Annotated in this window: 90 protein-coding genes, 3 tRNA genes, 1 pseudogene and 1 riboswitch (1 of these 95 cut by a window edge); of the genes and pseudogenes, 43 read left to right on the top strand and 51 right to left on the bottom strand. The window is 72.1% G+C overall.

Going from position 1 to position 98,730, the window contains the following annotated elements:
* Together FHY05_RS10550 and FHY05_RS10545 are read left to right on the top strand one after the other, a co-directional pair.
* A pseudogene (locus tag FHY05_RS10550) lies at window positions 1-444 on the top strand (alpha-glucuronidase); the annotation flags it as partial.
* Window positions 445-499: 55 nt separating this feature from the next.
* Window positions 500-1,594, top strand: a complete 1,095-nt coding sequence (locus FHY05_RS10545; protein ID WP_183944326.1) for a LacI family DNA-binding transcriptional regulator — start codon at window positions 500-502, stop codon at window positions 1,592-1,594.
* 330 nt (window positions 1,595-1,924) lie between these two features.
* On the opposite strand, the gene FHY05_RS10540 is transcribed toward FHY05_RS10545, so the two are convergent.
* From FHY05_RS10540 to FHY05_RS10520, 5 genes are all read right to left on the bottom strand, one after another.
* A complete protein-coding gene (locus tag FHY05_RS10540; RefSeq protein WP_183944325.1) occupies window positions 1,925-3,349 on the bottom strand; it encodes a sugar porter family MFS transporter in 1,425 nt (474 codons plus the stop codon).
* 30 nt (window positions 3,350-3,379) lie between these two features.
* Window positions 3,380-4,240 (bottom strand): SMP-30/gluconolactonase/LRE family protein, encoded by an 861-nt coding sequence (locus FHY05_RS10535; RefSeq protein WP_183944324.1) that lies wholly within the window; start codon window positions 4,238-4,240, stop codon window positions 3,380-3,382.
* A gap of 1 nt (window position 4,241) precedes the next feature.
* A complete protein-coding gene (locus tag FHY05_RS10530) occupies window positions 4,242-4,994 on the bottom strand; it encodes an SDR family NAD(P)-dependent oxidoreductase (protein WP_183944323.1) in 753 nt (250 codons plus the stop codon).
* Window positions 4,991-6,124, bottom strand: a complete 1,134-nt coding sequence (locus FHY05_RS10525) for a fumarylacetoacetate hydrolase family protein (RefSeq protein ID WP_183944322.1) — start codon at window positions 6,122-6,124, stop codon at window positions 4,991-4,993. Before FHY05_RS10525 ends, FHY05_RS10530 begins: the two co-directional genes overlap by 4 nt.
* A 113-nt stretch (window positions 6,125-6,237) precedes the next feature.
* Window positions 6,238-8,295, bottom strand: a complete 2,058-nt coding sequence (locus tag FHY05_RS10520; RefSeq protein WP_183944321.1) for an EAL domain-containing protein — start codon at window positions 8,293-8,295, stop codon at window positions 6,238-6,240.
* A gap of 119 nt (window positions 8,296-8,414) precedes the next feature.
* Here FHY05_RS10520 and FHY05_RS10515 point away from each other — a divergent pair, with 119 nt between their 5' ends.
* Window positions 8,415-10,214 carry a DUF885 family protein gene (locus FHY05_RS10515; RefSeq protein ID WP_183944320.1) on the top strand — a complete coding sequence of 600 codons (1,800 nt, stop codon included), beginning with the start codon at window positions 8,415-8,417 and terminating at the stop codon, window positions 10,212-10,214.
* 69 nt (window positions 10,215-10,283) lie between these two features.
* Here FHY05_RS10515 and FHY05_RS10510 read toward each other — a convergent pair whose 3' ends face one another.
* From FHY05_RS10510 to FHY05_RS10485, 6 genes are all read right to left on the bottom strand, one after another.
* Window positions 10,284-13,595: a glycosyltransferase gene (locus FHY05_RS10510; protein WP_183944319.1), complete on the bottom strand. Its 3,312-nt coding sequence runs from the start codon at window positions 13,593-13,595 to the stop codon at window positions 10,284-10,286.
* A 140-nt stretch (window positions 13,596-13,735) separates the two neighbouring features.
* Complete coding sequence (locus FHY05_RS10505) at window positions 13,736-13,966, bottom strand: hypothetical protein (protein WP_183944318.1); 231 nt, start codon at window positions 13,964-13,966, stop codon at window positions 13,736-13,738.
* Window positions 13,963-16,605 carry a bifunctional lysylphosphatidylglycerol flippase/synthetase MprF gene (mprF, locus tag FHY05_RS10500; protein WP_183944317.1) on the bottom strand — a complete coding sequence of 881 codons (2,643 nt, stop codon included), beginning with the start codon at window positions 16,603-16,605 and terminating at the stop codon, window positions 13,963-13,965. The genes FHY05_RS10505 and mprF overlap by 4 nt, the downstream gene beginning before the upstream one ends.
* Complete coding sequence (locus tag FHY05_RS10495; RefSeq protein ID WP_183944316.1) at window positions 16,598-17,023, bottom strand: DUF2147 domain-containing protein; 426 nt, start codon at window positions 17,021-17,023, stop codon at window positions 16,598-16,600. Before FHY05_RS10495 ends, mprF begins: the two co-directional genes overlap by 8 nt.
* A 101-nt stretch (window positions 17,024-17,124) precedes the next feature.
* On the bottom strand, window positions 17,125-17,868 hold the full coding sequence (locus FHY05_RS10490) for an AcvB/VirJ family lysyl-phosphatidylglycerol hydrolase (RefSeq protein ID WP_183944315.1): 744 nt from the start codon (window positions 17,866-17,868) through the stop codon (window positions 17,125-17,127).
* A gap of 3 nt (window positions 17,869-17,871) precedes the next feature.
* Entirely contained in the window at window positions 17,872-18,207 is a 336-nt protein-coding gene (locus tag FHY05_RS10485) for a hypothetical protein (protein ID WP_183944314.1), read from the bottom strand.
* A gap of 145 nt (window positions 18,208-18,352) precedes the next feature.
* On the opposite strand from FHY05_RS10485, the gene FHY05_RS10480 reads away from it, so the two are divergent.
* From FHY05_RS10480 to FHY05_RS10465, 4 genes are all read left to right on the top strand, one after another.
* A complete protein-coding gene (locus FHY05_RS10480) occupies window positions 18,353-18,874 on the top strand; it encodes a DUF1003 domain-containing protein (RefSeq protein ID WP_183944313.1) in 522 nt (173 codons plus the stop codon).
* Entirely contained in the window at window positions 18,871-19,230 is a 360-nt protein-coding gene (locus FHY05_RS10475; RefSeq protein ID WP_183944312.1) for a PDZ domain-containing protein, read from the top strand. The genes FHY05_RS10480 and FHY05_RS10475 overlap by 4 nt, the downstream gene beginning before the upstream one ends.
* Window positions 19,231-19,240: 10 nt before the next feature.
* Window positions 19,241-19,927 carry a response regulator transcription factor gene (locus FHY05_RS10470; RefSeq protein WP_183944311.1) on the top strand — a complete coding sequence of 229 codons (687 nt, stop codon included), beginning with the start codon at window positions 19,241-19,243 and terminating at the stop codon, window positions 19,925-19,927.
* Window positions 19,928-20,078: 151 nt separating this feature from the next.
* Window positions 20,079-21,428 (top strand): HAMP domain-containing sensor histidine kinase, encoded by a 1,350-nt coding sequence (locus FHY05_RS10465; protein WP_311732444.1) that lies wholly within the window; start codon window positions 20,079-20,081, stop codon window positions 21,426-21,428.
* 62 nt (window positions 21,429-21,490) lie between these two features.
* Here the strand turns inward: FHY05_RS10465 and FHY05_RS10460 are convergent, their stop codons facing one another.
* Genes FHY05_RS10460 through FHY05_RS10450 form a run of 3 tightly spaced genes read right to left on the bottom strand, consistent with a single transcriptional unit; the run spans window position 21,491 to window position 24,280 of the window.
* The gene (locus FHY05_RS10460; RefSeq protein ID WP_221191105.1) at window positions 21,491-22,045 is read right to left on the bottom strand and encodes a DUF2497 domain-containing protein; all 555 of its coding nucleotides are present in this window, start codon (window positions 22,043-22,045) and stop codon (window positions 21,491-21,493) included.
* A 35-nt stretch (window positions 22,046-22,080) separates the two neighbouring features.
* On the bottom strand, window positions 22,081-23,595 hold the full coding sequence (locus tag FHY05_RS10455) for a TolC family outer membrane protein (protein ID WP_260181457.1): 1,515 nt from the start codon (window positions 23,593-23,595) through the stop codon (window positions 22,081-22,083).
* A gap of 13 nt (window positions 23,596-23,608) precedes the next feature.
* A complete protein-coding gene (locus tag FHY05_RS10450) occupies window positions 23,609-24,280 on the bottom strand; it encodes a protein-L-isoaspartate O-methyltransferase (protein WP_183944309.1) in 672 nt (223 codons plus the stop codon).
* A gap of 156 nt (window positions 24,281-24,436) precedes the next feature.
* On the opposite strand from FHY05_RS10450, the gene FHY05_RS10445 reads away from it, so the two are divergent.
* Window positions 24,437-24,510: transfer RNA gene (locus FHY05_RS10445), tRNA-Cys, on the top strand.
* 11 nt (window positions 24,511-24,521) lie between these two features.
* Here the strand turns inward: FHY05_RS10445 and FHY05_RS10440 are convergent.
* The 5 genes from FHY05_RS10440 to FHY05_RS10420 form a co-directional block, all read right to left on the bottom strand.
* Complete coding sequence (locus FHY05_RS10440; protein ID WP_183944308.1) at window positions 24,522-25,295, bottom strand: ABC transporter ATP-binding protein; 774 nt, start codon at window positions 25,293-25,295, stop codon at window positions 24,522-24,524.
* Window positions 25,292-26,254: an iron ABC transporter permease gene (locus FHY05_RS10435; RefSeq protein ID WP_183944307.1), complete on the bottom strand. Its 963-nt coding sequence runs from the start codon at window positions 26,252-26,254 to the stop codon at window positions 25,292-25,294. Before FHY05_RS10435 ends, FHY05_RS10440 begins: the two co-directional genes overlap by 4 nt.
* Window positions 26,251-27,057 carry an ABC transporter substrate-binding protein gene (locus tag FHY05_RS10430; RefSeq protein WP_260181456.1) on the bottom strand — a complete coding sequence of 269 codons (807 nt, stop codon included), beginning with the start codon at window positions 27,055-27,057 and terminating at the stop codon, window positions 26,251-26,253. The genes FHY05_RS10435 and FHY05_RS10430 overlap by 4 nt, the downstream gene beginning before the upstream one ends.
* A gap of 25 nt (window positions 27,058-27,082) precedes the next feature.
* A complete protein-coding gene (locus FHY05_RS10425; protein WP_311732443.1) occupies window positions 27,083-29,014 on the bottom strand; it encodes a TonB-dependent receptor domain-containing protein in 1,932 nt (643 codons plus the stop codon).
* Window positions 29,015-29,125: 111 nt separating this feature from the next.
* Window positions 29,126-29,323: riboswitch (cobalamin riboswitch) on the bottom strand.
* Window positions 29,322-29,735, bottom strand: coding sequence for a (deoxy)nucleoside triphosphate pyrophosphohydrolase (locus tag FHY05_RS10420; RefSeq protein ID WP_183944361.1), 414 nt, complete (start codon window positions 29,733-29,735; stop codon window positions 29,322-29,324). It overlaps the preceding riboswitch by 2 nt.
* Before the next feature lie 45 nt (window positions 29,736-29,780).
* On the opposite strand from FHY05_RS10420, the gene FHY05_RS10415 reads away from it, so the two are divergent.
* Entirely contained in the window at window positions 29,781-29,972 is a 192-nt protein-coding gene (locus FHY05_RS10415; protein ID WP_183944305.1) for a Flp family type IVb pilin, read from the top strand.
* Window positions 29,973-30,122: 150 nt separating this feature from the next.
* A complete protein-coding gene (locus FHY05_RS10410) occupies window positions 30,123-30,296 on the top strand; it encodes a Flp family type IVb pilin (protein WP_183944304.1) in 174 nt (57 codons plus the stop codon).
* Window positions 30,297-30,519: 223 nt separating this feature from the next.
* Here FHY05_RS10410 and FHY05_RS10405 read toward each other — a convergent pair whose 3' ends face one another.
* From FHY05_RS10405 to FHY05_RS10390, 4 genes are read right to left on the bottom strand one after another with little or no spacing between them, the layout of a single operon-like run.
* A complete protein-coding gene (locus FHY05_RS10405) occupies window positions 30,520-31,470 on the bottom strand; it encodes an acetyl-CoA carboxylase carboxyltransferase subunit alpha (RefSeq protein ID WP_183944303.1) in 951 nt (316 codons plus the stop codon).
* 9 nt (window positions 31,471-31,479) lie between these two features.
* A complete protein-coding gene (locus tag FHY05_RS10400; protein WP_311732442.1) occupies window positions 31,480-32,418 on the bottom strand; it encodes a tyrosine recombinase in 939 nt (312 codons plus the stop codon).
* Window positions 32,415-34,196, bottom strand: coding sequence for a hypothetical protein (locus FHY05_RS22785; RefSeq protein WP_183944302.1), 1,782 nt, complete (start codon window positions 34,194-34,196; stop codon window positions 32,415-32,417). Before FHY05_RS22785 ends, FHY05_RS10400 begins: the two co-directional genes overlap by 4 nt.
* On the bottom strand, window positions 34,177-34,314 hold the full coding sequence (locus FHY05_RS10390) for a hypothetical protein (protein ID WP_165926994.1): 138 nt from the start codon (window positions 34,312-34,314) through the stop codon (window positions 34,177-34,179). The genes FHY05_RS22785 and FHY05_RS10390 overlap by 20 nt, the downstream gene beginning before the upstream one ends.
* 97 nt (window positions 34,315-34,411) lie before the next feature.
* On the opposite strand from FHY05_RS10390, the gene FHY05_RS10385 reads away from it, so the two are divergent.
* The 3 genes from FHY05_RS10385 to FHY05_RS10375 are packed head-to-tail and all read left to right on the top strand — an operon-like array spanning window position 34,412 to window position 37,000.
* Complete coding sequence (locus tag FHY05_RS10385) at window positions 34,412-34,963, top strand: shikimate kinase (RefSeq protein ID WP_183944301.1); 552 nt, start codon at window positions 34,412-34,414, stop codon at window positions 34,961-34,963.
* Complete coding sequence (aroB, locus tag FHY05_RS10380; RefSeq protein WP_183944300.1) at window positions 34,960-36,117, top strand: 3-dehydroquinate synthase; 1,158 nt, start codon at window positions 34,960-34,962, stop codon at window positions 36,115-36,117. Before FHY05_RS10385 ends, aroB begins: the two co-directional genes overlap by 4 nt.
* Window positions 36,118-36,175: 58 nt before the next feature.
* Window positions 36,176-37,000: an alpha/beta fold hydrolase gene (locus FHY05_RS10375; protein WP_183944299.1), complete on the top strand. Its 825-nt coding sequence runs from the start codon at window positions 36,176-36,178 to the stop codon at window positions 36,998-37,000.
* A 189-nt stretch (window positions 37,001-37,189) separates the two neighbouring features.
* On the opposite strand, the gene FHY05_RS10370 is transcribed toward FHY05_RS10375, so the two are convergent.
* Both FHY05_RS10370 and eno read right to left on the bottom strand, forming a co-directional pair.
* A complete protein-coding gene (locus FHY05_RS10370; protein ID WP_260181455.1) occupies window positions 37,190-37,507 on the bottom strand; it encodes a septum formation initiator family protein in 318 nt (105 codons plus the stop codon).
* A 44-nt stretch (window positions 37,508-37,551) separates the two neighbouring features.
* A complete protein-coding gene (gene eno / locus FHY05_RS10365) occupies window positions 37,552-38,832 on the bottom strand; it encodes a phosphopyruvate hydratase (protein WP_183944298.1) in 1,281 nt (426 codons plus the stop codon).
* 132 nt (window positions 38,833-38,964) lie between these two features.
* Between eno and FHY05_RS10360 the strand changes: the two genes are divergently transcribed.
* The 5 genes from FHY05_RS10360 (at window position 38,965) to FHY05_RS10340 (ending at window position 41,018) form a co-directional block, all read left to right on the top strand.
* Window positions 38,965-39,510 carry a hypothetical protein gene (locus FHY05_RS10360; RefSeq protein ID WP_260181454.1) on the top strand — a complete coding sequence of 182 codons (546 nt, stop codon included), beginning with the start codon at window positions 38,965-38,967 and terminating at the stop codon, window positions 39,508-39,510.
* A 4-nt stretch (window positions 39,511-39,514) separates the two neighbouring features.
* Window positions 39,515-39,856 carry a phage holin family protein gene (locus FHY05_RS10355; protein WP_183944297.1) on the top strand — a complete coding sequence of 114 codons (342 nt, stop codon included), beginning with the start codon at window positions 39,515-39,517 and terminating at the stop codon, window positions 39,854-39,856.
* Entirely contained in the window at window positions 39,853-40,128 is a 276-nt protein-coding gene (locus FHY05_RS10350; protein ID WP_183944296.1) for a DUF3618 domain-containing protein, read from the top strand. Before FHY05_RS10355 ends, FHY05_RS10350 begins: the two co-directional genes overlap by 4 nt.
* A gap of 37 nt (window positions 40,129-40,165) precedes the next feature.
* Window positions 40,166-40,621 carry a hypothetical protein gene (locus tag FHY05_RS10345; RefSeq protein ID WP_183944295.1) on the top strand — a complete coding sequence of 152 codons (456 nt, stop codon included), beginning with the start codon at window positions 40,166-40,168 and terminating at the stop codon, window positions 40,619-40,621.
* Window positions 40,622-40,799: 178 nt separating this feature from the next.
* Window positions 40,800-41,018, top strand: coding sequence for a DUF4170 domain-containing protein (locus FHY05_RS10340; RefSeq protein ID WP_183944294.1), 219 nt, complete (start codon window positions 40,800-40,802; stop codon window positions 41,016-41,018).
* Between the two features lie 460 nt (window positions 41,019-41,478).
* Here the strand turns inward: FHY05_RS10340 and FHY05_RS10335 are convergent.
* The 4 genes from FHY05_RS10335 to FHY05_RS10320 form a co-directional block, all read right to left on the bottom strand.
* Window positions 41,479-41,562, bottom strand: a tRNA-Leu gene (locus FHY05_RS10335).
* A gap of 186 nt (window positions 41,563-41,748) precedes the next feature.
* Window positions 41,749-42,069, bottom strand: coding sequence for a PilZ domain-containing protein (locus FHY05_RS10330; protein ID WP_183944293.1), 321 nt, complete (start codon window positions 42,067-42,069; stop codon window positions 41,749-41,751).
* A gap of 120 nt (window positions 42,070-42,189) precedes the next feature.
* Window positions 42,190-42,672, bottom strand: coding sequence for an RNA polymerase-binding protein DksA (dksA, locus tag FHY05_RS10325; RefSeq protein ID WP_183944292.1), 483 nt, complete (start codon window positions 42,670-42,672; stop codon window positions 42,190-42,192).
* Between the two features lie 191 nt (window positions 42,673-42,863).
* Entirely contained in the window at window positions 42,864-43,373 is a 510-nt protein-coding gene (locus FHY05_RS10320; RefSeq protein WP_183944291.1) for a host attachment family protein, read from the bottom strand.
* Window positions 43,374-43,468: 95 nt separating this feature from the next.
* On the opposite strand from FHY05_RS10320, the gene serS reads away from it, so the two are divergent.
* From serS to FHY05_RS10295, 5 genes are all read left to right on the top strand, one after another.
* Window positions 43,469-44,749, top strand: a complete 1,281-nt coding sequence (gene serS, locus FHY05_RS10315; RefSeq protein WP_183944290.1) for a serine--tRNA ligase — start codon at window positions 43,469-43,471, stop codon at window positions 44,747-44,749.
* 48 nt (window positions 44,750-44,797) lie between these two features.
* Complete coding sequence (surE, locus tag FHY05_RS10310; RefSeq protein ID WP_183944289.1) at window positions 44,798-45,562, top strand: 5'/3'-nucleotidase SurE; 765 nt, start codon at window positions 44,798-44,800, stop codon at window positions 45,560-45,562.
* A gap of 5 nt (window positions 45,563-45,567) precedes the next feature.
* Window positions 45,568-46,698, top strand: a complete 1,131-nt coding sequence (locus tag FHY05_RS10305) for a M23 family metallopeptidase (RefSeq protein WP_311732441.1) — start codon at window positions 45,568-45,570, stop codon at window positions 46,696-46,698.
* Between the two features lie 24 nt (window positions 46,699-46,722).
* Window positions 46,723-47,949: a tyrosine--tRNA ligase gene (gene tyrS / locus FHY05_RS10300; RefSeq protein ID WP_183944287.1), complete on the top strand. Its 1,227-nt coding sequence runs from the start codon at window positions 46,723-46,725 to the stop codon at window positions 47,947-47,949.
* Window positions 47,950-48,029: 80 nt separating this feature from the next.
* Window positions 48,030-48,341 carry a PilZ domain-containing protein gene (locus FHY05_RS10295; protein WP_183944286.1) on the top strand — a complete coding sequence of 104 codons (312 nt, stop codon included), beginning with the start codon at window positions 48,030-48,032 and terminating at the stop codon, window positions 48,339-48,341.
* 11 nt (window positions 48,342-48,352) lie between these two features.
* Here the strand turns inward: FHY05_RS10295 and FHY05_RS10290 are convergent, their stop codons facing one another.
* Window positions 48,353-48,793: a DMT family transporter gene (locus FHY05_RS10290; RefSeq protein WP_183944285.1), complete on the bottom strand. Its 441-nt coding sequence runs from the start codon at window positions 48,791-48,793 to the stop codon at window positions 48,353-48,355.
* Window positions 48,794-49,154: 361 nt separating this feature from the next.
* Here FHY05_RS10290 and FHY05_RS10285 point away from each other — a divergent pair, with 361 nt between their 5' ends.
* Complete coding sequence (locus FHY05_RS10285) at window positions 49,155-50,594, top strand: autotransporter outer membrane beta-barrel domain-containing protein (protein ID WP_183944284.1); 1,440 nt, start codon at window positions 49,155-49,157, stop codon at window positions 50,592-50,594.
* A 218-nt stretch (window positions 50,595-50,812) separates the two neighbouring features.
* On the opposite strand, the gene recG is transcribed toward FHY05_RS10285, so the two are convergent.
* The gene (recG, locus tag FHY05_RS10280; RefSeq protein WP_183944283.1) at window positions 50,813-52,867 is read right to left on the bottom strand and encodes an ATP-dependent DNA helicase RecG; all 2,055 of its coding nucleotides are present in this window, start codon (window positions 52,865-52,867) and stop codon (window positions 50,813-50,815) included.
* A gap of 120 nt (window positions 52,868-52,987) precedes the next feature.
* Here recG and FHY05_RS10275 point away from each other — a divergent pair, with 120 nt between their 5' ends.
* A complete protein-coding gene (locus FHY05_RS10275) occupies window positions 52,988-53,251 on the top strand; it encodes a succinate dehydrogenase assembly factor 2 (RefSeq protein ID WP_183944282.1) in 264 nt (87 codons plus the stop codon).
* A 126-nt stretch (window positions 53,252-53,377) separates the two neighbouring features.
* On the top strand, window positions 53,378-56,833 hold the full coding sequence (gene mfd, locus FHY05_RS10270; RefSeq protein ID WP_183944281.1) for a transcription-repair coupling factor: 3,456 nt from the start codon (window positions 53,378-53,380) through the stop codon (window positions 56,831-56,833).
* Window positions 56,834-57,178: 345 nt separating this feature from the next.
* Here mfd and FHY05_RS10265 read toward each other — a convergent pair whose 3' ends face one another.
* The 3 genes from FHY05_RS10265 to FHY05_RS10255 are packed head-to-tail and all read right to left on the bottom strand — an operon-like array spanning window position 57,179 to window position 59,237.
* Window positions 57,179-57,577 carry an SgcJ/EcaC family oxidoreductase gene (locus tag FHY05_RS10265; RefSeq protein WP_183944280.1) on the bottom strand — a complete coding sequence of 133 codons (399 nt, stop codon included), beginning with the start codon at window positions 57,575-57,577 and terminating at the stop codon, window positions 57,179-57,181.
* Between the two features lie 8 nt (window positions 57,578-57,585).
* Entirely contained in the window at window positions 57,586-57,978 is a 393-nt protein-coding gene (locus FHY05_RS10260; RefSeq protein WP_183944279.1) for a hypothetical protein, read from the bottom strand.
* Complete coding sequence (locus FHY05_RS10255) at window positions 57,975-59,237, bottom strand: GGDEF domain-containing phosphodiesterase (RefSeq protein ID WP_183944278.1); 1,263 nt, start codon at window positions 59,235-59,237, stop codon at window positions 57,975-57,977. Before FHY05_RS10255 ends, FHY05_RS10260 begins: the two co-directional genes overlap by 4 nt.
* Window positions 59,238-59,324: 87 nt before the next feature.
* Between FHY05_RS10255 and moaA the strand changes: the two genes are divergently transcribed.
* The 5 genes from moaA to FHY05_RS10230 all read left to right on the top strand — a co-directional run bounded on the left by moaA (window position 59,325) and on the right by FHY05_RS10230 (window position 66,496).
* Window positions 59,325-60,332: a GTP 3',8-cyclase MoaA gene (moaA, locus tag FHY05_RS10250; RefSeq protein WP_183944277.1), complete on the top strand. Its 1,008-nt coding sequence runs from the start codon at window positions 59,325-59,327 to the stop codon at window positions 60,330-60,332.
* Window positions 60,329-61,108: an NAD kinase gene (locus FHY05_RS10245; RefSeq protein WP_183944276.1), complete on the top strand. Its 780-nt coding sequence runs from the start codon at window positions 60,329-60,331 to the stop codon at window positions 61,106-61,108. The genes moaA and FHY05_RS10245 overlap by 4 nt, the downstream gene beginning before the upstream one ends.
* A 66-nt stretch (window positions 61,109-61,174) precedes the next feature.
* Window positions 61,175-61,249: transfer RNA gene (locus FHY05_RS10240), tRNA-Asn, on the top strand.
* A 558-nt stretch (window positions 61,250-61,807) separates the two neighbouring features.
* Window positions 61,808-64,900, top strand: coding sequence for a TonB-dependent receptor (locus tag FHY05_RS10235; protein ID WP_183944275.1), 3,093 nt, complete (start codon window positions 61,808-61,810; stop codon window positions 64,898-64,900).
* A gap of 48 nt (window positions 64,901-64,948) precedes the next feature.
* Window positions 64,949-66,496: a tryptophan halogenase family protein gene (locus FHY05_RS10230; RefSeq protein WP_183944274.1), complete on the top strand. Its 1,548-nt coding sequence runs from the start codon at window positions 64,949-64,951 to the stop codon at window positions 66,494-66,496.
* A gap of 7 nt (window positions 66,497-66,503) precedes the next feature.
* Here FHY05_RS10230 and FHY05_RS10225 read toward each other — a convergent pair whose 3' ends face one another.
* The gene (locus tag FHY05_RS10225; RefSeq protein ID WP_183944273.1) at window positions 66,504-67,139 is read right to left on the bottom strand and encodes a nicotinamidase; all 636 of its coding nucleotides are present in this window, start codon (window positions 67,137-67,139) and stop codon (window positions 66,504-66,506) included.
* Between the two features lie 345 nt (window positions 67,140-67,484).
* Here FHY05_RS10225 and FHY05_RS10220 point away from each other — a divergent pair, with 345 nt between their 5' ends.
* Window positions 67,485-68,090, top strand: coding sequence for a CC0125/CC1285 family lipoprotein (locus tag FHY05_RS10220; RefSeq protein ID WP_183944272.1), 606 nt, complete (start codon window positions 67,485-67,487; stop codon window positions 68,088-68,090).
* Between the two features lie 140 nt (window positions 68,091-68,230).
* On the opposite strand, the gene dapD is transcribed toward FHY05_RS10220, so the two are convergent.
* The 6 genes from dapD to FHY05_RS10190 form a co-directional block, all read right to left on the bottom strand.
* Entirely contained in the window at window positions 68,231-69,058 is an 828-nt protein-coding gene (gene dapD / locus FHY05_RS10215) for a 2,3,4,5-tetrahydropyridine-2,6-dicarboxylate N-succinyltransferase (protein WP_183944271.1), read from the bottom strand.
* The gene (locus FHY05_RS10210; protein WP_183944270.1) at window positions 69,055-69,720 is read right to left on the bottom strand and encodes a pyrimidine 5'-nucleotidase; all 666 of its coding nucleotides are present in this window, start codon (window positions 69,718-69,720) and stop codon (window positions 69,055-69,057) included. Before FHY05_RS10210 ends, dapD begins: the two co-directional genes overlap by 4 nt.
* A 755-nt stretch (window positions 69,721-70,475) precedes the next feature.
* Complete coding sequence (locus FHY05_RS10205; RefSeq protein ID WP_183944269.1) at window positions 70,476-71,165, bottom strand: TorF family putative porin; 690 nt, start codon at window positions 71,163-71,165, stop codon at window positions 70,476-70,478.
* 16 nt (window positions 71,166-71,181) lie between these two features.
* Complete coding sequence (locus FHY05_RS10200; protein WP_183944268.1) at window positions 71,182-72,375, bottom strand: S8 family serine peptidase; 1,194 nt, start codon at window positions 72,373-72,375, stop codon at window positions 71,182-71,184.
* Window positions 72,372-73,013, bottom strand: coding sequence for a zf-HC2 domain-containing protein (locus FHY05_RS10195; protein ID WP_183944267.1), 642 nt, complete (start codon window positions 73,011-73,013; stop codon window positions 72,372-72,374). Before FHY05_RS10195 ends, FHY05_RS10200 begins: the two co-directional genes overlap by 4 nt.
* A gap of 11 nt (window positions 73,014-73,024) precedes the next feature.
* Complete coding sequence (locus FHY05_RS10190; protein WP_311732440.1) at window positions 73,025-73,600, bottom strand: sigma-70 family RNA polymerase sigma factor; 576 nt, start codon at window positions 73,598-73,600, stop codon at window positions 73,025-73,027.
* 202 nt (window positions 73,601-73,802) lie between these two features.
* Between FHY05_RS10190 and FHY05_RS22480 the strand changes: the two genes are divergently transcribed.
* On the top strand, window positions 73,803-74,459 hold the full coding sequence (locus FHY05_RS22480) for a PEPxxWA-CTERM sorting domain-containing protein (protein ID WP_260181452.1): 657 nt from the start codon (window positions 73,803-73,805) through the stop codon (window positions 74,457-74,459).
* A 149-nt stretch (window positions 74,460-74,608) separates the two neighbouring features.
* On the opposite strand, the gene FHY05_RS10180 is transcribed toward FHY05_RS22480, so the two are convergent.
* Window positions 74,609-74,854 (bottom strand): hypothetical protein, encoded by a 246-nt coding sequence (locus FHY05_RS10180; RefSeq protein WP_183944266.1) that lies wholly within the window; start codon window positions 74,852-74,854, stop codon window positions 74,609-74,611.
* Window positions 74,855-75,016: 162 nt separating this feature from the next.
* On the opposite strand from FHY05_RS10180, the gene FHY05_RS10175 reads away from it, so the two are divergent.
* The 4 genes from FHY05_RS10175 to FHY05_RS10160 all read left to right on the top strand — a co-directional run bounded on the left by FHY05_RS10175 (window position 75,017) and on the right by FHY05_RS10160 (window position 82,186).
* Window positions 75,017-78,154: an autotransporter outer membrane beta-barrel domain-containing protein gene (locus tag FHY05_RS10175; protein WP_183944265.1), complete on the top strand. Its 3,138-nt coding sequence runs from the start codon at window positions 75,017-75,019 to the stop codon at window positions 78,152-78,154.
* A 137-nt stretch (window positions 78,155-78,291) separates the two neighbouring features.
* Window positions 78,292-78,780, top strand: coding sequence for an RNA polymerase sigma factor (locus FHY05_RS10170; protein ID WP_183944264.1), 489 nt, complete (start codon window positions 78,292-78,294; stop codon window positions 78,778-78,780).
* Entirely contained in the window at window positions 78,777-79,703 is a 927-nt protein-coding gene (locus FHY05_RS10165) for a FecR family protein (RefSeq protein WP_183944263.1), read from the top strand. The genes FHY05_RS10170 and FHY05_RS10165 overlap by 4 nt, the downstream gene beginning before the upstream one ends.
* Before the next feature lie 95 nt (window positions 79,704-79,798).
* Window positions 79,799-82,186, top strand: a complete 2,388-nt coding sequence (locus tag FHY05_RS10160; RefSeq protein ID WP_183944262.1) for a TonB-dependent receptor — start codon at window positions 79,799-79,801, stop codon at window positions 82,184-82,186.
* A 63-nt stretch (window positions 82,187-82,249) separates the two neighbouring features.
* On the opposite strand, the gene FHY05_RS10155 is transcribed toward FHY05_RS10160, so the two are convergent.
* The 7 genes from FHY05_RS10155 to FHY05_RS10130 form a co-directional block, all read right to left on the bottom strand.
* The gene (locus tag FHY05_RS10155) at window positions 82,250-84,250 is read right to left on the bottom strand and encodes an ATP-binding protein (protein ID WP_260181481.1); all 2,001 of its coding nucleotides are present in this window, start codon (window positions 84,248-84,250) and stop codon (window positions 82,250-82,252) included.
* Window positions 84,251-84,275: 25 nt separating this feature from the next.
* Window positions 84,276-84,704, bottom strand: a complete 429-nt coding sequence (locus FHY05_RS22475) for a PAS domain-containing protein (protein ID WP_311732439.1) — start codon at window positions 84,702-84,704, stop codon at window positions 84,276-84,278.
* A gap of 444 nt (window positions 84,705-85,148) precedes the next feature.
* Window positions 85,149-87,056, bottom strand: a complete 1,908-nt coding sequence (locus FHY05_RS10150; RefSeq protein WP_183944261.1) for a methyl-accepting chemotaxis protein — start codon at window positions 87,054-87,056, stop codon at window positions 85,149-85,151.
* A 55-nt stretch (window positions 87,057-87,111) separates the two neighbouring features.
* Window positions 87,112-87,516 (bottom strand): hypothetical protein, encoded by a 405-nt coding sequence (locus tag FHY05_RS10145; protein WP_183944260.1) that lies wholly within the window; start codon window positions 87,514-87,516, stop codon window positions 87,112-87,114.
* Window positions 87,517-87,840: 324 nt separating this feature from the next.
* A complete protein-coding gene (locus FHY05_RS10140; protein WP_183944259.1) occupies window positions 87,841-88,818 on the bottom strand; it encodes a diguanylate cyclase in 978 nt (325 codons plus the stop codon).
* Window positions 88,811-89,050, bottom strand: coding sequence for a hypothetical protein (locus FHY05_RS10135; RefSeq protein ID WP_183944258.1), 240 nt, complete (start codon window positions 89,048-89,050; stop codon window positions 88,811-88,813). The genes FHY05_RS10140 and FHY05_RS10135 overlap by 8 nt, the downstream gene beginning before the upstream one ends.
* A gap of 381 nt (window positions 89,051-89,431) precedes the next feature.
* Window positions 89,432-89,728: a putative quinol monooxygenase gene (locus FHY05_RS10130; RefSeq protein WP_183944257.1), complete on the bottom strand. Its 297-nt coding sequence runs from the start codon at window positions 89,726-89,728 to the stop codon at window positions 89,432-89,434.
* Between the two features lie 345 nt (window positions 89,729-90,073).
* Between FHY05_RS10130 and FHY05_RS10125 the strand changes: the two genes are divergently transcribed.
* From FHY05_RS10125 to FHY05_RS10110, 4 genes are all read left to right on the top strand, one after another.
* Entirely contained in the window at window positions 90,074-91,072 is a 999-nt protein-coding gene (locus FHY05_RS10125; protein WP_183944256.1) for an LLM class flavin-dependent oxidoreductase, read from the top strand.
* Window positions 91,073-91,135: 63 nt separating this feature from the next.
* Window positions 91,136-91,612, top strand: a complete 477-nt coding sequence (gene purE, locus FHY05_RS10120; RefSeq protein WP_260181451.1) for a 5-(carboxyamino)imidazole ribonucleotide mutase — start codon at window positions 91,136-91,138, stop codon at window positions 91,610-91,612.
* Window positions 91,609-92,682: a 5-(carboxyamino)imidazole ribonucleotide synthase gene (locus FHY05_RS10115; protein ID WP_183944255.1), complete on the top strand. Its 1,074-nt coding sequence runs from the start codon at window positions 91,609-91,611 to the stop codon at window positions 92,680-92,682. Before purE ends, FHY05_RS10115 begins: the two co-directional genes overlap by 4 nt.
* 64 nt (window positions 92,683-92,746) lie before the next feature.
* Window positions 92,747-93,883, top strand: a complete 1,137-nt coding sequence (locus tag FHY05_RS10110; RefSeq protein ID WP_183944254.1) for an AI-2E family transporter — start codon at window positions 92,747-92,749, stop codon at window positions 93,881-93,883.
* Window positions 93,884-93,931: 48 nt separating this feature from the next.
* Here the strand turns inward: FHY05_RS10110 and FHY05_RS10105 are convergent, their stop codons facing one another.
* Both FHY05_RS10105 and FHY05_RS10100 read right to left on the bottom strand, forming a co-directional pair.
* Entirely contained in the window at window positions 93,932-94,231 is a 300-nt protein-coding gene (locus tag FHY05_RS10105; protein ID WP_132910109.1) for a hypothetical protein, read from the bottom strand.
* A gap of 10 nt (window positions 94,232-94,241) precedes the next feature.
* Complete coding sequence (locus FHY05_RS10100; RefSeq protein ID WP_183944253.1) at window positions 94,242-97,100, bottom strand: pitrilysin family protein; 2,859 nt, start codon at window positions 97,098-97,100, stop codon at window positions 94,242-94,244.
* A gap of 130 nt (window positions 97,101-97,230) precedes the next feature.
* On the opposite strand from FHY05_RS10100, the gene FHY05_RS10095 reads away from it, so the two are divergent.
* Window positions 97,231-97,695: a MarR family winged helix-turn-helix transcriptional regulator gene (locus FHY05_RS10095; protein WP_183944252.1), complete on the top strand. Its 465-nt coding sequence runs from the start codon at window positions 97,231-97,233 to the stop codon at window positions 97,693-97,695.
* Window positions 97,683-98,730, top strand: partial view of an efflux transporter outer membrane subunit gene (locus tag FHY05_RS10090; RefSeq protein ID WP_183944251.1) — the 5' portion only. Its footprint extends 386 nt past the window's final position; only the first 1,048 of its 1,434 coding nucleotides appear in the window; it begins with the start codon at window positions 97,683-97,685; its stop codon lies off the right edge, out of view. Before FHY05_RS10095 ends, FHY05_RS10090 begins: the two co-directional genes overlap by 13 nt.

Below are 98,730 nucleotides of genomic sequence, written 5' to 3'. Positions count from 1 at the left end.
ATCGGCTTCGACCGCACGCGCTCGGGCAGCGACGCGGTGGCGCAATATGCCCCCGCGGTGGCGAAGCGGCTCGCCGACCCCGCCACCACGCCCGAGCGCGAGCTGCTGTGGTTCCACCACGTCGCGTGGGACCGCCGCATGGCCTCGGGCAAGACGCTGTGGGAGGAGCTGGTCGCGCACTACGACCGCGGCGTCGCGGCCGTCGGCACGATGCGCGCCACCTGGGCGCGGCTGCGCCCGCTGGTCGACGCCGAGCGCTGGGGCAAGACCGCGGCCTACCTCGCGGTGCAGGAGCGCGAGGCGCGCTGGTGGCGCGACGCGAGCCTGGCCTATTGGATGTCGGTCAACGGCCGTGCCCTGCCCGCCGGCGCCGCGCCCCCCGCGCACGACCTCGCCTGGTACAAGGCGCAGCGCTTCCCCTATGCACCAGGTCACCCGGAATGACGCCCCTTGCGGCCGTCGCGCTCACCGCCGTAACGTTGTCCGAGAAAGGATGTTCATGAAGGAAAGCCGCGGCTCGCGTCGTCAGCGCAACGCCCCCACGATCAGCGACGTCGCGCGTCACGCGGGCGTCTCGCCGATGACGGTGAGCCGGGTCATCAACGCCGAGAGCAACGTGCGCGCCGAGACGCGCCACCGCGTGCAGGAAGCGATCGCGACGCTCCATTATGCGCCCTCCGCCGCGGCGCGGACGCTCGCGGGCGGCGAGGAATTCCGCCTCGGTGTGCTGCACACCAACACCAGCCTGTTCTACTTCAGCGAGTTCCTCGTCGGCTGCCTCGACCAGGGCAGCCGCCAGAACTGCACCATCGTGATCGAGAAGTGCGAGGAAGGCACCGAGCTGGCGGCGATCGAGCACCTGCTGCGCGGGCGCGTCGACGGCGTACTGCTGCCGCCCCCGCTCGGCGACTCCGCGACCGCGCTGGAGGCGCTGCGCGCGCGCGACGTGCCGGTCGTGGCGGTCTCGACCGGGCGCGCGCCGGACTGGGCGCTGTCGGTGAGCATCGACGACCGCAAGGCGGCCTATGAGATGACGCGCCACCTCGGCGCGCTCGGCCATCGCCGCATCGGCTTCATCACCGGCGCGGCCAACCAGACCGCGAGCGCCGAGCGGCTCGCCGGCTATCGCGACGCGCTCGCCGATATGGCGCTGCCGTCCAACGAGGACTTGGTGGCAGAGGGCTGGTTCACCTATCGCTCGGGGCTCGACGCCGCCGAGCAGCTGCTCGAACTGGCCGAGGCACCCAGCGCGATCTTCGCCGCCAACGACGACATGGCCGCGGCGACGGTGGCGATCGCGCACCGCCGCGGGCTCGACGTGCCGGGCGATCTCACGGTGGTCGGGTTCGACGACTCCGCGCTGGCGACGACGATCTGGCCCGAGTTGACGACGATCCGCCAGCCGGTCAGCGCGATGGCGCGCACCGCGGTGGACCTGCTCGCGCGCGAGATCCGCGCGCGGAAGACCAGCGATGCCGGGCTCGACCACCCGCACCTGCTGGCGGACTATCAGCTGGTCCGCCGCCAGTCGGACGCCGCGCCGCGCCGCCGGCCGAACGCGGCGCCGCGGCGCGTGCAGGCGGGGGTGATCTAGGCCGCAGGAGCGCCCGCCCGCCGCACTGCGTCAGCTCCGCAGGTCGTCGATCGGCCTGCGCTCCCCTTCCCCCGTCAGCCCGGTCCCGTTCCGGGGTCGACGGTTCGGACCGTCACCGGTCGTTGTCATGATCCCGGCCCGAGCCGGGATCCGTGGCCGCGACGGTCGCCGGCGCTGCTCTCACGGGCGGACGGATCCCGGCTCAAGGCCGGCAAGACGGAGCACCTCGGGGCAACGTCATCCTACGAGAGCGGCCGGCCGCCCATCGGACGACCGGCCGCGCTCACCTCGCGACCCGGCCTCGCCCGTCAGCGGGCGACGCCGCGTCTCTCACCCCACCATGTCCTCGAGCTCGCGCCCGCGCGTCTCGTGCACCATCGCGCGCACGAAGAAGAACGAGATCGCCGCGAAGATGGCGTAGCCGGTATAGGTGACCGCCAGGCCGGGCGACACCGCGAGCGCCGGGAAGCTCACCGAGATCGCGGCGTTGGCGATCCACTGCGCGAAGCCCGACACCGCCAGGCCCGAGCCGCGGATCTGGTTGGGGAACATCTCGCCCAGCATCACCCACATCACCGGGCCCCAGCTGGCGTTGAAGAAGATCACGTAGAGGTTGGCCGCCACCAGCGCGATCACGCCGTTGTTGCCGGGCAGGCTCACCGCGCCCGCGGCGTCGGTCACCGCGGTGGAGAAGGCCCAGGCGACCACCGCGAGCGTCACCGCCATGCCGGCCGAGCCGACCAGCAGCAGCGGCTTGCGCCCGATCCTGTCGACGGTGAAGATCGTGAACAGGCACGCGCCGATCGACAGCACGCCCGACAGGATGTTGGTCTGCAGCGCGTAATCCTCGGAGAAGCCGACCGCCTCCCACAAGGTCGCGCCGTAGTAGAACACGACGTTGATGCCGACGAGCTGCTGGAACACCGCCAGCCCGATGCCCGCCCAGACGATCGGGCGGATCTTGCCCGAGCCGCGATCGATCAGGTCCGACAGCTTCGGGCGGTGATGGTCGCCCGCGAGGCTGGCGCGGATCTCGCCGACCTTACGGTCGGCCTCGGCGCGGCCGAACAGCCGGGTGAGCACCGCGTGCGCGCGATCCTCATGCCCCTTGGCGACGAGATAGCGCGGGCTCTCCGGGATGATGAGCAGCGCGAGCAGGTAGACCAGCGCCGGGATCGCCTGGAGCCAGAACATCCAGCGCCACGCCGCGAAGCCGAACCAGAAATCGGCGGTCGACCCGCCGGCATAGCGCGCCAGCGCGAAATTGGCGACGAACGCGCCGGTGAGGCCGGTGATGATCATCACCTGCTGCACGCTCGACAGCCGGCCGCGCACCGCGGCGGGGGTTACCTCGGAGATATAGACCGGCGAGATCACGCTCGCCGCGCCGACGCCCAGGCCACCGATGATGCGGGCGACAATGAAGATCGCCGAGCTCGAGGCCGCGCCCGCCAGCAGCGCGCTGAACAGGAACAGCGCCGCCGACAGCATCATCACGCTGCGCCGCCCGATCCGATCGGCCAGGCGCCCCGCGCTGAACGCGCCGATCGACGAGCCGATCAGGATCGCGCCGACGTTGACGCCGATCCCGAGCTTGCCGAGATCGAAGGCGGCCTCGAGCCCCTTCTGCGTGCCGTTGATCACGCCCGAGTCATAGCCGAACATGAAGCCGCCGATCGTCGCCACCGCGACGATGGCGGCGATGAAGCCCATGTTGACGCGGCCCGCGTCACCCTCACTGAAAGCCGTTGCCATCCTCACCCGCTCCCACTCGTGTCTTCTCGATTATGATGCCGCCTCGACCGTCGCGACGCCGGCGACCCCGGGCTCGAACGCGAACAGGTCGCCCGCGAGCGGCTGGTCGGCGAGCGCGGCCGCGTCGAGCCCCTTGCGCGCCGTCGTGGCGTAAGCGGTGCGCAGCCCCTCGCCGCCGAACGCGATCTTGGTCACGTTGGCGCAGGGGAAGCGCACCGTCGTCATCAGCTTGCCCGCCGGATCGTAGCGGCGCACGCCCCAGCCGGCGAACAGCCCGACCCACAGGCAGTCCTCGGCGTCGAGCGTCGACCCATCGGGATAGCCCGCGCCGTCCTCGATCGTGACATGGCGCTCGGGCGTGCCCAGCGTACCGTCGTCGCGCACCGGCACGCGCCAGATCGTCTTGCCGAGCGTGTCGGTGTGGTAGAGCGTCGCCGCGTCGGCGCTGATCGCCGGCCCGTTGGTGATGACCACGGGCGCGAGCCCGCTGTCGGCGCAGTCCTCGCCCGCGAGGCGGTAGAGCCGGCCGGTCGCGGCGCCCTCGTCGTCGTCCATCGATCCGAACCAGAGCCGGCCGCGCGAGTCGACCGCGGCATCGTTGAGCCGGTCGCCGGGAAGGTGCGGCTCGGGCGCATGTAGCGGCGTGAAGGTGCCGGTGGCGGGATCGAAGCGGTGCAGCCCGGTCTTCACGCCCGCGATCAGGTCGCCGCGCGCGCTCGGCAGCACCCAGCCGACCTGGTCGGGCGCGGTCCAGCGCTCGTGCGCGCCGGTGGCGGGATCGAAGCGGTGGACCTGGTGCTGCTTGATGTCGACGAACCACAGAGCGTCGCGCGCCCACACCGGCCCCTCGCCCAGCGTCGCCCCGACCCGCAGGACCGACCGCGGCACCATCTCAGCGCCAGCCCGCGTCGACGAAATAGTCGTGCCCGGTGCACATCCGCGCGTCGTCCGAGGCGAGGAACAGCGCCAGCGCGGCGACGTCGGCGGGTTGGATGCGCCCGTCGAGGCACTGCGCCGCGACGATCTCGGCCTCGCCCTCGGGCGTGTACCATTGCTCCTGCCGCGGCGTCTGGACATTGCCGGGCACGATCGTGGTCACGCGGATGTTGTCGCGGCCGAGGTCGCGCGCCATGCTCCGGGTCATCCCCTCGATCGCGGCCTTGGCGGTCTGGTAGAGCACCAGGTCGGGCAGCCCGAGGTGCCAGCTGATCGAGCCGAAATTGACGATCGCGCCCCCGCCCGCGCGCTTCATGTGCGGCACCGCGGCCTGCGCGACGAAGAAGAGGTGGCGCAAGTTCACCGCCATCCGCTCGTCCCAATAGGCCGGGGTCACTTCGGCGATGGTGTGGCGGTCATCGTTGGCGGCGTTGTTGATCAGTACGTCCAGCCCGCCCAGCGCCGCCGCGATCTCGTCGACCATCGCGGGCAAAGCGGCGACGTCGGTGAGGTCGCAGCCGCGGAACAGCGGTGCCCCCTCCAGCTTGGCGGCGAGCGCCTCGCCCGCGGCGGCGTTGACGTCGACGAACGCCACTTTGGCGCCCTGGCGCGCGAACGCCTCGACTAGCCCGGCGCCGATGCCGGTGGCGCCGCCGGTCACCAATATCTTCTTGCCGCGCAGCGACGGATAGACCGCGCGCTCGCTCACGCCGCCTGCCCCAGCAGCCCACGCGCGGCGAGGTTGCGGATCAGCCCGCCGATGCCGAGTTCCCACGGCGCGGCGTCCCTGGAGGTCACCACGCGGTTGGTCAGCCGGCCGAGCCGCTCGCTCTCGATCGTCACGCGGTCCCCCACCTTGTGGGTGAAGCCGCGGCCGGGCTCGTCGCGGTCCTGCACCGGCGCGAACAGCGTGCCGAGAAACAGCACGAAGCCGTCGGGATATTGATGCTCGGAGAGCGTCTGGCGCACCAGGTCGAGCGGGTCGCGGCTGATCTCGGCCATGTTGCTCTTGCCGTCGAGCACATAGCCATCCTCGCCCTCGATCCGCAGCCGCACCTCGGCGCCGCGCACGTCGTCGATCGTGAAGCCGTCGTCGAACAGCCGCACCAGCGGGCCGAGCGAGCAGGAGGCGTTATTGTCCTTGGCCTTGCCGAGCAGCAGCGCCGAGCGCCCCTCGAAGTCGCGCAGGTTGACGTCGTTGCCGAGCGTCGCACCGATGGCGGTGCCGCGGCTGTCGACCAGCAGCGCGACCTCGGGTTCGGGATTGTTCCAGCTCGAATCGGAGCGGATGCCGATCTCGGCGTCAGGGCCGACGGTGGCGAGCACCGGCGCCTTGGTGAACACCTCGGCGTCGGGACCGATCGCGACCTCGAGATATTGCGACCACAGCCCGTCCTCGATCAGCGCCGCCTTCAGCGCCGCCGCCTCCGGGGTGCCGGGCACGACCGAGCGGATCGAGCCGCCGACGCGCGACTCCAGCCGCCCGCGGATCTCTGCCGCGGCGGACCAGTCGCCGCGCGCGCGCTCCTCGATGACACGCTCGATCGCCGACACCGCGAAGGTGACCCCGCACGCCTTGACGCATTGCAGATCGACCGGGCTGAGCAGCTCGAGCCCGGCGGCGTCGAGCGTGCCGAGCGAGCGACCGCCCGCGCCGGAGAGGTCACCGGCCTCGACCAGCATCGCCACCGTGGGCGCCACCGCCGACATGTCGAACGCCTCGCCGCGGACGATGAGCACCGGGATCGGCCCTTCGGCGGTCGCCGCGCGGCCGATGAAGCGGCCTTCCTTCCAGTCGTGCGGCAGACCCGACGCGGTCGCGTCCTGTTCGAGCGCCATCACCCCTCCCCAACTCAGCGGCTATCTTGATAGCGCTACCAACACGGTTGCGAGGGAAGTGTCAAGACGGTGCCCACGCGCCCCGACGGGGCCCCGCGAAGCGGGCGTCGAGGCTAGCCGATCATTCCCGCATAAGCGGCAGAGCGCAAGACAGTTTCGAGCCGCTCGGGGCGGCCGAGCAGATAGCCCTGGACCTGCGGGAAGCCCCAGCGGCGTAGCAGCGCGAGCTGCTCCTCGGTCTCGACCCCCTCGGCCGCCACGGGCACGCCGAGGCTCTCGCCCAGCGCGGCGATGCTGCGCACGATCGAGGCCGACGGCGCGTGGTCGAGCATCGCCGAGACGAAGCTGCGATCGACCTTGAGCTTGTCGAAGCGGAAGTCGCGCAGGTTGCCGAGCGAGGAATAGCCCGTCCCGAAATCGTCCATCACGATCCGGGCGCCGCGGTCCTGCAGCGCGCGCAGGGCCCCGAGCACGGCGTCGCGGCGGTGGCCGAGCAGCGTCGCGCTCTCGGTCACCTCGAACTCGAGCCGCTCGGGCGCCAGTCCATGACGCTCCGCCAGCGCGAGCAGGTCGGCGGCGAGGTCGGCCTGGCGGAACTGCACCGGCGACAGGTTGAGCGCGACGATCGCGTGATCGGGCCAGCCGCGCGCCGCCGCCATCGCCTGGTCCGCGACCCAGAGGCCGAGCGAGTCGATCCGCCCGCTCGATTCGGCGAGCGGGATGAACTGGTCGGGACGGATGTCGCCCAGCTCGGGATGGCGCCAGCGCAGCAGCGCCTCATAGCCGATCACGCGGAGCGTGCGCGCGTCCGCCATCGGCTGGTACACCAGCGACATCTCGCCGCGCTCCACCGCGCCCTCAAGGTCGCGCGACAGCCGCCAGCGTAGTCGCGTCTCCTCCTTGAGCGCCTCGTCGAAGAAGCGCGCGGTGTGGCGCCCCTCCGACTTGGCGCGGTACATCGCCATGTCGGCGAGATTGTAGAGTTCCTCGCGCGCCTGCTCCGCGCCCGAGAGCGCCACGCCGACGCTCATCTGCACCGGCACCTCGTCACCCGCGGTGGCATCGCAGGCGCGGAAGATCCGCATCAGCAGCGCCTCGGCCGCGCGCGGCTGATCGGGCGCGACCTGGATGATCGCGAACTCGTCCCCCCCGAGGCGCGCCACCATGTCGTCGGCGCGGACGCAGCCGGTCAGCAGCTGCGCGGCGCGATTCAGCGCGCGATCGCCGCCGGCGTGCCCGAACCGGTCGTTGACCGACTTGAAGTCGTCGAGATCGATCGCGAACACCGCGACCCGCTGGCCGGTGCGCGTCGCGCGCGTGAGATCCTGCGCCAGCCGCTCCTCGAACAGCAGCCGGTTGGGCAAAGCGGTCAGCATGTCGTGGTGCGCGAGGAACTCGATCCTCTTCTCGGCGCGCCGGCGCTGCTCCACCGCGTCGCGATACTCCCCCAGCCCACGCGCGAGGTCGCCGATCTCGTCGGCGCGCTCGCGCCCCGCGACCTGCACCTCGCCGTCCGCGGTGCCGAACTGGCGCAGCTGGTCGGCGATGGCGACGATCGGGTGCAGCACCTGACGCCGCAGCCACAGGAAAGAGGCGAGCAGCAGCAGCAGCACGCCGAGCACGCCGAAGACGATGCGCGAGATGCTGGCGTAGAGCTCGCGCGAGCTGCGCGCGACCGCGGCGTCGATCCGATCGACCAGCCGGCGCCGCGCCTCGGCGCGCTCACGCTCCAGCACGCGCAGCGCGGCGAGGAACTGCGGCATGTCGCGCGCGATCCGGCGCGGCTCGGCGCGCGCGTCGGCGATCAGGTTCCCCGCGAGGCGCGCGAAGTCCGTCGCCGCCGCGTCGCGCGCCGAAGCCGCGCCGGCGGGCGCACGGTAGCTCGCGCGGAAGGCGGCGAGCGCCTGGTCCACCCGCACCCATTGCGCCGGGGTGACCTGGCGTGGCCGCTCGGCCGCCCGAGTCACCTCGCCGATCGCGAGCCGCAGCTGCTGCTGCGCGCGGTCCTGCGCGTCCTCGACTCGGAGCCGCTCGCTGAGCAGCCGCACCGACTGGTTGGCGTGGCGCACGTCGCCCGCCACCATCCAGCCGGCGGCGAGCAGCAGCAACACCACCGCCACGACGGTTCCGAACGCGGCAATCACACGGGTCGAGATCGAGGTCGGCAGCACAGCTCCTCCGAGGGACGAGCGTAATATACGGCAAGGCTTACTCAATGATGAGCGGCGCCGATCGCTTGCTTACCCCGTCTCGCCCCGTCAAACACGCGGGGCATAGGGAGAAGCTCTTGATGAACAGGCGTGATTTCATCGGTGGCGCGACCGCCGGCGCGGCCATCGCGGCGCTGCCAGCGGCCGCGGCGACTCGGGCCGGCGGCGACGCGGCGCTGCGCGCGACGCTCGATCGCTTCTTCTACGCGCGGCTCGACGAGAGCCCCGAGCAGGCGACCCGGCTCGGGCTCGACAGCGGCGCGCGCGCCGGGCTGAAGCGCCGGCTCGACGACGGCTCGACCGCGGGTCAGACCAGCGCCCTCGCGCGCGCTCGGCAAGAATTGGCCGAGCTCCGGCGCTTCGATCGCGCCGCGCTGTCCCCCGCGGCGCAGCTCGACCTCGACGTCGTCACCTATCAGCTCAGCCGCGCGATCGGCGGCAGCGAGCGCTTCCGCTACGGCGCGACGATGGGCCGGTTCGCGCCCTATATCCTGAGCCAGCTCACCGGCGCCTATCGCGACGTGCCCGACTTCCTCGAATCACAGCACCGCGTCCGCGACGCCGCCGAGGCGGACGCCTATCTCGCGCGCGTCGAGGCGCTCGCCGGCGCGATCGAGGACGACAGTGCGCGTCAGCGCGCCGACGCCGCGCGCGGCGTGTTCGCGCCCGACTATATCCTCGACACGACGCTCAAGCAGCTCGCCGCCTTCCGCGACCAGGCGCCCGAGCAGACCGTCGCGGTGGTCGCCTTCGCCGCCAAGCTCGCCGCCGCGGGCCTGCCGGCCGAGCGCGCCGCGCGGGCGCGCGCGCTGGTGGCGGAGAAGGTCTTCCCCGCGCTCGATCGACAGCGCGCGCTCGTCACCGAGCTGCGCGCGCGCGCCACGCACGACGCGGGCTGCTGGCGCCTGCCCGACGGCGACGCTTACTACGCCGCGGCCGCGGAGGCAGCGACCACGGTGCCGATGTCGGGCGACGAGATCCACCGCCTCGGCCTCGCGCAGGTGGCGGAGATATCGGGCCGCATCGACGCGATCCTCAAGGCACAGGGCATGGCGCAGGGTACCGTCGGCGAGCGGCTCGTCGCGCTCAACAAGCGCCCCGACCAGCTCTTCCCCAACACCGATCCCGGGCGCGAGGCGCTGCTGGCGCAGCTCACCCGCCAGATCGCGGCGATGCAGAAGCGGCTGCCCGAGGCGTTCGCCTCGCTGCCCAAGGCGCCGGTCGAGGTGCGGCGCGTGCCCGCCTCGATCCAGGCCGGCGCGCCGGGCGGCTATTACGAGAACGCCTCGCTCGACGGCTCGCGCCCCGCGATCTACTATATCAACCTGCGCGACACGTTCGACCGGCCCAAGTTCGGGCTCGCCACGCTGACGCATCACGAGGCGGTGCCGGGGCACCACCTCCAGGTGATGCTCGCGCTGGAGAGCGAGGATATCCCGCTGATCCGTCGCCGCGGCTTCTTCTCGGGCTATTCGGAGGGGTGGGCGCTCTACGCCGAGCAGCTCGCCGACGAGATGGGGATGTACGAGGGCGACCCGCTCGGCCAGGTCGGCTACCTCCAGTCGCTGCTGTTCCGCGCGACACGACTGGTGGTGGACAGCGGCATGCACGCCAAGCGCTGGAGCCGCGAGCAGGCGACCGACTATCTGATCGCCACCACCGGCATCGCGCGCGGGCGCAGCCAGGGCGAGATCGACCGCTACACCGTCTGGCCGGGCCAGGCGTGCAGCTACAAGATCGGCCACACCGTCTGGACTCGGCTGCGCGACGAGGCGAAGGCGAAGCCGGGATTCGCCCTCAAGCGCTTCCACGAGGTGCTGCGGCTCGGCGCCATGCCGCTGACGGTGCTCGAGCGCGTGGTGCGCGAACGCTCGGCGTGAGGCCCACTGCCGTCATCCTGGGACGAGCTCAGGATGACGGTGGGGAGAAGCGGATCGAGGCGCCAGCCCTCACGCCGCCCCAGCCGCCGTCACGCGGCCGCTCCGCTCGAGCTTGCCCCAGCCGACGAGCCAGCCGCCGATCGCCGCCGCGATCGCGCGCAGCACCACCCAATACATGATCTGGCGGTACACCAGCCGCTGCGCCACCAACAGGTGCGCGGGATAGCGCGCGCGATGGCCGTCGAGGCGATAGGCGATCCAGCCGCACAGCACGTCGATCGCGGTGAAGGCGACCCAGTAGACGCCCATCCGCGCGACGTCGCCGCTGGTCTGCGCCCAGCCGTGCTGCGCCACGCGCAGCGCGGTGCCACCGATCGAGACGAGCAGCGCCAGGTCGATCAGCGGCGAGATCGCGGCGAAGGCGATCTGGAACAGCCACGCCTGCGGCAGCCCCACCAGTGCCAGCCCCGAGGGCTTGCGCGTGCGCAGCACCGCGCGATGCTTCCACAGGCATTGCAGCGTGCCGAACGCCCAGCGGAAGCGCTGCTTGGCAAGCGCGCGGAAGCTCTCGGGCGCCTCGGTCCAGGCGATCGCGCTCGGATCATAGGTCACGCGCCAGCCGGCGCGCTGGATTGCGATGGTGAGGTCCTGGTCCTCCGCCAGCGTGTCCTCGGGATAGCCGCCGACCGCGTCGAGCGCGGCGCGGCGCCACGCGCCGACCGCGCCGGGCACCACCGTCATGGCGTCGAAGCCGGCGAGCGCGCGCCGCTCGAGGTTCTGCGCGGTGATATATTCCACCGCCTGCCAGCGCGTGACGAGGTTGACTCGGTTGCCGACGCGCGCGTCGCCCGCGACCGCCCCGATCCGCTCGTCGGCGAACCAGCGCGCGAGGCGGCGGATCGTCGCCGGCTCGAACTGCGTGTCGGCGTCGAGCGCGATCACCACCTCGCCGGTCGCCGACAGCAGTGCGCGGTTGAGCGCCGCCGCCTTGCCGCCGTTGACCAGGGTGAGCAGGCGCACGCGCGGGTCGCCCGCGAAGGCGGCCTGCACCACCGCGCTGGTGCGGTCCTTCGAGCCGTCGTCGGCGACGATCACCTCGAGCTGGGGATAGTCGCTCGCCAGCACGCGCTGGATCGACGAAACGATCACGCGCTCCTCGTTGTAGGCGGGGATCACCACCGAGACGCTGGGCGCGAACACCGGCGGCTCGGGTCGCTTGCGCCGCGCCTGCACCCACGCGAGTCCGGCCATCAGCACCGCGCGCGCGATGCCGAGCGAGATGGCGAGGTAGAACAGCCAGGCCAGCGCCCCCGCCAGCGCGGCGAGGACGACGAACACCGCCACGTCGGTCCGCACCGCCCAGAGATCGCCCTCCGCCACCGGCGGCATCGCCTGCGCCGCGCTGGCGCCGACCAGCTGCGACGCGGTGACGAACGTATAGCCCTCGCCGCGCAGCTGACGGATGATGCGCGGCAGCGCCGCCACGGTCTCGGACCGGTCACCGCCGCCGTCGTGGAGCAGGATGACGTTGCCCGACTTCTCGGGCGTGGCCGAGTGGACCTGATCGAGCACCTGCTGCACGATCGCGTCCTCGCCCGGCCGCTGCCAATCGTTCGGGTCGACGTGGAGGCCGACGACCGTGTAGCCCGCCTGCTGCGCCTGGAGCGCGGGCTCGAGCTCGTCGGTCGTGGTCGGCTCGGCGTCGCCGAAATAGGGCGCGCGGAACAGCGTCATCGAGCGGCCGGTATAGGCCTGCACGAGCCGCTGCGTGGCGTTGAGCTCGAGCGCGGTCTCGCGCGGGCCCAGCCGCGCCATGTTCGGGTGCGTGTAGCTGTGGTTGCCGATCTCGTCCCCGTCGCGCACGATCCGGTTGAGCAGAGCGGGATGCTCCAGCGCGTTGCCGCCGATGACGAAGAAGGTCGCTGGCACGCGCGCCGCCTCGAGCACGTCGAGGATGCGCGGCGTCCAGGTCGCGTCGGGGCCGTCGTCGAAGGTCAGCGCGAGCTTCTTCGGGTCGGCGGCGCCGGCGCGGCGGACGACATAGGGGGTCGGCAGTGAGTCGTAGCGCTCGCGCCGGATCAGCCCCTGGCGATCGGCCCAGAGCGTGCGCTGCCCCGACGTCGGCGTGGCGGTGATGCGCAGGATCTCGCCCGATCCCTCGATGTCGGTGTTGAGCAGCGAGGCCGGGCGGCGCAGGTCGGGACGGCCGCCGGTGCGCATCGCGACGAGGTCGGCCCAGAAGCCCTGGTCCTCGCTGCCCAGCCGCCACAGCGCGACGCCGCCGATGTTGAGCTGGCGCAGCACCTGCATCTCGTTCCAGCTGGTCGCCGCGTCGAGCATCCAGATGGTGTGGCGCTGACCGTCCTCGTCGTAGGCGAGATTGGCGTTGCCGCTGGCGGGGTCGAAGCCGATCGGCGCCTCGCTGTCGTGCGCGGCGAGCCACGCCTCCTCGATCGACAGCGCGTCGGTCGAGTCGCCGTGCCAATCGTACGCGTAGCTGCCCAGCGCGACGACCAGCTTGTCGGCGGGCACGACGCGCCGCGCCGCCTCGACCTCGCGGATGAACCAGTCCTGCGCCGCGATCGGGCCGGGCGTGCCGCCCTCCCAATGCTGGTCATAGGCCATCAGGATGACCTTGTCGGTCGCCTGCGCGATCGCGGCGAGCGGCCAGCTGTCGTCCTCCGCCGGCGCGGTCACCGCGAGCGTGGTCCCCTTCGGCATGGCCGCGTGGAGCGTGCGCAGGAAGGCGACATAAGGACGCATCGCCGTCTCGGGCAGCGACTCGAAGTCCATCACCAGGCCGCCGGCACGCCGCTGCGCGACGTAACCCGCCAGCCGCTGCGCCAGTCCGGTGCGCGCGCGCGGGTCGGCGAGCAGCGCGGCGCTGCCCTTGCCGTCCCACTGCTCCTCGCCGAGGTTCTGCACCATCGGCAGCACCTTGGGCGCGTGCGGCAGCGCCGCGAGGCTGCGCTCGAACGCGCCGTCGCGCTCCACCGTCACGCGGTGCTGCGGCCCCGCGACGCTGACCAGCGCCGGCACGACCCAGTCGAGCGCGGCGGCGTTGCGGCGGAAGGAGGCGAGGCTGTCGTCGTTGCCCGGCACGTAGAAACCGATGCTGAGCGGGGCGTTGCCCGCGCTCTTCGCGGCCGCGCGCCGATGCGGCAACCAGGCGGCGAGGCCGTGCCGGCGCTGCTCGCCGCGCGCCGCGGCGGCATGCGCGCGCGGCAGCGGAAGGCGCAGGTCGACCCCGCGCGGCACGGCGACGAGCGTGGTAGCGAAGGCGATCGCGGCCGCCACCACCGCGATCAGCAGCGCCGCGATCACCCGCTTGGAGCGGCGGCTGCGGCGACCGGTGGGATCGAAGAAGACGGGGGCGGACATGGGCAGGCCTTGCATGGGCGCGCGACGCGCGGGAACGATCGCTCCCTACGCCGGCGCGGATAATCGCCGCGTGGGCCGAGGCTTACAAGTTCGTCATGATCCGATCGCGAGGCGGAGGGCGCACCGGCGGGCGTGGCGCGCTAGCCCAAGACCCCCGAGCGGTACCAGCGCCGGATCGCGGGCAACCGGGTCAACTCGCAGCCGCAGCGCCGGCAGCGCGCGTGCGCGGCACCGTTGGCGTCCACCGTCACCCGGCGGGCCGGCGCGTGCCGACCGGCGCGGCAGTCCGCCGGCATCGGCTCGGCCTCTGCCGCGGCGGTCACCTGCGCCTCGTCGCCGCCCGAGCGCGCGCCCAGTCCGACGGGTCTCACGACGAGGCGAGGTTGAGCAGGGCGTCGACGGGGCGCGGTGGCGTCACCGGGAAACGCGCCATCATCCCGGCCGCGCGCGGCGCCGCCGTCGCCGCCGCGGACGGCTTGCCGACCAGCAGCGACAGGTCGCGCAGCGCCTTGATCATCGCAAGTCCGCGCGGCGCGGCGATGTAGCGCGGCTCCCACTCCGGCGCGAATTTCTCCTTGTACGTGCGCAGCCCGCGGAAGCCGTAGAAGCGCTCGCCGTGGTGGAAGATCAGCGCCGCCGCGCGCGCCCAGGCCGGTGCCAGTCGCCGACCCGCGATACCGGAGAGCGGCGCGATGCCCAGCGAGAAGCGGCGATAGCCGCGCTCCCGTGCCCAGTCGATCAGATGGACGAACAGGAAGTCCATCGTCCCCGCGGGCATGTCGTCGCGGTGGCGCATCAGGTCGACCGAGGCCTCGCTGCGCCCCTCGGTGAGCCACAGGTTGGCGAAGGCGACGATCCGCCCCTCGACCACGACGAGCGCCATGTCGAAATGGCGGAGATAGTCGCGATCGAAGCGGCCCAGGCTGAAGCCTTTCTCGTGGTGCCCCTTGGCGCGCATCCACTCGTCCGAGATCGCGGCGAGCTCGTCGATGATCACCGGCACCGCCGCCGCGGGAACGATGCGGAACTCGGCGCCCTTGCGCGCGGCGGCGCGCTCCGCCTTGCGCACCGAGCGCAACCGCGGCACGTCGAGCACGAAGGACGGCAGGTCGACGATCGCCTCCTCGCCATATTTGACGATCTGCAGCCCCATGCCGATCGCGAGATCCAGCACCAGCCCGGTGACCTGGTACAGCAGCAGCCGACCCTGCGCGCGGTCGGCGAGGTCGCGGATGCGCCACAGCAGCTCGCCCCAGGTGTCGGCCGGTCCGATCGGGTCACCCATGATGATCCAGCTGGTGCCGCGCACCTGGTACATCAGCATCGCGCGGCCGTCCTCGGAGAGGAGGAAGCGCTTGTCGCCGGTCAGTGCCAGCATCGCGTCGGTGCGCTCGGCGTTCGCGAGCACGCGCGCCACCGCGGCGGGATCGGGGGGGACGTCGGGCACGCTGCGCGCCGGGCCGAGCAGCCGCCACAGCGCCACCGCCGCGAGCATCACCGCGACCGCCAGCGTCGCGCGCAGGAAGCGCGGCGCGTCGCCGTGGAGCGCGAAATGCCACCACAGATCGTCGTCGTACGGCACGTGGCGATAGGCGATCAGACCGGTCCAGGCGGCGACACCGACCGCCACGGCCACTGCCACCAGCCACGCGCCGGACAGCGGCGCCTGGGTCAGCGCGGTGCGGCGATAGAAGGCGCCGCGGGTCCACTGCAGCAGCACGGCGAGCGCGAGGCACACCGCGGCCTCCTCATAGTCGACGCCCTTCGACAGCGAGAAAACGGCGCCGGCGAGCAGCAGCGCGCGCGTGGCGACGAAGGCACCGTCCAGTCGGCGGTACAGGCCGGGCGCGAGCAGCAGCAGCCCGGTGCCGACCAGGCTCGCCGCGACGTGGCTCGCCTCGATGAAAGGCAGCGGCATTAGCGCGTGGAGGGCGCCGATGCGCGGCGCCAGCGCGGGCAGCGAGCCCGACAGCAGCAGCATCGCGCCGCCGGCGAAGCTGGCCGCGGCGAGCACCAGCGGCGCCACCTCGCTCGCCAGCGCGCCCGAGTCGCGCAGCAGCCGCGGCAGCCCGTGCTGGCGGCGGCCCTCGTGCCACGCGAGCAGCGCCACGCCGAGCGCGAGCGGCAGCACGTAATAGACCAGGCGATAGGCGATCAGCGCCGCCACCAGCGCGGCGCGGTCACCCGGCACCACTGCCAGCACCACCGCCTCGAACACCCCGATGCCGCCGGGCACGTGAGTCACCAGCGCGACGACGACGCCGAGCGCATAGGCGAGCACGAAGGCGGGGAGCAGCGCGACCGGCGCGTGCGGGATCAGCACGAACAGCGCCGCCGCGGCGGCGGCCGTGTCGGCCAGCGCGATCGCGACCTGCGCCACCGCCTGCGACGCGCTCGGCAGCGGCAGCGTGAAGCGCCACACGCGCAGCGGCCCGCGCGCCATGCCGCAGGCGGCTACCAGCGCGACGACTCCGGCGAGCACCGCCGCGCCGATCGCGTGCGCCGCGGCGGCGCTCAGCGTCACGTCCGCGAGCACGATCGCGCCGTCGCGCAGCGTCAGCGCCGCGCCGGCCACGGTGACGACGCCGAGCCAGAAGGTCGCGCTGGCGATGCCGACGACGCGCGCCACGTCAGGCCCGTCGAGCCCCGCGGCGGTATAGACGCGGTAGCGCGCCGAACCGCCGGTCAGCAGCGCGAGCCCGAGATTGTGCGACAGCGTGTAGCTGGTGAACGATCCGAGCGCGGCGACGCGCCACGGCAGCGGTCGCCCGATCACCCGCAACGCCATCGCGTCGTAGAATGTCAGCGCGAGATAGCTCAGCGCGGTCAGGCCCAGGGCCGCGGCGACCTGCACACCCGACAGGCCGTTGATCGCCGCGCGCACGTCGGCGAGGCGGATCTCGCGGGTCAGCCGCTCGATCGCGGCGAAGCCGAGCCCCAGCAGTATCGCCACCGCCGCGACGGCGACGGGGGTGCGATAGCGTTCGAGACGGGCGCGCAGCTCAGGCATGCGGCGGCTGCGCGACGCGGTGCCACAGCTGCGAGCGGCACACGAGACCATGGAGGATGCAGCCCTTCACGCGCAGCCCGTCGCTGCCGACCGGCTCGATCTTCGAGTAGAAGCGCCGCCCCATGTCGGGGACGAAGACGGTACCGACCCAGCCACCCGCGGTCGGCCGGTAATTCTCGAGCAGCTGGGTGCCGATCAGCCCGGTGACCCCGCCCTCGCGCGCGTCGGCCTGCGCCTCGGCGCTGGCCCAGACGATCCAGCCGCACAGTCGGTCGCCGCACGCGCCGGTCCGCACCGCGACCGATCCATAGGGATTGAGCCACGTCCCCAGCGGACTGGCGGCCGGGGCTGCCGTCGCCTCGGCCGGGAGCACGGACGCCGCCGCTGCCGCGATCGCCGCCGCCAACATCCCGCGCATGCTTCTCACGTGTTCAGTCCCCTGCTCTGTTTGACCGACCGTGTAGGACGGCGCGCATTGCGAGAGGCTCGTCGTCCACTGAACAATCGGTAATGTGGCGCTCAGCGGCCTCGCCGGACCGCCTGCCACAGCGTCGCGCACAGCCGATCCGGATCATGGTTGAGGTAATGGTCGCCCGGCAGCGTCACGACGCGCACGTTGCGCTGGCGCCACAACGGGCACAGGCTGTTCGCTTCCGTCGCGCCGTGGAGACAGACCACGGGCGCCCAATCGACGCGCCGCGCGCTCGGGAGCGCGCCACGGTCGGGCGGACCGTCGAACAGGCCGTTGGGGCTGGCGCGGAACAACAGGGTGTCGCCGGGCACCGCGAAGATCAGCTGCGGCACGCGCGCGCGCAGCGACGACGGCAGCAGGCTCGCGCCATATTGCAGCACGTCGGCGCCGAACGATTGGCCGACCAGCAGCACCCGCGTCGCACCCGGCAGCGCCAGCGCGCGGCGTGTTACCTCCGCCACCAGCGCGGCCGTCTCCGCCGCGCTGCGCCCCGCGCGGAAGGCGGTCAGCGAGTTGATCTCGAGCACGGGGATGCCGTGCGCCGCCAGCGTGCGCCCGATATGCGGCGTCATCCCGGCATCGAAACCCGAATCGCCCGAGAACAGCACCGCCACCAGCCCGTGCTGCGCCGGCGCGGGTGCCGCCGTCGGCGGCACCAGTCGGTACATCGAGGGGCTATAGTAGCCGAGCGAACCGAGATAGCCGAGCACCAGCAGCCCCGTGCCGGCGAGCAGCGCCAGCGCGACGCCGAGCGGATTGCGCCGACGCGGCGGGACGGGAAAGTCGGTCATGGCTCAGGCACTCAGCGCGTAGGTGATGACGAAGCACGCCGCGGTGAGAAGCAGCATGGCGAGGATGAAGCAGGCGTCGGCGAGCTGCTCCATGAGGTGCAGCCGACGGTGCGCGGCGCCGCGCAGCGCGACGTAGGAGGTCAGCGTTGCGACCAGGAACAGCAGCGAGTCGATCGCGAGCAGATCGTCCGCCACGCCGGCGCGACGACCGCCCGCGACGCCGAGGTGGAGCAGGCCGATGCCGGTGAGGCACACGCCCACCATCGCCGAGGCGATCGGGCAGATCAGCCGGCAGATGCGCTCGTCCAGCGCGGCGCGCGGGGAAAGCGGCGGCTCCATGCCGTCCCTCCTGCCCACCGCCGCCTGCCGGCGCGCTGACAAAAACATTAGCGATTCGTCATCTTACGCTCATCGCTCGAACAGCCCCGCGCGGGCACAACAGGCTCGACGCCCCGCGCCGCGGCGTCAGCGGAGACCGTCGCGCATGGCCAGCCACCCCGTCCACACGTTCGCCGCCCGGCTGCTCGGCAAGTCCCCCGCCGCGCTCGACGCGGAGGAGCGCAACGTCCTTGCCAAGATCGAGGAACGCCTGCCGATCGCGCGCGACGCGGGCGACGTCGACGAGGAGACCGCGAGGCTCGGCGACCGGCTCGCCGACCGCGTCGCGGCGGTGGGCGGCTCGTGGGGCTTCATCATCGGCTTCTCGCTGCTGCTGGTCGGCTGGATGCTGCTCAACAGCGGCGTGCTGTCGCGGCTCGGCCACGCCTTCGACCCCTACCCCTACATCTTCCTAAACCTGATGCTGTCGACGCTGGCGGCGATCCAGGCGCCCGTAATCATGATGAGCCAGAACCGCCAGGCGGCCAAGGACCGGCTCGCAGCGCGGCTCGACTATGAGGTGAACCTGCGCGCCGAGCTCGAGATCCTGCGGCTGCACGACATGATCGAGCACGCGGTCACGGCGCGGCTCGACGCGCTGCTCGAGCGCCGTCGGGAGGCGTCATGACCCGCCTGCAACCGCTCGACCGTGCGGTGCTCGCCTCCGCGCTGCTGGCAGCGCTCGGCTCCGCGCTGGCGCTGCGCGGCGTCCACCAGCTGCATCACGCCCGCGGAGACTCGGTCGGCGCCACCTTCGTCGCCACGGCTCCGCCACGCGGCGTGTTGCCGATGGTGACCAGCCTGCGCGCGGGCGGCCCGGCGGAGCGCGCCGGGCTGTGCGTCGGGGACCTCGTCGAGCGGATCGACGGCCGCGCGCCCGCGACGCTTGCGGAAGTGCAGCGCGAGATGGCAACACATCCGCTGGTGAAGCTGGTGGTGCGGCGCGGCGCGCGCGACCTGCCCATCGAGGTCCGCGGCCGGTGAGAGGAAGAGCGTGTCGCAGAAGATCCTGCTGATCGAGGACGATGCCGCCACCGCCGACTTCGTCGCCAAGGGGCTGAGCGAGGAAGGCTTCCTCGTCGATCGCGCCGACAACGGGCGCGACGGCCTGTTTCACGCCACCGACGGCAGCTACGACTGCGTCGTGCTCGACCGCATGCTGCCCGGGATCGACGGCATGGCGGTGCTCGCGGCGATGCGCGGCGCGGGCATCGAGACCCCGGTGATCGTGCTCTCCGCGCTCGGCTCGCCCGAGGACCGGGTCAAGGGCCTCACCAACGGCTCCGACGATTATCTGGTCAAGCCGTTCGCCTTCGCTGAGCTGCTCGCGCGCATCCGGCTGCTGGTGCGCCGCGGCCGTAGCGCGCCCGCGGTCGAGACGGTGTTGCGCTGCGACGATCTCGAGGTCGACCTGCTCGCGCGCCGGGTCAAGCGCGCGGGGCGGACGATCGAGCTGCAGCCGCGCGAGTTCCGACTGCTCGAGTTCATGCTGCGCCACGTCGAGCAGGTGGTCACGCGCACGATGCTGCTCGAGGGCGTGTGGGACTATCATTTCGACCCCGGCACCAACGTGATCGACGTGCACCTCAGCCGGCTGCGCAAGAAGGTCGACGAGGGCTTCGCGCGCCCGCTGCTGCACACCGTGCGCGGCTCGGGCTACCGGCTCGGCGTGAACCCCTGACGAGTGACCACCGCACACCCATCGCCAGCGTGGTCCTGCGCACGCGGGAGCCCAGGCTCACGAAGGTCGCCTCGGCGGCCCTGGGCTCCGGCGCCCGCCGGGGCACCGCTCGGCGTAGATGGATCACACTCCACGATGCAGGCGCGCTGAGGTGCACTGGCGCTCGACCACGGCGCGCTTCGCCGCGCTGGTCTTCCTGCTGCAGGTAGCCGCGGCGGCGACGCTGCTGCTGACGCTTCGCGCCATCGTGCGCGGGCAGGTCTACGATCGCGCGCTCGCCACCGAGGAGGTGCTGCGCCAGGACCTGCTCGCGATCCAGGGCGACGCTGGCACCGCCGGGCTGGCGCGCGCGATCGAGCTGCGCGGCGCGCGCCCTGCCCGCGCCGGCGCGGTGGTGCTGCTGGCGGACGCGGCGGGCAACCGGCTGGCCGGCAATCTCTCCGCCTGGCCGCCCAACATCCTCCCCGACGACGGTACGATCGCGGTGGAGCTCTATCGCCGCCGCCACGACGCGCCCGAGGCGATGCTGGTCCGCGCGACGCGGCTGCCCGGCGGCGCGCGGCTGCTCACCGGCAGCGTGGTGGAGGGCGAGCGTCGCACCGTCCGCCTGCTGGAGGCGGCGATGCTGGTGGCGTTGTCGCTCGCCATCGCCTTCGCCGCGCTCGCCGCCTGGCTGGCGGCGCGGATGATCGTCACGCGCCTCGACGACACGGTGACGACGCTGCGCGCGGTGCGCGGCGGTGACCTCTCGCGCCGCGTCGCCGACGATCGCAGCGGCGACGCCTTCGCCCTGCTCGCCGACGCGGTAAACGCCACGCTCGACCGGCTCGATACGCTGGTGAGCGAGCTGACGATCGCGACGGACACGCTGGCACATGATCTGAAGTCGCCGCTGACTCGGCTGCGCTCGGCGCTCGAGCGCGCCGCTGCGCAGGTCAGCGAACCCGCCGCGCAGGAGGCGGTCGATCGTGCGCTCACCGAGGGCGAGCGGGTGCTTGCGCTGGTCGAGACCGCGCTGCGCATCACGCGCGCGGAGGCGGGGATCGGGCGGGAGTCCTTCGCTCCGGTAGATCTGGCCAACGAGCTCGAGCAGCTCGCCGAGATCTACGGTCCGGTCGCCGAGGACGCCGAGCGCGCGATCCGCGTCGTCGCGCCGATCCCGTTGACGATGCCGCTGCACCGCGAACTGATCGCCCAGGCGCTCGGCAATCTGATCGACAATGCGCTGAAATATGGCGCCGGCACGATCACGCTGTCGCTCGTGGTGACCCCGCAGGCGGCAACCGTGAGCGTCGCCGACGAAGGCACCGGCATCGCGCCGGAGCATCGCGCGGTCGCGCTGAGCCGCTTCGGTCGGGTCGACGAGGCGCGCGGCGGCAGTGGCGCCGGGCTCGGGCTGTCGCTCGTCGCCGCGGTGGCGCGGCTGCACGGCGGCAACGTCACGCTCGAGGACGCCGCACCCGGGCTCGTGGTGGCGCTGGAGCTGCCGCTGCGATCGTGAGGCGAGCGCGACGGGTTGAAGGATCGAAGGGGCTCAGCACCGCCACTTGGGACGGCCCTCGCCTATCCCTGCCCCGCGGTGATCTTGGCGATCTCGCGCGCGACCATCTGCTCGACCAGCCGCGGGAGGTTGTGGTCAAGCCAGTCGCTCAGCATCGGGCGCAGCATGTCCCGCACCAAGCCCTCCAGCGTGCCGTCGCTGTCCGGCTCGGGCTTCACCACTAGCCGCGAGAGCGCACCGAGTGCGCCGCGCGTCGCCTCGACCGTCGCCGGCGACACCGCCGGCTCGGGCGCGGCGGCGGTGGCTATCGGGGTTGGCGCGGGGCTCGGGGCCGGCGGCGGCGCGAAGCTCTGCTCGGCCTGAATGAAACCGGGTGCCGGCGGCTCGGGCGCGCGCTGCTCGGCCGCACGCGGCTCCGGACCGCGCGCGGGTTCCGGGAAGCGCGCGGGCTCCGGCGCCGCGAGCGAGTCGTTGAGCTCGAGGACATGGTCGCGATCGTGGCCGCCGAGCGGCCGCGGCGCCGGGCGGCGCGTCGGCTGGGTCTCGCCCTCCTTGATCACGCGCTTGATCGAGGCGAGGATGTCCTCCATCGAGGGCTCGGCGTTCAGATCCGCCATCACTTGGTCCCCACAGCGTGTTTTCCCGCGCTAGATCAAGGGCGCGGTCGATCCACACCTGTCGTCAACGCGGGTGATCTGTCAACATTGCTCTCGAGCAGAGGATCCAGCGGCCGCGTCACCGTCGCGTCCTGGGCGCCGATCGCGGCGGTGCTGCCGGCGACCGGCTCGGCCGACCGCGTGCGCGCGAAATCGTTGAAGCGACCGCGCGTCGCGCGATAGTTGACGGTCGGATCGTACAGCGCGCCGCCGTCGAGCCCGAGGTCCTCCGCCTCGGCATGGCCCATCGCCGCGAGCAGCGAGAAACCGGCGACATAGGCGTCGCGCCGCGCGGTGACGAGCGTCACCTGGCTGTTGAGCAGCTCCTGCTCGGCGTTGAGGATGTCGAGGATGGTGCGCGTGCCGACGCTGTTCTCGGCGCGCACGCCCTCCAGGCTGAGCTTGTTGGCGTTGACCGCCGCCTCGGCCGAGGCGATCACCTCGAGCGAGGAGCGCCACACCGCATAGGCCGAGCGCGCCTGCGCCACCACCTGGCGCTCGGCGCCGGTGGCCTGCTCGATCGCCTGGCCGCGCAGCTCCTGCGCCTGGCGCAGCTGCGCCGCGACGCGCCCGCCCTGGAAGATCGGCAGGTTGATCGAGGCGCCGATCGCGGTGGCGGTGCCGGTCTGGCCGACGCCCAGCCCCGCGGCGTTGCCGCGCCCGAGCGTGCCGAGATAGTTGAAGTAATTCTGCCCGACCGTGGCGCCGAGCTGCGGCAGGCGCCCCGCGCGCGCGACCTTGACGTCATAGTCGGTCGCCTCGCGCACCTTGCGCGCGGCGAGCAGGTTGGGATTGTCCTGCAGCGCGATCTCGACCGCGGCGTCGGCGCTGTCGGGCAGCTTGGGCAGCGCGGGCGGCTGCTCGAGCGTGCCCGGGGGGGCGCCGACCAGCCGGACATAATTCTCGCGGCTCGAGATCAGCGTCGCCTGCGCCGACTGAAGCTGCGCGCGCGCGAGGCTGAGCCGCGCCTGCGACTGCGCCACGTCGGTGCGGGTGAGGTCGCCCACCTCGAACCGGTCGCGGCTGGCGCGCAGATTGGTCTCCAGCACGCGCACGTTCTGCGCGTTGAGCGCGACGATCGCCTCGTCGCGGATCACGTTGTTGTAGGCGCCGACCACGTCGGTGAAGGTGCTCGCCTCGACGCCGCGCAGGTTGGCCAGCCCCGCCTCGACCCGCGTCTCGGCGGCGCGGACGCCGTATTTCACCCGCCCGCCCTGGTAGATCGGCAGCGTCACCCCGGCCGAGGCGCTCAGCTGGCGCTCGGGCGTGGTGAAGCTGTTGCCGCCGCGCAGCAGGTTCTCGTTGATCCCGGTCGAGGTCGACAGCACCGGCCGCCCGTCCGCGCGCGCGATCGGAACGTTCTCGTCGTTGGCGCGCTGCGCCGCGCGCTGCGCGGTCAGCGTCGGGTTGTTCTGATAGGCCTTGGCCAGCGCGTCGCGCAGCGTCTCGGCGGAGAGCGGCGTGCTCGCCAGCGCGAGCAGCGGGAGCAGCGGCAGCGAACGTCGGCGCAAGCGGATACCTCGATCAGAAGGTGAAGCCGCGCGGTTTGGCGAAACCGGGCAGGCGGACGGAGTCGATGTCGGCGAAGGGCGTCAGCGCGGTCGCGGCGCCGCGATGCGCGCCGGCGGCGAGGCGGAACACGCCGCGCTCGATCAGCCCGGTCGCGATCCGGCCCCCGTCGGCGACCTGGGTGAGCAGGGTCGCGGGCAGCTCCTCGACGGCGCCGTCGACCAGCAGCACGTCATACGGCGCGCCAGCGGCATGGCCCTGCGCGAGCGGCGCCTCGACCAGCGTGACCTTGGGCTCGTCCGCGAGCGCGGCGCGCGCGTGCGCGGCGAGATCGGGCGACTCTTCCACCGCCACGACGCCCGCGACGATCCGCGCCAGCACCGCCGCGGTATAGCCCGCCGCCGCGCCGATCAGCAGCACGCGGTCGCTCGCGCGCAGCCGCGCCTCGACCAGCAGCCGCGCGGTGGCGAGCGGCGTGTTGAGCGCGCGCCCCTGCCCGAGCGCGACCGCGGTGTCGCGATAGGCCATCGCGGTCGAGTCCGCGGGGACGAAGCGCTCGCGCGGCACTTCCGCCATCGCCGCGACCACGCGCGGGTCGGTCACCGCGACGGTGCGCAGCTGGCTCGCCACCATCGCCTGGCGCATCGCGGTGAAGTCGTCGTCACGAAGGGTGGCTGCGGCGGTCATCGGACGTTCCTGTGACATAGCTGTTTTAGTAATGCAACACACGTTGCGCGTGGCCGGTTTGTATCGCGCGGCGGCGGCTTCGCCAATCACTTTGCCGCGCGGCGGCGCTTGACAGGCGGCGCCGCTGCCCGCAGATGCGCGCCTCCACGGCATCGAGGCGCGATGGCGGAGTGGTGACGCAGAGGACTGCAAATCCTTGCACCCGGGTTCGATTCCCGGTCGCGCCTCCAGATGCAGCGGCTCACACCCGCCCCACCGGCACGATGTACCGCTCGCCCCCCGCGGTGACCCCCGCCTCCACCGCCACCCCGTAGGTCGCCGCGATCGCCTCGGGCGTCAGCACCGCCGCGGTGTCGCCCGCCGCCACCACGCGTCCGGCGCGCAGCAGCACCACCGAGTCCGCCAGCCGCGTCGCGAGGTTGAGGTCGTGCACCACCAGCACCACGCCCGCCCCCGCCGCCGCGACCGCGCGGAGCCGCGCACCGACGTCGAGCTGGTGCGCCGGGTCGAGGCTGGCGAGCGGCTCGTCGGCGAGCAGCCACTCGGGCTCGCCCGCCAGCACGCGCGCCAGCAGCGCGCGCGCGCGCTCGCCGCCGGAGAGCTGCTCGACCGGCCGCCCCGCCAGCGCGGTCATCGCGGTCGCCTCCAGCGCGCGCTCCACCGCGGCGCGGTCCGCCGCGTCCGTCGCGCCGCGCCCGCGCCACGGCAGCCGGCCGAGCGCCACCAGCGCGCACACGTCGACGTCCCAGTGCACGTCCGCCTGCTGCGGCAGGAAGCCGATGCGGCGCGCCCGCTCGCGCGCGGGCAGCGCCGCCACGTCCATGCCGTCGAGCGTCGCCGCCCCCGCCTCAGGCCGGCGCAGCGCGGCGAGGCAGGCGAGCAGGCTGCTCTTGCCCGCGCCGTTGGGCCCGAGCAGCGCGGTCACCCGCCCCGGCGCGAGCGTGAGCGTCACCGCCTCGAGCACGCGCCGGCCGCCGAGCGACAGCGTCAACGCCTCGGTCGCCAGCGCGCTCATGCCAGCCGCCGCCGCAGCCGACGCAGCAGGTAGAGGAAGAAGGGCGCGCCGAGCAGCGACATGGCGATGCCGAGCCGCAGCTCGCTCGCGCTCGGCACCAGCCGCACGAGCGTGTCCGCCACCGTCACCAGCAGCGCGCCCGCGAGCGCGCTCGGCCACAGCGTCGCGCCGGGGCGGTGGCGCGCGAGCGGGCGAACGAGATGCGGCACCATCAGCCCGACGAAGCCGATCACCCCCGCGGTCGCCACCGTGGCGCCGACGGTGAGCGCGACGCCGAGCACGATCGCGCGCTGCAGCCGCCGCGGCTCGACCCCGAGCGAGCGCGCCGCCGTCTCGCCCAGCGTCAGCGCGTCGAGCGCGGGCGCGGTGCGCGCCAGCACCGCGACGCCGAGCGCGACCAGCGGCAGCGCGAGCCACACGTCGTCCCAGCTGCGGTCGGTCAGCGCGCCCATCAGCCAGGTGACGATCTCGGACGCGACGAAGGGCGTCGGGGCCAGGCTGATCGCGAGCGCGGTGAGCGCGCCGGTAAGGCTGGTCAGCACCATGCCGGCGAGCGTGAACACGACCAGGCTGGCCGAGCGCCCCGCGATCAGCGCGAGCAGCGCCATCGTCGCCGCCGCCCCCGCCAGCGCGAACAGCGGCAGCAGCCAGGCCTGCGCGGCATAGCCGAAGAAGAGCGCGCAGACCGCGCCCAAGGCCGCGCCCGAGGAGACGCCGAACAGGCCGGGGTCGGCGAGCGGGTTGCGCAGATAGCCCTGCATCGCCGCGCCCGCGACGCCCAGCGCCGCGCCGACGATGAGCGCGAGGACCGTGCGCGGCAGCCGCAGCTCGACGATGATGATCGAGCGCGGGTCGGCACTGGTCCAGGCGTCGAGCGGCACCCACACCTTGCCCGCGGCGAGCGAGCCCGCCGCGGCGAGCAGCAGCGCGAGCAGCAGCCAGAGCGTCGCACGGCTCATCGCCCCTCCCCGAACCGCGCGCGTGCGGCGCGCAGCAATGCCATCGCCTCGACGATCGTCGGTCCGCCGCAGTTCATCAGCCGCGCCGGGAAGGGAACGGTGGTGAGCCGCGGCGCGAGCCGGCGGAGCGCGGGATGGTGCTCGGCGCGCTCGCCCCCGCCCCCACCCGCGTCCTCGGCCGCGGCGACCGAGAAGAGCACGCGCGGCGGCGCGGCGACGAGATGCTCGAGCGGCAGCACGTCCCAGCGCGCCAGCCCGTAGCCGGCGCTGGCGTTGCGGAAGCCGGCGCGGGTCAGCAGGTCGTCGGGCAACGTCCCCGCGCCGGGCACGAGGCCACCCGCGCCGAAGATCAGCGCGGGCACCGGCGTCACCCGCGCCGGCCGCGCCGCCGCCTCGATCCGAGCCGCGAGGGCCGCGCCGCGCGCCGGGTGACCGACGCGCGCGGCGAGGTCGCGCACCTGGGCGACGCTCTCCTCCACGGTCGCGGGCACCGCGAACTGCGCGAGCGGCACGCGCAGCCGCGCCAGTGCGGCCACCGTCGCGGGGGCGACGTGGCCGCCCGCGACGACGAGGTCGGGACGCAGCGCCACCACCTCCTCCGCGGTCCCCGCGTTGGCGCGGAAGCGCCGCGCCAGCGCGAGCGGGATCGAGCTGGAGCGCGCGTCCTGCGAGTAAGCGCTGATCGAGGCGATCTGCGCGGCGTCGGCCACTCGCACCAGCACCGCGTCGAGGCACGGGTTGATCGACACGATCCGCGGCGCGCGCGGCGTCGCGGCGGAGACCAGAGCGGGCGCCGCGAGCATCAGCAGGAGAGCGCGCGCCCCCATCTCAGTAGCGCAGCCGCACCCCGCCGTAGGCGGCGCGCCCGGGATTGCCATAGTCCACCGCCACCACGTAGCGCTGATCGAAGGCATTCTCGAGCCGCGCGTACAGCTCGACCTTGTCGGTCAGCGGCAGCGCGGCGCGCAGGTCGGCGAGGACATAGCCGTCGAGCCGCACCTGGCCGACGTCGTAGCTGTCGCCGACCGCGGTGAGCGTCACCCCGGTGGAGAGGCCGAACGGCCAGCGATAGTCGGCGTTGACGGTGGTGCTGTCGCGCGGGCGGCGCAGCAGCGGCAGGCCGAAGCTCGCACCCGGCGAGCGGTTCTCGCCGTCGAGGTAGGTGTAGGCGGCGACGACGGTCAGCGCCTCGACCGGGCGGAGGGTGAGCGCGACCTCCAGTCCCTGCGCGCGGGTGCGTGCGACATTGTCGTAGATGCCGAACGGCCGCGTGTCGCAGATCGGCCCATCCACCGCCGGGCTGCACGCGCGCGTGTTGATCAGGTCGCGTGAGACGCGGCGGAACCAGGTCGCACTCGCCTCCAGCGTTCCGTCGAGCGCGCGCTGGGTCACGCCCGCGTCCCACCCCTCGGATCGCTCGGGGCGCAGGTTGGGGTTGCCGGTGCTGCCGTTGAGCTGGAACAGGGTCGGCGCCTTGAAGCCCTGCGACCAGCTCCCGCGCAGCAGGGTGGCGCCGTCATTGGGCGTCCAGGCGAGGCTCGCCGCGCCGACGGTGGCGCCGCCGAAGCGGTCGTGGTCGTCGTGGCGCACGCCGCCGGTCGCGGTGACGCCCGCGAGCGGGGTGAGCGCGAGCTGGCCGTAGACGCTGAACAGCCGCGCGCGCCCGCGATCGGTGCTGCCGTAGCCGCGCGTGTAGAGCCGGGAGATCTCGCGCTCGGCGCCGAACGTCGCGCGTGCGACCGCCCCGAGATCGGCGACGCCCTGATACTCGACCCGGTAGTTCTGTCCCTGCGAACGATAGGTCTCGCGCGGCGTGAGGTCGCGGTCGTAGCTGGTGCGCGCTATGTCGGTCCGCGCGTAGCCCAGCCGGTTGCGCAGCGCGCCGTCGAACAGCGCGACGTTGACGCCGCCATAACCGACCCACTGCTCGGCGTCGCTATACTCGCGGGTATCGTTGAAGGTGTAGTCGGGCGGCGGGAAGCCGTCGAACTCGGTGCGGCCGTTGGCGTAGAAGCCGCGCAGGTCGAGCGACACGTTGCTCGCCAGCGTCGCGGTCACGCTGGCGTTGCCGCCATAGTGACGGAAGCCGTCGCGCTCGCTGCCGCGCGCGTAGGACGAGATGCCGTCGGTGGTGTAATAGCCGCCGCCCAGGCTCGCCGCGATCGCGCCGGCCCGCCCCGAGACGTTCGCGAAGGCCTGGCCGGTGCCCATCGACCCGCCCTCGGCGCGCGCGTTGACGCTCAGCCGGTCGGTCGGCTGGCGCGTGATCATGTTGACCACGCCGCCGATCGCCTGGCTGCCCCACAGCACCGAGGAGGCGCCGCGCAGCACCTCGACCCGCGCGATGTTGCCGACCAGCAGCTCGCCGAAGTTGAAGCCGCCGCCGGGCGCGGACGGGTCGTTGATCTTCACGCCGTCGATCAGCGCGGCGGTCTGGTCGCTCTCGGCGCCGCGGATGAACACCGAGGTGACGCCGCCGACACCGCCGGTGCGCGCCACCGCGATGCCGGGGGTCTGGCGCAGCAGGTCGGCGAGCACCACGGTCTGGCGCCGCTCGATCGTCGCGGTGTCGAGCACGGTCACCGCCTGCGCCACGGTCTCCGCCGGCGTGGCGGCGCGCGCGGCGGTGACGATCACGTCGTCGCCCGCGCGGGTCGCCTGCTCGAGCGCCTCGGTCGATTGCGCGCTCTGCGCGTGCGCCGCCGGTGCGAGCAGCAGCAGCGGCAGCGCGGTCGCGATGCGGCGATAGGATATGGTCACGTCTTCCCCCACACGGTCGCGGGCGGACGCGCGGCCCCGTGCCGCGGCGCTGCCACCCGATCGTCGTCACGCGAGGACAAGACCTCGATCGCCCGGCACACCCCGTCCGCGCGAAGGACAACCGCGACGGGCAGGTCTCCTGGCTCCCGGGTCAGCGCCCCGGCTCCGGCCTTCCCGGACCGAGGGTCCAGTGGCACGCGCGGGAGGAGGCTCGCCGGTCACAGTTGCGGGGGCAGCGCCGGATCGCAGCCAAGCTACCGGCTTCCCTCTTACTTCCCCTCGCGGGGAACCTGTCGCGACGGCGCCCCTAGGCCAGCGCGTCGCCGCGGGCAAGCGACTCGCGCAGGATCGCGAGCAGCGGGACGTCGACCGGCGGCATCGGCAGCGCGGCGAGCGCGGCGGGCTCGTCCCAGCGCAGCGCCGCCGCGGCGAGCGGGCGTGGTTCACCCGACCACGCGCGCGCGACGTAGAGCAGCATCACCAGCGGCCGCGCGCCGGGTGCCGCATCCGCGGCGAAGGACAGCGGCACCAGCGCCGTGGGCTCCACCGTCACGGCGAGCTCCTCGGCGAGCTCGCGCACCAGCGCGTCCACCGGCGCCTCACCCGGCTCGACCTTGCCGCCCGGGAACTCCCACAGCCCGCCGTGGCGTTTGTCGGCCGGCCGCTGCTGCATCAGGCAGCGTCCCGCCGGGTCGAGTAGCGCCGCGGCGACCACCAGCATCGTCATCGAACCGATCCTTAACCAACCCCGCGCTACGATCGCGCCATGGCACGCCCTCGCACCAGACGCCCGCTCTTCTCGCGCCTCGGCCGCGACGGTCGCGGCGCGACCGCGGTGGAATATGCCCTGATCCTCGCCGCCGTCGCGCTGGCGATCACCGCGGGGCTCGGCCGCGTGTCCACCGCGCTCAGCGACGTTCTCACGACGGTGTCGACCAATCTTCTCGTCGGCCGCTGAGACATGACCTGCACTAACCTGCGTAAAATTCTGAGATCGTAGGAACAGGCTTAAGTCTTTCGCAACCGTGCCGCAGCTACACCGGACATCGCTGGAGCCCCAGAGGCTCATCGGCCGGGTAACTGAAGCCAATTTGTCTCGGAGATCGACATGCAGAAGATTCGCGCTTTCCTGAAGAACAACAAGGCCGCCACCGCGATCGAGTACGGCCTGATCGCCGCGCTGGTCGCCGTCGCCGCCATCGCCGCGATGAAGGGCCTGGGCAACCAGCTGACCAACACCTTCACCAAGGTGCAGACCACGATGAGCAGCAACGGCGCGTAATCTCGCTGGCCAGCTCTCGTAACAAGGGCGGCGGGACTTCGGTCCCGCCGCCTTTTTCTTGTCCCAACCTGCGACTCCTCCGCGCAGGGCGGGGAGGGGAACCAGCCGCAGGATGATGGAGGAGCCTGCCGGCAACGCTGCACCGCGGAGTGGGTCCCCTCCCACCACTCGCCTGGGACGCGCGGTCCCCCTCCCCGGTCGCAGGGCGGATTTGAGCGTTACGTCAGCTCAGCCGGCCCATGCGGAGGAATTTGTCGCGCCGATCCTGGCGCAGCGCCTCCGGGGTCAGCGACGTCAGCTCGCCGAGCGCGTGCTCGATCGAATCGCCCAGCGCGCGGATCGCCCCCGCGGGATCGCGGTGGGCGCCGCCGAGCGGCTCGGGGACGATCGCGTCGATCACGCCCAGTCCCTTGAGATCCTGCGCCGTCACCTTCATCGCCTCGGCGGCGTCGGGGGCGCGGTCGGCGGTGCGCCACAGGATCGAGGCGCAGCCTTCCGGCGAGATCACCGAATAGACCGCATGCTCGAACATCAGCACGCGGTTGCCGCTGGCGAGCGCGATCGCGCCGCCCGAGCCGCCCTCACCGACGATCGACGCGACCAGCGGTACGCCGAGCGCGAGACACGCCTCGGTCGAGCGCGCGATCGCCTCGGCCTGGCCGCGCTCCTCCGCCTGGATGCCGGGGAAGGCACCCGAGGTGTCGACCAGCGTCACCACCGGCAATCCGAAACGATCCGCCAGTTCCATCAGCCGGATCGCCTTGCGATAGCCCTCGGGCTTGCCCATGCCGAAATTGTGCTTGAGCCGGCTGGCCGTATCGTCGCCCTTCTCGTGGCCGAGCACCATGACGCGCCGGCCGCGGAAGGTGGCGAAACCGCCGAGGATCGCCTGGTCGTCCCCGAACGCGCGATCACCCGCCAGCGGGAGAAACTCGTCGAACAGGCCGGCGACATAGTGGCGGAAGTGCGGGCGCTCGGGATGGCGCGCCACCTGAGTCTTCTGCCAGGGCGTCAGCTTGGCGAACGTGTCCTTCAGCTGCTTGTCGGACTTGGCCTGGAGCTTGGCGATCTCCGCGGAGATGTCGATCGCGCCCGCGTCACCGGTGTCGCGCAGCTCGTCGATGCGCGCCTGCAGCTCGGCGATGGGCTTCTCGAAGTCGAGGAAACTAGGCATCGGCCGCAGCTAGTCGCGGTGACGCAACGCGTCAACGAGCGGGTGCCGCTCGTTGACCAGCTCCACCAGCCGGCGGCTGTCGACATGCGTGTAGATCTCGGTGGTGGCGATGTCGGCATGGCCGAGCATCGTCTGCAAGGCGCGCAGGTCGGCGCCGCCCTCCAGCAGGTGAGTCGCGAAGGCGTGGCGCAGCACGTGCGGGCTGATCCGATCGGGCGGGATCCCCGCTTCCGCCGCGAGCGCGCGCACCAGCTGGAACAGCCGCACGCGCGAGAGGTGAGTCGTTCCCGAGGGGAAGAGGAAGGCGCGGTCGCTCGCGACATGCGCGCGCCACGCCGCCACCGCGGCGCGCGCGCGATCGGACAGCGGCACCAGCCGCTCCTTGCCGCCCTTGCCGCGAAGGATCAGGAACGGCCGGTCGGGATGGATCGCGTTGCGCGGCAGCGACACCAGCTCGCTCGCGCGCAGCCCCGAGCCGTAGAGCAGCTCGATCAGCGCGGCGAGCCGCAGGTCGGTCGTGATCACGGGATCGCGCGCGAGTCGCTCGGCGATCGCGGCGAACAGCCGATCGACGTCGGCGTGGCTCAGCGTGCGCGGCAGCGCGCGGCGCGTCGCCGGCCGCGGCAGCGCCGGCGAGGGATCGTCGGGGCGCGCCCCCTCCTCCACGAGGAAGGCGAAAAAGCGCCGCAGCGCCGACGCCTTGCGCGCGACGCTGGCGCTGGCGAGCGCGGACCAGCCGTCGGCGAGCCGGCCCAAAGCGGCGGCATCGGCCTGCGCCAGTCCGCCGTCGAGCGCCTCGGACGCCAGCGCGAGGTCGCGGCGATAGGCGGCGAGCGTGTTCGCCGCCGCGCCGGCCTGCGCGGTCAGCATCTCGAGGAAGCGCTCGATCGCCTGCCGGTCCTCGCCCGAGGCGCCCGCCCCGGTCGTGCGCCCGCGCGCCGCCGTCACAGCCGCGCGATCGCCTCGGCCGCGATCATCCGCGCCTCGCCGTCGAGCCCGACCGCGCGCAGCGCCGCGACGACGCGGTAGAGCGACGCCGCCGGCACGGTCTCCCAGCCGCGCGCCTGCAGACCGACCGCGGCGAGCAGCAGCACGGTGCCCTGCCGACGCGCCGCCACCGCCTGATCGAGCGCGCGCGTCCAGCTGTCGACGCGCGTGACCGGCACGTCGAAGCGCTCGCCCTCGTCCGCCAGATCGGCGGCGGGCACGTCGCCCAGGCCGGCGAGCGCGGCGAAGAACAGCTGCCTCTTGCGCTCGGCGTTGGCGCCGCTCGGGGCATAGTCGCGCGGGCTGGCACCGCGCGCGCCGCCGTCGGGGTCGGCCAGCAGCAGCATCGCCCAGGCGTCGCTGCCGGCGCGCACGTGGCCGCGCCAGCGCTGCGCGGTGCGGTCCAGCCCCGCGCTCAGCATCGAGGCGACGAGCCGGTCGGCCTGCTCCACCTCGCCCGCCGGCAGCAGCCGCGCCGCGGCGCGCGCGGTGAGGATCAGGCGGCCGTAGCGCGCCGCCGGCGTCTCGGCCGCGTCCCACAGCCGCGCCATCGCGCCCAGCCGCGTGTCGAGGCTGTCGCCGACATAGGCGTCGCGCAGATCGTTGGCGGTGCGCGCCAGCGGCGCGGGCACGTCGTCGCCGTCGGCGAGTGCCGAGTAGAGGTCGACCAACGCGGCCGACGACAGCGCCCCCATCGCCGCCGCCCGGTCAGCGACCGCGGCACGCTCGGCGAGCGGGATCGCCGGCGCGAGCGCGCGCCACGCGGTGACCTGCGGGCCGACCGTGTCGTAGAGCTCGCCCGGCACCGCGACGCCGGTGGCGGTGGCGAGGCCGAAGCGCCACGCGGTGAGCTGGGTCACCGGCGCCCACTCGATCGTGATCGCCTGCCGGCTGTCGAGCCCCGCCCCCATCACCTTCTGCGCGAGCTGGAGATCGATGCCGCTGGCGACGCGGCGGCGGCGGATGTCGGCCAGCAGCGGCTGCGTCTTGGCGGTGCCGGTGAGCCCGGCGCACATCGCGCGCGCGACGATCCAGCCGCGCTCGCTGTCGCCCGCGCCCGGCGCCAGCGCGCACAGCGCGGCGGGGTCGGCGGTGGCGAGCGCGGCCTGCATCCACACCTGGCGCAGCTTGGGGGTGACCCGGTCCAGATCGACCGACTGCGCCACCGCGCGCGCGGTGACCGACTCGCCCATGCGCAACAGCAGCCAGGCGCGCTCGGCGGCGAAGTCGGCGCCGTTGACGTGCGCGGGCGTGACCAGCTCGGCGGCGAGCAGCCGGCGCAGCGCGATCTGGAGCCAGCGCGACGGCAGCGGCGCGGACAGCCGCCGCATCAGCCGCTCGACGTAGCGGCCGTCGGAACCGGCGAAGGCGTCCGCGGCGAAACTGTCGCTGGGACCGAGCTGCGCGAGCGAGCGCCGCGCGAAGGCGGGCATCTCGTACCGCGGCGCGGCCGGCGTGGGCGTCGCGCCCGGCGTCGGCATCGCCAGCGGCGGGAGCGGCGGCAGCGGGCCCGCCGGCGTCGTCGCAGTGACGCGCGGCGCGGTGGCAGGCGTCGCCCCCGACGCGCCCGGCGCGGGCGCGGCCGCAGAGGGCGCCGGAGACGGTGTGGGCGACGGCGCGTTGTCGCCGAAACCCGGCGGGAGCAGCGATTCGGGGCTCTGCTGCGCCGCCGCGGCGGCACCGATCGCGAGCGCCGCGGCGCCCGCGACGAGCGCGCGCCTAGTTCGCGAGGTTGCCAAGCTCGACCGCCTTCTCGACCCGCGTCGTCGGCTGCTCGGTCGCGCGCCCGGCGAGGAAGAACAGGGCGCCGAGCACGATCACCAGCAACACCACCACCGAGACGATCAACCGAGACATGGATACCCCATCGCGCACGCGCCCAACCGCCCCGGGAGAAGCGCGCGGCGCGCACGCTGTTGCCGGGGCATGAAGGCGCTGTATAGCCCTGCCGACGATGTTGCAAAGCCCGCCTGCCCCGCGCGAACGAGGAGCCGCCTGGATCGGCCAGCCGATCGTGCTGGTCGGGCTGATGGGCGCGGGCAAGTCCACCGTCGGGCGCCGGCTGGCGACGCGGCTCGGCCTGCCCTTCGTCGACGCCGACACCGAGATCGAGTCCGCCGCGGGCATGTCGATCAGCGACATCTTCGCGCAGTTCGGCGAGGCCTATTTCCGCGACGGCGAGCGCCGCGTGATCCAGCGGCTGATCGACGGTCGTCCCAAGGTGATCGCTACCGGGGGCGGCGCCTTCGTCAACGACGAGACGCGCGCGCTGATCCTGGCCGAGGCGCTGGCGATCTGGCTCGACGCGCCGGTGGAGGTGCTGGCCGAGCGCGTGCGCCGTCGCGACACGCGCCCGCTGCTGCGCGGGCGCGACCCGGCGGCGGTGCTGCGGGACCTCGCCGCCGTCCGCAACCCGCTCTACGCGCTGGCGCATCTTCGCGTCGCCAGCGCCAACGCCCCGCACGAGACGACCGTGCGCGCGATCCTGGAGGCCCTGGGCAGATGAGTATCGAGCAGACCGGCGCGCGCGTCACCGTCCCCGTACGGCTCGGCGAGCGCGGCTATGACGTGGTGATCGAGCCCGGTCTGCTGACGCGCGCCGGCGAGTGGCTCGCGCCGCTGGCGGGGCGGCGCCCGCTCGTGATCGTCGCCGACGTCAACGTCCCCGACCATCTCGCTGCGCTGGGCAGCGCGCTCGACTCGGTCGGGGTCGGCCACCGCTCGATCGTGCTCCCCGCGGGCGAGGCGTCGAAGAGCTGGGCCACGCTCGAGAAGCTGACCGACCAGCTGCTCGCGCTCGGGGTCGAGCGCGGCGACCATGTGGTGGCGCTCGGCGGCGGGGTGATCGGCGACCTGGTCGGCTTCGCCAGCGCGATCCTCAAGCGCGGCTGCCGCTTCGTGCAGATCCCGACCACGCTGCTGGCGCAGGTGGATTCGTCGGTCGGCGGCAAGACCGGGATCAACGCGCGCGCGGGCAAGAACCTGATCGGCGCCTTCCACCAGCCGCGATTGGTGCTGATCGACCCCGACGTGCTCGACACCTTGCCGCCGCGGCAGGTCCGCGCCGGCTATGCCGAGGTGGTCAAATACGGGCTGATCGACGACGCCGACTTCTTCGCCTGGTGCGAGCGCCACGGCGCCGCGCTGCTCGCCGGCGACGCGGCCGCGCGCACCCACGCCATCGCGCACGCGGTCGCCGCCAAGGCGCGGATCGTCGCCGAGGACGAGCATGAGACCAACGGTCGCCGCGCCTTGCTCAACCTCGGCCACACCTTCGGCCACGCGCTCGAGGCCGAGGCGGGTTTCTCCGATCGCCTGCTCCACGGCGAGGCCGTCGCGGCGGGCTGCGCGCTCGCCTTCGCCTTCTCGGTCGCGACCGGACGCTGCCCCGTCGCTGACGCCGAGCGCGTGGCGGCGCACTGGCGCGCGAGCGGCCTGCCCGACGGGCTCGCCGCCGCGGGCATCGACGCGCCGGCCGAGCGGCTGGTCGAGCATATGCGCCACGACAAGAAGATGGAGGCGGGCACCCTGCCCTTCCTGCTCGCGCACGGCATCGGCCAGACCTATCTCGACCGCGGCGTGGCGCTCGGCGACGTGACGACGTTCCTCGCCGCGCAGCCGCGCGCCGCGGCGAGCGCTGCCGTGGGTGCGACCGGCTGAGCGGAACGGGGCCGCGGGGCGGCGGTTAACGTGGCTTAGTTTCCCAAGGAGCGAGCCCATGCCCTACGTCAAGACGCGCGACGGCACCGACCTGTACGTCAAGGACTGGGGCGAGGGCCGGCCGGTGGTGCTGATCCACGGCTGGCCGCTCTCGTCGGACAGCTGGGACCCGCAGATGAAGGCGTTGGCCGACGCCGGCTTCCGCGCGATCGCCTATGACCGCCGCGGCTTCGGCCGCTCGGGCCAGCCGTGGGGCGGCTACGACTATGACACGCTCACCGACGATCTCAACGACGTGCTCGAGGCGGCGGGCGCGACCCAGGACGTCACGCTGGTGGGTTTCTCCATGGGCGGCGGCGAGGTGGCGCGCTACCAGTCGCGCTACGACGGCAAGGGCGTGATATCGGCGGCGCTGATCGGCTCGGTCGTGCCCTATATGCTCAAGACCGACGACAATCCCGACGGCGTGCCCGAGGAGACGCTTCAGGGCATCGCCAACGGCATCCTGAAGGACCGGCCGAACTTCTTCCGCACCTTCTTCAAGGACTTTTTCGGTGTGGGCTACGTCACCAGCCCGGTCAGCGAGGCGACGCTCGACTGGGCGTGGCGGCTGGCGATGCAGGCCGGGCTACAGCCGACGCTGAAATGCGCCGAGAGCTTCGGCCACACCGATTTTCGCGGTGACCTGCCCGCCTTCCGCGTGCCGACGCTCGTCCTGCACGGCACCGGCGACAAGACGGTTCCGATCGACGCCAGCGCGCGGCAGGCGGCACGCGGCATCCAGAACGCGCAGCTGGTGGAATATGACGGCGCCCCGCACGGGCTGTTCGCGACCGAGAGCGAGCGCCTGACGCGCGATTTGCTGACGTTTTTGGGACGGTGACAGGAGCGGGGAGCGCGAGCCGGGTTGAAGCGCTCCCTTATCCCAAGGAGTTAGTGCCCCGGCGAAGGCCGGGGCCCAGTTGGGAAGGCCGTAGTGATCACTCACAACCGTCTCCCACCTGAGCCCCGGCCTTCGCCGGGGAACACAGTTGCGGGGTGGGCGTGCCGCCACACTCACGACACCGCCCGCTCACTTCAGCGGGACGATCACCTCGTCGGGATGCGCCACGTTCAGTTCCTTGCGCACGAGCTCGTCCACCATGTCGGGATTGGCATGCCGCGGGTCGAGCAGCGCGACGCGGTTGCGCAGCATCTCGCGGCGCGCGTCGAGCGCGGAGAACTGCCGCTCGCGCGCCGCGAGCTGGCGCTTGTAGTCGCCCAGCGCGAGCACGCCGTTCGGCCCCAAGATCGCATAGGCGCCGAAGAACAGCATGATCGTCACCGCCAGCGCGGGCAGCGCGGCGGAGCGGAGCGTGGTCCGGAGACGATCGGGTTTGCGGGCGACCATGGCGGCGCGATTCTCGCGCGCCGCCATGTCCTTGGCAAGCCCCCTCAGCGCAGGCGCAGCACGTCGCGACCGGCGTAGCGCGCCACGTCGCCCAATTCCTCCTCGATGCGGATCAGCTGGTTGTACTTGGCGAGCCGGTCCGAGCGCGCCAGACTGCCGGTCTTGATCTGCCCGCAGTTGGTCGCGACAGCGAGATCGGCGATGGTGGAGTCCTCCGTCTCGCCCGAGCGGTGCGACATCACCGCGGTATAGCCGGCGCGCTCGGCCACGCGGATCGCCTCCAGCGTCTCGCTCAACGTGCCGATCTGGTTGACCTTCACCAGCAGCGAGTTGGCCAGTCCCTGGCGGATGCCGTCGCGCAGCCGCTTGGGGTTGGTGACGAACAAATCGTCGCCGACCAGCTGCACCTTGTTGCCGATCGCGTCCGTCAGCGCCTTCCAACCCTCGAAATCGTCCTCGGCCATGCCGTCCTCGATCGAGAAGATCGGGTAGCGCGCCGCGAGATCGGCGAGATAGTCCGCCATCGCGCCCGGCTCGAGCGTGAGGTTCTCGCCCGAGATGACGTACTTGCCGTCCTTGAAGAATTCGGTCGCGGCGCAGTCGAGCGCGAGCATCACGTCGTCGCCCGGAGTGTAGCCGGCGCGCTCGATCGAGCTCATGATGAAGTCGAGCGCGTCGGTGGTGCTGGCGAGATTGGGCGCGAACCCGCCCTCGTCGCCGACCGCGGTGGCGAGCCCCTTCTCGCTCAGCCCCTTCTTGAGCGTGTGGAAGATCTCGGAGCCGCAGCGCACCGCCTCGGCGAGCGAGTCCGCGCCCACCGGCACGACCATGAACTCCTGGAAGTCGATCGGGTTGTCGGCGTGCTCGCCGCCGTTGATGATGTTCATCATCGGCACCGGCAGCACGTGCGCCGCGACACCGCCGACGTAGCGATAGAGCGGCAGCCCGCGCGCGTCCGCGGCCGCTTTGGCCACCGCGAGGCTGACACCGAGGATCGCGTTGGCGCCGAGGCGGCCCTTGTTCTCGCTGCCGTCCAGCTCGATCATGGCGTGATCGACCTCGAGCTGATCCTCGGCGTCGAGCCCGACGATCGCCTCGGCGATCTCGCCGTTGATTGCCTCGATCGCGCGCTCCACGCCCTTGCCCGACCAGCGCGCCTTGTCGCCGTCGCGCTTCTCCACCGCCTCGTGCGCGCCGGTCGAGGCGCCAGAGGGAACCGCGGCGCGGCCGAAGCTGCCGTCGTCGAGCAGGACGTCGACCTCGACGGTCGGGTTGCCGCGGCTGTCGATGATCTGGCGTCCGTGCAGGTCGATGATTGCGGTCACGTAACGATCCTCTTAGCTTGCTGCCCCAACGGCGACGCCGCCGCGTGTAGCGATCACCGCGTTTGGCTGCAACGCGAGGGAACCCGGGCGAGCGGTGCCGGTTGTTCGACTTCGACCAGGGAAGGATGGATCATGGCCGACCAGCAGGACCGCGACACCGCGCAGCCGATCAGCGACGGCGATATTACGCCGCCGCCCGCCGACGCGAGCTTCACCCCCGCCGCGCCGCTGAAGGATGCCGGCGTGGATTTCTCGCCCGAGAGCGGATCGAACGATGACGCGGGCGAGGCAGGCAGCACCGTTGCCGGTGCCAAGCAGGCGCTGCGCGACAATGTCGCCAAGGGACGCGAGCAGGCCGCCGACAAGGCGCGCCTCTTCGCCGAGGACGGAAAGGCCAAGGCGACCGACGCGCTCGGTCAGCTGTCGCAGTTGCTGCGCGACGCCGCGCAGCAGGTCGACGACAAGCTGGGCGACCAATATGGTCAATATGCGCGCGGCGCCGCCGATCGCGTCCAGGGTCTCACCAGCGCGATCGACGAGAAGAGCGTGGACGACCTGCTCGCCGACGCGCGCGAGCTGGTGCGCAAGAGCCCCGCGGTGGCGGTGGGCGTCGCCGCGAGCGTGGGCTTCGTCGTCGCGCGGCTGCTGAGCGCGGGCCTCGATCAGCGCGACGCCTGACGCGATGGACCTTCGTGAACCGGTGATCGGGGAGCCCAGCATCCCCCATCTCGTCGCACGGCTCACGCACGACGCGCGTGACGTGGCCCGGGCCGAGATCGCACTCGCCAAGGCCAAGGCGGGCGCCGCGGCGACCCGCTACAAGAAGGCCGCGGTGCTGTTCGCCGTCGCGGGTGTGCTCGCGCTCGCGGCGCTGATCACCCTGCTCGTCGGCCTGGTGCTGACGCTCGCGACGCTGATCGGCCCCGGCCTGGCTACCGCCGCGGTGGTGGGCACCGTCCTGCTCGTCGCGCTCGTGCTGGGGTTGGCGGGCCGTTCGCGACTCAACGCGAGGCCGGGCGCATGAGCGGCGCCGACGTCACCGCCGCCGAAGCCCGAGCGGCCGAGGCACGCGCTCGGCTGAACGGCACGGTCGGGGCGCTCCAGGCCGAGCTCGAGCCGCGACGGCTGGTCACCGCGGCCAAGGCCGAGGTGCTGGGCGGCGGCAACCGGGCCGCGCGCGCCAGCCTCGAGGCAGCGCGGCGCAATCCCGCCACCGTCGCCGGTGCCGGCGCGCTGCTGCTCGCTTTCCTCAACCGAAAGCGGATCGCACGCGTGCTGAGCCGAAAGAAATCATGACATCAACGTCGTCCGCCAGGCCGAGAGGATAGAGACCATGACCGACCATCAGCAGCATGATCACGACGACACCAACGGCCGCCTTCGCGACGGTGTGGACCAGGCACGCGACAAGGCGGCGCATGCCTATGAGAGCGCGCGCCACCGCGCCAGCGACGCGGCACATGCCACCGCCGAGACGCTCGAGGCCAACCCGCTCGGGCTGGTCGTCGGCGGGCTCGCGCTCGGGGCGTTGCTCGCGGCGGTGATCCCGCGCGGCCAGCGTGAGAAGGACCTGCTCGCGCCGGTAGGCAAGAAGGTCAGCGCTGCGGCGACCGCCGCCTTCGCCGCCGCCAAGGAGGCCGGGCGGAATGAGATCGAGCAGCTCGGGCTCACGCCGGATGCCGCGCGCGGCCAGGCGAAGTCGCTTTTCCAAGGCGTTGTGAAGGCGGCGACCAGCGCCGGTGCCGCCGCGGCCAGGGCAGGCAAGGAGCAGGTGAAGAGCGCCAGCTGACCCCTTCTATCGCGCGGCGGGTGGCGCTAAGGGCGGTCTCACAACAGGTGATCGGCACCGCGGCACCGACAGCGCACGGGAACCAGGAGAGCAGTCGCACGCGTCGTGTCGGCTGCTCTCGCCTGTTCGGGTCACGCGGCGGCGATCGGTCGCCACTCACCCTCTCAGGAGCCGCCCCATGAGCAAGCTGCACCTCGTCTTCGGTGGACGCGTGAGCGATCCGCGCACGCTCGACTTCGCCGACCTCTCCTCGATCGACATCGTCGGCGTCTTCCCCGATTACGCCAGCGCCGAGAAAGCGTGGCGCGCCGCCGCGCAGCGCACCGTCGACGACGCTGAGATGAAGTATGTGGTGGTGCACCTGCACCGCCTGCTGGAGCCCGACCTCACCGCGTGAGCGGGAGTGAGCGGGGCGACGACCCACAAAGGGGGCGTGCGTTCGCGGTGGTCTGATCTGTCGCTAGGCTCTCGGGCGGGAAATGCGCGGCGATGAGGAGAACCGCCTCCTCGCCCTCCCGGTCATCACGGGCTCGACCCGGTTTGATCTACCGAGAGGGTTACGCCCGCGGCCTCGCGGACCGGGGATCCCGGGTCGAGCCCGGGATCACCGGTGGGGCGAGCCACTCCACGAAGATGAGCATCTCGAGTTCGGATCAGCCGAGCCACGCCACCCGGCCGGTCGCGAGGCTGACGGCGCGGTTGACCCACAACCTCTCCGAAGGTGACGAGGTAGACAGGTAAGTGGCTGGCACGGCGGCGACCGCTTGATCGGCTGACCGTCGACGCTGCTACTGGTGCCCACCCACCTGCGCCCCGGCGTCCGCCGGGGAACGACAGGAAGGGTCACCGAAGTTAGCTGGTACGGGCGGTCGGACTCGAACCGACAAGGATTGCTCCGGCGGATTTTGAGTCCGCTGCGTCTACCATTCCGCCACGCCCGCGTGACGCGCGCGCCTTGGCACGACAGGTGCCCCCGCGTCTAGGGTCTGATCGACCGAAGCGGGCTCATGCTCCGGCGCGCCGGGGACCGGGCCTGCGAGGCCAAGTCTCGTGGCGACAGGCGCCTGCTCCCGCAGGAGCGCGCGGCGGGCAGAAGGAGCGCTCACCCTCGGCGCTCGACGCCTGACTCAGTGATGGAAGATCGCGGCCGAGTCGATCAGCTCGTCGAACGCGATACCGGCGCGCCGGTCGATCTGCCAGGCGATCCGTCCCGCGACCCAGCCCAGCCCGGCCAGCTCGATCTCGACCGCACTGTCGGGCGCGAGCGGGTGCGGCAGCTCGGCCATCAGGCCGCCGGTCGAGACATTGCGCACGCTGACGTCGAAGCCGTCCGCCTGGCCCGCGAGCCGCAGCCGCGCGAACATCGCGACTTCGTCGCGGCCGCGCAGGTCACGGCGCTTGTCGGGCTGGCTGCCCAGTGCCCGGATGTCGTCGTCTCGCCCGCTCATGCCACCCACCGTCGCCAGTCGCCCGAAATGCTCCATCCTGCCCACCGCCTGCTGAACCCCGCCGAGCTTAGCCGGCGAACAGTTAAGCAGGCGTTAGCGCGTCGGGCCGAGCCGCGCGGCTCAGTCGTCGCGCGAGACCTTCTCGTTGCGCTCGTGGCGCTCCTGCGCCTCGACCGTCATCGTCGCGATCGGGCGCGCCTCCAGGCGGCCGAGGCTGATCGGCTCGCCGGTGACCTCGCAATAGCCGTATTCGCCCTCGTCGATGCGGCGCAGCGCGGCCTCGATCTTCGAGATCAGCTTGCGCTGGCGATCGCGCGTGCGCAGCTCGAGCGACCAGTCGGTCTCGCTCGCGGCGCGGTCGGTGAGGTCGGCCTCGCGCAGCGAGTCCAGCTGCAGCTGCGACAGCGTCCCCAGCGATTCCCGCAGGATCGCGTCTTTCCACTCGAGCAGCTTGCGGCGGAAATACGCCTGCTGTCGCGGGTTCATGAAGGGTTCGTCGGGGCTCGGGCGATAGCCGTCGCTCACCCCTCCGACATCAGCCTCGTCATTCGCCGCCGCCAGTTTGCCGGGCCCTTCACCGAAACGATTGATCGCCGTCGCCATCGACTTACTCCCGCTGCGCCCAGGATGTCGTTAGCACCGCTGTGCGCCCCCTCCGGGGCGCCTATAGTCGCGCGGGACGGCCACCACAAGCGAACACGCGCGCCTAGCCGCGCCGCCCTGTCCTCGTCATGAACAGAGCGACGCGGCATATGTGCGACGATGGGACGGCGCCGTGATCGGCGCCCGCACGATCAGGCCGAGAGCAGCGCCTGCTCGATGTCGGGGATCGTATGCCCGGTCAGGTCTTTGCTGAGCTCGCCGGTGAGCCGCTGGCTGACCTCCTTGTGATAGTGTTTGCGCAGCTCGCCCAGCGTCTTGGGCGGCGCGACCACGATGAGCGACTCGAAATCGTTGGCGAGCGCGCGGCGCTTGAGCAGATCGGCCGCGTCGGCCGCGAAGCGATCCTCCTCGAGCTGGTGGAAGTCGGTCTCGTCCATGCTGCCGCGCGACGGCGCGAACTGCGCCCCGCCGCCCTGCGCGTGCATCGAGCCGCCCTGGGCGACGTTCGGCGCGCCGGCGCCGCTCTGCGTCGACGAGCTGCCGCCCGCGGCGTCGGTCTTCTGATCGCGGTCGGCCGGGTTCACGCGCTCCTCCGCGTGCTCGACGGTGAGGTTGGGGTGAACGTCGTCGCCCTCGTTGCGCAGGAACAGCAGCTTACGGCCGTCCGCCACCAGCACCACCGAGTCATGGGGTACCTGCATCGCTCATTCTCCTCTGTCCGTGCGGGTGTGGGGCATGAACGCGGCGGGCGTGCACCGGGTTGCCTCGCCGCGGCGCCCCCGCCATAGCGCGGCGCATGCACGACATCCGCCTGATCCGCGACGATCCCGACGCCTTCGACGCCGCGCTGGCGCGGCGCGGTGCCGCTCTCTCGGCCGCGGCGATCGTCGCGCTCGACCGGCGCCGGCGCGAGCTGATCACCGAGGCGCAGGCGGCCCAGGCGCGGCGCAACGAGGCTTCCAAGGCGATCGGCGCGGCCAAGGCGAGCCGCGACGAGGCGGCGGCGCAGGCGCTGATGGCCGAGGTGGCGACGCTGAAGCAGCGGCTGCCCGAGCTGGAGGCCGAGGAGGCGCGGCTCGGCGGCGAGCTCGAGGCGCTGCTCGCGGCGCTGCCCAACCTGCCCTATGCCGACGTGCCCGACGGTGCCGACGAGGACGACAACCAGCTGATCCACGAGCGCGGCACGCGCCCGGAGCTCGACTTCACACCGCGCGAGCATGACGTGCTCGGCCCGGCGCTCGGGCTCGACTTCGAGACCGGCGCGGCGATCGCGGGCTCGCGCTTCACGCTGGTGCGCGGCGCCGCGGCGCGGCTGCAGCGCGCGCTCGGCCAGTTCATGCTCGACCGGCTGACTCGCGAGCACGGCTATGAGGAGGTCGCGCCCCCGCTGCTGGTGCGCGACGAGGCAGTGTTCGGCACCGGCCAGCTGCCCAAGTTCGCCGAGGACCTCTTCCGCACCACCGACGGGCGCTGGCTGATCCCCACCGCCGAGGTGTCGCTGACCAACATCGTGCGCGAGCAGATCCTGAGCGAGGACGTGCTGCCGCTGCGCTTCGCGGCGCTGACGCCGTGCTTCCGCTCCGAGGCGGGCGCGGCGGGGCGTGACACGCGCGGCTATATCCGCCAGCACCAGTTCGACAAGGTCGAGATGGTGTCGATCGTCGCGCCCGAGGCGAGCGAGGCCGAGCACGAGCGGATGACCGCCTGCGCCGAGGGCGTGCTCGACGCCCTCGGCCTAGCCTATCGGCGGATGAAACTGTGCGCGGGGGACATGGGCTTCACCGCGGCGCGCACCTACGACCTGGAGGTGTGGCTGCCGGGGCAGGCGCGCTACCGCGAGATCTCGAGCTGCTCGACCTGCACCGACTTCCAGGCGCGGCGCATGAACGCGCGCTACCGGCCGGAGGGTGAGAAGGCGACGCGCTTCGTCCACACGCTCAACGGCTCGGGGCTCGCGGTCGGGCGGACGCTGGTGGCGGTGCTGGAGAACTACCAGCAGGAGAGCGGCGCGGTGGCGGTGCCCGAGGCGCTGCGGCCGTATCTCGGCGGGCTGACGCTGCTGGAGCCGCGGGCGTGAGGATCGCGATGGGTAAACTCCTCCCCATCCTGGGGAGGATCTAGGCACATGCGCATCCTCCTCAGCAACGACGACGGCTATCACGCCCCCGGCCTCGCCGTGCTCGAGCGCATCGCCGCCCGGCTCTCCGATGACGTCTGGGTCTGCGCCCCGGCCGACGAGCAGTCCGGCACCGGCCGCTCGCTCTCGCTCACCAAGCCGCTGCGCGTGCGCCGCTTCGACGCGCGCCGCTACGCCGTCGGCGGGACGCCGACCGATGCGGTCATGTTCGCGCTGGCCGAAGTGATGCGCGAGACGCCGCCCGACCTCATCCTCTCCGGCGTCAACCGCGGCGGGAACCTCGCCGAGGACGTGATGTACTCGGGCACCGTCGCGGCCGCGATGGAGGGCGCGCTCGCGGGCATCCGCTCGATCGCGCTCAGCCAGAAATATGGCGCACGCGCGCCGGGCGAGGACGTGTCCTTCGCTTCGGCTGAGGGATGGGGCGAGCGCGTGCTGCGGCCGCTGCTCGACGCCGACTGGGCGCCGCGCTCGATGGTCAACGTCAACTTCCCCGCCCCGGACGTCGGCGCGGTGCGCGGCATCCGCGTCGTGCCGCAGGGGCTGCGGGATTACGGCCGCGCGCGGTTCGAGACGCGTACCGACCCACGCGGCCACGACTATCACTGGCTCGCGCTGGGCAAGGTCGCGGCCGCGGCGCCGGGCGAGAGCGACCTCAGCGCGGTCGCCGAGGGATGGATCACGGTCACGCCGCTCCAGCTCGACCTCACCCGTCACGCCTCGCTCGAGCCGCTCGCGCGCGCTTATGGCTGAGCCGGGTGCGTGAGGCGGGCGTGACTCGCGCGGCGGCGCTGGCGCTGCTGCTGACCGGGTGCATCCCCGCCGCCGACCGCCCGGCGCCCGCGCCGCCGATCGACGCACAAGCCGCACCTCCCGGCGACCAGCCCGACGGCGAGGCGGCACCATCGGCGACGGCGGAGGAAGTCGCCCCCGCCCCCGACCCCGCCCCCGCTCACGGTGACCGCCGCGACGTCGCCCAGCTACCGGCACCGCGGCCCGCCTGGGAGGCTCGCCCGGTCGCGCCCGACGCGCGCGCCGTCGCGGCGCAGCGTTACACCGTTCGCCCCGGCGACACGCTCGGCGCGATCGCCGCGCGCACCGGCGCGGGAGTCGACGCGATCGCGCGCGCCAACGCGCTTACCCCGCCCTACCCGGTCCGCGCCGGCCAGACGCTCGCCGTCCCCGGCGGCCGCTACCACCTCGTCCGCGCCGGCCAGACCGGCATCGCGATCGCGCGCGCCTATGGCGTGCCGTGGCGCGAGGTGGTCGCCGCCAACGCGCTGGACGAGCCCTATCTGCTCCGCGCCGGCCAGCGCGTATTGATCCCGCGCGCCCCCGGCGGTGCGGTCAGCGCGTCCGAGCGGGCCGCCGCCTTCACGCTCGACGTCGACACGATCCTCACCGGCGGCGAGCCCGCGGTGGTGGCGGGCCAGGCGCCCGCCACACCGGTGGCGAGCGCGCGCCGCGTGCTCGCCCCGACCGCGGCGACGGTGGCGCCGATGGCGCTGCCCGGTCGCTTCGTGTGGCCGGTCGACGGCACGATCGTTCGCCGCTTCGGTCCCGGCGCGACGGGCGAGCGCAACGACGGCATCAAGATCGCGATCCCGCTCGACACGCCGGTGCGCGCGATCGCCGACGGCACCGTGGCCTATGTCGGCTCGGAAGTGCCCGCACTCGGCGGGCTGGTGATCGTGCGCCACGGCGGCGGCTGGACCTCGGTCTACGGCCACGCCGGCACCCTGCTGGTCCAGCGCGGGCAGGCGGTGAGGAAGGGTCAGGTGATCGCGCGCAGCGGCGAGAGCGGCTATGCCGACCGCCCGGAGCTTCACTTCGAGCTGCGCCGCGGCCGCACCCCGGTGGACCCGACGACGCAATTGCCGCACCGCTGACGCGCGTGTAACGCCCGCGGCACCATGACCGACTATCAGTCCGACCTGCTCCGCCTGCTCTCCGCGCGCGGCTATCTCCACCAGCTCACTGACGCCGCCGCCCTCGACGCGCTGGCGCGGCGCGAGGTGGTGCCGGGCTATATCGGCTTCGACCCGACCGCGCCCTCGCTCCACGTCGGCAGCCTGGTGCAGATCATGCTGCTGCGACGGCTCCAGCAGACCGGCCACAGGCCGGTGGTGCTGATGGGCGGCGGCACGGGCAAGATCGGCGACCCCAGCTTCAAGGACGAGGCGCGCAAGCTCGCCGGCGAGGACGTGATCGCCGCCAATATCGCGGGCATCCAGCGCATCTTCGAACGCTTCCTGACCTTCGGCGATGGCCCCAGCGACGCGGTGATGGTCAACAACGCCGAGTGGCTCGACACGCTCGAGTACATTCCCTTCCTGCGCGAGGTGGGGCAGCATTTCAGCGTGAACCGCATGCTCAGCTTCGATTCGGTCAAGCTGCGGCTCGATCGCGAGCAGTCGCTCAGCTTCCTCGAATTCAACTACATGATCCTGCAGGGCTATGATTTTCGCGAGCTGGCGCGGCGCGAGGGCGTGCGGCTGCAGATGGGCGGCAGCGATCAGTGGGGCAACATCGTCAACGGCGTCGAGCTGGCGCGCCGGATGGACGGCACCGAGGTGTACGGCGTCACCACGCCGCTGCTCACCACCGCGGACGGGCAGAAGATGGGCAAGACCGTCGCCGGCGCGGTGTGGCTCCACGAGGACCAGCTGCCCCACTTCGATTACTGGCAGTTCTGGCGCAACACCGACGACCGCGACGTCGGGCGCTTCCTGCGGCTGTTCACCGATCTGCCGCTCGACGAGATCGCGCGGCTGGAGGCGCTGGAGGGGGCCGAGATCAACGAGGCCAAGAAGGTGCTCGCCAACGAGGCCACCGCGATGTGCCGCGGCCGCGGCGCCGCGGCGGAAGCGGCCGAGACGGCGCGCCGTACCTTCGAGGAGGGCGTGAGCGGCGCGGCGTTGCCCGCGATCGTGGCGAGCGGCGCGCTGCCGCTGGTCGACGCGCTGATGGCACTCGGCTTCGCCGCCTCCAAGGGTGAGGCGCGGCGCCTGATCAAGGGTGGGGGCGCGCGCGTCGAGGGCGAGAAGGTCAGCGACGAGGCCGCGGTGATCACGCTCGCCGGCGCGCCGGTGCGGGTCTCAGCGGGCAAGAAGCATCACGGCGTGGTGAACCCCGGCTAACCACGTTCCGTCGCGGCACGCTCATCCCGCGTTAACGGCCCGCCGCTACACCGACGTGCTGGTGAAGCGGGAGAAGCCGGATGGTCGCGCGTTCAGCGATGATGGCCTATGAGGATCGCGTCGAACCGCGCGACGAGACGCTGTGTCGCGCTTGGCTGTTCGACTCCGCCGGCGCGCGCCATGCGGTGACGGTGGTCAACCTCTCACTCAACGGCTTCATGGCGCGCACCGATGTGCCGCTCGCGAGCGGTGAGCGCGTGCTGCTCACCCTGCCCGTCGTGGGCGATCGCACCGCCGAGATCCGCTGGTCGCTGGGCGGGCGCGTCGGCGCCAAGTTCACGCAGGAGTTGCCCGCCGCGCTCTACCCCTGCGCGCTCGCCGCGATGCGCTGAGCCGGGGTCGATCAGCCGCGCCGCATCAGCAGCGCGCCCGCGAGCACCAGCGCGACCCCGCCGAGCCGCGCGGGTGACAGCGGCTGCTGCGGCAGCCCGAGCCAGCCGAAGCGATCGACCACCAGCGCGGTGACGAGCTGACTGGCGACCGCGATCGTCAACGTCACCGCCAGCCCGAGCCGCGGCGCCGCGAAGGCCAGCGCCGCGACGAAAGCCGCCCCGTAGACGCCACCGAGCCACGCCCACCAGGGCGCGCCGCGCAGGGCCGAGAGCGGCGTCCGATCCGCCGCTGCCCACACCGTGACCAGCACCGCCATACCGGTCGCGAAGGACACCAGCGCGGCGAGCCACACCGAGCCGCTCGTTCGGGCGAGCGCGGCATTGGTGGGCGGCTGCACCGCCACCCCGACGCCGGCGAGGACGACGAGCAGGAGCGGGAGGAAGCTTGGCATGACGTGATCCGGACGAAGTGGTCCGGGTGAACGCGCCTCGGCTCGGATCGAGCCCGACCGACCACCCCGACAGCGCGGCGGAACATGATCGCGTCGGGCTTATCTTGTCGCAGCCGCAGCAGCTTAACTGAGCGCCGCCGAAGCAGACCAGACTGGATCGCATGATAAAGCCGCGATCCTCCCGATTTTGGGTCAGCAACCTTCACCGGCCTGCCACCAGCTTATCTATACATCAGCAAGAGCAAAGTGATCATCTGAAGGGAAGATCATGTACACAAGGGTGGAATCTTCACGGAGCGTGCGGGCGGGCGCGCTTCACACGACGGCAATCGCCTTAGCGATCCTCGTCAACGCTCCGGTCGTGAGCGCTGGTCCCGCGGCGGATCGCGGCTCCGTCGCGGCGGACGAGCAGGCCGGTAGCGTGACACCGGCCGTGCCCGTGACTCTGCGCCGGAGCGGCCCGGTCGACGATGCCAACGACGGCGACGGTGCGGTCGTCAACAGCGCCGAGATCAACGGGCGGTTGCTGGTGGCACCGGCGTCCGATCTCGCGGGATCGCCCGTCCTCCCCGGCTCGATCGCGAAGACGGGCACGACCCACACGCTGATCACCGCCAACCAGGGGATCACCGGCCGCTACGCCAGCATGCAGGTGCCGGCGACGCTCGCCCTCGCGGTGACCCAGGGCACCGACCGGATCGCCGCGCTCAGCCTGTTCGCGCGGAGCACGCACTTCAGCCCGCTCGTCAACGCCAGCATCGATTATGCCAACCAGCGGCTGCTCGATCGGCCGAGCGCGGCGCTGGCGGCGCGTAGGTCGAACCTCTACGACGGTGACGGCAACTCGCTTCCCAAGGCGTTCGCGCGGCTCACGCCGGAGGCCTACGCGGCCGCGACGCAGATCGGCGTGGATGACGCGCTGACGCTAGGCCAGTCGACGCGGGGACCCGCCTTCGCCCCGTACGCGAAGGACACCGGGCTGTTCACCTTCGGCCAAGGCCTGGGCGGCTGGCACACGCTGCGCGGCGATCCCGCCACTGGCAGTGCGCCCGCGACCAGCCGCGCTTATGGTGCGCTCGGCGGCATCGGCTTCGCCGACGCCGGCTGGGTGGTCGGCGCCTTTGCCGGCAACCTGACCAACCATCAGGAGGTCGAAGGTCTCGGCAGCGAGACCCGGGTCGGCAGCCTGGTGACGGGCGCGCATGGCCGCTACAGCAGCGGCAGCGGCCTCGGCTTCTCCTCGGCGATCACCTTCGACGGCGGACGCGCCCGCACGCACCGCTGGCTGCCGGACGGGCGCCGCGTCTGGAGCCACTACGACCTGAACAGCATGGTGAGCGACCTGTCGGTGTTCTACGCGCTGGACGCCGGTCACGCGTGGACGCTCACGCCGCGCGCGGGCCTGACCTACGTTCGCACCGTGCGCGGCGGCGCGAAGGAGCAGGGTGGCAGCGTGTTCGCGCTCGACGTCACGTCGGAGCACCACACCGCCGGCGTCGCGGATGGCGCGCTCACCCTCGCGCGGAGCGACGGCTCGGCCGAGCCGTGGCGGCCGTACGTCACGCTGGGTGCGCGCTATCAGTTCCAGGGCCGGGGCGTCCGCACCCTCGCCGGCTATGCCGACGGGCCGCTGACGCTCGCGGCGATCGGAGCGAGCCGTGCCGAACTGGTCGGCACCGCCGGTGCCGGAGCCGGCTATCGCCCGAGCGACGCGATCGAGATCTTCGCGGGCGCCGCGGCGCAGACCGGCCGCGATGACCATCAGGAGTCGATCACCGCGGGGGTCCGCGCTCGCTTCTGAGCCAGCGCGGAGGCGGGCACGCGCGAGCGCGGCGCCCGCCCTCCGCCGCCCACCGCTGCTAAGCCGTCCCGTGCTGTTCGGAGCGCAGCGGGTGACAGCGGCCACCGAGCTGCGCTCCGGGCCGCCCACCGGAAGCGCCCGAACGAGATTGTACGAGAAGTCTGCTTGAACGACGGCGGTCGGCCGGCCGACGAAACGACCCCGCCGGCCCAGCGCCGTCACCCCGATCGCAGCAGCGCCACGCCGGCGTCGCGCTCGAACAGATAGAGCGCCACGCGCGCCGCCTGCCCCCTCGCCCCCTCGAGCCCGCCATCGCGGTCGATCAGCAGCCGCGCGTCGTCGGTCGCGGCGGGGAGTAGCTCGCCGAGCAGCTCGGGCGTGGCGAGCCGGAACATCGCCTCGCCCGACTGGCGCGTGCCGAGCAGCTCGCCCGCGCCGCGTAAGCGCAGGTCCTCCTCGGCGATACGGAAGCCGTCGTTGCTCTCGCGCATCAGCGCCAACCGCGCCCGCGCGGTCTCGCTCAGCGACCCGCCGCGCAGCAGCAGGCACACCGACTTGCCCCCGCCCCGCCCGACCCGCCCCCGCAACTGATGGAGCTGCGCCAGCCCGAAGCGGTCGGCATGCTCGATCACGATCAGCGTCGCGTTGGGCACGTCGACGCCGACCTCGATCACCGTCGTCGCCACCAGCACGCCCGCCGCGTTGGCCGAGAAGCGCGCCATCACCGCGTCCTTCTCGGCCCCGCGCATCCGGCCATGGATCAGAGCGACGCGATCGCCGAAGCGCGCCTGCAACGAGGCCGCGCGCGCTTCCGCCGCCTGGAGGTCGCTGGTCGCGCTCTCCTCCACCAGCGGGCAGACCCAATAGGCCTGCTTCCCGTCCGCGAGATGCCGGCCGAGCGCGTTGATCACCTCGTCGATCCGCTCCTCCGAGACGACGCGCGTCTCGATCGGCTCGCGGCCGGGCGGCATCTCATCGAGCCGGCTCTGGTCCATCTCGCCGTGGAGCGCGAGCGTCAGCGTGCGCGGGATCGGGGTGGCGGTCATCGCCAGCACGTGCGGCGGGGTCTGGCCCTTCGCCTGGAGCAGCATCCGCTCCGCCACCCCGAAGCGATGCTGCTCGTCCACCACCACCAGCCCGAGGTCGCGGTAGCGCACCGCCTCCTGGAAGATCGCGTGCGTGCCGACCAGCAGCTGGATTGAGCCGTCCGCCAGCCCCATCAGCGTCGCCTCGCGCGCGCGGCCCTTGTCGCGCCCGGTCAGCACCGCGATCCCGACCGGCAGTCCGGCGAGCAGCCGGCGCAGCGTGTCATAGTGTTGGCGCGCGAGGATCTCGGTCGGCGCGAGCAGCGCGCCCTGCGCCCCCGCCTCGATCGCGATCAGCAGCGCCAGCGCCGCCACCAATGTCTTGCCCGCGCCGACGTCGCCCTGGAGCAGCCGCAGCATCGGCGCGCTCTGCGCCAGGTCGCCCTCGATCTCGCCCACGCTCCGGGCCTGCGCGCCGGTGAGCTGATAGGGCAGCCGCAGCAGCTCGCGGAGCCGCCCGTCGCCCTGCAGCGACCGCCCGCGACGCTTGCGCGTGTCGGCGCGCACCAGCGAGAGCGCGAGCTGGTTGGCGAAGAGCTCGTCGTACGCGAGCCGCGCGCGCGCCACGGCGTCCGCCGGATCGGCGTGGATGCGCTCGACCGCACTGCGCCAGTCGGGCCAGTCGTGGCGCGCCTTGAGGCTCGGCTCGATCCACTCGTCGAGCACCGGCGCGCGGGCCAGCGCCTGCTCGACCAGGGCGGCGAGCCGGCGCGAGGTCAACCCCTCGCTGAGCGGATAGATCGCCTCGCGCGCGCGGAAGCCGTCCTCCTCACCGCCGATCTCGGGATGGACGATCTGGAGCACGTCGCCGTAGCGGTCGAGCCGGCCCGAGACCCGCTTGGGCTCGCCGAGCGGCAGCTGCTTGCGCGCCCAGCCCGAGCCGCCGCCGAAGAACACCAGGCTCGCGTGGTTGCCCGCCGCGTCGGTCGCCTGCACGCGGGTCGGCGCGCGCGGACTGGAGCCGCTGCGGTACTCGCGCGGGGTCAGCGTGATCGCGATCGTGCGGCCGACGTCGGCCTCGTCGAGGTCGTCGCGCGCCACCCGGTCGACCCAGCCCGAGGGCAGATGGAACAGCAGGTCGACCACGCGCGCGATGCCCAGCCGGTCGAGCGGCTTGGCCAGCGCCGGGCCGACGCCCTTGAGCGCGGCCGCCTCGGCGAACAGCGGATTGAGGATCTCGGGTCGCATGACTATGTAGCGCCCGACTATTCTGCCTCCCGCCGCCGCGCCAGCGAAAGCTTGCGGGCGGCGTTGTGGCAGCGCTCCGCTATGGCATAGACGGGCCGCGCGCGGCCGACGGGAGATCACGTGGACCAGGACATCCGGCTCAAGCGCCTGCGTTTCCGCGCCTGGCATCGCGGCACGCGCGAGGCCGATCTGATGATCGGCGGCTTCTTCGACACGCACGCCGCGAGCTGGACGCCGGATCAGCTCGACTGGTTCGAGCGACTGCTGGAGGAGCAGGACGTCGACATCATGGGCTGGGCGATCGGCTCGCTGCCCTGTCCGCCCGAGTGGGAGGGCGAGATGATGGAGGTGATGCGGCGCGTGGACTTCGTGACGATCCCGTGAGGCACGCTCCCCGTCAGCCCGGCCTTGAGCCGGGATGACCGTAGCGTGTGAGGCGGCTGACGTTCGAGACGCCGAGATCTCACGACGGAGGCGTGACCAACGCCCTCCCTCCGACCAAGGACCCGAATGCCCGACCTCAGCAAGATCCTCCGCGCCACGACCCCGCTGACGCTCGCGGGCGTCCCCGCCGGCTTCCTGCCCGCGCTGCTCGCCGATCTCGCGCGCGCGGCGCCGTTGCGCGCGGTGTTCGTCGCGGCGGACGAGGCGCAGATGCGCGGGCTCGCCGCCACCGCGCCTTTCTTCGCGCCCGAGCTGGAGGTCGTCCAGCTCCCCGCCTGGGACTGCCTGCCCTACGACCGCGCCTCGCCGACGCTGCGCGTCATGGCGGAGCGGATCGGGGCGCTCTACCGCCTCCAGCAGAAGCCGCGCGCGCCGCAGCTGGTGCTCACCACGGTCAACGCGCTGACCCAGCGCACGCTCACGCCGTTCCGCATCCGCCAGCTCGTCGCCGAGCTCAAGCCTGGTGCGCGGATCGACCGTGACCGGCTCGCCGCGCTGCTGCAGGCCAACGGCTACGTCCGCACCGATACGGTCCACGACCAGGGCGAATATGCGGTGCGCGGCGGCATCGTCGATCTCTTCCCCAGCGGCGAGGAGCAGGCGCTGCGGCTCGACTTCTTCGGCGACGAGATCGAGAGCGTGCGCAGCTTCGATCCCGCCGACCAGCGCACCACCGGGCGGCTCGACGGCTTCGTGCTGCTCCCCGCCTCGGAGGCCTTGCTCGACGACGACAGCGTCAAGCGCTTCCGCACGCGCTACCGCGAGACCTTCGGCGCCACCGCGACGGGCGACCCGCTCTACCAGGCAGTCAGCGAGCGCCGCCGCCTCGCCGGCATGGAACATTGGCTGCCGCTGTTCGAGGAGAAGCTGGCGACGGCCTGGGACCATCTCGGCGCGGATGCGGTGGTGGTACGCGACAGCGGCACGCCGGCGGCGGCCGAGAGCCGGCTCGACTCGATCGCGGACTATTACGAGAACCGCAAGCGCGCCGAGGCGGCCGAGCCCGGTAGCTATCGCGCGCTGCCGGCCAAGACGCTCTACCTCGACGCCGACGAGTGGGCGCGCGAGGTGGCGGCGATGCCGGCGCATCTCGCCACCGCCTTCCACGAGCCCGAATCCGTCACTGTGCTGGACTTCCAGGTCGACGGTCCGCGCGACTTCGCCCCCGAGCGCGCCGCGCAGGCGAACGTCTACGAGGCGGTGGTGGCGCATGTCGCCAAGCTGCGCCGCGACGGGCGCAAGCCGGTGCTCGCCAGCTACTCGCTCGGCGCGCGCGAGCGGCTGCGCTCGCTGCTCGAGGACCACGGCCTCACCGGCGCGCGGCTGACCGAGACGTGGCAGGAGTCGCTCGGCGCCGCCGACCGCGGCGTGGCGATGGCGGTGATCGGGCTCGACCACGGCTTCACCGCGCCCGATATCGCGGTGCTCACCGAGCAGGACATGCTGGGCGACCGGCTGGTGCGCCGCGCCAAGCGCCGCAAGTCGGCGGACGCCTTCCTGGCGGAGCTGGCGACGCTGTCGCCGGGCGACCTCGTCGTCCACACCGATCACGGCATCGGCCGCTACGTCGGGCTGACGCAGGTGCCGGTGGCGCGCGCGCCGCACGACTGCGTCGCGCTCGAATATGCCGGGGGCGACAAGCTCTACATCCCGGTCGAGAACCTCGAGGTGCTGTCGCGCTACGGCTCGTCCGAGGAGGGCGCCGCGCTCGACCGGCTTGGCGGCGAGGCGTGGCAGCGGCGCAAGTCGCGGATGAAGGAGCGGATCCGCGAGATCGCGGGCGAGCTGATCGCGGTCGCGGCGGAGCGCGCGCTGCGCCCCGGCGAGGTGGCCGAGCCCGACAGCGCGGGCTATCCTGCCTTCGTCGATCGTTTCCCGTACACCGAGACGGACGACCAGGACCGCGCGATCGAGGAGGTTCTGGCCGATCTGTCCGCGGGCAAGCCGATGGACCGGCTGATCGTCGGCGACGTCGGTTTCGGCAAGACCGAGATCGCGCTGCGCGCCGCCTTCGTCGCCGCGATGGCGGGGATGCAGGTCGCGGTGGTCTGCCCGACCACCCTGCTGGCGCGCCAACACTACCAGAACTTCTCGGCACGGTTCGAGGGCTTCCCGATCAACATCGGCCGGCTCTCCCGCCTCGTCCCCGCGGCCGAGGCGAAGCGAGTCAAGGACGGGCTGGCGAGCGGCGGGATCGACGTCGTCGTCGGCACCCACGCGCTGCTCGCCAAGACGATCGACTTCAAGCGGCTCGGCCTCGTCATCGTCGACGAGGAGCAGCGCTTCGGCGTGACGCACAAGGAGCGCCTCAAGACGCTGCGCGCCGACGTCCACATGCTCACGCTCACCGCCACGCCGATCCCGCGCACGCTGCAGATGGCGATGAGCGGGCTACGCGAGCTATCGGTGATCCAGACCCCGCCGGTCGACCGGCTCGCGGTGCGCACCTATGTCATGCCGTGGGATCCGGTGGTGCTGCGCGAGGCGCTGCTGCGTGAACATTATCGCGGCGGGCAGAGCTTCCTCGTCACCCCGCGCGTCGCCGACCTGCCCGATATCGAGGACTATCTGCGCCGCGAGGTGCCCGAGATCCGCTACGTCGTGGCGCACGGCCAGATGGCCCCGAGCGAGGTGGAGGAGCGGATGAGCGCCTTCTACGACAAGAAGTTCGAGGTGCTGGTCTCGACCACGATCATCGAAAGCGGGATCGACATCCCGTCCGCCAACACGATCATCGTCAACCGCGCCGACCGCTTCGGACTGGCGCAGCTCTACCAGCTGCGCGGGCGCGTCGGCCGCTCCAAGACGCGCGCCTACGCCTATATGGTCGCGCCGCCCGAGCGGCAGATGACCGACGCGGCGGAGAAACGCCTCAAGGTGCTGAGCGACCTCGACTCGCTCGGCGCCGGCTTCCAGCTAGCGAGCCACGACCTCGACATCCGCGGCGCGGGCAACCTGCTCGGCGACGAGCAGTCCGGGCACATCAAGGAGGTCGGCTACGAGCTCTACCAGTCGATGCTGGAGGAGGCGATCATGGAGGCCAAGGCGGGCGGCCTGCGCGAGCGCCAGCGCGACTTCTCGCCGCAGATCAGCGTCGACGCGCCGATCCTGATCCCGGAGGAATACGTTCCCGACCTCGACCTGCGCATGGGCCTGTATCGCCGCCTCAACGAGATCGACGAGGTGGCCGGGCTGGAGAGCTTCGCCGCCGAGATGATCGACCGCTTCGGCGCTTTGCCCGAGGCGACCGATAATCTGGTCAAGGTCATGGAGATCAAGCTCAACGCGCGCACGGCGTGTGTGGCCAAGCTGGACGTCGGGCCGAAGGGCGCGCTGGTCACCTTCCACGACGACAAGCCGCCCAACGTGCCGGGGCTGCTCGCCTATGTCGACCGGCTCGGCGGCGTGGCCAAGCTGCGACCTGACAGCAAGCTGGCGCTGTCGCGCGCCTGGGGCGATCCCAAGGCGCGGCTGCACGGCGCGCTGCAACTGTCTAAGGGGCTGGCCAAGGCCGCGGCGTGACGGGCGGCGGCGCTGCTCTGGTGAGTCACTATCCGCTGTTTCCTGCCACCCCGGCGGAAGCCGGGGTCCAGGTGGGAAGATCGCGGTAAATCCCGCGATCGTCACCCAACTGGAACTCGGCATCCGCCAGGGTAGTACGGTGTAGGTGTGGGCGGCGTTCGAATAACAAGCGGCGGGTATGAGCTGCGCGTCCTGACGTACTTCGTTCCGCGGCGAAGGGCGGGCCCAGCTGGGAAGGTCCTGGAGAGACTCGTTGCCGTGGCCCAACTGGACCGCGGCCTTCGCCGGGGAACAGTATAGGTGAGCGACGCGACATCTCACCGATGCTGCCGCTCACCGCTCCCCTCAGCTGCTGTGGTCCGAGATGATCCGCCACCCCTCCTTGCGTCGCTCGAACAGCAAGGTCGTCACCCCGCTCTGCGGCGCCGCGCCTCCGGTCGGCGTCAGCGTCCAGCGCGCGACATGGAGCAGGTGGACCGCGCTGAGCGGCCGCCACATCACCGGCGTGAAGCTCAGCCGCCCGCGCACGTTGCCCCCGCCGACGAAGCTCTTGGCGTAGCGCGCCGCGATCGCTTCCCTGCCCCGCGCCACGTCCCCACCGGCGACATAGACCGCGTCGGGCGCGTAGATGGCCGTGAAGCGCGCCAGGTCGCCCGCGTTCCAGCCGGCCGCGCTCTCCGCCATCACCGCCTCGACCTGCGCCTGCGGCGTCGCCGCCGCGGCCACGGCTGCCCAGATCAACATCGTCGCGCTCATCGTGCCACCTCCGCCTCGTCGCCGACCCCCTCGGCCAGTTCGTCCGCGTCGAAGCGCTCGCGCGTCATGGTGAAGCTGCCGGCATAGGTCGCGAACGACCAGTCGCCGCGCACCAGGGTCCCGCGCGGGTCGACGGTGCCGCGATAGTCGACCGCGTGCACCAGCACCTCGCCGTCATACTGCTTCACGAAGGACACCGCCGCGCCGTCGCGCCGGCCGCTCACCAGCGCGCGGCGCACCGGCTCCAGCCCGAGGTCGTCCGGCTCGCTGATCGTGCCGCTGAGCCGGCCGCCGCGCTCGGTCAGCCGCGCGATGAAGCTGTTCGGCCGATTGCCGCCGCCCTCGTAGCGCCCGTACCAGGTGCCGCCGAGGTCGCGCGGATCGCTCACGCCAGCCGCGCCTGCAGGGCCGAGTCCTCGAGCGGCTCGGCCCAGAGGAAGCCCTGGTAGAAGGTGCAGCCGCGCTGTGCCAGCAGCGCGCGCTCGCGCTCGCTCTCCACCCCCTCGGCCACCGTCTCCAGCCCGAGCCCGCCGGCGATCGCGATCACGCCTTCCACCACGACTCGGTCGCGCGCGTCGCCGGTGATCGTCTGCACCAGGCTGCGATCGATCTTGAGATAGTCGAGCGGCAGCCGCGTCAGATAGGACAGGCTGGAATAGCCCGTGCCGAAGTCGTCGAGCGCGACGCGGCAGCCGGCGGCGCGCAGCGCGGTGAGCGAGGTCGCGGCACCGTCGAGATCGTCGATCAGCCCGGTCTCGGTCACCTCCGCGGTGACTCGCTCGAACCCCACCCCCGAGGCGCGCACGCGCGCGAGAAAGCGCTCGACGAAGGGCGCGCGCGCCATGTCGGCGGCGGTAACGTTGACCGCGATCCGCAGCCCAGCCATCCGCGCCGGCCAGCGCGCCGCGCGCTCGAGCGCCAGCGCCTGCACCTGGTCGGACAGCGCCACGCCCAGGTCGGCGCGATGCGCCGCGGCGAGCAATGTCTCGGCGCCGAGCACGCCCAGCCGCGGGTGCTGCCAGCGTGCCAGGGCCTCCACCCCGGTGACCGCGCCGTCCACGATACGGATCTGCGGCTGGAAGCGCACGTCGATCTCGCCCCGCTCGATCGCGCGGTGCAGGTCGGCGGCGAGCGCGGCGAGCGGCACGCCCTCGTGCTCGGCGGCGACCCGCGTGGTCGCGCCGTCGCTGGCGCGGGCGCGCGCCAGCGCCTCGGCGGCGCGGCGCAGCAGGTGCTCGGCGGGCTCGTCCTCGGTCATCCGCGCGACGCCGATGCGCGCGCCGACGTGGATCGTCTCGCCGCCGATCAGGAAAGGGCGCTCCAGCGCGCGCTCGATCCGGCTGACCGCGGCGTCGCCGGTCGCGGCGTCGCCCGCGACCACGATCGTGAAGGTGGCGCCGCCGCGCACCGCCGCCATCTCGTGCCCGGCGAGTTCCTCGGCGAGCCGCTCCGCCATCGCCTCGACCAGCTGGTCGCCCGCGGCGCGGCCGTAGGCGGTGTTGACGATCTCGAAGCTGGTCGGCGCAGCGACGATCGCGGTCACGCCGCCCGCCGCATGCGCCTCGACCAGGCGCAGCTGCTCGGCGCTGGCCGCGCTCTCCCCCGGGCGCCGCCCGCCCCGCTGCATCGCCCGTGACCGCCGCTCCATCCCGCGCTTGGTAGGCGCGGGCGCGGCGCGCGGCAATCATCTTGCTCTGCCGTGAACGACTCCCTAGCTCTCTGCGTTGTGTCAGGCATGGACCCAGACCGCGCGCCCGCGCCCCTCGTCGACTCGTTCGGCCGCGCCATCCGCTATCTCCGCGTCTCGGTCACCGATCGCTGCGACCTGCGCTGCCGCTATTGCATGGCGGAGCACATGACCTTCCTGCCGCGCGAGCAGATCGCCTCGCTCGAGGAGCTGGCGATCATCGCCGAGCGCTTCGTGGCCCGCGGGGTGCGCAAGATCCGGCTGTCAGGCGGCGAGCCGCTGGTGCGGCGCGACGTGATGATGCTGGTCGAGCGGCTCGGCCGGCACGTCGGCGGCGCGCTCGACGAGCTGACCATGACGACCAACGGCACGCGGCTGCGCCGCTACGCCGCCGACCTGGTCGCCGCCGGGGTTCGCCGAGTCAACGTCAGCCTCGACACGCTCGATCCAGCGCGCTTCCGCTACATCACCCGCCACGGCGACGTCGCCGAGGTGCTCGACGGCATCGCCGCCGCGCGCGACGCGGGGCTCGCTGTCAAGATCAACATGGTCGCGCTCAAGGGCCTCAACGCGGACGATATCGCGCCGATGCTGCGCTGGTGCGTCGCGGAAGGCCACGATCTCACGCTGATCGAGACGATGCCGCTCGGCGCGATCGACGAGGACCGCACTGATCGCTTCCTCCCGCTCACCGCGGTGAAGGAACAACTCGACCGCGCCTTCACCCTGACACGCGACGCGGCGGGGACGGGCGGGCCGGCGCGCTACTGGCAGGTCGACGGCGGGCGCACGCGGCTGGGGCTGATCTCCCCGCTCACGGCCAATTTCTGCGACGGCTGCAACCGCGTGCGGCTGACCACCGAGGGACGACTCTACACCTGCCTCGGCCACGACGACCAGCGCGACCTGCGCGCGGCGCTGCGCGGCGGCGGCGTGGGCGCGCTCGACGCCGCGATCGAGGACGCGCTGCTCACCAAGCCGCGCCGCCACGATTTCCGGATCGAGCGCGACGCCGCGCCCGCGGTGGCGCGGCACATGAGCGTCACCGGCGGATGAGCCGCTATCCGCGGCGGGCGCTGGTCGCCTCGCCCACCGCCCCGGCGCAGGCGGCGCGCGCCGAGCTAGCCGACACCTGGGACTGGTGCGCGCTCGACGAGGCCGACATGGTGGTCGCGCTCGGCGGCGACGGCTTCATGCTGCAGACGCTGCACAACCTGCTCGAGCGACGCCGCGCGATCGTGCCCGTGTTCGGCATGAACCTCGGCACGGTCGGCTTCCTGATGAACGAGTGGCGCCGCCACGATCTCGACGGGCGGATCGAGCGCGCGCGCGCCTTCCAGGTCACGCCGCTCACCGCCACCGCGACGGGCGTGGACGGGCGTGTCCGCACGCTGCCCGCGATCAACGAGGTGTCGCTGCTGCGCGAGACGCGCCAGACGGCCAAGATCGAGGTCAAGATCAACGACCGGATCGTGATGGACGAGCTGTCGTGTGACGGCGTGCTGGTCGCCACACCGGCGGGCTCCACCGCGTACAATCTCTCCGCGCACGGGCCGATCCTGCCGCTCGGCTCGCAGATGCTCGCGCTCACGCCGATCAGCGCCTTCCGCCCGCGGCGCTGGCGCGGCGCGATCCTGCCCGATCGCACGCGCGTGTCGCTGCGCGTGCTCGATTCGAGCAAGCGCCCGGTGTCGGCGGTGGCCGACCAGCGGGAAGTGCGCGACGTGGCGCAGGTGGACATCGCGATGGACCGGGCGCGCGAGCTGACGCTGCTGTTCGACCCCGAGCACGCGCTCGACGACCGGATCGCGATGGAGCAGTTCGTCGCCTGATCGCCGATGCGGCACAAAGGGTATTGCGCCGCGCGAATCCACGGCTATAGACGCCCTCCACAGCGTTCCCCGATAGCTCAGCGGTAGAGCTCTCGACTGTTAATCGAGCGGCCGTTGGTTCGAATCCAACTCGGGGAGCCACTTCTTACATCGTTGGATCACTATGGGCACCCGGGTCCGGTAAGGCACTCGAACGCCCTTGGGACGCGTGCTTGCTTGCCGCACGTTCGCGTACGGTAACGCTACCACGCGAGCCTTTTCTCGGGAGAGCGCCGGACCCGGCTCGACCGGAAAACGAGGCCCCTGCGCCCTCGAGATGGTCGCGCGGGAGCGCTCGGGGCGACGGCGGCGCCACGCACACCGCATCAGGCCCGGCACGCCCGAAGCACGCGCAGCCGGCGTGAGCAGACGCGAGCGCGCGTTCCCGTTCCCCGACAAGCGAGACAGCAGTCTTTCGTCGCTGTTTTAGCCTTAGTCGCAATGACTTAAACAGCTGATCCCGTTATCAAAAGGGCCGCTGGTCTAGCTGCAATCTTGCGACGGCGGCGAAGGTAAGCGGTTACACTGGTCCGCCGTCCCAAGTGTCAGAAGTTTCACATTGATCGGACAAGGAGGTCGGGTTACAAGCCGCGTGGTAGCGCTCATCAAAGCGCACCATTGTGCCTCGCCACTTACGCTGGCGGGATAAGGGGGGGGATCATGGAAGACCGGCTTCGACTCGCACGTGCTGTTAACGTTCACCGGCGCTCGCTGCGCGCCGGCGCCTCGCTCGCGGCCCTGCTCGCCCTGGGGATGAGCGGCGCCGCATGGGCGCAGGCCGAGGTCCAGCCGATCGCTCCCGACGCCAGCCAGGCTGCCGCTCCGGGCCAGGACCAGGGTGAGCGTGGCGCCAGCGACACGGGCGACGTGGTCGTGACCGGTCGCCGTGCCGCGCTCCAGGCCGCCGACGACCGCAAGCGCCGCAGCGAGACCATCATCGACTCGGTCGTCGCCGACGATGCCGGCAAGCTGCCCGACAACTCGATCACCGAGGTGCTCCAGCGCGTCTCGGGCGTGTCGATCGTCCGCTTCGCCGCGCTCGGCGACCCTGACCATTATTCGGTACAGGGCTCGGGCGTGCAGGTGCGCGGCCTCACGGGCGTCGCGTCGCGCCTCAACGGCCGCGAGATCTTCAGCGCCAACAACGGCCGCGCCATCCTCTGGAGCGACGTCACCCCCGAGCTGATGGCCGCGGTGGACGTCTACAAGGCTTCCACCGCCGACCTGATCGAGGGCGGCACCGGCGGCCAGATCGACCTGCGCACCAAGCTGCCGTTCGACTTCGACGGCGGCTTCCACGTCGCCGGCACCGGCGAGCTGGCGCTGGGCGACATGGCCAACAAGGCCGACCCGACCGGCTCGTTCCTCGTCACCAAGAGCTTCGACACGGGCATCGGCCGCATCGGCGTGCTCGCCGACCTCGCCTTCAGCCAATTCAGCTCGCTGTCGCAGTTCCTGCGCACCAGCCCGTACTTCCTGACCAAGCTGAGCGACGGCACCGAGAAGTACGTGCCGAGCGGCTTCGCCTATGGCGACGAGGCGTTCCAGTATCGCCGCTACGGTATCTACGGCGCGGTGCAATGGGCGCCGAGCGACTCGCTGACCTTCACCGGCACCTTCTTCCAGTCGCGCTACAAGAGCCAGTCGAGCGACTATGGCACCCAGCTCGACTCGCAGACGCTGACCGTGAACCCGGCGACCAGCACCTTCGACAGCGACGGCCTGCTGCTGTCGACCGACGCGCTGTACAACCGCAACACCGACACGTTCGCGCCCACCAACGCCGCGATCACCAGCAGCGGCAACAAGGGCTTCGTCCAGAGCAACACGGTGACGCGCGACTACTCGCTGTCGTTCGCCTACGCGCCCGACGGCGGCCCGCTCTCGATCAAGGGCGCGATCCAGCGCGTCGACTCGCACCAGATCTACGACCGGATCGATATCTTCCGCGATACCGGCTTCGGCAACAGCTACGGCATCGACCTGACCGGCGACCTGCCGCTGATCAGCGTCGGCGCCGACACCCGCGCCGCGTTCGCCGATCCGTCGACCTACTTCTGGTCGGCGTCGATGCCGCACAACGAGAACAACAAGGGCCGGCTCGACAGCGCCCAGGTCGACGCCGAATATACGTTCGACGACGGCTTCTTCCGGTCGGTCAAGCTGGGTGCCCGTGCCGCCGAGCGCAAAGAGCGCGATTTCGCGAACGGCTACAACTGGACCGCGCTGGGCCGCGGCTGGAACGGTGACCCGCAGCTGACCTACGCCAATGCGGTGCCGGGCGACGTCGCGGTCCACACGTTCGACGACTTCTTCCGCGGCAACACCGCGCTGCCGGGCAACCTGATGTTCGCGACCCAGGCGCTGGCGTCGCGCTACAATCGCGACCGCACCGGGCTGGTCCAGTCTCCGCCGGCCGGCTTCTGCCCGGCGGGCACCGAGTTCAACTGCTCGGCCTCCGGTCCGCTGCCGGTGGGTAGCGGGTACGGTGGCGCCTCGGGCATCCGCCCGGTCGGCTTCGTGCTGCCGGGCGACCAGGTCGACAACCGCACCCGCAACATCGCGGGCTATGCGCTGCTCCGCTTCGGGCCGCAGGACAATATGCCCGGCATCGCGGGCAACATCGGCCTGCGCGTCGTCAACATCCGCAACCAGGGCAGCGGCTACGTCCAGCAGAACGGCGGGACAGCCTATCTGCGCAACGGCGTGCTCCAGACGCTGGCGAACACCTTCGTGCCGCGCGGCGGCGAGGCCGAGTTCACGCGCTTCCTGCCCTCGATCAACCTCGAGTTCTCACCCAGCGCCAAGGTGAAGCTGCGCGGCAGCTACAATGTGACACTCGACCTGCCGAGCTTCAACGCGCTGCGCTCCTCGGGATCGGTCGGCGTCGCGACGATCACCAACCCGGGCGGTACCGGGTTGACGCCGCTGTTCGCCAACTTCACCGCGGACACGGGCAACCCGCTGCTCAAGCCGACGCTGTCGCACAATTTCGACATCTCGCTGGAATATTACGCGCGTGCCGGCACGTCCTTCCACGTCGCGCCCTTCTACAAGCGCCTCAAGAACCTGCCGATCTTCTCGATCACCGAGCGGCAGGTGAACGTGGTCTTCACCGACGGCGCGACCGAGACCGTCACCGCGACCGCCTCGGACTATATTAACTCCAGCAAGGCCGCGACGGTGAAGGGCGTCGAGGTCGGCGGCCGCTTCTTCCTCGACATGCTGCCCGGCTTCCTCAGCGGCTTCGGCTTCGAGGGCAATTACACCTTCATCGACAGCAGCAACCCGGGCGACCTCTACCGCGACATCCGCGGCACGATCCGCAACGACGCGCCGCTGGTCGGTCTGTCGAAGCACAACGCCAACGCGACGCTGCTGTACGAGCGCAATCCCTTCTCGCTGCGCGTCGCTTACTCGTGGCGCTCCAGGTACCTGCTGTCCACCAACAGCAACGGCACCAACGGCACGTACAATTACTACAGCGCGCCCGGCGTGCTGACCGATCTCGACGGCGGCGCCAACACCAGCACGCAGATCGCGCTGCCGATCTACGGCGGCAACTACGGCTCGCTCGACGCCGGCATCCGCTTCAAGGTGACGGACAATTTCTCCTTCGGCGTGCAGGGCACCAACCTCACCGCCTCGACCCAGCGGACGCTGATGGGCGGTTACCCCAACGGCCGGCTCGTCGGGCGCAGCTGGTTCCAGTCGGATCGTCGTATCAGCACGGGCATCAACCTCTCGTTCTGATAGGATGCGCTGCCCCGCCGACCGCGGCGGGGCAGCGGGAGGACGGCCATGAGGAAGCGCGTGCTGATCGTCGGCGGGGGCACCGCCGGGTGGCTCACCGCCGGCTATCTCGCCCGGCGGCTCGGCGCCGACCTCGCCGACGGCGTCGCGATCACCCTGGTCGAGTCGAAGGACATCGGCGTGCTCGGCGTCGGCGAGGGCACCTTCCCGACGATCCGGCGCACGCTCGCCACGATCGGCGTCGACGAGGCCGAGCTGGTGCGCCGCTGCGGCGCCACCTTCAAACAGGGCGCCCGCTTCGTCCACTGGCAGCGCGCGCCGGGCACGCCCGGCCGCGACCATTACATGCACCCGTTCCAGGTCGCCGAGGCGCCGGGCGGGCTCGAGCTGCTGCCCTATTGGCTCAGCGGCGCCGCGGGCGACACCGAGTGGGACGAGGTCTCCACCCCGCAGAAGGCCGCCGCCGACGCGGCGCGCGCGCCCAAGCTGCCGACCCACCCCGATTATGTCGGGCCGCTCAACTACGCTTTCCACTTCGACGCGGTCGCGCTCGCCGGGCTGCTACGCGAGCGCGCGGTGGCGAACGGCGTCACCCATCTCGTCGACACCGTCACCCATGTCGCGCTCGATGACGGCGGCGCGATAGAGCGTGTCGAGACCGACCGTAACGGCGCGCTCACCGCGGACCTGTACGTCGACTGCACCGGCTTTCGCGCCGAGCTGATCGGCAAGGCGATGGGCGTGCCGTTCCGCTCGTGCCGCGACGTGCTGTTCTGCGACCGCGCACTCGCCGCGCAGCTACCCTATGACGCGGCGGACGCGCCGATCGCGTCGCAGACCATCTCGACCGCGCAGGAAGCGGGCTGGATCTGGGACATCGGGCTCGACCGGCGTCGCGGCATCGGCCACGTCTACTCGTCCGATCACAGCGACGACGCCGCCGCCGAGCGCGCGCTGCGGCGCTATCTCGGCCCGCGCGGGGCGGAGGCCGAGGTGCGCCGCTTCCGCTTCGAGGCGGGCTTTCGCGAGATCAACTGGCAACGCAATTGTGTCGCCGTCGGGCTGTCGAGCGGTTTCTTCGAGCCGCTCGAGGCGACCGGCATCGCCTTCGCCGAGGTGTCCGCCGCGATGATCGCCAACCTCTTCCCGTGGAGCGGCGATCACGAGACGTCGGCGCGCCAATTCAACGCCAACCTGCTGCGCCGCTACGAGCGCGCGCTCGACTTCATCAAGCTGCATTACTGCCTGTCCGAGCGGCGCGACACCGACTTCTGGCGCGACAATGTCGCCGATACGTCAAGCACCGCCAGCCTGCTCGAGCTGCTCGACCGCTGGCGCCACCGCTGGCCCAACGAGCTCGACATCGACCCGCAGGTCGACATCTTCACCGAGGCGAGCTGGCAATACGTCCTCTACGGCATGGGCTGGCGCACCGACCTGAGCGCGCGCGCGGGCGCGCTGCGCTACCGCGACGACGCGCGCCGCGCCTTCGGCGAGGTGCGGCGTCAGGTCGGCGTCGCGCTCGCCAACCTGCCGCCGCACCGGGCCTTGGTCGAGGCGGCGCAGCGGCGCGGCTTCGGCAGCGCCGCCGCCTGAGCCGGCGCTAGAGGTGCACGCCCGCGGCGCGCATCGCCGCCTCGGCGACCTCGACGCTGCCGCCGCCCGGCGCGGGCATCCCGATCGCGCGCGTGTAGCGAGTGAGAACGAGCGCGGCGAAGCCGTCGCGCCGCGCGTCGAGCGCGGACCAGGCGACGCAGAAATCATAGGCGAGACCGACGAGCACGCAGCGCCGCACGCCCTTGTCGCGAAGGTAGCCGGCGAGGCCGGTCGGCGTCGTCTTATCATTCTCGTAGAAGGCCGAGTAGGAATCGACCGCCGGGTTGGCACCCTTGCGCAGGATCAGCCCGGCACGCGCGACCGCGCCGGCGACGTCGGGGTGGAAGTCGGCACCCGCGCTGCCCTGGACGCAATGGTCGGGCCATAGCACCTGCTCCCCGTACGGCATGCGCACGGTGTCGAAGGCGCGCCGGCCGGGATGGCTGCTCGCGAAGGACGAGTGGCCCGCCGGATGCCAGTCCTGCGTGACGACGACGTGGCGGAATTGCTCGGCCAGCGCGGCGATCGGCGCCATGACCGAGTCGCCGTCCGCCACCGCGAGCGCCCCGCCGGGGCAGAAGTCGCGTTGCGGATCGACCACGATCAGCGCGTCCTCGGCGGTGTAATCGTCTGCGTCTTTCATCGGCGGCTCCTTCGCGCTGGCGTCATGAGGCAGGTGGGAATGCGCCAGCCTCGATCAGCCCTCCCCTTCGGGAGAGGTTGGGTGACGTCCTGCCTCAAGGGTCACCCTGGCGGAAGCGCCCCGCCCTCACCCCCCACCTAGACAGGCTACGGAGATATCCGCCGACGCCGTGCCGCGTTCGCCGCTCCGCCGCACCGTCTGAAGCAAACTCGCGCTTTCCCGCCGACGGTCAGCTCGCCTCGCCACCCCCGTGGCGGGCGGAGCGTTTCCGTTCATCGCACGTTCCACTCGCCTCGGCTACACGACGCCAGTCGTGCCGCCCTGGTGCGATTGGAGTGACTCGCCATGTTGAAGAAATGGGGCCGCACCGCCGCTGTCGTGGCGCTGGCGGCCAGCACCACGTTGGTCGCGGCGTGCGCGACCGAGACTGCCTATCGCCCGGCGACCGGATCGGGCTTCTATCGCACCGGCTACAGCGACACCCGCATCGAGCCGAACCGCTTCCGCGTCACCTTCGCGGGCAACACCGTCACCGACCGCGACGTGGTGGAACGGTACCTGCTGTTCCGCTCGGCCGAACTGACACTGCAGAACGGCTATGATTATTTCGTCATGGCGGATCGCGATACCGATCGCCAGGCGCGCACCTACTCGACGCCGGGCTACGGCGGCTTCGGTCCGGGCTTCGGTGCCTTCGGCGGCGGGCTGTGGGGACCGCGCTGGGGCTTCTACGGCCGCGGCTTCGGCTATCGCGCCTGGGACCCGTTCTGGGGCGGGCCGTGGGGCGGCTGGGGCGGCGGTGCCGACATCCGCACCGTCGACCGCTACGAGGCGTCGGCGGAGATCGTGATGTTCAAGGGCTCGCCCGAGCCGGGCAACGTCCGCGCCTTCAACGCGCGCCAGGTGGTGGAGACGATCGGGCCGTCGATCAGGCTGCCCAAGGCGTCCTGATCCGCCGACCGGTGACGAGGAAGGGGCCGCGACCGGCGAGGTCGCGGCCTCTTCCCGCGTTCGGCCCGGTGCGCTGCGCTCCGGCGACCGCGACGATCACGGCCCACTCGCTGCCCGGCCCGCTTCGCCGCGAGCGCGCCTTAGTCGCGCAGCAGCTCGTTGATGCTGGTCTTGCTCCGCGTCTGCGCGTCGACGCGCTTGACGATCACCGCGCAGTAGAGCGCTGGCCGGCCGTCGCCGCCGCCGATCGAGCCGGGCACCACGACCGCATAGGGCGGCACCTCGCCGCGGAAGGTCTCGCCGGTCTCGCGGTCGACGATCTTGGTCGAGGCGCCGAGATACACGCCCATCGACAGCACCGCGCCCTCGCCGACGCGCACGCCCTCGGCCACCTCGGCGCGCGCGCCGATGAAGGCGCCGTCGCCGATGATGACGGGATCGGCCTGGAGCGGCTCGAGCACGCCGCCGATCCCGGCTCCGCCCGAGAGATGGACGTTGCGCCCGATCTGCGCACAGCTGCCGACCGTCGCCCAGGTGTCCACCATCGTCCCTTCGCCGACATAGGCGCCGATGTTGACGAAGCTGGGCATCAGGATGGCCCCCTTGCCGACGAAGGCGCCGCGCCGCACCACGCTTCCCGGCACCGCGCGAAAGCCGGTGGCGCGGAACTCGGCCTCGCTCCAGCCGGCGAATTTGCTCGGTACCTTGTCGTACCAGTGGCCGGCACCGGGACCGTTGTCGATCAGCGCGTTGTCGTTGAGGCGGAAGCTCAGCAGCACCGCTTTCTTGAGCCATTGGTTGACGCGCCAGCCGCCCGCCTCGTCCGGCTCGGCGACGCGCGCCTCGCCCGCGTCGAGCAGCGCCAGCGCGCGGTCGACCGCCGCGCGGACCTCGCCCGCGGTGGTGAGGCCGAGCTCGGCGCGCTGCTCCCAGGCGGCGTCGATGGTGGCGGGGAGATCGGTCGTCATTGGTCCTCCAACAGGGTCTCGAGCCAGGCGGTGAGATCGGTGACCCGATAGTCGACGTAGGAGCGGTCGGTGTCGTGGTCCTGCTCGGACCCGTTGTCGACCCACACCGTCGCCATGCCGATCGCCTTGGCGGGTCTGAGATTGCGCGCCATGTCCTCGACGAACAGCGCGCGGGTCGGGTCGACGCCGAAGGCGTCGCACAGCCCCTGATAGGCCGCGGGTGCGGGCTTGGGCACGAGGTTCATCGCGGTGATGTCGTGCACCGCCTCGAAGCTGGTGCCCAGGCCGAGCCGATCGAGCACCTTGAGCGCATAGGGCTTGTCACCGTTGGTGAAGACCAGTTTGCGCCCGGGCAGCCGCGCCAGCGCGGCGGCGAGCGGGGCGTTCTGCTCCAGCGCGTCCATCTCGATGTCGTGGACATAGGCGAGGAAGGCGGCGGGATCGATCTCGTGGTTGGCCATCAGCCCGGCCAGCGTGGTGCCGTGGCCGAGAAAATAGTCTTTCTGCACGCGCCGCGCTTCCACCGGATCGAGCCCGAGCAGGTCGCCGACGAAGGCCGTCATGCGCCGGTCGATCAGCGCGAACAGGTCGGCGCTGGCCGGGTAGAGCGTGTTGTCGAGATCGAAGATCCAGGTGTCGATATGCGCGAGCGCTGGCAGCATGGCGCCGGGCTGTAGTGGCTTTGCCGCGACGCGTCATCCCCCGCGGCATCGCTCGGCGCACGGGGGAAAGCCATGGACAGGCGGAGCAACGGCTCCTGACGCCCCGGGCTCCCCGCCGCCGCGTGCGCGGGCAGCACGACGTGGCAGTGCGCGATGTCCTGAGCAGACGGGCGCACGCGCTCGCAGGCGTGAACGCGTCGCCGTGGAGTCCGACGATCCGTCTCACATCCGGCGGCGTGTTCCCCTGACGCGACGTCAGCGGCGAGCGCCGCTCGCGCGGAACATCGCCTGGAGCCGCGGGTTGGCCGCCGACAGGAGGTTACCGCATGTCTCACATCCCCAACGCCGCGATGAAGCACGCGGGCCCCGTCCACCACGAGACCAAGGCGGCGGCGCGACCGGAAGAGACTGCCGCGCCCCAACCTCACCGCCGCCCGGGGGCAGGCATATGGTGGGTCATCGGCGGAACGATCCTCGGGTCCACGGCGGCAGCCATCGCCCTGCCGCTGCTGCGTCGGGCTGAAGCGCCGGCGCCCGCTCGTCGCGACAAGAAGGTGAACAGCGCGAAGCGACGCGCGCGCTCGCCGCGCTCGTCCGCGCCGAAGACGAACCGGAGCGGCTCGTAAGCTGCCGCTCCGCCGCCTCACGGCTGGCGGAGCTGCACGTCCGTGTCGCCCGTTAGCTCTCGGCAGTTGGCTGGCTGGATGGGACAATCAGCCGGCGCGCTCATCTGTCCGCCGATCCGGACGCGGGGCTCAGAAGGCGCGGCTGACGGAAAGGACCAGCGCGCGGCGCGCCCCGGTGCGGCGGGTCTCGCTATAGCGGTCGTAACCGTCGCCCGCGCCGATCCACGCCAGGCTGAGCGCCGCGGCGCGGTCGAGCCGACATGTCGCGCCCAGCCGCCAGTCGGCGGTCACGTCGCGGCCGCCGCCTTGCCACCGGGGTGGCCGCAGCGCGCCGACATGCGCGAAGAGCGAGAGGGCGCCGCGCTCGTACGGTCGTCCGTCGAGCTGAAGATAGGTCGCCGCATGTCCCCAGCCGTCATAATCCGGCGCGTGGAACAGGTGCGCCGACACGCGGCGGCTGACCAATCCCGCGTACACTTCGGCGACGCGCCTGCCGTACTCGACCGTCGCGTAACGATCGTAGGCCCGGCGGACAGCGCCGACATCGACCGAGATCGCCGAGTCGACCCGGTGGACGTAGCCGACCTGTTGCACCGAGCTGAGCACGCGCACGCCCTCGCCCCGAACGATCCCGGCTGTGAGGGTCACGCCGGCGTAGAGGCCGCTCGCGTCATCGATCGACAGCGCCGCCGTCGCCACGGCGCGGCCGTCGCTGGTGGTCGCGCCGCGGAATCGGTCGTCACTCGCGACCGCGAGCGTATAGCCGAGCCCGGCCGCGGCAGGTCGCGCGACCAGGATGCAGGACGCGGCAGCGATCACCGCCGGCACCCAGCGTCTAGCAGCTAGGCGCCGCCGTCCTGGCAGCGTGCCGCACGGTCGCGCAGGCGTCGATGGCGCCGCCGTCGGCGCGTGCCGCCACCAGGTCATCGTCGCCGTGCCGAAGCTGCCGGGTGAGCGCCAGCAGGCCGCTGACGTGCGCGGCCGCGAAGGAATTGCCGCTCACCAGATCCCATCGTCCCCCCGGCTCGGTCGTCGGCACGTCGCGGCCCGGCGCGTTGTACACGCCGGCGCGCTGGCTCGCCACGCCGTCCTCCGCGACCCGCACGACGCCGGGCAGCGACGCGGGGAAGCCGGCGCCGGTGCGCGGGTCGACCGACGCCACCACCGCCGCGCCGCGCCGCTGCGCCAGCGCGACCAGCTTGGCGATCAGCGGGTCGCTTGGGCCGGTGAGGCTCATGTTGATCACGCCGGCCCGTCGTTCGGTCGCGAAGAGCAGAGCGCGCGCCAGGCTGATCGAGTCGCACACCGTCACGCTGGGCGAGCGTTGCCGACAGGCGCGCAGGCCGAGCAGCCGCGCCTCGGGCGCGACGCCCGCGATGCCGAGCCCGTTGTTGGCCTGCGCGGCGATGATGCCGGCGACGCCGGTGCCATGCGACTCCGCTCCTGCCGCCGGTGCCCCGACGAAGTCGCGGACGAGCGCCACCCGACCGATCAGGTCGGGGTGACGCGCGTCGACCAGGCTATCGATCACGGCGACATCGACACCCGCGCCGGTGGCGAGGCGGTGCAGCGCGGCGAGCTGCCATGCCCGCGCGGCGGGCTGCGCCGCGAAGAGACGGTCGTTGGGCTGCCCAGGCGCTGCCGCCTGGGCGGTGAACTCGTTCATCGGCTGCGACCAGGCCACGCCCGACCGGCGCGCGAGCCGCGCCGCGACTCGGTCGAGCGGCTCGCTGCCCGGCACCGCCATGATGACGCAGTCGACCCCGAGCAGCGGCATCGGCCAGGTGTCGAGCAGCCTCAGCCCCTGCCCGCGCGCCAGCCGCGCGGCGAGCCGGTGACGCGCCCGCGCCGCGGCGGCGTCGCCATAGCCTCCCCCGCCATAGTCGCCGCCGGCGCGGTAATGTTCGGGCGGCAGGTCGAGCATCACCAGGATGCGTCGCTCCGCGGCCGTCGCGCGTGCCTCGTCCGCCGCCACGGGCGCTGCGGAGGCAGGGGCAAGCAGCGCCAGCAGGGCGGCGGCTCGCCTCACCGCGCCGGCCCGCCGCGGTCGATCGGCTCGGCCAGCGTGACCGCGCGCCGCGCGCGGAGCCGTGCGAGCGCGGCACCGTCACCCGGCAGCGCGATGACGTAGGCGCCGGCCGCGGTAGGACCGTCGACCAGCCGCGCGTCCGCCTCGGCGAGCAGGCCGCGCAGCGCCGCCTCGCTCGTCTCGGGGCGGAACATGACCAGCGCGTTGCCCGCCCGCACCGCGGCCGGATCGCCGAGCGCGCGATAGCCTTCGTCGCGCTGCGGCGGCCAGGCGACGAGCGTGCCGAGCACCAGCAGCGCGGCGAACTGCGCGCCGGCGATCCAGCGCCACGCGTGCTGACCGCCGGAATCGAGGCGCGGCCGCGGCCGAGCGCGCGCGCGCCGGCGCGGCCTCGGCTCGGCGCGGTCGAGCAGCGCGCGCACCGCGTCCCACCCGCCGGCCGCCGCGGGCGCGGCCGAGCGCACCGCCACCGCGAGCGCCCGTTCGCGCACCAACTCGGCGCGGCACATCGCACAGCCGGCGAGATGCCGCTCGACGACCTGCTCGTCGGAGGGGTCCAGCGTGGCGGTCGCGTGCCACGGCAGCAGTCGCAGCACCGTGTCGCAGGGGTCATCGGGCATGGCGATCAGCTGTCCCACCGTCGTCCTCCTCAATACCAGTCGCCGGGCTCGCCGGGCAGCACCGCGCGCAGGTGGCGGCGCGCGTGGAACATGCGGGTCTTCACCGTGTCGGGCGGGCAGTCCATGATGGCCGCGATCTCACGATAGCCGAACTCGTGGAAATAGGTCAGCTCCACCACCGCGCGATGCGTCGGAGACAGCGTCGCCAGCGCGGCGTCGAGCCCGCGCCGCACTCGCGCCGCTTCGGCCCCGGCGCCGGGCGACGCGGCGTGATCGATCGCCTCGTCGCGCTCGTCGTCGACCGGTTCGTCCAGCCGGCGCAGCGCGGCGAGCGCCTGGCGATAGGCGATGCCGAACAGCCAGGTCGAGAAGCGGCTCCGCCCGTCGAACGTGTCGAGCCGGTTCCACACCACCAGCATCGCGTCGTTGAGCACCTCCTCAACCACGTGTGGCCGTCGCAGCAGCTTGTGCAGGAAGCGCGACAGCCGCGCGTGATAGGCGTGGTACAACGCCTCGAACGCGCGGCGGTCACCCGCGCGCACGAGCGCGAGCATCGTCGCCTCGGCGTCTGCCCCCGCGCTGTCCTGCTTCGCCGTCGTCGCCACCCGATCGCCCTCGCCCCGACGTAAGTGTCGCGATCGTGCCACCGGGTTCAATCGCGAGAAAAGATCGATCAGGGTGAACCGAGGCGCGCGCGCGCGCCACTCACCGAGAGCGGCCGCATCTCTCACGCGGGTGGCGGCCGTTCGCGCAGGCGTCGCACCGGCGCCGCGCGGCACCCGTTCGGGGAGAGTGATGATGCGCCATATGTTGATCGCAGCGGCCGCGCTGGTCGCCGCACCGCAGGCGGCGAGCGCCGCCACGGTGGTGGACGCCACCGGCGACTTCCTGCCGAGCTACACCGCCGGTCCGCGCCTGGCCGATCTCGACGTGACCAGCTTCTCGGTCAACTACGACGCCGTGGGCAAGTTTTTCACGCTCGGGGCGACCTTCGCTGGCGCGATCGACGCGATGACGGGGGGCCTGTACGTCATCGGGGTCAACACCGGCACCGGCACGATCCGCCCCTTCGCCGGGATCGGCCAGGCGAACGTCATCTTCAATCAGGCGATCGTCCTACGCAAGGACGGCACCGGCAGTGTCGGCGCGACCGCGCTCGATCCCGGTGCGATCAGCATCGCGGGGAACATCATCACCGCGCGGGTCGGTGAGTCGCTGCTGCCCTCGACCGGCTTCGCCGGGGCCGACTATGGCTTCAACTTGTGGCCGCGGATCGGCCTGGGCAGCAATGACCAGATCACCGATTTCTCGCCCGAGAACGCCAATCTCTCCACCCGCGGGCTCCAGCCGGCGGTGCCCGAGCCGGCGACATGGGCGCTGATGATCCTGGGCTTCGGCGCGGTCGGCGCGGCGCTCCGCCGCCGGCGGACCGTGGCGGGTGAGGCGTCGAACGTGCCGGCCTGACCTGACGCAGGTGCGCCGGTCGCCCCGGGCGAGCGACCGGCGCTTCCCTCTCGGCGGCGCGGCGGACGCCGCCACATCGTCGCGCGACGGTCGGGCCTGCCGCCGCGGGAAGTGACCGACGCCGCGCGATCGCGCCGTCGGTCACGACGTCAGTTGCTGTCCGAGTCGTCGCCGTCGTCGGCGATGATGATGATCCCGGCGATCACTGCCGCCGCCGCCACCGCGGCGACGATCGCGCCGCCGCCCGCGAGCATCTCGCTAGATCGCGACGAGCTCGCCCCCGCACGCGACGACTGTTTCACCGAGAGCGAGGCCGCGGGGTTGGCGGGCGCGGCGAGCGCGGGCGCGGCCGCCAGCGACAGCGCGGCGGCGGTGCTGAAGAACTTCACGATCATGATCGTCTCCTTGAAGCGGGGAGCGGACGCGGCAGCGTGCCGCGTCCGTCATCCCCGTCGCGAGACGGAGTCGAGCGCGCGCGACCTTGGTGCGGCGGCGACCAAGGTTCCGGCCGGGCTGCTCCGTCGTGCACCGTGAGAACACGACGAAGAGGGACTCACGTGCGTCGACTGCTTGCCTCCACCAGCCTGTCCACCCTGCTTGTCGCCGGCGCCGCGTCGGCGCAGACCGCGATCGACACGCGCCAGGCCACGCCGGTGCGCACCTCCACCGTGAAGGCCGGCGCGCGCGATGACGTGCGGATCGGCGCCAACGGCGCCGTCGTTCCGACCGGTGGCGTCGCCGTGACGATCGACAGCGACAACAAGGTCGCCAACGGCGGCCTCGTCCAGATCACGGACGCCAGCGACGCCACCGCGATCCTGGCGCAGGACAACGTGCGCGGCGACATCGCCAACACCGGCAAGCTGATCGTCGACGAGACCTACGCGCCGGTCGACACCGACAAGGACGGCGATCTGGACGGCGCCTTCGCGCAGGGTGCCCGCCGCTACGGCATTCGCACCGCGGGCCGCTTCACGGGTAATATTGGCAACGCCGGCGAGATCACGGTCGAGGGCAACGATTCCGCGGGCATCTACCTCGGCGGGGCGACGAGCGGGAACGTCACCCACGACGGCAAGACGACGGTCGTCGGCGACCGCTCCGTCGGCGTGCGACTGGACGCGGTGAGCGGCAGCGTGACGCTCGGCGGCACGATCACCGCCTCGGGTCAGGGCGCGGTGGGCGCGCGGCTCGACGGGGACGTCGGCGGCGCCCTGACCGTGCAGGGGCTGATCGGCGCGACCGGCTACCGCTACACCACGGCACCTGCAGGCGCGTCGAAGCTCGACGCGGACGACCTGCTCCAGGGCGGATCTGCGCTGATCGTGGCTGGCAACGTCGGCGGCGGCGTCGTGCTCGGCAACGCCACCGGCAAGGTCGCCGACGTGGTCAGCTTCGGCGGCGCTCCCGCTCTCCAGATCGGCGCGACGGGACGCACCGTCACGATCGGCGCGGTGGCTGGCAAGACGCCGGCGGCGGGGCTGGTGATCGACGGCAAGGTCACCGCGGACGGCGTCTACACCGGCGTCGCGTCGAACGCTCTCGCGATCGGTGGTTTGGGCGGCGCGGTCACGATCGCGGGCGGCGTGTCGGTCGGCGGCAGCGTCCAGGCGGGGGCGAGCGGCGGCAACGCCACGGCGATCCGCTTCGGCGCGGGCGCGACGACGCCCGAGCTGCGCGTGACCGGCCTCGTCAATGCCGCCGCGAGCGGCGGTACGACGCAGGCGATCGCGGTGTCTGTCGAGGCGGGAGCCTCGCTGCCGGCGATCCGCAACAGCGGGACGATCCGCGCCGGCGCGGGCACCGCCGCGACCGCGATCCTCGATCGCTCGGGCACGCTGCTGCTCATTGAGAACAGCGGCGCCATCGTCGCGAGCGGGGCGAGCAGCGCGAGCGGCAACGTCGCCATCGACCTGTCGGCTACCACTGCCGGCACGGTCGTGCGTCAGGTGGCGGGCGCGAGCGGCGCTGCCGCGCCGTCGATCACCGGCGCGATCCGCTTCGGCGGTGGCGACGACCTGCTCGAGATCGGCGCGGGCACGGTCGCGGGCGACGTGGCCTTCGGCGCGGGCGGCAACCGGCTCACCATGACGGGCGCGAGCGGTTATGCCGGGACGGCGACCTTCGGCGCGGGTGCCGACACGCTCGCCATCGGCGGCACCTCGAAGTTCGCAGGTACTGCCGACTTCGGCGGCGGCGCCGACCGGCTGGCGATCACGGGCACGGGGGTATTCGCCGGACGTCTGCTCAACGCTGGTGGAGCGGCGGTGAGCGTCGCGGCGGGGGGCGGCACCTTCGCGCCCACCGGCGCCACCAGCATCGGCTCGCTGGACCTCGGCGCCAAGTCCGTGCTCAGCGTCGGGCTCGACCGCGCCAACCCCGCCGCCAACCTCATCCAGGTCGCGGGCGCGACGACGATCGGCGCCGACACCAAGCTGGCGCTGCGCGTCACCGGCGGCAGCGACGTCGCGGGCCGCTACGTCGTGCTCACCTCGGGCACGCTGACCGGCGCGGCCAACCTCTCGCTCACCACCGAGAACGTGCCCTTCCTCTACAAGGGCGCGCTGGTGACGACGCTGCCCAACCAGATCGCGGTCGACGTGGTGCGCAAGGCGACCGGCGAGCTCGGCTTAAACCGCGCGCAGGCGAGCGCGTTCGACGCGATCGATGTCGCGCTGGCGGGCGACGCCAAGCTGGCGGCCGCGATCCGCGGCATCTACGACGGCGGCGAGTTCCGCGGCGCGGTCGACCAGATGCTGCCCAATTACGCCGGCGGCGTCTTCGAGGGCGTCACGCTCGGCTCGCGCGTCGCGGCACGCCAGCTGTTGGAGCCGAGCGGCCGCTTCACCGAGGAAGGCGGCTGGGGAGCCTGGCTCACGCCGCTCGGCTGGGACTCGTCCAAGGCGACCCGCGACACGCTCAGCTATGACGTGAACGGCTGGGGCGTCAGCGGCGGGCTCGAACGCAAGACCGGGATGGGCAACATCGGCGTGTCGCTGAGCTACCTGGCGGGACGCGACAGCGAGGGCGAGGCGCTCAACCGCGTCGATCACAGACAGTATGAGCTCGCCGGCCACTGGCGCGGCCATTGGGGCGGCCTCGCCGCGAGCGCGCGCGCCTCGGCGGCGTGGATCTCGCTCGACAGCGTGCGGCGCTTCGACGGCGCGATCGGCAACGAGGCGGTCAGCCGCCGCGCTACCGCCGACTGGAACGCCCAGCTCTACTCCGGCGCCGCGGCGGTCGCGTACGAGCAGCTGATCGGGCGCTTCTCGCTGCGGCCGACACTCGCGCTCGACTATTACCGCCTCAACGAGGACGCCTATCGTGAGCGTGGCGGCGGCACCGCGACGGACCTCGCCGTGCGCGAGCGCACCAGCGACGAGCTGGCGCTGACCGGCAGCCTCGCCGCCGGCCTGAACATCGGCGGCTCGAACCGCTACGACCAGTGGACCCGGCTCGAGCTCGAGGGCGGCTGGCGCGAGCCCGTCGCCGGCTCGATCGGCAGCACCACCGCCAGCTTCGCCAACGGCAAGGCGTTCACGCTCGACCCCGAGGCGCGCGACGGCGGCTGGGTCGCCAAGGCGCGCGCCGTGACCGGGACCAGCGAGGTCCGGCTCAGCGGCGAAGCCGCCGCCGAGCGCCGCTTCGGCGACGTCGCGCTCTCCGCGCGCGCCGCCCTGCAGTTCGCCTTCTAGGCGAACCGCACGTGCATGCCCCCCTCACGTGCGGACTACCGGAGCTCCACCCGTCCCCTAGCGGGTGGAGCTCCTTCTCTCTTCGCGTCGCGGCGGCTAGGGACGTGCTGTTCCCGCGACCACAGTCAGTGAGACCCATGCCCCCGACCGGGCTCGAAGCCGTCTACCTCGAGAACCGCGACCGGCTGGTCCGCTTCCTCGTCGCGCGCGGGGCGGGCGACGCGGCGGAGGACCTGTTGCACGACCTGTGGATCAAGGTCTCGGCGCGGCCGAGCGGGCCGATCGACAACCCGCTCTCCTATCTGTTCCGCGCCGCCGACACGCTGATGATCGATCGTCACCGCTCGCGCACGCAGGCGCAGGCGCGCGACCATGCGTGGAGCGAGGTGAGCGCGGGTGAAGCCGCCACGAGCGAGCGCGTCGTCGCCGCGCGGCAGGAGGTGGCGCGCGTCGCGCAGGTGCTCGCCGGGCTCGGCGAGCGCCGCGCGACGGTGTTCCGTCGGGCGCGGCTCGACGGCGTGCCACAGCGGCAGATCGCCGCCGAACTCGGCGTCAGCCTCAGCACCGTTGAGGCGGACCTGCGCGCGGCGTGCCGCGCGCTCGTCGCCCTGAAGGACGAAACATGACCGCTATCGACGAGCAGGCGCTGGACTGGGCGGCGCGGGTGGCCGACCGCGACTTCACCGACTGGGAGAATTTCACCGCTTGGCTCGAGGCCGATCCCGTCCATGCCGCGCGCTACGACGCGGCGGTCGCGGCGCTGGCCGACGCGGAAAGCGCCGTCGCGCAGCTGCCGCCCGGCGCCGTGCCCGCGACGCCGCCACCCCGGCGCGGATCGGGGACAACGCGCCGGTTCCGCTGGGCCGGCCTCGCCGCCGCGGCAGCGCTCGTCGGGGCGCTGAGTATCACGCTCCTGCCCGAGCGTGCCCGCCCCTACGAGGTCGAGACGCGCGCGGGTGAGCAGCGCGAGGTCGCGCTCGGCGAGGGCAGCAGCCTCGTGCTCGCGGGTGCCTCGCTGGTCGTGCTCGACCGCGCCGACGCCCGGCGCGCCACGGTCGAGCGCGGCGAGGCGCTGTTCCGCGTCCGCCACGATCCCGCCCGCCCGTTCCGCGTGCGTGCCGGTGGGCTCGCCCTCACCGACATCGGCACCGTCTTCGACGTCAAGCGCACCGGAATCGTGACCCGCGTCGCCGTGGCGGAAGGCGCCGTGCTGGTCGATCCCGAGGGCGCCGCGCTGCGGCTTGACCCCGGCGAGACCGCGACCGCCGAGGGCGATCGCCTCGTCGAGGGCAGGATCGCGGCGGCGGACGTCGGCGCATGGCGTGACGGCCGCCTCGCCTATGACGGCGCGGCGCTGGACGAGGTCGCAGCGGATCTCTCGCGCCAGCTCGGCCGCCCGGTGCGGGTCGCGCCTGCGCTGGCGCGGCGCCCCTTCCGCGGCACGCTCGATCTCACCGCGTTACGCGCCGATCCGGTGACGCTCGGCGCGCTCCTCGACGTCCGGGTCCGCACCGACGCGGGAGGCTGGACACTGGAGCCGCGCGAGTGAGCGCACCCAGGAACGATCGGCGCGCTCACGCCTGTCGGGCGGGCGCGCCGCCGCGCCGCGCCCGCCCATGGCTCTGGCGCTGGATCGCGGTGGCGATGCGACTGCCTTCGGCGGGCGTCGCGCTGGCACTGACGGCTACGCCTGTGTCGGCGGAGACGATCGCGCTCGACCTGCCCGCCACGACGCTGGGGCGACAGGTCATCGCACTCGGCCGGGCCGCGCGGCTGAGCGTCGTGGTATCAGATCAGGCGCTGTGGCACCGCCGCGTGCCCGCGCTGCGCGGTCGCTACGACGGCGCCGGGGCGCTCGCCGCGATCGCGCGGGTGGCCGGCGCGCGGGCCCTGCCGCTCGGCCCGGCGAGTTGGCGGCTGGTGCCGCTGCCGCGGGCCGCCGCGGTGGGACCGCGCCGTGCCGCGATCGCCTCGCCGCCGCTGCCCGCGACGCCCGCCGACGTGGTCGTCACGGCCAGCAAGCGCGACACGCCGCGCGATCGCTTCGCCGGCGACACCCATCGCGTCGAGGGCGCCGACCTCGACCTCGGCGGCACCGGCGGCACGGACCGGCTGACCACCCGGCTCGCCAGCATCGCCTCCACCTATCTCGGCGCGGGCCGGAACAAGCTCTTCATCCGCGGCATCGCCGATTCCAGCTTCACCGGGCCGACCCAGGCGACCGTCGGCCAGTATCTCGGCGACCTGCGGCTGAGCTACAACGCGCCCGACCCCGACCTGCGCCTCGCCGACCTCGCCGCGGTCGAGGTGCTCGAGGGTCCGCAGGGCACGCTGTACGGCGCCGGCTCGCTCGGCGGGCTGATCCGGCTCGTGCCGAACGAGCCCGACCTGACGGCGAGCTACGGCGGCACCACCCTGGGCGGCGCGCTGACCGCGCACGGCGCCGGCAGCAGCGACGCGCAGGCGATGCTCAACCTGCCGGTCGTGGACGACCGGCTCGGCGTGCGGCTGGTCGGCACCGCGACTCGGGAGGGCGGCTACATCGACAAGCCCGCGCTGGACCGCACCGACGTCAATGCGACGCGCATCTACGGCGGTCGCGCCGCGGCGCTGCTGCGGCTCGGCGATGCCTGGAGCGCCGAGGTGATCGCGGTCGGTCAGCGGATCCGCGGGGCGGACAGCCAATATGCCGATCGCGACGCGCCGCCGCTGACGCGCGACGCCGCGGTGACCGAGGGCTTCAGCGCCGACTTCGCGCAGGCACAGCTGGTCGTGTCGGGACATCTCGGCCGAGTGCGGCTGCGCTCGACCTCCGGCGCGACCGCGCATGACCTCACGGAGCGCTACGACGCCACGACGGCCGGCGGTCCGCCGCAGCTCTTCGCTCAGGCCAATCGCACGCGCATGGCCGCCAACGAGACGCGGCTGTGGCAGTCGGCGCCGGACGGCTCGGGCTGGCTCGCCGGGTTCAGCTACGTGCGCAACGATACGCGATTGCGGCGGCTGTTCGGCGCACCCGACTCGCTCGCACCGACCACCGGCGTCACCAACCGGATCGATGAGACGACGCTGTACGGCGAGGCCGGCGTGCGGCTGCTGCCCGGCCTGCTGACCTCCGCGGGGCTGCGGATCACCCGCACCGCGCTCAGTGGCGCGGGCGAGGACGTCGCGCCGTTCGCGCTCGCGGCCGCGCGCGCCACCTCGGCGCGACGACGGCAGACGATCGCCCTGCCTGCCGCCTCGGCGCTGATCGATCTCGCGCCGCACACCAACCTGTTCCTTCGCTACCAGCAGGGGTTTCGCCCCGGTGGGATCGCGATCGACGGCGATTACGTCCGCCGCTTCCGCGACGACCGCGTCGCCACGATCGAGGCCGGGCTGCGCACCGGACGCCCGCGCCGCGACCGCGCCGACCTCGCGCTGACGGTGGCGCGCACGTCGTGGCGCGACATCCAGGCCGACTTCATCGATCCCTCGGGCTTGCCGACGACCGCCAATGTCGGCGACGGCCGGCTGTGGACGGTCGAGGCGACCGCCGGCGCCGTGCCGCTGGCAGGGCTGCGGGTCGAGGCGGCAGCGACGTTCAACGACAGCGTGATCGACGAGCCCTCCGCCGATCTCGTGCGCGCGCTCACCGCCGGAGTCGTGTCGGACGCCGCCGCCGCGCGCACGCAGATACTGGCGCGGCTCCGGCAGATCCCGAACATCGCGCGGATCACCGCCCGGCTCGGCGCGAGCTTCGAGACGCAGGTCGGCGCACGCGCGCTCAAGCTCGACGGCTGGGCCCGCTACGTCGGCCGCTCGCGGCTCGGTGTCGGTCCCGTCCTCGGGCAGGCGCAGGGCGATTATGTCGACAGCGGGGTTACCGCGCGCGTCTCGTTCGGCGCGGTGGGGCTCACCCTGGGCGTCACCAACCTGACGGACGCGCGAGGCAACCGTTTCGCGCTCGGTACGCCATTCGTGACGGGCCGCGAGCAGGTGACGCCGCTGCGGCCGCGCACGCTACGGCTGGGGATCGACGCGACCTTCTGATCGATGCGGCCGTGGCGCCGACGTCGGTAGCGCGGGGGCAGCGGCCCGGCGAGTCTCGGCCGGTCATCGGCTCGACTGGGGCGGGTTGGGCAGGCGTTGCACGGTACCGCTGAACACTTTCGGGTCGGCGAGCGCCTGAGCCAGATCGTCCTGGCGGAAAGGCTTGGGCAGATGGGCGAGATCGGGCGAGAGCGTCTCGACGTCGGCGTAGCCTGAGACGATGAGCACCCCCAGTCCGGGCAGCAGCGCGCGCAGCTGACGCGCCAGCGCGGTCCCGGTCATGCCGGGCATCATGTGATCCGAGACGAGCAGGTCGGGCTGCCAGCCGTTCGCGACCATCCGCGTCGCCGCCGCGCCGCTGTCGGCCTCGAACACCTCATATCCGAGATCCTGCAACATCTGAGCCGCCGCGACCCGGACGACGTCCTCGTCGTCCACCAGCAGCACACGCCCGACGACGACGGAGACCGGCGTGGCGTCCTCCGCTCTCGTCGTGACCGCCGACGCGCTGCTGACCGGCAGCCATAGCTCCGCCTTGGTCCCCGCACCGAGCGCGCTCTCGAGCTGGAACGTGCCGCCGAGCTGGCTCGCCAGGCCATGTACCATCGACAGGCCCAGTCCGCTGCCGCGCCCGAGCCCCTTGGTCGAGAAGAACGGCTCGATCGCGCGGGTCCGCGTCTCCTGGTCCATGCCGATGCCGGTGTCGGCCACGCTCAGGCCGAGATAGGCGCCGGGCGGGACGGCCCCGGTCCCGTCGAGCACCAGCTTCTGGCTGATGCCGATCCGCACGGTCCCGCCCTCGGGCATCGCGTCGCGCGCGTTCACCGCCAGGTTGAGCAGCGCCATCTCCAGCTGGTTCCGGTCCGCCATCGCGGGCGGCAGGTCTTCCTGCGTCTCGATGACGAGCCGCACCTGCGGGCCGAGCGTCGTCGAGAGGAGCGACGACATGTCGCGCGTCATCGCGACCAGATCGACGGCGTTGGGTTGCAGCGGCTGCCGGCGTGCGAAAGCGAGCAGGCGCTGCACGAGGGTGCGCGCGCGTTCCGCCGACTGGATCGCGCCGTCGAGCAGCCGCGCGCTGCGATCGCCGTCGGCGAGCTTGCGTCGTACCAGGTCAAGGCTGCCCAGGATCGGGGTGAGCAGGTTGTTGAAGTCGTGCGCCACCCCGCCGGTGAGCTGGCCCATGGCCTCCATCTTCTGACTGTGGCGCAGGGCCTCTTCGGTCCGCCGCAGCGTGTCTTCCCTGGCGCGCGCCTCTGTGATGTCGCGCCCGGAGCCATACACCATGTCACCGTCCGCGGCGGTCAGCCATGAGAGCCACCGGATCGATCCGTCCTTCGCCAGGTAGCGGTTCTCGACGACGGGGATCTCGGCCCCGGTCAGCGCGGCGGCGAACGCCTCGCGCGTCGCTGTCACATCGTCGGGCAGGACGAAATCGAGGAAGTTGCGGCCGACCACGTCCTGCACGGCGTGACCGAGGATCGTCGTCCAGGCGGGGCTCACCGAGCGCAGCGTCCCATCCGCCGCGACGGTGACGAGCAGGTCGCGTGACAGGCGCCAGGCGCGGTCGCGCTCGGCCGTGCGCTCGACGATGCGCTGTTCGAGCGTGTCGTTGGCGGCCTGTACCGTCGCGAGCAGTCTGGCGTTCTCGATCGCGACCGCGGCCTGCGCCGCCAGCCCGGCGATCAGCTCCTCGTGCCGCTGCGTGAAGCAGCCGGCGCGCGGGTGACCGAACAGCAGACCGCCCAGCACCGCCCCGCCGCGGGAGACGACGGGGACGGCGAGGTAGCTGGTGATCACGGGATGCCCCGGCGGCATGCCCGCGTAGGGCGCGTTCAGGCCATAACGCGGGTCCGCGGTGATATCGTCGGATCGGATAATCTCGTTCCGAAACAAGGGCTCGAGCACGCGGGTGCCGCGCGGCCTGCCCAATCGCGCGAAATCATCCCGCGCCGCGCCGGTCAGCGTGAAGAGGTGAAGACGCTCGCCGCTCTCGTCGAGCACGTTGTGGAAGAAGGCGCCGACCGACGCGCCGGTCAACTCGACTCCGGCGTCCGTCACCATCTGCACCAGGCGTTCGAGATCATGTTCAGCCGCGAGCGCGGTGTTGATCCGGTTGAGCGACCACCGCGCGCTGGGCGCGTCGTTCCTCGCTGACGTCCTCGCAGGAGACCGCCACGCCGACGATATCGCCCGACGCGTCGCGCAGCGGCACCCAGTTCTGGCGCCAGACGCTGGTGCGGTCCGGCCGCGCCGCGGTGGGACCGATCAGTTCGATGCCGCGAATCTCTTCGCCCGCGAGCACGCGCTCGAACGCGGCGAGGGCCTGCGCCGAGAGATCCGGGATGACTTCCTGCACGGACCGGCCGATGTGATCGGCCGCCGCGATCCCGTTAAGTGCCGCGAGATGCTCGTTGATGCGAACGTAGCGCAGCTCGCGATCCAGAACAGCGAGGCCGATCGGAGAGGCGTCGTACATCGCCGCAAGCTGCTCGGACTGCTCCATCTCCGTGATCACGGCGCCTTCCTCATGGAACTTCTCCCCCGCCGCCCCTCTGAGACACTCTCCGTTTCTGTTCAAGTTCGCTGACCCGCTTCGTGGGACCGGGAGCAGTCGGGCCGCGACGCGAGCGTCTTCTTCCTGGACATGTTGATCGGCATCAAGACCTGCAGCGAAAGTATCTCGCGTGCAGACCGGTCATCATGTCCGACCGCCGGGAAGATACGCACGGACCGACGACGAGCGACAACTTGCCCCTGCCGACGACACGATTGCTCCGGCTCAGCAGGGCGGCCCTTCCGGCCGTCTACTGACGGGCCTCGTGCCGCCGATCCGCCGCTGGTCCGGGCGGACGATGATCCTGACCGCGCGACACCGCTGCGCCCCAGATCGGCGACCGTCACGCAGGCACGCCCATGACGCCGCTCGGCCGTGGCCGCGCGCCTACCGTCCGCCCGCGCCTTAGAAGCTCGACCAATCGTCCTGCGCCGCGGCGGCGACGGCCTGGCCCCGCTTCGCGCGGGCACTGGCCGCGATGCGCGCTCCGACCTGGGCAGCCCGCTCCTGCAGCTGGTGGACGGGCGAGTCGGGTCGGCTCTCCTTTGCCTCCGCCGGTAGCCGGAAGCGGGCGACCTGGCGTGCCATGTTCTCGGTCTCCTCGGCCAGGCTGCGCGCGGCGGCGGTGGCTTCTTCCACCATGGCGGCGTTCTGCTGAGTCACGCCGTCCATCTCGCTGACGGCGGTGTTGACCTGCTGCAGACCGATCGATTGTTGCTCCGCGGCAGAGGCGATGTCGGACACGAGCGCGCTGATCTCACCGATCCGACCCGAGATGCGGGTGAGCGTCTCGCCCGTCTGCGCGACGAGCCCCACGCCGACCTCCACCTGCTCGGTCGACGCCGTGATCTTCGCCTTGACGTCCTTGGCCGCGTCGGCGGATCGCTGGGCAAGCGCTCGAACCTCGCTCGCGACCACCGCGAACCCCTTGCCCGCGTCTCCCGCGCGCGCGGCCTCGACCCCCGCGTTGAGCGCGAGCAGGTTGGTCTGGAACGCGATACCGTCGATCACGGCGATGATGTCGCTGATCTCACCCGACGACCGCTCGATGTCGGTCATAGCCGCGACGGCCCGCTGCACGACGTCGGCCGATTGTACGGCGTCGGCGCGCGCTTCCTGGACGACGCCGTTGGCGCGCGTGGCGTTGGCGGCGGTGTCACGTACCGTGGTGGTGATCTGATGCATCGCGGCGGCCGTCTCCTCGAGGCTGGCGGCCTGCTGCTCGGTCCGTCGCGAGAGGTCGTCCGACGCCTGGCGGATGTCACCCGCGCCGTTGGTGATCCCGGCCGCGCTCGCGTTCACCGCCTGGAGCGTCGCCGAGACAGCCTCCATCGCGGCGTTGAAGTCGCCCTTCAGCGTGCCGAACGGTCCGGTCAGCTCGGCGTCGATCCGCGCCGTGAGATCGCCGCGCGCGAGCGCGGACAGGCCGGCGCCGACGCTCTGGACGATCAGCACGGTCTGCTCCTGCTTCGCCCGTTCAGCCGCGACGAGCTGATCGCGCAGCAGGGTGACCGACGATGCGAGCTTGCCGACTTCGTCACGCCGGCCATCCTGCCCCAGCACGACGTCGAGCTTGCCGGCGGCCATCTGGCCGATGGCGAGGTGCAGGTCGCGCAGCGGTCGCGACACGAGCCGAACCATGAGGAACAGCGCCAGCAGGATGACGGCCAGGGCGATCATCACCGCCGCCGCGATCACCAGCTTGGCGCCCGCGAAGTTCGTCGCGGCGGCGCTTTTCGCCTCTGCTTCTTGCGCCTGGAACAAGGTGCGCAGATCGGCGACCTCTCGGGCGAGTTTCTCGCTGTCGCTACGCACCGCGAAGAGCGCCTGGGTCGCGCCAGCGTCGTCGCCGGCGCGCGAGGCCACGAGCACGCCGTCATCGCGCCGGGTGATCTCCGGCAGGATCGTCTCGATCCGTGCCACGGCCGCCTTTGACTCGGGCGCGGTCACCAGCGCGGCCAACTCCTGGCTCGCCTTCATGGTGGCCTGGCGCGCCTTGGTCACGGCCTCGTCCGCCTCGCGCAGCTTCTCCGGGGGCGCCGCGATGTGCCGGTACATGGCGGTACGGTAAGCCGCGAACTTGCCTTCCAGTTCGCCGAGGGCGACCGCCTTGGGCAGGCGATTGTCGGCGAACGTGCTCACGCTGTCGTTCATCGTCGACAGCTTGGACACGGCCACCGCGCTCAATCCCAGCACGATCAGCAAGCAGCAGCCGAATGCCAGCAACAGCTTGCTCAACAGCGATAGATTTTTCACTTCCCTCGTTCCCCCTCGTACACGCCCGACGCCACCCCTTCCCGGCCGGCGAAGCATGTCACTCCCGCCCCCGGATCATGATGAGCTCCGAGCATCACCCCTGCCATCTGCCTCACCGTCGCATGAGGCGCTGCGCCTCGGTGGTCGCCCTGCGAACGAGGGCCCCGGTGTCTTCCAGCATCGACACGGCCGCGGTCCGATACTCGTTCCAGCGCGCCGCATTGTCGCCCGCACTCCAACAGCTGACGTAAGCGCGTAACGTCGCATGAAGCTCGTCCATCTCGGCGATGAGGCGAGCGTGCGGGCTGCCGCTGGCGCCCGCGCCCGGATGCAAGCTCGCGGTCAAGAACCAGCGGAAGTTACAAACCGCTTTGGTCAGCTTCCATCGCATGCAAGCGAGAGCGGCGATGTCGGGCGTCGCACCGGTTGACTGCAACATGGCCATCTTGGCGTCGATGATGCACCCGATGGCAGCCGCCAACGAAATCAGCCGCTCTTCCCTCGTCCTGCTTTCCATGCATCGCCAGTTACGCGCATCTGCTTACCACATCGTGAGGAAGGCGTTGAAAGTACTGAGAAAATGCGCAACCCAGATCAACGTGCCACGCGCCTCGTCGATGAGCACGGCACGTGAGATTGGGAGTCCCGCCCGACGTGTCGTCGGGGGACCTTGTTTCGCTCGGATACGTGCAGACGAGCCGCCCGTCCGCGGTCTCGACGCGCGCACTCGCGCCGAAGCTTTCGCGCCAGGCAAGCGGTGGTCGACTCGGCCGGAACGGTGATTTCGCGCCCCGGCGCCGCGGACAGCCGCCGCTCTCTCGATCAGCTCGCGATCGCCGCTTCAGCAGGAGCGGACAGCGTTTCGCCCCGCCTCTTTGGCCGCATACAGCATGGCATCGGCCGCCCGCAGCCAGTCGGCGAACGACGCGGTGGATGCATCGACCGGCGCGATACCGAGGCTCGCCGTCACCGGAAGCGACGAGCGATCCACCAGAGCGAGCGGACGCGCCTCGATCGCCCGCCGGATACGCTCCGCCGCGGTGACCGCATCGTCTCTCCCCGCCTCGGGCAGCAGGACCCCGAACTCTTCTCCGCCGAGCCGGCCGAGAACGTCGCTCGGCCTGATGGTCGCCTTGATCACCTCGGCCACGTGCCGAAGCACCTGGTCGCCGGTGTCATGTCCATGCTCATCGTTGATCGACTTGAAATGGTCCAGGTCGAGGATGATGAGCGAGCTGGGCCGCTGGTACCTGGCGAAGCGAGCGATCTCGAGCTCGACCTGCTCGACGAAACCCCGCCGCGTCAGCGCACCCGTGAGGTGATCGCTCTGCGCGATCATCCTGAGTTCCAGCTCGTCGCACACGATATTGGCGAAATTCGTGAGGATGCCGATGTCGCCGGGGCTGAAGCGGCGCGGGCGCGTGTCCATGGCACATAGCGCCCCGACGTTATATCCGTCGGGCGTGCGCAACGGCACGCCGGCATAGCTGCGCACGAACGGCGGGCCCAGCACCAGCGGACTGCCCGCGAAGCGCGGATCGGCTTCCGCGTCTTCCACGATGAGAGGATCGCGCTGCTGGATCGTATGCGTACAGAAGGAGACGGAGCGGGCCGTCTCGCTCGCGTCGATGCCACGCTTGGCCTTGAACCACTGCCGGTCGCGATCGACGAGCGTGACAGTGGCGATCGGTACCGCCAGGACCGTCCTGACGAGCGTCACGATCTTCTCGAACGGCTGCTCGAGGGGGGTGTCGAGGATCTCGAGGCGGCGCAGCGCCGCGAGCCTCGCGTCGTCGTCAAGGAGAAGCGGCTCAGTCACGAACGTCCGCCTCGAGCATCTGCGTGACCGCGGCGGTCAGCTCAGCCGCGTAGCTATCGACCAGCTCGCGAATGCTCGCCTCTACGGTCGCCTCGTCGACCCCCGCCGCTCGCAAGCTCTCGATCAGCGTGGCGAGATGGGCTTGATGGCGCCGCACGCTGCCCAGGAGCATTTCGGGTATCTCGAGCGATGCTGCGTCGGTGGGCGTCGGCTCTAGCTCATCGATGCGCAACCGGACCTCCGTTTTCCCTCGCCTGCTGCTACGCCGAGAATCTTATCACTGCATTAACCGCCCCTTTCGCGGCGCATGGCTTTGCGCCGAAGCGTGCGGATCGTGAGAGAAACGACTCCGCCGCCCCGCCCCGCCGGCTCCCGCGACCCGCGGTCCTTCGTGGCGGCAGCAGGGCGATGGTCCACCTTCGAGCACGTCGTGCGACGCTCGATCCGCATCGCTGTCGCCGCCCCTGGGCGGTCTCGAGATGCCGGTCGGCGATCGTCGTGCTCCTCGTCCGTTCGACAGGGTCGACGATGAAGCGACCTGCTCGATCGCGGCGATCGGCTCACCCAATCCCGGAGTCGCCCTGCTAGCGGCGAGCGGCGTCCGGCCCGGCGATCACGTCGCCGAGACCGGATCGAGGACGAAGGCGCTCCGCTCGGCCAGCCCGCCGATCTGCGCGAGATAGGTCTGGAAGTGCGGCGTCGCTCGGTGGGCGGCGACGGCGGCCGCATCGACGTACAGCTCGTTGAGGACGAAGCGGCGCGGCTCGCCCTGATCCTGCCAGAGGTCATAGCGCAGGTTGCCGGCCTCGGCACGGCTGGGTGCCAGCATCGCATCCAGCAGGCTGCGGAGACGCTCGACGGCCCCCTCACGGGCGGTCAGGACGGCGACGATCTTCACGTTGGCGGTCATGGCATCGATCCTCGTTGGGCGGTCGTCAGAGGCGCAGCCTTCCACGCGCCCCGCCGACGGCGGCGCCTTCTATCACGCCGCGGCCGCGCGCGACGGTCCGCGCGACAACCGGCGAGGAGCGGGCGCGTCGCGTCGGCGAACCGACGGACATGATCACGCATGACGCCAGCTCACCCGCCCTGGTCCTGCGGCGCGAGAAGTTGCTCCCGCCCGGCTCGCGCTCGCCCTCGGATCGAAATGTCGCGAACAGCGCCCTGATGAGCAGGCCCCTCCCCAAGCCACGCTTCGCCACCACCAAGCCACACTCGTCTGGCGAAGCGCCTCCCGCCTCCCCACCTCTCCTTCATGACGCTCTACTCGCTCCTCGATCTCGTCCCCGTCACCGAGTCCGGCTCGGTCGCGGAGTCGCTCCGCAACGCCGCCGACCTGGCGCGCCACGCCGAGGCGCTCGGCTACAACCGCTACTGGGTCGCCGAGCATCACGGCATGACGGGCATCGCCTCGGCCGCGACCGCGGTGGTGATCGCGCACGTCGGCCAGGCGACCGCTACGATCCGCGTCGGCGCGGGCGGGATCATGCTGCCCAACTCGGCGCCGCTCCAGATCGCCGAGCAGTTCGGCACGCTCGACGCGCTCTTCCCCGGCCGCATCGACCTCGGCCTCGGTCGCGCGCCGGGCTCGGACCAGCGGGTCGCCCACGCGCTGCGCCGCAACCTCAGCAGCGACGCCAACGAATTCCCGCGCGACGTGGTCGAGCTGCAGAGCTATCTCGCCGACGACGGCCGCACCGGCATCACCGCCACGCCCGGCGCCGGCGCCAAGCCGCAGATGTGGATCCTCGGTTCCAGCCTGTTCGGCGCGCAGCTCGCCGCGATGCTGGGCCTGCCCTACGCCTTCGCCTCGCATTTCGCGCCCGACGCGCTCGACCAGGCGCTGGCGATCTACCGGCGCGATTTCCGCCCCTCCGCGACGCTCGAGCGCCCCTATGCCATGGCGGGCTTCAACGTCTTCGCCGCGGACACGCATGAGGAAGCCGAGCTGATCGCCAGTTCGCAGCAGCAGCAGTTCGTCGCGCTGCGCACCGGCAACCCCGGCCGGATGAAGCCGCCGGTGCCGGGCTATCGCGCCGCGCTGCCGCCGCAGCACGCCGCCATCCTCGACCATGCACTGTCGGCGAGCGCGATCGGCACGCGCGACGAGGTCGCGCGCGGCATCGCCGCCTTCGTCGCGCGCACCGGGGTGGACGAGCTGATGATCACCAGCGCGGTGTACGACCATCAGGCGCGCCGCCGCTCGATCGCGCTGGCGGCGGACGCGATGCAGGAGCTCAAGCTCGCCGCGTGAATACGGGGTTTGCCGCCCACGCCCGCCCTTGCCCCGCCGCCGTCGCGCCGCTAACCGCACGCGATGGCGCGCGTCGGCATCATCATGGGCTCCACCTCCGACTGGGAGACGATGCGCCACGCGAGCGAGACGCTCGACGCGCTCGGCGTGGCGCACGAGACCAAGGTCGTCTCGGCGCATCGTACCCCGCAGCGGCTCTACGATTACGCCAGCGGCGCGGCGGCGCGCGGGCTCCAGGTGATCGTCGCTGGTGCGGGTGGCGCGGCGCATCTGCCCGGCATGGCGGCGGCGATGACGCATCTGCCGGTGCTCGGCGTGCCGGTGGAGTCCAAGGCGCTCAAGGGCATGGATAGCCTGCTCTCGATCGTGCAGATGCCCGGCGGCATACCGGTCGGCACGCTGGCGATCGGCAAGGCGGGTGCGATCAACGCCGGCCTGCTCGCCGCCTCGATCCTCGCGCTCGGCGACGAAGAGCTGTCGGCGCGGCTCCAGGCGTGGCGCGAGCGGCAGACCGACTCGGTCGCGGTCGATCCGGCATGAGCGAGTGGCCGATCCCGCCGGGCAGCACGATCGGCATCCTCGGCGGCGGCCAGCTCGGGCGCATGATCGCCAGCGCCGCGGCGGATCTCGGCTACCGCACGCACGTGCTCGCACCCGATCGCGAGAGCGTCGCGGCGCAGACGGCCTCGTCGCTGACGCGCGCCGACTATCACAACAAAGTCGTGCTCGCCGACTTCGCCGCGCAGGTCGACGTCGTCACCTATGAGTTCGAGAATGTCGCCGCCGGCCCGGTCGAGTGGCTGGCCGAGCGCGTGCCCGTCTATCCCGCGCCCCAGAGCCTCGCGGTGGCGCAGGACCGAGTGAAGGAGAAGAGCTTCGTCGAGCAGGTCGGCGGCCGCCCCGCCCGGTGGCAGGGGGTGACCTCGCGCGAGGAGCTCGACGCCGCCGTCGCCGCGATCGGCTGCCCCGCGGTGCTCAAGACGACGCGCTTCGGCTATGACGGCAAGGGCCAGGCGCGGCTCGCCTCGCCCGCCGACGCCGACGCGGCCTGGGAGGCGATCGGCGGGCCGGCGGTGCTCGAGGCCTTCGTCGACTTCAGCCACGAATTCTCGATCGTGCTGGTGCGCGGCCGCGACGGCGCGATGACGAGCTACGCGCCGCCCTGGAACGAGCATCGCGACGGCATCCTGCACCGCTCTACCCTTCCCGCCCCGCCCGAGATCGCGCGACAGTGGACCGAGGCGGCCGCGCTGACCGGGCGCATCGCCGACGCGCTCGACCATGTCGGCGTGCTCACCTGCGAGTATTTCGCGAGCGCCGACGGCCCCGTGTTCAACGAGATGGCGCCGCGCGTCCACAACAGCGGGCACTGGACGATCGAGGGCGCCGTGACCTCGCAGTTCGCCAACCACGTCCGCGCGATCTGCGGTCTGCCGCTGGGCGACACCGGGTTGACCGCGGCGCAGGTGACGATGGAGAATCTGATCGGCGACGAGTGGGAGCGCTGGCCCGGGATCGTCGCCGAGCCGGACGCCTACCTCCACCTCTACGGCAAGCGAGAGAGCCGCGCCGGGCGCAAGATGGGGCATGTCACGCGCGTGACGCGCTGACGTCAGCGGAGCAAAGCCGCCCGCGGCGGGTTGCAGTCGCGTAACGATCCCCGAGGTTCGCCGAATGACCATCCCGCGGCGCCGTGTCGAGAACGGCGGCTTGCTCCTGTTCCTGCTGCTCATCAGCGTCGCGCTGGTGGCGGTGGTGTCGAGCTTCCTCGGCGCCCTACTCTGGGCCGCGCTGGCGGCGCTGCTGTTCCAGCCGCTCTACCAGCGGCTGCTCCAGCGCTGGCCGGGGCGGCGCAACATGACCGCCGCGGTGACGCTGCTGATCATCACCGTCGCGGTGGTGATCCCGGCGCTGATCGTCGGCAGCCTCGTCGTCGACCAGGCGGCGGGCGTCTACACCCAGATCCGCGGCGGACAGATCAACTTCGCGACCTATTTCCAGCAGGTCCACGACGCGCTGCCGCGGCGCCTGCAGGGATTGCTCGACAATTCCGGTTTCAACAGCTTCGAGCGCGCGCAGGCGCAGCTGAGCGCGGCGGTGAGCAACAGCGCCAGCACGCTCACGCGGCGCGCGCTGTCGATCGGTGCCAACGCCGCGGCCTTTCTCCTAGCGTTCGGCGTCGGGCTGTACGTCACCTTCTTCCTGCTGCGTGACGGTGATCGGATCGGCCCGGCGGTGGTGCGCTCGCTGCCGCTCGAGCCCGCCGTGGCGGGGCAGCTGGCGGACAAGTTCGTCGCGGTGGTGCGCGCGACGATCAAGGGATCGGGCGTGGTCGCGATCGTGCAGGGGGCGCTCGGCGCGGTGACCTTCTGGATTGTCGGGCTGCCCGCGGCGCTGCTGTGGGGCATCCTGATGGCGATCGCAGCGCTGCTGCCCGCGGTGGGGCCCGCGATCATCTGGGCGCCGGTCGCGCTCTACCTCTTCGCCACCGGCGCGATCTGGCAGGCGGTCGTGGTGATCCTCTCGGGCGTGCTGGTGATCGGCCTCGCCGACAACATCCTGCGCCCGATCCTGGTGGGACGCGACACCGGCATCCCCGACTGGCTGGTCCTGGTGACGACGCTGGGCGGGATCGACCTGGTCGGGCTCAGCGGCATCGTGGTCGGGCCGCTGGTCGGCGCGCTGTTCATCACCGGCTGGCAGGTGCTGACCGAGCAGCGCGCGGCGCAACGGGGCGCGGGAGATGCTCCCTCCTTTTCAGGGGAGGGCCGAGGCGGGGCGTCGCCGTCTCACCGGGACCGGCGCGCCTAAGGAGACGCCCTACCCCAGCCCCTCCTCTGAAGAGGAGGGGCTCAGAGCTCACCCCACGCGCGTGCCCGACAGCGGGAAGCTGCCGAACGCGCCCGCGCCGACGCTGCCGGTGATGGTGTCGCCGTCGACCGTCGCGGAGATGTCGAGCGTCATCGGCATCGGCGAGGTCATCTGCTGCTTCCACGCCAGCGTGTCGCCGTTCACCGAACCCTGCACGTCCGACGCGCCCATCGCGCCCGAGGCCTGGCCGGTGAAGCTGTCGCCCTGCGACGTTACCGTCAGCGTCAGCTTCTGGTCGCCCAGCGGCGACTTCACGGTGCAATCGTAGGTTCCGTCGACTCCGGCCATCACGCTCTCCTCACTTCGTGGCGGCGGCAGGCGTCGCCGCGGGCGACGCGCCCGCGACCGCGGATGCCGCCATGACCTCCACCGGCAACCCCAAGGAGTCAAGCTGCGGCTTCACCTTTGCCGCCTCGCCCACGACCACCCAGACGAAGCGCGACGGATCGATCGCGGCCTTGGTCGCCGCATTCACCTGCGGCAGCGTCAGCGCGCGGTACTGCTGCGGGAGCGTCGCGTAATAATCGTCGGGGCGCCGGTAGAGGTCGTTCGACTGCATCGCGTCGAGCACGTTGTCCGACGTCTCGAACTCGCCCGAGAGCGAGCGCGTGCCGCCGTTCACCGCGCGCTCAAACTCGGCCTGGGTCATCGGCTGTGACGTGAGATATTGCGCGATGTCGCCGCGCAGCGCCGCGAGTGCGGGGCCGGTCTGGTCGGCCTGCACCGGCGCCGACACCACATAGGGCGCGGCGAAGGCGTTGCGGCTGAGATTGCCGCCGACGCCGTAGGACCAATGCTTGCTCTCGCGCAGGTCCATGTTGAGTCGGCCGAGGAAGCTGCCGCCGAGCGCGTCGTTGCCGACCTCGACCGGCAGCAGATCGTCGGTCCCCTTGAGGCCCGTCTGCACGCCGCCCGCGATCAGCGACTGCGGGCTGTCCGGGCGATCGATCACGACGATGCGCGGGCTGACCGAGGTGACCCGCGCCGGGAAGGTCTTGGTGCCCGCGGCGCCGTCGGCGCGCCAGTCGCCGAAGCGCGCCTCCATCACGCGCTGCACCTCGGCGAGTGAGCGATCGGAGACGACGAAGATCTTCGCCTTGTCGGGGCGCAGCCAGGCCCGGCGGAAGGCGAGCAGGTCGGCGCGGGTCAGCGACGCGACCGCCGCCGGATCGCCCGAGCCCTGCGCCTTCGCATAGGGCGAGCCGGGCGAGACCAGCTTGGGCAGCACGCGCCGCGCCAGCCCGTTGGGGCTGGTCAGCTCCTGCGCGATCGCGGTGAGCTGCTGCGTCTTGACGCGTCCCAGCTCGGCCTCGGCGAACGAGGGCTCGCGCGCGATGCTCGCCCACAGCGCGGCGCCGGCGTCGAGGTTGGCGCTGGGCACGCGCAGCCCGAGCGAGGTGCGGTCGGCGCTGCTGCCGCTCGAGATTGACGCGCCGAGCCGCTCGCGTGCCTCGGCGATCTGGATCGAGTTGAGCGCGCGCGTGCCCTCGTCCATCATCGCCAGCGTCAGCTGCTGCGTGCCGAGCTTGTCGGCGACGTCGGCGGCGACGCCCGCGTCGAAGCTGAGCACCGCCTGGGTGACCGGCACCGCGCCGCGCTGCGCGTAGACCAGCTCGATCCCGTTCGACAGTCGCGCGCGCTCCACCTTGGGGAAGCTGAGCGCGCCGATCGGGCCGACGTCGGGCAGCGGCCCGCGCGTGCCCTTGGCGGGCTGCTCGGGCGCTTCCTTCACCGCCGCGGGCGGCGGCACCTTGCTCTCGGCGTAGGCGTCGCGCTGGCCGTTGACGATCTGGAGCGAGTAGGCCGGGCGCGTCAGCCACTTGGCCGCGGCGGCGCGGACGCTCGCGGGAGTCTGCGCGGCGAGCGCGGCGAGCTGCTTCTTGTAGAAGCCGGGATCGTCCGAGTAGAGCGCGCCCTCGGCGAGCGCCACCGCCTTGCCGCCGAAGCCGCCGACCGCCTCGAGCCCGCCGATCCGCGACGAGACCGTGCTGGTGACGTAGCGCGCCACCTCGTCCGCGCTGGGGCCGTTCCTGATGAAGTCGGCGACGAGCTGGTCCATCCGCGCCTGCACCTGCGCCGCATCGACGCCGGGCTTGACCATGGCGATCAGCTGGAAGGTGCCGACCTGCGCGAAGCTCTCATATTCCGCGGACGCCTGGACCGCGAGCTTCTCGCCCTTGACCAGGACGTTGTCGAAGCGCGAGCTGGCCAGCCCGCCGAGCACGCCGGCGGCGACCTCCAGCGCGGGCGCGTCGCGGTCGTTGAGGCCGGGCACCGCCCATTCCTTCATCACCAAAGTGGCGGCGACCCGATCCTTCATGATCTCGCTGGCCTTGCCCGGCAGCGACGAGGGCACCGGCGCGGGCGGCGCGACGCTCTTCGGCCCCGCGGCGATCGCGCCGAAATATTTCTCTACCTTGGCGCGCGCGGTGGCGAGGTCGACGTCGCCGGCGAGCACGAGCACGGCGTTGTTGGGCCCGTAATGGCTGCGGAACCACTCCTTCACGTCGGCGAGGCTGGCGGCGTCGAGGTCGGCCATCGAGCCGATCGTCGTGTGGCCGTACGGGTGGCTCGCGGGGAAGAGCCCCTCGGTCGCCTTGTAGCGCAGCAGGCCGTAGGGCTGGTTGTCGCCCTGGCGCTTCTCGTTCTGGACGACGCCGCGCTGCTCGTCGAGCACGCTCTGAGTGATCGCGCCGGTGAGATAGCCCATCCGGTCCGACTCGAGGAACAGGGCCCGGTCGAGCGCGGCGGTCGGCACCGTCTCGAAATAATTGGTCCGGTCGAAGTACGTCGTGCCGTTGAAGTCGGTCGCGCCGACCTGCTGGAGCGGCTCGAAGAAGTCGCCCGGCGCATTCTCGCTGCCGTTGAACATCAGGTGCTCGAACAGATGCGCGAAGCCGGTCTTGCCCTGCGGCTCGTGCTTCGAGCCGACGTCGTACCACACGCTGACCGCGACGATCGGCGCCTTGCGATCGGTGTGGACGATCACGCGCAGGCCGTTCTTCAGCGTGAACTGCTGGTAGGGGATGTCGATCGCCTTCACCAGCTCGGACACCGGGGCGGCGGCCGGCAGCGGCGCGGCGGGCGCCTGGGCGAGAGCAGGGGCAGCGAGGAACGCCAGCGCCGCGCCGGCGGCCAGGTACGCACGATAGGTCAACGGATGATGCTCCCCGCGGGATAGTGACGGCAGCAACCATAGCGGTCGAGCGATCGCTCGCAAGCGCGCGCGCCAGCAATGTGACGACACAATTATTGACTGCGTCGGCAATGGTTGCTAAGGCAACGGAATGTCGTTCTACAACCGTGACAACTTCATGCCGGACGGATCGGCGGGGTATCTGATCAAGCGGTGCAACCAGCTCAACCTGGCGCTGCTCGACCGGATCTTCGCCGAGGAGGAGCTGACCGCGTCGCAATGGTCGACGCTGCTCACCATCCACCTCGACTCGGAGGCGACCTGCGCCTCGCTGGCGCGCGACCTCACCTATGACAAGGGCGCGATGACCCGCATGATCGACGTGTTCGAGGCGCGCGGCCTGGTCGAGCGCACGCGCAGCGAGGACGATCGCCGCGTCGTCAACCTGTCGCTGACCGACGCCGGACGCGACGCCGCGATGCGCTGCCGCGACAAGGCGATCGAGTGCTGGAACCGCCATCTCGCCGACTGGAGCACCGCGGAGATCGAGCAGTTCCTCGCGCAGCTCCGCAAGCTGCGCCGCACGCTGGAGGAGACCGACGCATGCGCCGACTGATCCCGCTCGCCGCCGCGCTGCTCGCCAGCGCCTGCGCGGTCCCCGGCTCGCCGCCGGTGACCGTCGCCAAGACCGCGCCCGACCTGGCGCTCGCCGGCCCCGCGGTGACGCTCGCGCCCGACTGGTGGAGCGCGATCGGCGACCCGCAGCTCGACCGCCTCGTCGCCGACGCGCTCGCGGGCAACCCGTCGCTCGACGCCGCCGCGGCGCGCGTGCGCCAGGCCGAGGCGGCCTTGGCCCGCCAGGACGCCGAGTTGCGCCCCGACGCCGCGCTCGACGTCAACGTCCAGGGCCAGCGGCTGTCGAGCAACTACATCATTCCCCCGCCCTTCGCGGGCACGGTGCGCGCGCTCGGCACGGGGCAGGCCGGGCTCAACTGGAACCTCGACCTGTTCGGGCGGCAGAAGGCCGCGATCGCGGGCGCCGCGGCGCAGTTGCAGGCGGCCGAATATGACCGCGCCGCCGCGCGGCTGATGCTCTCCGGCGCGGTGGTGCAGAGCTATGTCGAGCTGGCCCGTGCCGAGCGCCAGGCGGCGATCGCGCAGCGCACCATCGCGACGCGGGAGCAGTCGCTCGGGCTGGTCCAGGTACGCGAGCGCAACCGGCTCGCCAGCCGGATCGACATCACCGCGGCGCAGACGCTGGTCTCGCAGGCGCAGCTCGCGCTGGTGCAGGCGCAGGGTGCGCGCGCGCTCGCCGCCGACGCGCTCGCCGCGCTGGCGGGGCGCGGCGGCGACTATGCCCGCGCGCTCCAGCCGACCCGGCTCGCCGCTGACGCGGCGCTGCCGGTGCCGGCGACGCTGCCCGCCGACCTGCTCGCGCGCCGCCCCGACGTCGCCGCGGCGCAGGCGCGGATCGCCGCCGCCGCCGCGCAGCGCCAGGTCGCGCGCCGCGCTTTCTACCCTAACATCAACCTCTCGGCCTTGGTCGGGCTGCAGGCGATCGGCTTCGGCAATTTCGTCGATCTGTCGTCCGGGATCGCGGGGGGCGGCGCCGCGATCCACCTGCCGCTGTTCGACAGCGGGCGACGCACCG

Origin of the sequence: Sphingomonas sp. BK580, from assembly GCF_014194975.1 — a bacterium.
Lineage (GTDB): Bacteria > Pseudomonadota > Alphaproteobacteria > Sphingomonadales > Sphingomonadaceae > Sphingomonas.
This window is presented reverse-complemented; position numbering and strand designations above follow the sequence as displayed.

Coding starts and splice junctions, on each gene's coding strand:
- FHY05_RS10545 (WP_183944326.1), top strand. CDS start 500: ATGAAGGAAAGCCGCGGCTCGCGTCGTCAGCGCAACGCCCCCACGATC.
- FHY05_RS10540 (WP_183944325.1), bottom strand. CDS start 3,349: ATGGCAACGGCTTTCAGTGAGGGTGACGCGGGCCGCGTCAACATGGGC.
- FHY05_RS10535 (WP_183944324.1), bottom strand. CDS start 4,240: ATGGTGCCGCGGTCGGTCCTGCGGGTCGGGGCGACGCTGGGCGAGGGG.
- FHY05_RS10525 (WP_183944322.1), bottom strand. CDS start 6,124: ATGGCGCTCGAACAGGACGCGACCGCGTCGGGTCTGCCGCACGACTGG.
- FHY05_RS10515 (WP_183944320.1), top strand. CDS start 8,415: ATGAACAGGCGTGATTTCATCGGTGGCGCGACCGCCGGCGCGGCCATC.
- FHY05_RS10510 (WP_183944319.1), bottom strand. CDS start 13,595: ATGTCCGCCCCCGTCTTCTTCGATCCCACCGGTCGCCGCAGCCGCCGC.
- mprF (WP_183944317.1), bottom strand. CDS start 16,605: ATGCCTGAGCTGCGCGCCCGTCTCGAACGCTATCGCACCCCCGTCGCC.
- FHY05_RS10495 (WP_183944316.1), bottom strand. CDS start 17,023: ATGCGCGGGATGTTGGCGGCGGCGATCGCGGCAGCGGCGGCGTCCGTG.
- FHY05_RS10490 (WP_183944315.1), bottom strand. CDS start 17,868: ATGACCGACTTTCCCGTCCCGCCGCGTCGGCGCAATCCGCTCGGCGTC.
- FHY05_RS10485 (WP_183944314.1), bottom strand. CDS start 18,207: ATGGAGCCGCCGCTTTCCCCGCGCGCCGCGCTGGACGAGCGCATCTGC.
- FHY05_RS10480 (WP_183944313.1), top strand. CDS start 18,353: ATGGCCAGCCACCCCGTCCACACGTTCGCCGCCCGGCTGCTCGGCAAG.
- FHY05_RS10475 (WP_183944312.1), top strand. CDS start 18,871: ATGACCCGCCTGCAACCGCTCGACCGTGCGGTGCTCGCCTCCGCGCTG.
- FHY05_RS10460 (WP_221191105.1), bottom strand. CDS start 22,045: ATGGCGGATCTGAACGCCGAGCCCTCGATGGAGGACATCCTCGCCTCG.
- FHY05_RS10450 (WP_183944309.1), bottom strand. CDS start 24,280: ATGACCGCCGCAGCCACCCTTCGTGACGACGACTTCACCGCGATGCGC.
- FHY05_RS10440 (WP_183944308.1), bottom strand. CDS start 25,295: ATGAGCGCGCTGGCGACCGAGGCGTTGACGCTGTCGCTCGGCGGCCGG.
- FHY05_RS10435 (WP_183944307.1), bottom strand. CDS start 26,254: ATGAGCCGTGCGACGCTCTGGCTGCTGCTCGCGCTGCTGCTCGCCGCG.
- FHY05_RS10430 (WP_260181456.1), bottom strand. CDS start 27,057: ATGCTCGCGGCGCCCGCTCTGGTCTCCGCCGCGACGCCGCGCGCGCCG.
- FHY05_RS10420 (WP_183944361.1), bottom strand. CDS start 29,735: ATGCTGGTGGTCGCCGCGGCGCTACTCGACCCGGCGGGACGCTGCCTG.
- FHY05_RS10415 (WP_183944305.1), top strand. CDS start 29,781: ATGGCACGCCCTCGCACCAGACGCCCGCTCTTCTCGCGCCTCGGCCGC.
- FHY05_RS10410 (WP_183944304.1), top strand. CDS start 30,123: ATGCAGAAGATTCGCGCTTTCCTGAAGAACAACAAGGCCGCCACCGCG.
- FHY05_RS10405 (WP_183944303.1), bottom strand. CDS start 31,470: ATGCCTAGTTTCCTCGACTTCGAGAAGCCCATCGCCGAGCTGCAGGCG.
- FHY05_RS10390 (WP_165926994.1), bottom strand. CDS start 34,314: ATGTCTCGGTTGATCGTCTCGGTGGTGGTGTTGCTGGTGATCGTGCTC.
- FHY05_RS10385 (WP_183944301.1), top strand. CDS start 34,412: ATGTTGCAAAGCCCGCCTGCCCCGCGCGAACGAGGAGCCGCCTGGATC.
- aroB (WP_183944300.1), top strand. CDS start 34,960: ATGAGTATCGAGCAGACCGGCGCGCGCGTCACCGTCCCCGTACGGCTC.
- FHY05_RS10375 (WP_183944299.1), top strand. CDS start 36,176: ATGCCCTACGTCAAGACGCGCGACGGCACCGACCTGTACGTCAAGGAC.
- FHY05_RS10370 (WP_260181455.1), bottom strand. CDS start 37,507: ATGGTCGCCCGCAAACCCGATCGTCTCCGGACCACGCTCCGCTCCGCC.
- FHY05_RS10360 (WP_260181454.1), top strand. CDS start 38,965: ATGGCCGACCAGCAGGACCGCGACACCGCGCAGCCGATCAGCGACGGC.
- FHY05_RS10355 (WP_183944297.1), top strand. CDS start 39,515: ATGGACCTTCGTGAACCGGTGATCGGGGAGCCCAGCATCCCCCATCTC.
- FHY05_RS10350 (WP_183944296.1), top strand. CDS start 39,853: ATGAGCGGCGCCGACGTCACCGCCGCCGAAGCCCGAGCGGCCGAGGCA.
- FHY05_RS10345 (WP_183944295.1), top strand. CDS start 40,166: ATGACCGACCATCAGCAGCATGATCACGACGACACCAACGGCCGCCTT.
- FHY05_RS10340 (WP_183944294.1), top strand. CDS start 40,800: ATGAGCAAGCTGCACCTCGTCTTCGGTGGACGCGTGAGCGATCCGCGC.
- FHY05_RS10330 (WP_183944293.1), bottom strand. CDS start 42,069: ATGAGCGGGCGAGACGACGACATCCGGGCACTGGGCAGCCAGCCCGAC.
- dksA (WP_183944292.1), bottom strand. CDS start 42,672: ATGGCGACGGCGATCAATCGTTTCGGTGAAGGGCCCGGCAAACTGGCG.
- FHY05_RS10320 (WP_183944291.1), bottom strand. CDS start 43,373: ATGCAGGTACCCCATGACTCGGTGGTGCTGGTGGCGGACGGCCGTAAG.
- serS (WP_183944290.1), top strand. CDS start 43,469: ATGCACGACATCCGCCTGATCCGCGACGATCCCGACGCCTTCGACGCC.
- surE (WP_183944289.1), top strand. CDS start 44,798: ATGCGCATCCTCCTCAGCAACGACGACGGCTATCACGCCCCCGGCCTC.
- tyrS (WP_183944287.1), top strand. CDS start 46,723: ATGACCGACTATCAGTCCGACCTGCTCCGCCTGCTCTCCGCGCGCGGC.
- FHY05_RS10295 (WP_183944286.1), top strand. CDS start 48,030: ATGGTCGCGCGTTCAGCGATGATGGCCTATGAGGATCGCGTCGAACCG.
- FHY05_RS10290 (WP_183944285.1), bottom strand. CDS start 48,793: ATGCCAAGCTTCCTCCCGCTCCTGCTCGTCGTCCTCGCCGGCGTCGGG.
- recG (WP_183944283.1), bottom strand. CDS start 52,867: ATGCGACCCGAGATCCTCAATCCGCTGTTCGCCGAGGCGGCCGCGCTC.
- mfd (WP_183944281.1), top strand. CDS start 53,378: ATGCCCGACCTCAGCAAGATCCTCCGCGCCACGACCCCGCTGACGCTC.
- FHY05_RS10265 (WP_183944280.1), bottom strand. CDS start 57,577: ATGTTGATCTGGGCAGCCGTGGCCGCGGCGGCGACGCCGCAGGCGCAG.
- FHY05_RS10255 (WP_183944278.1), bottom strand. CDS start 59,237: ATGGAGCGGCGGTCACGGGCGATGCAGCGGGGCGGGCGGCGCCCGGGG.
- moaA (WP_183944277.1), top strand. CDS start 59,325: ATGGACCCAGACCGCGCGCCCGCGCCCCTCGTCGACTCGTTCGGCCGC.
- FHY05_RS10245 (WP_183944276.1), top strand. CDS start 60,329: ATGAGCCGCTATCCGCGGCGGGCGCTGGTCGCCTCGCCCACCGCCCCG.
- FHY05_RS10235 (WP_183944275.1), top strand. CDS start 61,808: ATGGAAGACCGGCTTCGACTCGCACGTGCTGTTAACGTTCACCGGCGC.
- FHY05_RS10230 (WP_183944274.1), top strand. CDS start 64,949: ATGAGGAAGCGCGTGCTGATCGTCGGCGGGGGCACCGCCGGGTGGCTC.
- FHY05_RS10225 (WP_183944273.1), bottom strand. CDS start 67,139: ATGAAAGACGCAGACGATTACACCGCCGAGGACGCGCTGATCGTGGTC.
- FHY05_RS10220 (WP_183944272.1), top strand. CDS start 67,485: ATGTTGAAGAAATGGGGCCGCACCGCCGCTGTCGTGGCGCTGGCGGCC.
- dapD (WP_183944271.1), bottom strand. CDS start 69,058: ATGACGACCGATCTCCCCGCCACCATCGACGCCGCCTGGGAGCAGCGC.
- FHY05_RS10210 (WP_183944270.1), bottom strand. CDS start 69,720: ATGCTGCCAGCGCTCGCGCATATCGACACCTGGATCTTCGATCTCGAC.
- FHY05_RS22480 (WP_260181452.1), top strand. CDS start 73,803: ATGTTGATCGCAGCGGCCGCGCTGGTCGCCGCACCGCAGGCGGCGAGC.
- FHY05_RS10180 (WP_183944266.1), bottom strand. CDS start 74,854: ATGATCGTGAAGTTCTTCAGCACCGCCGCCGCGCTGTCGCTGGCGGCC.
- FHY05_RS10170 (WP_183944264.1), top strand. CDS start 78,292: ATGCCCCCGACCGGGCTCGAAGCCGTCTACCTCGAGAACCGCGACCGG.
- FHY05_RS10165 (WP_183944263.1), top strand. CDS start 78,777: ATGACCGCTATCGACGAGCAGGCGCTGGACTGGGCGGCGCGGGTGGCC.
- FHY05_RS10160 (WP_183944262.1), top strand. CDS start 79,799: ATGCGACTGCCTTCGGCGGGCGTCGCGCTGGCACTGACGGCTACGCCT.
- FHY05_RS10155 (WP_260181481.1), bottom strand. CDS start 84,250: ATGGTGACGGACGCCGGAGTCGAGTTGACCGGCGCGTCGGTCGGCGCC.
- FHY05_RS10150 (WP_183944261.1), bottom strand. CDS start 87,056: ATGCTTCGCCGGCCGGGAAGGGGTGGCGTCGGGCGTGTACGAGGGGGA.
- FHY05_RS10145 (WP_183944260.1), bottom strand. CDS start 87,516: ATGGAAAGCAGGACGAGGGAAGAGCGGCTGATTTCGTTGGCGGCTGCC.
- FHY05_RS10130 (WP_183944257.1), bottom strand. CDS start 89,728: ATGACCGCCAACGTGAAGATCGTCGCCGTCCTGACCGCCCGTGAGGGG.
- FHY05_RS10125 (WP_183944256.1), top strand. CDS start 90,074: ATGACGCTCTACTCGCTCCTCGATCTCGTCCCCGTCACCGAGTCCGGC.
- purE (WP_260181451.1), top strand. CDS start 91,136: ATGGCGCGCGTCGGCATCATCATGGGCTCCACCTCCGACTGGGAGACG.
- FHY05_RS10115 (WP_183944255.1), top strand. CDS start 91,609: ATGAGCGAGTGGCCGATCCCGCCGGGCAGCACGATCGGCATCCTCGGC.
- FHY05_RS10110 (WP_183944254.1), top strand. CDS start 92,747: ATGACCATCCCGCGGCGCCGTGTCGAGAACGGCGGCTTGCTCCTGTTC.
- FHY05_RS10105 (WP_132910109.1), bottom strand. CDS start 94,231: ATGGCCGGAGTCGACGGAACCTACGATTGCACCGTGAAGTCGCCGCTG.
- FHY05_RS10095 (WP_183944252.1), top strand. CDS start 97,231: ATGTCGTTCTACAACCGTGACAACTTCATGCCGGACGGATCGGCGGGG.